The following is a 115,343-nucleotide window of genomic DNA, read 5'->3' on the forward strand; positions in this document are numbered from 1 at the left end:
AACGAACTAGATACTTTGGTTCGAAAGAAAAATATTTCTAGTTCCTATGTTCCTGTTGAAAAACTAAATAGGTTAACGGATAAAAACCATCAAGGTGCTATTGCTCAAATCTCGCCGGTAAGTTTCCATGATATTGAAGATTTAGTTCTAAATGTTATTGAATCTGGACAGACTCCCTTGTTTCTACTCTTAGATCAAATAAGCGATGTTAGAAATTTTGGAGCCATCATTAGAACAGCAGAATGTACTGGTGTTCATGGTATTATTATTCAGAAAAAAGGTGGCGCTCCCGTTAATGGAGATACTATAAAAACAAGTGCAGGGGCCGTATTTAAAGTCCCTCTTTGTAAAGTAGACCATATTAAAGATGCTATGTTCTATTTACAAGCCTCTGGAATAAAAGTGATAGCAGCAACCGAAAAAACCGAAAATACCATTTACGATGTGTCCTTTACTGAACCTTGTGCTATTATTATGGGCTCGGAAGGCCGAGGTATCAATCCATCTGTATTGAAATTAGTGGACGATAAGGCAAAGCTTCCTCTCTTAGGAGACATAGAATCTTTAAACGTTTCTGTGGCCTGTGGCGTTATGCTCTACGAAGTACTTAGACAAAGACGCTAATATAAGAATTGTGTTTTAAGCTGGTATCCGTCTAAAAGTTTAACTGAAAAAATTACTCCTTATTCGGTTTATAGGTGTAACGAATAGTTGCCCTGCCCTCCTGCTCCACTATAACTTCATTTTCAGAATTCTGGACATTTTCAGCATCTATTTCAATATTTACTCGAGGCTTGGTTTCAGCTTCAGAATCAGTCCTCGTTTCAGTTTCCAGGGTTTCAATAAAGTTGCCATTTTCGTCAAAATGTTTTAAAAACGGATCCTCTTCTTCATTATAATCAGCCTCTTCCCAAGCATATTTTTTAGGACTAGCAATTTGCTTTTTAAAAATAATAGCAAATAATAGACCTGTAACTAAACCAGCCGTATGTCCTTCCCAAGAAACACCTTCTTTAATAGGTAATACATACCAAATCATACTTCCATATAGGAATACCACTAATAAAGACAGAGCAATTAAGCGATAATGCTTAGCAAGAATGCCCTTAAAAAATGTAAAACTTACCAATACATAAATTAAACCACTGGCTCCAATATGGTAAGATGGTCTCCCTATGCTCCAGGTAATTAGTCCGGACAGTAGGATGCCATAAAATAAAACCTTCCAGGCAATGGGTTTATAAAAATAAAACAAAGCGGCTGTTAGCACAAACAAAGGAATGGTGTTATGGTAGAGATGAGTTATTCCAGAATGAATAAAAGGACTAAAAACAACACCTCGAAGTCCTTTTAGCGTTTGTGGATATATTCCTAATTTTGTGAAGTCTAAACCAAAACGAATTTCAACCCAAAAAACCAGCCATATTAGCAGTACAAAAAAGATAGGTGCTAAAATTACGCTATTTGAAAATTGAAAATGCTCGTCAGATTTCATAGTTAAATTTAAAGTAATTATAACAAATAAACGACCATAAATGGGATTCGTGATAAATTGTCAGTATGGCCTCAATAATTAGAAATTATAACATGAAGCATGCCCCATAAACTGTAACCAGATATTACAAATTATAAACCATAACGATTGCATACTGCCTCCGTAGTGAATCCGTAGTGAATCCGTGCCAAATAAATTATAACTAAGTTCCCTCCCCCGAAAGAAATCGGGAAGTTAAAGACAGGCGGACAGACAAAATCTATAAGTATAGCGGTCTTGATTCTTTTATGGAAAATAAGTGATTTCAAGATCTAAGACGCATGAAATCCCGGTCTTTATTCTGATCTATACTCTGAAACAAAAATCAATAATTAATAATGAGATAAGATTCTTGCTTTCGCAGGAATTTGGTAATTTTACATTATGAATGAGCCATTAGCAGAACGATTAAGACCCAAAACTTTAGAAGACTATATTAGTCAGACACATCTAGTTGGAGAAAATGGCGCTTTAACCAGGCAAATTAAACAAGGCTTGATTCCTTCTATGATACTTTGGGGTCCACCAGGAATTGGTAAAACCACCTTGGCACATATTATTGCCACGGCCTCTGGAAGGCCATTTTACACCTTAAGTGCCATAAGCTCTGGTGTAAAAGATGTACGAGAAGTTATTGAAAAAGCAAAATCTAGTGGTGGCCTTTTTACAACCAAGAATCCGATATTATTTATTGACGAAATACATAGATTTAGCAAATCTCAGCAAGACTCTTTATTACAAGCTGTAGAAAAAGGATGGGTAACTTTAATTGGAGCCACTACTGAGAATCCAAGTTTTGAAGTTATTCCAGCACTTTTATCGCGTTGTCAGGTTTATATACTGAATTCTTTTAGTAAAACGGATTTAGAAGCACTTTTAAAGCGCGCTATAGAAAAAGATGTACATATCTCTAAAAAAAACATAAACCTAAAGGAAACAGAGGCTCTATTACGACTTTCTGGAGGCGATGCCAGAAAATTATTGAATATTTTTGAATTGATAGTCAATTCTGAAACTGCAGATAGCATTATTATTACTAACGAATCTGTTTTACAGAAAGTTCAAAATAACACGGTTCGTTATGACAAAACCGGAGAACAGCATTACGACATAATTTCAGCTTTTATAAAATCTATTCGTGGCAGCGATCCAAATGCAGCTGTATATTGGTTAGCCAGAATGATTGAAGGTGGAGAAGATGTAAAGTTTATTGCTAGAAGATTACTTATTCTGGCAAGTGAAGATATTGGCAATGCCAACCCTACGGCTTTAATTATGGCTAATAATACCTTTCAAGCTGTGTCTACTATTGGCTATCCAGAATCTCGAATTATACTTAGTCAGTGTGCCACATATTTGGCCTGTTCGGCTAAAAGTAATGCAGCTTATGAAGCTATTAATACCGCTCAGCAATTAGTAAGACAAACTGGAGATTTATCTGTTCCTCTAGCCATTAGAAATGCGCCAACAAAACTTATGAAAGAATTGGGTTATGGCGAAGACTATAAATACGCTCATAGCTACACTAATAATTTTGCTGAGCAAGAGTTTTTACCAGAAGAAATAAAAAACACCAAGCTTTACAATCCTGGAGCTAACTCGAGAGAAAACATCCATCGCGAATTTTTAAAACAACGCTGGAAAGACAAATACAACTATTAAAGTTTGATATTTAATTTGGTATTCTTCTCTCCTTTTTCAGTGTTTTCTGAAAGAATCCACGAACCATCTTCTTTATACACCATGGCATTTTTACCTTGAACCATAAAAGCTTCCGGGTTTCTAGTGCTTAGTAAAACCATAACTACTTTAGACGATTTATCAACCAACTGATAGCCTTTATCTGTTTTTTGAGCAAATAATAAGGTTTCTTGAGTTGTAGAAACTGTATCCGCACCTTCTAAATTATTTGGTGCTGGCGCAGTTACAATAACATCTGCATCCGTTTGGGAATTGTTCTCTTCCTTTAAGCTAGCTATTTCTTTCTTTAAGTCTTCAATCTCTTGTTTACTGGCTTGGTTGGCAGAACTCCCCATAGCCAAAATAGCTTCGTTTGGAGTGTATTTATAATTCAATGCCTGAACATGTAAAAAGGCATCTCGCAATGCTTTATTATATGCAACAGCATACTTCTTTTCGAAACTAAAACCTTCTTCAGAGAGATAAACAATCTCCTTGTTGCAGTTTTTTAATTGGATCTTCATTTTCGTTTTAAACAGACTAGGATCCTTAATAACATCTGCTTTTAAAGCCAAGCATGGATTAAACCTCAAGTCTTGAGGGAAAGTATCGTCTTCTTTTAAAGCAGTAAAACCATATTTATTAAATAAAAAATGTGAAATTGAATTTAGCTGATACTGATCGGCTTCAGATAAAAAATCATATTTATCAGGGACAATTACGTATTTATAATCGTTGACGCTTTGTTGTGCAAATGCAGAAAAAGATGAAATTACAAAAAGCGTAATTATAAGAAGGTTTTTTAACATGTTGAGTGACTTTTTAATTCGTGCAAAGATAGCCAAGTTTTACAAAAACAATTTTAATTCGTTTAGATTATTTATCTGTTTAACAGGATGCTTTATGCTTGTTTTTAAATAATTAAAATGAATGGCCTCCATTCCAAAATCTATAGCACCTTGAATATCGGCTTCTATATTGTCTCCAATCATGACACTCGTTTTTGGACTGGCATTTACTTTTTTTAAAGCGTGATTAAAGATTATAGGATTTGGCTTCTTTACGCCCACTTCTTCAGAATGTGTAACCGATTTAAAAAAATGATGGATCTTAGAATTTCGAAGTTTACTCTCTTGGGCTTCTTGAAATCCGTTTGTTATAATATGTAATTGGTACTTTGGTTGCAAATAACTCAAAATGTCTAAAGCATCAGAAAACAAATGGTTGAAGGAGCTTAAATAGGTAATATAATCTTCAGACAGCTTGTTAATTAAGGTACTATCTGCTTGAAAAGATATTTTTTTAAACGTGTCGTCTAATCTATTATAGCGTAAAGATTCCTTATCTATTTTTTCCTCTCTATACAGTTTCCAATAATCCAGATTAATAGCTTCGTAATGATTTAAGAAATCCTCCAAATCTATAGCTACATTGTACATTCTAAATATTTTATCGAAAGTTAGTGCCGAGTTTTTATCAAAATCCCAAAGGGTATGATCTAAATCGAAAAAAACATCTTTAATTCCTTCCATCTTCATGTCCTGATTCTAAAATAATATTAAACAATTCTTTATATCCTTTCCATCTGTCCACATCGCTAAAGGTATAATTATGAAAGATGGGGACAAATTCACCATTTACTTTCTTTACTTCATTAATTACTTGATTTAAGGCTTTTTTCTTATCTAATAGCGACTGATTTTTTAATAAAGAATAATCCAGCACATGGTAAGATGTTATCTTTAAAGGTGTTTTAATTTCGTAATCTAAGTCGTAAAAGTAAAAAGGAGTACATGTTCCTGCCCTAAAACCAGCCTGGTTAATATAGCCCATGGTATAATCTTCAAAAATTTCCAATTCAACTAAGTTTCTATAAGATTCTGGTAAATTTAATTTAGAGAACGACTGTCTAGTGGCTGTTAAAGAGCTGTTCAAAATTGCTTCCATTCGTTTTTTCTCCTTTTTAAGAATGGCTTTATCATCTAAAGCAAAGTAGGACACTTTTAGACCCACCTGGCAATAATCTGCTACCTGTTTGATTAGTGTAATAAACTTCTTTTTTTGGGCATCTACCCCTTTATCGTACGTAGAATAATCGCCAATTAAAAAGAAAAACAAGAACTTATAATTGGAGTGTTTCTGTTTATTAATAATATATTTAAAAGTATCATAGGTATCTCTTTTCAATCCAAAAAGCACCAGGTATCTATAATACAGTTTTTTAAAATTAAAATTCAAAATATCTTTAGCCGTTCCTCCCAGCGTCCTCATTATCCCTTTTAATTTAAAATTATAAGCTGAGGGTACATCGATAATAGGTTTTACTGAATAGGTTCTTTCTGGAAACTGAAAATCCGGATAATTTTGTTCTAGGACTTTTCTAAATTTAAAAGCCCAAATATCTATCACTGGTTGATGTAAAAAATGGTGTTCTAAGGCCAAACTTTCTTGAGCTGTAAACCGACCATATTCATCTTTTACATGCGGCAAATACTCTTCGTATCTACTAAGTAAATAAAAGCTAGCCGAAAATATATCGAAAGGGATAGCACTTTTTTCACCTGTATAAAAAAAGCATTTGGTTTCTTCCCAGTCTTGAACCTGGATTTCAACGTCTGAAATGCCCTGCTCAAAAAGAATGTCGTGGCTTCTTACAAATATCTCATTGCTTAAAGGCTGTCTGGTATAAGACATTTTTAGACTATCGTGGGCAATAAAGTCTTCTATAGTAGTCGTAAATTCCACAGGAATACCCAATATTCTAGTAAAGATTTGTTTAAAAGAATATTTTAATCGCGGTGATATTTTATGTGTATAAACTAATAACATGTATAAGAGCAAATTTAAAATTTAAAACTCCAAAGACATAATAATTGTATTTTTTTTGACATTTACTTTATATGGGCACGTAGGAGGTTTGTAATTTGAAGTTTTCACAACAGGGATTCGTCTGCAAAGCTAAAATAGGCTTTTTCTGTTACGATTACGTGGTCTAAAACTTTTATATCCAAACTTTCTCCAGCCAGTTTTAACTTTCTGGTTATTTGCTTGTCGGCTTCACTAGGTTTTAAAGTTCCAGATGGATGGTTATGTACTAAAATAAGACCTGTAGCTCCCACTTCTAGAGCATTTTTAAGCACCAAACGTACATCGACCAGTGTTCCCGTAATGCCACCTTTGCTCAGTTGGTTTTTTTGAATAATTTTATTCGAATTATTTAAATATATAATCCAGAACTCTTCGTGTGGCAACTCGCCTAGAATGGGTTGCATGATTTGAAAAACTGATTGACTCGAAGTTATTTTCTTTTTTTGGATGAGCTCCTCTCCACCTCTTCTTCTTCCTAATTCCAGAGCAGCAGCAATGGTAATGGCTTTGGCTTCTCCAATGCCTTTAAAAGTCATTAATTGTTTTAAAGATAGTTTACCAAGCGCATTGAGCTTATTATCAACGCTTGCCAGGATGCGCTTGCTTAAATCGACCGCAGTTTCATTTCTACTACCAGAACCGATAAGAATGGCCACCAATTCGGCATCGCTTAAGCTAGCTTTGCCTTTATCGCGAAGTTTTTCTCGTGGCTGGTCTGTTTCGTTCCAGTTTTTGATTGAAAATGATGTCGGTTTGTTCTCCATATACCAAACATAAATATAGTAAATATATCCTTGAAAAGTAAGGTCCTTAAATGCTCTTGAACTTTCTTCTTAGAAACACCCTAAATACGGAAAGTAAATGAATTTATTTAAGCGATTACATCTCAGGTGAGATCCTAATTATTTTAGTGATTAATTACCATCTAATTAGTCGAAAAGCTACTGCGTCATGTCATCTTTTTTCAGGTGAAAAAGCAAGAAAACCGACACGAACTACATACGGACTATCTACGGACTATCTACGGACTATCCACGAACCATCTAAACACAGAAAACCAAGTCATATTTAGTTTGACTCGTCCTAAAATAACTATACAGGTTATTAAATAAATCCTGATATAATTATACAACTCTTTTTGTTAATCCTAAAATGCCTGTACAGGCATTTTAGGATTTTTATATGTTTGATAGTTTTTCCATCTTTTTCTCAGGTTCGTTGTTTTTAAATTAAGGTTTTAGAGACGTGTATTTAATAATTTATATGAAAAAGTAGTTACTTTTGGCACAGCTATTGAATCGCTTTAGTTTTTAAAATACAATCCTTATGAAAAATATTACGCTATTAATATTATGTTTTGTTAGTCTATTCGCACATTCACAAGAATCCAGATTAACTATTTTCTCTGAAGATGGAAATCCCTTTTATGTTGTCCTAAACGGCATTAGACAAAATGAAGAGCCTCAGGTAAATATTGCGATAGATTATTTAGTGAATGATTATTACGACACTAAAATTATTTTTGCTGATACATCCCTTCCTGTTCTTGAAAAAAAGCATCTTATGGTAGTGGATGCTGATAGCAGAAGAGGCGAAGTTGTTTATAAAATTAAGACCACTAGCCGAGGAAAAAAATTACGTTATTATTCGTTTACACCTTTTCAGCAAATTTTACCAGCAGCAAGTAATGTATCTGTCATTCATTACAATGCCAATCCGCTACCTCCAATTCAAACCATAACTCAAACAACTACAACCACTACCTCTGGTAATGGCGGCCCTATTAAGATTGGAGTTGATGTAAATGGAGATGGCAATAATGTAGGTGTCGGTGTTCATGTAAATTCTGGAGTACTAACCACTACTACACAAACTACAACAACTACTATTGGAGTTCCCACTGATGTTGTTTTAGTAGAGGAAGCAGATTGTTATGCCATGTATGAATCAGATTTTAATCAGGCCTTAGAGTCCATTAATAAAAAAACGTTTTCAGATTCTAAATTAACACTTGCCAAACAGGTTACCAGAGGTAACTGTTTAACTTCAGCACAAATTGCACAAATTACAAGTTTATTCGATTTTGAAGATACTAAGTTAGAGTATGCCAAGTTTGCCTATTCATTTTGTTATAATCCAGAAAATTATTGGAAAGTAACTAATGCTTTTGAGTTTGAATCTACTATTGAAGAACTCCATGAATATATTGAGTCTCTTGGTTATTAGTGCCCGAAGATTATAATAAATTATATCAATGAAAAAATTGTTACTTATTGGGTTCATAACATTTTTGTCTTATTCTTTACAATCTCAAAATAAAATAGGTGTGTTTGCTGGAGCTACCACAGCTTTAATCTTTTCGCTCAAGACCAATGCGTGAAAAGTAAGTTCTATAAGGTGGTTTGATTGCTATGCTTTACATACCGACCGAGAGACCCATCCTCATTATCTCCAAACATTTTCCACCCAAAACCAAGGATGGGGTCGTTTCTGGTAAATAAATGAGACCCTTAGCTCAATTACAGTTTTGTTGCTCCTCTATTTATCACTACATTATATCTAAAGCAACACAGGATGCACAACTACCGCCAACGCCGTAAACGCACTAGCGATTGAGATGATAGGACAAAAGAAAATAGTTACATCCAAAGACAATTGTAAGCCGTAAACTTGATTCGTTAAGACCAATACTTCGCTTATATAAAACCATTGGCCACAAGCAAAAAACACGTGTTAAATAAAAAATATTAACACGTGTCTAAAAATTATTTTGTAATTTTGTAAAAAGGAACTTATAAACTCAGTGTCATGAACACAAAGTTGACATTAACCATAGAAAAAGAAATAATTGAGAGAGCAAAAAACTATGCGAAAGAACAAAATCGCAGTTTGTCTGATATTATTGAAAACTATTTAAAAATTCTTACCAAAGAAGAACGGAATCATAAAAGCAAAAAATTAAATCCAGCAGTAGCATCCCTAAAAGGTTCTTTCAAGATGCCAAAAGATATGGATTATAAAAAAGAACTTAAAAAGCGATTAGAAAAAAAATATTTATAAATGGATAAAGTTCTAATTGATACAGATGTTCTACTTGATTTCTTCTTTGACAGAGAACCATTTGCAGAATACTCAGCTGAAATTCTAAATCTTTGCGCAGAAAAAGAAATAAAAGGATATACAACTCCTGTAATAATTTCTAATGTTTATTATTTACTCAGAAAAACAGCAAAACACACTATTATAGTTGAAAAAATCAAACAACTTCTTAATATTATTGACATTATAAAAATGGATAAAAACGCAGTCATAAATGCTTTGAACTCAGAATTTAAAGATTTTGAAGATGCATTGCAGAATTTTTCAGCTGTAGAAAATGGTCAAATAAAAATCATCCTCACAAGAAATATAAAAGATTTTAGAAAGAGTGAATTAGCTATTTTGACACCTGAGACATATTTGAAAGGAAAAGCCAGTAGTTAACAAGAATAACCAATTGCTTAGTTTTTATGTATTCGGGAAGTCCTACGGATTTTCCCTGGGGAGTTATTTAGATTAATAACTTTTTAGAGATGGTTTTTTAAAAAATTACGAGAGCATAAAAAAGCCAACTATTATTTAATCAGCTGTTTCACAGCATCAAAATCCAAACCTCCATAATTTCCAGAACTCATCAACAATAAGGCTTTGTTGTTAAAGTCTTGTGAGAATAAAAAGTTTTTAAATTCGTCTGGATTGGTGTAGATTATTAAGTCGTCAAGTTCAAAAGCATTTGCTATTTGCTCGTGGGTAACTTCTTCTAATTTTTTAATTTCTACGGCATGTGGCGAATAAAAAACCACAGCCACATCTGCTGCATCTAAAGCGCCTTTATATTCTTTTAGAAATTCAGCATTCAAACTGCTATAGGTATGTAATTCCAAACAGGCTATCAAGGTTCTATTTGGATATTGTTCTTTTAAAGCTTTGGTTGTTGCTTCTACTTTAGAAGGCGAATGCGCAAAATCTTTATAAGCCACAGAGTTTTTACTTTCTGCAATTTTCTCCAAACGTTTGCTGGCTCCTTTAAAAGTAGCAATAGCTTCGTAGAAATCGTCTTCGTCAATACCCATATGTTGGCAAATCCATTTGGCTCCTGCCAAATTATTTAAATTGTGTTTTCCGAAAACTTCAATAGGCAAAGGACCTTCTGGGGTTTCTAAAAGGGTTTGTCCGTTTTCAACCGTATATTCTGGAGTTTGGTAAGGCAATTTTCTAATGGTATTTTCACTAGCTTCCACAACCCGCACTACTTCTAGATCTTCGGCGTTATACGTGATGCTACCACCTTTGACAATACTATCTACAAAAATACGGAACTGTTCCACATAGCCGTCGTAAGTTGGAAACACATTAATATGATCCCAGGCAATGCCACTTAATAAAGCAATATTGGGTTTATAAAGATGAAATTTTGGACGTCTGTCTATGGGAGAGCTCAAATATTCGTCGCCTTCCAAGACTATAAAGTCGTTTTCTTCGGTTAGCTTTACCATCACATCAAAACCTTCCAGTTGGGCACCAACCATATAATCGACATCGCGATTGTGGTAATGCATGACGTGAAGAATCATGGAGGTAATCGTTGTTTTTCCATGAGATCCACCAATTACCACCCGGGTTTTGGTTTTAGATTGTTCGTATAAAAACTCTGGATAACTATAAATTTTTAGTCCTAATTCCTGAGCTTTTAAAAGTTCTGGATTGTCGGCTTTGGCATGCATTCCTAAAACAATAGCATCTAAATTATTGGTAATTTTTTCTGGGAACCAACCAAAAGTTTCTGGCAATAGTCCTTTGTTTGCTAATCTAGATTTTGAAGGTTCAAAAATAGTGTCGTCGCTTCCAGTTACTTGGTATCCTTTATTGTGTAAGGCTAAAGCCAAATTGTGCATGGCAGAACCTCCAATAGCTATAAAATGTACGTTCATGGTTGTATTTTGTAGTGGTTTCAAAGATACTTTTTTTTGAAAGAAACTTATAACTGATTTTATATAAAAGCTTCTACAACTTAAAGTTTAGAAATAAGTTCTTTTTCTTCTTGAAACACTTCCATTTCCGGCAGGTCTTTAATAGCTAAATCAATGCACTTTAAAGCTTCTTTTTTATGGCTTTTCTGTCTATAAATTTGTGCCAATCTATAATTTGCCCAAGCTATAGGCACGCCATCTTCCAGTGAATAATTTTTAATATAGGTTTTTAAACAAGCTTCCCCTTTATCCAATTGCGTATTATATTCGGCTGAGACTTTTCCTAACTGATAATGCAATGCGTTACGTTGCAATTTTTTCTGAGCCTCTTCAATATTAGAAATAGCTTTTTCTGGTTGTTTTTGGTTCTCGTAGAATTCACTAAGTTTGGTATAACAGGTAATAGACCCCCCTATTTCTATGGCTTTTTTATAATATCGTTCGGCTAATATTGGCTCGTCGTCATATTCATAAATATAGCCTTTAGCCAGATAGCCATCGACTTTGGAAAGCTGCTCTAATTCTTCGGCATATTTTAAGGATGTACTTCTACTCCCACCAACAATAGCTGGTAATTGCATGTATAATTCTACCAATGCCCAACGTGCATCTATATGGTTTTTATCTAAGTCTGCAGCCGTTAAAAAGGCTTGTTTTAAGTCGCCTAAGTAAGCTAAGGCCGAAAATTTATTTACCGAAAGGGCTTTCATCCCCATAGCACCACCATATTTATAGTGATAATTGGCTTGGTCTGGTTTTATGCTTACCAACTTTTTGTATTGCTCCATGGCTTCATCCCATTTTTCCTGATAGGCGAAAGCATCTCCTAAAATTTCAATCGCTTTCAAGTCGTTTGGATTGTCCGCTACAAAAGGCATAGCTAATTGTTCCGCTTTTTGATAGTTTTTTTGCTCCAATAAGCGTTCAAGGTCTTGATAGGATGTTTGCGAAAAACTCCAAATAGGAAGCAATAAAAGCCAAATTAAATTCTTCATATCAACAACGGGCGAATAACAAAAGTAAGCTTTCTATCTCATTAAAAAAATGCCTATTTTCACAGAACTAAATCTATTTTTCTACTCATTTACATTTTTTGGAACGTATTTTGAGTAAGCCTTATTACAAATATTCTCTTATGAAAAACTATATCGCTATAATCACCATTCTACTTTTTGCTCAATTCTCTCAAGCGCAAGACAAGCCTTACGACAAGCTCTGGAAGCAAGTTCAAGTTTTAGAAATGGACAATTTGCCTAAATCTGCTTTAAAAATAGTAGACCAAATAGAAGTTTTGGCTAAAAAAGATGATAACAAACCTCAACAAATTAAGGTGCTGCTTTTTAAAAGCAAGTTTGCTTTAATTTTAGAGGAAGAAGCGCAGCTAAGCATTATTAAGGACTTTAAAACTGCCATTTCTAAGAACGAAACACCTATAAAAAATGTCTTAGAGAATATGCTCGCTACTATATACTGGCAATATTTTCAAGAGAATAGATACAAATTTTATAACAGAACAAAATTAAACGACAAAGACGTTGCCAGCGATTTTAGAACTTGGGATTTACAGACGATTTTCAATGAGATTCAACTGCTCTATAAAAATTCTTTAAAGGAGGGTTTGGCACTTCAACAAGAGGATTTAAAGGAGTATTCTAGTATTTTAATAGAACAAAAAGGCTCCAAAATTTACAGACCCAGTTTGTATGATTTACTGGCTCATAATGCTTTGAGTTTTTATCAAACTACTGAAAACAGCATCACAAAACCGGCTTATAAATTTGAAATAGATCAGGAAGCTTATTTAAGTGACTCTAATAGTTTTTCAAAACTACCTATCACCTCTCAAGATTCCACTTCTCTAGAGTTACAAGCTTTAAAGTTGTATCAAGATTTAATTAAGTTTCATTTAAAAGACAAGAATCCCGAAGCTTTGGCCGATGTCAATATTTTGCGCTACAACTTTGTAAAAGAACATGCGACCTTTCAAAATAAAGACAGTTTATTGCTGCAAGCATACAAAACCGAAGCCCAACGTATAAAAACTCATGAAGCTTCAGGTCTATATCGTTTTGAAATTGCTAATATTTATTTTGAACAAGGTCAAGATTATCAGCCGGGAACAAACATAGAAAATCGTTGGAAAATAAAAGATGCCGTACAACTTTGCAATAGTATTATAAAGGAATTTCCCAATAGTAAAGCAGCCAAAAAAAGTCAGGTTCTTTTAAAACAAATACATCAGGAATCGCTAAAAATTATTGCAGAAAACTATTTAGCTATTGGGCAAGATGCTAAAATCCTCGTGACTTATAAAAATATAAATGAATTGGATTTCAGCATTTATAGAATCTCTGAAAAGCAATTTAAAACTTTTAATGAAACCTATAAAACAGAAGATAAACTAGATTTTATTAATAAGCTAAGAGCAGAAAACACTTGGAAAAGCACGTTAAAAAATGAATTGGATTATCAGGAACACAGCAGCGAACTTTTAATTCCGAAATTAACTAATGGCAGGTATTTAATAGTTGCCAAAACCAATTCTAAAGAAAACACCTTTGCTTACAAAGTTATACAAGCAACCAATATTGCTGTGGTTGAAAAAAATGGAAACGACAAGCAATTGTATCAGTTTATAGATAGACTTACAGGCGAACCTTTAAGCAATCTTCAGGTTGAAGTTACATATTTTATAAATTACAACGAGAATCAAAGCAGTAATACATATACAACTAACGATTTAGGGGAAATAGAATTCTTAAAGGGGTCTAAAGTTTGGTATAGAATAGGTTTAGAAGCTACTTGCTCTGAGGAAAAAGCCTATTTCGGAAATTATCATTTAAACAGAAGATATACTCCAAATACTTATCAGGAAGACTATAGGGGATTTGTTTTTACAGATAGAAGTATTTACAGACCGGGACAAACCGTTTATTTTAAAGGTATTGCGCTAAAAATTGAAGATGGAAAATCTAAAGTTATCCCAAATGAATTATTTTATATAGAAGTTTACGATTCGAACGAGAACGAAATTGCTGAGTTAGAATTAAGCTCCAATGAATTTGGTTCTGTTTCAGGCGAATTTATTTTGCCTAATTCTGGTTTGAATGGAAATTATAGTATTGAGTTTTACGGAGACAAAAACGATGTGGATGTCGCACATTATTTTTCCGTAGAAGAATACAAACGTCCTAAGTTTGAAACCAAATTCAACCCAATTACAGAAAGCTTTAAAGTAAATGACTCCATAACTATAAAAGGTCATGCTTTAGCCTATGCCGGGAGTAATATTACCCATGCTAAGGTAGTTTATAGGGTACACAGGAAAGTGCAATATCCACGTTGGTATTATTGGTATCGACCTGCTTTTTATAGTGAGCCCCAAGAAATAACTCATGGTGAAAGCCATACCAATGAAAAAGGTGAATTTGAAATCACTTTTAAAGCCATTCCAGATTCCAGTGTTGATAAAGACAATCTACCTATATTTAATTATGAAGTAACAGCAGATGTCACCGATTTAAATGGTGAAACACGCTCAGCAACAACCATTGTCAATGTTGGTTATCATACCTTACTTGCAAGTATTTCACTTCATTCTTCTTTAGAAAAACAGAAAAAAGATCATAAGCTCACTATAGATACAAAAAACCTCAATGGCGAATTTGTTCCAGCTCAAGGAACCCTGAAAATTTATAAGCTTCAAGCACCAGAACATGTCTTACGTCCAAGACCTTGGAAGGCTCCAGATTATCAAATACTTTCTGAAACAGAATTTAAAGCTAAGTTTCCTTATGAAGCTTATACCAATGAAGACGATGCTAATAACTGGAAAAAAGGCGAACTTGTTTTAGAAAAATCATTTAATACTGAAAAATCTAAAGAGTTGGATCTAGGAAACATCAAAAAATGGGAATCTGGACAGTATGTGATTGTTTTAGAAAGCAAAGATAAATTTGGTCAAGCTGTCAAAGATGAAGCAAGAACCACTGTGTACAGCGATACTGATAAAACACTATCGGATAACCAATTATTTAGAATTTCTACCAATAAAGAGAATTATAATATCGATGACACTGTAGAGCTATCTTTAGCTTCAGCAGCTAAAGATCTAAAGGTTACTGTTGAAATTGAAAAAAACAAAGAGACCATAAACACTTATGTCATTCCATTAAACAACAACAAAAAAACCATTAGCATTCCTGTTAATAAAGCAGATTTGGGTGGGTTTGCTGTACATTATAGTTATGCTTATCAAAATAGTTTTGGTTCTGGCACTAAGATTATTTCTGTGCCTTATCCTAAAACCGACTTAGAAATTGAAACCACCACTTTTAGAGATAAATTACAACCTGGACAGGATGAAATCTGGAGTTTTAAAATAAAAGGTCCGAAAGGCGAACAGGTATCTGCCGAGTTATTAGCAAGTATGTACGATATGTCTTTAGACCAATTTAAACCTCATAGCTGGACTTTTAATCCCATACAGCATCCTAGCTATTATTCGCATTATACCAGAAATGCCAGAACTAGTTTTTCTACGGAAGGGTTTCGAATTCAAAATTTAAATGGGTTCTATCTAAATTACCCACAAAATGTCTACGATCAACTAGATTGGTTTGGATTTAGTTTAACAGACTCTTGGGCAAGAAATAGATACCTTAGAAATATAAGAAATACAGCTTCATATAATAGCTCTTTAAAAAGTGGAGTTGTTAGTGGGACCATATATGACGAAAACGGATTGCCTTTACCAGGTGTCAATATTTTAATTAAAGGAATAAACAAGGGGACCCAAACCGACTTTGATGGTCATTTTTCCTTGACGACAGAAACTGGCGATGTGCTTGTTATTAGTTTTGTTGGATATACTACCAAAGAGTACACAATTGATGTAAATAACTCGTTTAGTCTCTCTATGTCTCCTGATGTAAATTCTATTGATGAAGTTGTAGTTACCGCTTTAGGGGTACATAGAGAGGAAAAAGCTATGGGATATGCACCCGATAATATGCTCGCAGAGAGTATGGAAGACTCTGAGGCTCTCAATGAGGAGACTATAACCACCAATGTACCTATCTCCAAAAAAGAAGACTTCTCTCAAGTTCAAATCCGTAAAAACCTGCAGGAAACCGCCTTTTTCTTTCCACAGTTACAAACAGACGAAAAAGGGCATGTTAGTTTTAGTTTCACCACCCCAGAAGCCTTAAGCAAATGGAAATTGCAATTATTGGCACATACCAAAACTTTAGAATCAACAACAACTACCTTGGAAACAGTCACTCAAAAAGAGTTAATGGTGCTTCCAAATGTGCCACGTTTTTTACGTCAAGGAGATCAAATAACCATTAGTTCTAAGATTGCAAACTTGACTAAGAAAGACTTGTCTGGACAAGCTGTTTTACAATTGTTTGATGCAATAAATGGAAAAGCTATTGATGCTGATTTAGGCAATACTTTAAACACAAAAACTTTTACAGTTGCTAAAAAAGGAAACACTGAAGTCTCCTGGAGCTTATCCATTCCAGATTATGTGGATGCCATTCAGTATAAAATAATTGCGAAAGCAGGAGATTATAGCGATGGTGAACAAAATGCCCTTCCTGTACTATCAAACAGAATGTTGGTTACTGAAACTTTATCCATGTGGATACGCTCTAACGAAACCAGAACTTTCACTTTAGACAAACTGAAGACAAATACTTCAACCACTTTAAAACACCATAAGCTAATGTTGGAAATGACGTCCAATCCGGCTTGGTATGCTGTGCAAGCCTTACCTTATTTAATGGAATATCCTTACGATTGTAATGAGCAGATATTTAGTCGATATTACGCGAATTCCTTAGCCAGCCATATAGCCAATTCCAATCCTAGAATTCAGGAGGTTTTTAATCAGTGGCGGAGTTCGGATGCGCTTCTATCCAATTTAGAAAAGAATCAAGAATTAAAATCTATTCTTATTGAAGAAACGCCTTGGTTGCGAGATGCTCAAAGCGAAACCGAACAAAAGAAACGTATTGCTTTGCTTTTCGATTTAAATAAAATGACGAGCGAATTACAATTAAACATTAAAAAATTAGAGCAGAACCAAATGGGCAATGGGTCTTGGGCCTGGTTTCAAGGAGGAAAACCAAATCGCTTTATTACGCAACATATTATTTCTGGGTTTGGTCATCTAAACAAGTTACATGTCATTCCGAACGACAGTGAGGAATCTATGATTAAAAAAGCCATTAGCTATCTAGACAAAGAGTTTGTTGAAGAATACAGAAACATTACAAAATATAAGTCGGATGTAGATTTAAACTTAGATCATTTAAGTCATACGCAAGTGCATTATTTATATATGCGAAGCTTCTTTCCTGATATTAAAAAGTCGAAAGAAGTTGAAAAAATCATCGCTTATTATCAAACACAAATTAAAAAATACTGGACCAGTCGCTCGTTGTATTCCAAAGGCATGATGGCTTTAATTTCTTATAGACAACAAGATAAGCATACGGCTTCAAAAATCTTAAAGTCTTTAAAAGAAAACAGCATTACGAGTGATGAATTAGGGATGTATTGGAAAGAAAATACAGCTTCTTGGTATTGGTATCAGGCGCCAATAGAAACTCAAGCACTAATGATTGAAGTTTTTGCTGAAGTTGGAGCGGTCATTCAGAGCGAAACGAAGAACCTAAAAGACATAGACAACCTAAAAATGTGGCTTTTAAAAAACAAGCAAACCAATAGTTGGAAAACTACGAAAGCTACAACCGAAGCAGTGTATGCTTTATTGCTTCAAGGTAGCGACTGGTTGTCTGTAACAGACATGGTTGATGTAGTTATTGGAGGAAACAACATAGAACCTTCTAAACTAGAAGATGTCAAAGTAGAAGCTGGAACTGGGTATTATAAAACGTCATGGACAGGAACTGATATTACACCAGAGATGGCAGAAGTTACTTTAACAAAAAAAGGTGAAGGTCTTGCTTGGGGAGCTTTATACTGGCAGTATTTTGAAGATTTAGATAAGATTACTTCGGCTGACCTGCCTGACGGCAGGCAGGAACATCCATTAACTCTTAAGAAAAAACTCTTCTTAAAAACCAATACAGATTTAGGTGAAGAAATTACGGAAATAACAGAAAACACAGAATTAGAAATCGGTGATTTAGTGCGAGTTAGAATTGAGCTAAGTAGCGATAGAGCTATGGAGTTTCTTCATATGAAGGATATGAGAGCGAGTGGTTTAGAACCGGTTAATGTACTTTCTCAATATAAATGGCAAGATGGTTTAGGCTATTATGAAAGCACCAAAGACGCCTCAACAAATTTCTTTTTTGATTATTTACCAAAAGGCGTTTATGTGTTTGAATACGATTTACGTGTAAGTAATGCCGGAAATATGAGTAATGGGATTACGAGTATTCAAAGTATGTACGCTCCGGAGTTTAGTAGCCATAGCAAAGGTATTCGGATTTCTGTGGATTAATTTTTAATTACAAACATAGCACGATTGCTCTTATGAGATTCCTGCTTTCGCAGGAATGTGGTACGCTCCGGAGTTTAGTAACCATAGCGAAGGTGTTCGGATTTCTGTGGATTAATTTTTAATTACAAACATAGCACGAATGCTCTTATGAGATTCCTGCTTTCGCAGGAATGTGGTACACCCCGGAGTTTAGTAACCATAGCAAAGGTGTTCGGATTTCTGTGGATTAATTTTTAATTACAAACATATAACGATTGCTCTTATGAGATTCCTGCTTTCGCAGGAATGTGGTACGCTCCCGAGTTTAGTAGCCATAGCAAAGGTGTTCGGATTTCTGTGGATTAATTTTTAATTACAAACATAGCACGATTGCTCTTATGAGATTCCTGCTTTCGCAGGAATGTGGTACGCTCCAGAGTTTAGTAACCATAGCGATGGTGTTCGGATTTCTGTGGATTAATTTTTAATTACAAACATATAACGATTGCTCTTATGAGATTCCTGCTTTCGCAGGAATGTGGTGCGCTCCGGAGTTTAGTAGCCATAGCGAAGGTGTTCGGATTTCTGTGGATTAATTTTTATAAAAAGATGTGTATTATAAAGATTCCTGCTTTCGCAGGAATGTGGTACGCTCCCGAGTTTAGTAGCCATAGCGAAGGTGTTCAGATTTCTGTGGATTAATTTTTATAAAAAGATATGTATTATAAAGATTCCTGCTTTCGCAGGAATGTGGTACACTCCCGAGTTTAGTAGCCATAGCGATGGTGTCCGGATTTCTGTGGATTAATTTTTATAAAAAGATATGTATTATAAAGATTCCTGCTTTCGCAGGAATATTTATATCTTGAGTGGCGAATTGAGATTCCTGCTTTCGCAGGAATTATTAACTTTGTATATTACTAATCTATTGAAGAACCTTTAAGTTGACAAATCCATTGAAGTTTTTGATTTTTTTATTTTTAATCAGCTCATGCGCCACTACTAAGGAGCAAACGAATGAAAAAGAAGTTCCTGCCAGAATTGTATTCTTAACGTATCATATTAAAAAGAATACAAAAAAAGAAAGTGACATCACTTTTCTCAATCACAAATTAGTAGATGGCAAAATTAAAGGCTATTCCAACAACGAAAAAAATCTCTCTGAAGGAGATTTAGAATGTGCTTTTTTAGATAAAGACCGAAAGGTTTTACAAGTAGTAAAGGTTGAAAACCCTTTAAGGAAAGTTGTTGAATACGTTAACGATTCCAACCATTTAGAAAAACGTATAATTGAATTAGATAGTACACAATTTGTAATAAGAGCTCCCTATATGGAGAACACAAAGTATCTTGAAATAAGTGAAATTAGTTCAGACAAAACACCAAGAAAACTATTGACCACCAAACTGTAATTATATGAAACACACATTACTCTCTCTCCTTACCTTATTAGTTTTTCAAATTTCTTTTGCCCAGGTATTTGAAGGTGAATACATCAAATATTCTGGCGATATGGATAATCGCATCAATATTGTTATTATGGGAGATGGCTATCAAGCCAGCGAATTTGATAAATTTGAAACAGATGCTAGTAACTTTATGACAGACCTGTTTAGCCAGTCGCCTTTCTCTGAATATAGCGATTATTTTAATGTCTATATTATTAAAGTTCCTTCCAACGAAAGTGGTGCCAGTCACCCAGGAAATGCCAATGACATAGAAAATTGTGCAGATGTTCCAATAACTGTAGTAGACAATTATTTTGGCACCAGTTATGATAGTTATGGAACACATAGATTGTTATACACAGAAAATTCTGCCACTATAATGAGTGTTTTAGCAGATAATTTTCCCCTATACGATCAAGGTCTATTACTTGTAAACGCCCCTTATTACGGTGGAAGTGGTGGCGCTTTTCCAATAGCCTCAACAGGAGAATATGCCAGTGAAATTGCCATTCATGAAATTGGTCATTCGCTTGTTAATTTAAAAGACGAGTACTATCCAGGAGATATATTGGCCGAAGAGGGCATAAATATGACTCAAGAAACCAATCCTGATTTAGTAAAGTGGACCAATTGGATAGCTAGTAATGGGGTTGGAATTTACGCCTATTGCCCACCTGGAAGTGGAGCGTGCTCAACCTGGTACAGACCTCATCAAGCATGTAAAATGCGTGTTTTGGGGAACTCTTTTTGCGCTGTTTGTAAAGAAGGAGTTATAGAAAAGATACACGATCTTGTTTCGCCAATAGACGCTTATTCCCCTAATAGCAGTCCTATTGAAGATCCAAATTTCCCTCTTGAGTTTAATTTATTTTTAAACAGTCCTTTACCAAATACTTTAGAAAGCTCATGGTCACTTAATTCGAATGCTTTTGCTTCAGATGTGGACCATATCAGTCTTTTAGAATCCGATGTAACTGAGGGCGCCAACAGTTTAACTGTAGTAGTAACAGATAATACCCCGCTTCAAAGAATCGATAATCATGAAACCATACATGCATATACGGTAAATTGGAACATTAATATGTCGACTATTGGAATTGCCGAAGTTACAAGTGAAGAAAATAACTTAAGTATCTCTATGTTTCCAAATCCATCTCAAGACCTGGTAAATTTTTCATTTAAAAATACCTTAGGCGCTGACTTAACTATTGAAATTATTAGTCTAGATGGTAAAAAAATATTGACTACTGATATTTCAAACAATGAAAATTCAACCATAGATATCAGCACATTTAGTGCAGGAGTTTATCTGGTTAATTTTTACTCAAACAAAGTCCTAATTGCTAATAAAAAACTTATTAAAAATTAATGACATTTTAACTTACTATATAACTTCATCTTAATAAATAAAAAAGAGGCCTTTTAAGCCTCTTTTTTCATTGTTTTACGTTCTAATTAGTAAGTCGTTTTTAAATTAATAAAATTGGACCTAAGTAAGTGGATTGCTGTTTCGAAACGAGATAAGATTCATTAAATGACAGCATTTTATTTGCTTGAAGGCATGGTTGGTCTTACTTCAATTTTACTTGGTAGAGTTCTTGGATTCATTTTTAATAAATCTACAACCAGCTCTCCTATATCTTCAATTTGAATTTTCCAGGCGTCATTTTCGTCTGGCTCGTTTCCGTTAAAATGTGTAGAAACCGATCCAGGCATAATAGTACTAACTTTTATACCATATTTTCTTAAATCGAGCATAACAGCTTGAGTAAATCCAGTAACACCAAACTTACTAGCATTATATGCAGAGCCACCGGCAAAGAAATTAGTACCAGCTAAACTTGAAATGGTAATATAATAGCCTTTTGTTTCTTTTAAGGCATCCACACTCGCTTTTATCGAATTAAAAACTCCTGTTAAATTGGTGTCGATGGTTTCTTCCCATTGCTCTTTTGTTAACTCTTCGATACTACCAAAGTGACCTAAGCCCGCATTGGCTAATACTATATCCAATTTCCCAAACTGTTCTACAACCTGTTTTACCGCCTTTTCCTGACTTTCTAAACTACGCACATCGGCTTCCAAACCAATGACCTTAGCTGTCGTTTTAGCGTCTTGCTGCAATTGCTTTGCAGCAGCTTCTGCAGCCGCTAAACTTCTACTAGTAATAGCAACATGAATACCTTGATTAATTAAAGATTGAGCAATTCCGTATCCTATACCTTTTGTGCCTCCTGTAATAAGAGCCACTTTATTTTGTAATCCGTCCATAGTTTATATTTTAATATGAACTCAAAGTTACAAAATGAAACTGGGCTTAGGTATTTTGAAATGTTATGAAAATGATAAAGTTGTTCCTATTTTTTTGGTGGAAAGCCTTCTAATACTTTAGCTACAATTTCTCTGAATTTTGCCTCACGTTCTTCAGGATAATCCCTAGGAACATCAGACTCGCTAGTAATAGCTTGCCAAAATAACTGATTGGTATTAGCATCTACAAACTCGAATTTAATTTGTCTAGACATATTAGCTTGACCAATAGGGATTCCTACAGAAATGCCTCCTCCCACATTTCCTCCTCCACCTCCAACACCAACGCCAAGAGAGGAGTTATTGTATGCATCTTCATAAGTAGAGCTTTTAATATTTATAATAAAATCGGAGTTTACTGAAAGTATAAATCCTCTAGAAGCCATAGCATCATCCAATGCTTTAAATAAGCGTTTGGAATCGAATTCGCTCAAGCCTGTATTCATATTAGTAAAGTAACTATAGGATTTGTATTTGGAAAAATCGGTGGTTTTATCGTAATCGAAATTCACGCTAACACCGCAGGACAAGCAGATAAATAGAAAAAATATTGAGGCTAACTTTTTCATTTTTATTTTAAAGATAAGAAATCCTCCTTAAATGAAAACAAAATTATTCCTTAGTTTCATTATGGTCCACAGATTTTGTAAGTGCAGACGAAATAATTCCCGTTGGAATAGCAACTATACCTAAACCTATAAGTAATATAAAGAAAGTAAATATTTTACCCCCGGCAGTAATTGGATAAACATCTCCATAACCCACTGTAGTTAGTGTTACAATAGCCCACCACAGGCTATCTAAGATCGAAGCAAAATGCTCGGGTTGTGCTTCGTTTTCAAAATAATAAATACCAACTGCCGAAAAATAAATTAAAATAAGAGTGATAAAAAGAAATAAAAGTATCTCTTCTTTGGCCGATTTTATGGCATTTGTAAAATGATTCAGAGCACGGTTATAACGCACTAATTTAAACACCCGTAATAATCTTAGAAGACGCAAAGCTCTTAACGAGCGTAAATCGACTCCAAAACTTAAATAGAAAGGCAGAATGGCAAATAAATCTATAAGACCATAAAAGCTAAAAATAAATTTTAGCTTTTTATCAGAAACATAGATTCTTAAAATGTATTCTACAGTAAAAATAACGACACAAAAAACCTCTATAAGGTAGAGGATAAAGCGCGTTTTAGGTTCTAAATCGGGAGTGGTTTCTAAAGTAAAGGTTACAATAGAAATTAAAATAAGTATCTGAATAAAGATAGCAAAGAACTTACTTGCTTTATTATCGTTTATCTCAACAATATTTTTTATGCGTTCTTTCATAAAAAACTACTCGTTCAGCATCTTCCAAAGTTTATCTTTTAATTCGGTAAGTCCTTGTTGCGCTACCGAAGAAATAAACATATATTCCACTGGAAGTGTGTTGTCTAATTCTGCCTTTAGTTCTGCTTTTAGTTCGCTATCTAACATATCACTTTTAGAGATAATCACAAAACGCTCTTTATCTAGAATTTCCGGATTGTAACGCTTTAATTCATCCACTAGAATATCGTATTGTTTTCTAATATCTGGAGCATCTGCAGGAATTAAAAATAATAAAACTGAGTTTCTTTCAATATGACGCAAAAAGTAATGACCAAGTCCTTTTCCTTCAGCAGCACCTTCAATAATTCCAGGAATATCTGCCATTACAAAGGTTTTAAAATCGCGATATTCTACAATTCCTAAGTTGGGTTTCAAGGTGGTAAATTCGTAATCTGCAATTTTAGGTTTGGCTGCACTTAGTACAGAAAGCAAGGTTGATTTCCCCGCATTTGGGAAACCTACTAAACCAACATCTGCTAAAATTTTAAGTTCTAAAACAATATCAATTTCCTGCCCTGGAATTCCTGGTTGAGCATATCTTGGTGTTTGGTTTGTAGACGATTTAAAGTGCCAGTTACCACGTCCACCTAAACCACCTTGAGCAATAATTTTTTCTTCCCCATCTTTGGTAATTTCAAAAAGGACTTCGTTGGTTTCTCTATCTCTAACTAAAGTTCCCAGAGGCACATCCATATACACATCCTGTCCATCGGCACCAGTACTTCTACTTTTACCACCATGCTCGCCATGCCCAGCTTTAAAATGTCTTTTAAATTTGTAGGTAAAAAGCGTCCAAAGATTTGCATTTCCACGCATTATAACATGACCTCCACGTCCTCCATCTCCTCCATCCGGACCTCCTTTTTCTATAAATTTCTCCCGGTGTAAATGCGCAGAACCTTTACCTCCATTTCCGGAAGATACATGCAGTTTTACAAAGTCAACGAAATTTCCTTCTGTCATATTATTTTTCCACTACAGTGGACATTGTATTAAATGAAACTAATTGTTTTTTAGATCTTGCATTTACCTATTAAAAATAGGTAAAGCAATTAAAGATATTCTTATAATTTATCGATTACATCACTTAAACGCTTGGTAATATCTTCAATACTTCCAACGCCATCCACGCCAAAATACTTATTTTGATCTGTATAGTAATCTTTTAAAATAGCTGTTTTACTATAATATTCTTTAATTCTATTTCTAATAATGCCTTCGTCAGCATCGTCTGGACGACCGCTAGTTTTTCCTCTTTCCAATAAGCGTTCTACTAAAATCTCGTCGTCCACTTCCAAGGCAACCATGGCATCAATTTGAGAGTCTTTAGAGTCCATCAATTTATCCAAAGCTTCTGCCTGGGCATTTGTACGTGGAAACCCATCGAAAATAAAGCCTTTAGCATCCGCATTTTTTTCAACTTCGGCATTTAACATATCGATTGTTACTTGGTCTGGAACTAGTTCTCCTTTATCCATATAAGATTTAGCAATCATTCCCAAAGCTGTTTCATTTTTTATATTAAAACGAAACACATCTCCCGTAGAAATATGTACCAAATTATACTTTTCTTTTAAAAAATTAGCTTGTGTTCCTTTTCCAGCTCCTGGAGGGCCAAATAGTACGATATTCGTCATATGTTGTGTTGTTTTTAGTTGATATATTGCTGGTAAATCTCTACCCAACCCATTGTAATCTAAGCCATAACCTACAATAAATTTATTTGGTATTTCAATCCCTACATAATGTAATTTAAAATCTTTTTTATATGCTGTTGGTTTGTAAAACAAGGTAGCGATAATCAATTGTTTTACATTTTCACTTTTAAATATTCTATGAACTTCTTCTAAGGTGTTTCCAGAATCGATAATATCTTCTAAGATAACAACCGTTCTTCCGCTTAGATCTTGAGTTAAGCCAATTAAGCGCTGGATATCTTCGGTCGATTTTACACCTTCATAAGAAGCTAATTTAATAAAAGTGACTTCACAAGGTTTTGGATATTTTTTTACAAAATCGCTAACAAACATAAACGAACCGTTCAGAATACCAATAAACACAGGTACTTCGTCCTTTAGGTCGTTGGCAATTTCCTGAACCATACGCTGTACAGTTTTCTGTATTTCTTCTTCTGAAATAAACGGCTTGAATTGTAAATCGTGAAGTTTGACCACTTGATATATTTTTTTTTAGAAATGCAAAGATAATCATTTGATTAAGGTTTTACGAATTCTCATTTAGATTGTTTTAGATTTAGTTTTTTCAAAGGCATTTGATTTGTACTTTTGTGAAAAATCTAACAAAATGAATTTTTTCTCATCAAGTTTCAAACTAGGTATTATTGGTGGTGGACAGCTAGGTAAAATGTTACTTTACGACACCCGAAAATTTGATATTTATACAACTATTTTAGATCCTAGTAACGAGGCGCCAAGCAAAATGGCTTGTAATGAGTTCTTTTTAGGAGATTTAATGGATTTTGATGCGGTTTACAATTTTGGAAAGCAAGTAGATATACTGACTTTCGAAATTGAAAATGTAAACACAGATGCACTTGAGGCTTTAGAAAAGGAAGGTGTTAAAGTTTATCCTTCTTCTAAAACGCTTCGCACTATTCAAAACAAATCCACTCAAAAATTATTTTATAGAGATCACGATATTCCAACGGCCAATTTTTCGAGATTTGCCTATGCTTCAGAAATTATAGATGCTGTAACTAATGGCGGTTTAAAATTTCCATTTGTTTGGAAAAGCGCTCAATTTGGTTACGATGGTAATGGCGTAAAAATTATTAGAACAGAAGCCGATTTAAAAGATTTGCCAAATGTGGAATGCATTACGGAAGACATGATTCCTTTTAAAAATGAACTAGCAGTTATTGTTGCCAGAAATTTTAATGGTGAAGTTGTTACTTATCCTGTTGTAGAAATGGAATTTCATCCAGAAGCCAATCAGGTTGAATATGTTATTTGTCCGGCAAGAATAGAGGAGAAAGTTGCTAAAAAGGCTACAGAAATTGCATTAAACGTCTCTCAGGCATTTAATCATGTTGGCTTATTGGCTGTAGAAATGTTCCAAACCCAGGACGATGAGATTATTGTTAACGAAGTAGCACCAAGACCTCATAATTCTGGACACCATACTATTGAATCGAGTTATACTTCGCAATTTGAACAACATATTAGAGCTATTTTAAATTTACCTTTAGGAAAAACAGACAGTCAGCTAGGCGCTGTTATGGTCAATTTAGTAGGAGCCGAAGGGTATACTGGAAATGTGGTTTACCAAAACATAGATGACATTATGAAATTGCCTGGAGTAACACCACATATTTATGGTAAAAAACAAACCAGACCTTTTAGAAAAATGGGGCATGTTACTATTGTGAATCAAGATTTAAATGAAGCCAGAAGGATTGCAGAGAAAGTTAAAAACACGATTAAAGTTATAAGCGAGTAATTATGAGCAAAGTAGGAATTATTATGGGAAGCAAAAGCGACCTGCCAGTTATGCAAGAAGCCATTGATATTTTGAAGGAATTAAAAATTGATGTGGAGGTAGACATTGTTTCAGCACATAGAACGCCAGAAAAACTATTCGATTATGGCAAGCATGCACATACCCGTGGTTTTTCGGTTATAATTGCTGGAGCCGGAGGTGCTGCACACTTACCAGGAATGATAGCGTCTTTATCTCCCCTTCCAATTATTGGTGTACCCGTAAAAAGTAGTAATTCTATAGATGGATGGGATTCTGTTTTATCTATTTTACAAATGCCTGGGGGAGTTCCTGTAGCCACAGTAGCCTTAAACGGTGCAAAAAATGCTGGAATTTTAGCAGCTCAGATTATGGGTAGCTCAGACCCAATTGTCTTGGATAGAATAATTGCTTATAAAGAAAGTTTAAAAGCCAAAGTGATTCAATCTGCAGAAGATTTAAAATAAAAAACCTCGACTTGTGGTCGAGGTTTTAAACGCTATTAATCAATTATTTTAAAGAGTCACTTAAACTCTCATGAAAAATCTGATGCAAAAATAGTCACATATATTGTATTTTAAACAACGTACTATCATAAAATAAAGTTAATAATTTCAATCTTTGTCACCTTGTAAGAAAAGTAAGGCTCTGATTGTTAAATAGAACCATTTTTTAAATGAATATCTTAAATAAACCTTTCGATACAGAATTTCAAACCGCCCCATTTTCAAAAATTAAAAATGAACATTTCTTGCCAGCTTTTACAGAAGCTATAGAAAAAGCAAAACAAGAAATTGATGCCATTACAAATAACTCTGAAACGCCAACTTTTAAAAACACGATTGAGGCTTTAGATTTTTCTGGAGAGGAATTAGATAGGATTTCAAGTATTTTTTTTAATTTAAATTCTGCCGAGACCAGCGAAGAAATTCAAAAAATAGCTCAAGAAGTATCTCCTCTTCTATCAGAATTTAGTAACGATATTACTTTAAATGAAGAGCTCTTTAAACGTGTCAAGTCTGTTTACAAGGAAAAAGATAGCTTGACTCTAAACACCGAACAAAAGACGCTTTTAGACAAAAAATATAAAGGGTTTTCAAGAAACGGTGCCAATTTATCTGAAGAGAAAAAGCTAGAACTACGAGATATTGATAAAAAATTAAGTCAGTTAAAATTGAACTTTGGCGAAAATGTATTGGCAGAAACCAATAAGTTTGACATGCTAATTACCAATGAGGAAGATTTATCTGGTTTACCGGAAGGTGCCAAAGAAGCTGCCCAGCAATTAGCCGAATCTAAAGACCAAAAAGGCTGGTTAATCACTTTAGATTACCCGAGCTACATTCCTTTTATGACCTATGCGGACAACAGAGACCTGCGTAAACAACTAGCTATTGCTTCTGGAGCAAAAGCTTTTAAAAACGATGCTTTAGACAATCAGGAAAACGTTTTACAAATTGTTAAGTTGCGTCATAAAAGAGCTAATTTATTGGGGTATAAAACACATGCGCATTTTGTTCTTGAAGAGCGTATGGCTAAAACTCCAGAGAAAGTAAAAACTTTTTTAAACGAACTTCTGGAAAAAGCAAAACCTGCAGCCTTGAAGGAATTTAAAGAATTAGAAGATTTTGCTAAAGAATTAGATGGTATTGACCAATTACAAAAATGGGACGGTGGCTATTACGCCGAAAAATTAAAACAGAAACGCTTTGATTTAGACGACGAAAAGCTAAAGCCTTATTTTAAACTTGACAATGTTATTCAGGGGGTTTTTACTATTTCGGAAAAATTATATGGTTTGCATTTTGAAGAAATTTCGACCATCGATACCTACCATGAAGATGTTTTAACCTATAAAGTTACAAACGACAAAGGCGAATTGGTTTCCATTTTTTATGCCGATTTCTTTCCAAGACCTGGTAAAAGAAATGGGGCCTGGATGACTTCTTATAAACCTCAATATGTAAAAGATGGTGAAAATTCTCGTCCGCATATTTCTATCGTTTGCAATTTTACAAAACCAACAAAAAGCAAACCTTCACTTTTAACTTTTAACGAAGTAACCACTTTATTTCACGAGTTTGGTCATGCTTTACATGGCATGTTAGCCAATACCACCTATCCGAGTATTTCTGGAACCAGTGTGTTCTGGGATTTTGTAGAATTACCAAGTCAGGTGTTAGAGAACTGGTGTTATGAAAAAGAAGCTTTGGAGTTATTTGCTACTCATTATCAAACCGGAGAAGTAATTCCTATGGCTTTAATTGAGAAAATAAAGGCATCCGCTACTTTTCATGAAGGTATGCAAACCTTACGTCAATTAAGTTTTGGTTTATTAGATATGAGTTGGCACGCCAGTGAGACACCAGAGAATATCAAAAATGTCAAAACGCATGAATTAGAGGCTTTTGAAAACACCAAACTATATCCAGATGTCGTAGAAAACTGTATGAGCACTTCGTTTTCTCATATTTTTCAAGGAGGCTATAGCTCGGGATACTACAGTTATAAATGGGCAGAAGTTCTGGATGCAGATGCTTTTGAATTCTTTATAGAAAAAGGTATTTTCAATACGGATGTTGCTACAAAATTTAAAGACTTTGTTTTATCTCAGGGAGGTACAGAAGACCCTATGATTCTTTATAAGCGCTTTAGAGGTCATGAACCTCAACCAGACGCTTTATTAAAACGTGCTGGATTGATAAAGAAGTAATAGTGGAATAAGACCTGTTAAGTTTTCAAAAAGCTAACAGGTCTTATTTACAAAATAAACTTTCAATAATTATTGAAAGTTTAAAAATTATTATATATTTGTAGAGTTAAATAAAAATTAATAATACAAAAGCATGAATTACGAAGAAGCGAAGACAAAGTTTATAAGTACTTGGGGAAGTTTAGGTACACTTTGGGGCATTAATAAAGCCATGGCTCAAATTCAAGCTTTACTTTTTATCTCTACTCAACCTCTCTCGATGGAAGATATTATGGAGGAACTACAAATTTCAAGAGGAAACACAAGTATGAACCTACGCCAGCTTATAGACTGGGGAGTTGTTGTAAAAGAACTAATTCCAGGGGAGCGAAAAGAGTTTTTTACAACCGAAAAAGATGTACAAGAATTAGCAAGAATAATTGCTAAAGAGCGCAGTAGAAGAGAAATTAAACCTGTAATAAAAGTATTAAACGAGGTTTCTTCGATAAAAGATGATGGTTCAGAAAAAACAAAGGAGTTAATAAAGCAAACCAAAGCCTTACACGAACTAACACAAGATTTGGATACAATAATGAACAAAATGGTCAACCAAAAACAAAATTGGTTAACAAAATCTATATTAAAATTCATTAAATAATTTTAATGTTTTTTTTAAAATGTAGTTTCAATATTTTCTGAAAGTTTAATAATACCTAAACGAACATCAACTATTACAAAAACCGTCTAATCATGAAAACAATTATTATTGCCGGAGGAACAGGATTTCTAGGTCAAATTTTAGAAAAGCACTTTTCTAGTAAAGGTTATTTTATTAAAACTCTAACTAGAAAGCCCATAAAAAAGAATGACATTTATTGGGACGCAAAAAGTTTAGGGAACTGGACAAGGGAATTAGAAAACACCTATGCATTAATTAATCTAACAGGTAAATCTGTTGATTGCCGATATACTGAAAAGAACAAGAAACTAATTTATAATTCCAGAATTGATTCAACTCAAATTTTGGGAGTCGCTATTAATTTATGTGATAATCCACCAATCATCTGGTTGAACTCCTCAACAGCAACTATTTATAAAGATTCAATAAACAAGAAAATGGATGAAGAACATGGCGACATTGGTGATGACTTCTCGATGAACATTGCAAAATCATGGGAGAAATCATTTTACGCCATTAAAAATACAAGAACACGAAAAATAGCATTACGAACCGCCATAGTATTAGGCAGAGCAGGCGGCGCCTTAACTCCGTTAAAACGTTTAACTAAACTTGGCTTAGGGGGATATCAAGGAAATGGAAATCAGAAAGTAAGTTGGATTCATCAAGAAGACTTTGCTAGAGCCGTAGAGTATTTAATGAATCATGAATCTTTAGAAGGAAACTTCAACCTATGTGTACCAAAGCCCACAGATAACAAAACATTAATGCGTGGATTACGAAATGTTCTCGATGTTCCAATAGGAATAAACCATCCAGTTTGGCTACTAAATTTTGGAGCTAAGTTAATTGGCACAGAAACCGAATTAGTTTTAAAAAGCAGAAATGTGATTCCTAAACGCCTTCTTGAGACTCAATTTAAATTTAAATTTACGAATATTGAGGAAGCATTATCTAACTTAATAAAAACCTAAACCTTTTTATTGGTATAATTTAATTATTTTTGAAGCAAACTGTTCAAAAGAACTATGCCAAAACACCTCATAAATCCGAATACATGGATAGACAAGTATTCCGATTATCTTTTCAATTTCACTATTTCTCGTGTAAACGATAGAGAGAAAGCCAAAGATTTGGTTCAGGATACTTTTTTTGCTGGTTTAAAATCTATGAAGAATTTTAAAGGAGAAGCTAGTGAACGCACCTGGCTGATTTCAATTTTAAAACGAAAAATTATTGATCACTATCGGAAAATTAATTCTATTAAAGGACAGGCCGAAATTAGGGTAGAATTTAATTCGGATGAGGATGATGACGGAAGTTGGTTAGAAAAAAGAGTTGCAGACCCAGATTATAAAACAGCAGAAGACAACCTAGTTAACGACGAACTTGGGGAAGCTATTTATATGTGCTTAAGCAAGCTTCCAAAAAAACAAGCTACTGTTTTTAGAATGAAAACCATTGAAGGTTTAGAAACTGAAACAATTTGTAATGATTTGAATATCACCCCGTCTAATCTGTGGGTAATTGTTCATAGAGCAAGAATAGCCATGGCAGAATGCATGGAAAAAAACTGGTTTAAATAATAATGAAAGAGCTAAAGAAAAAATCATACTTGTTTATATCCTGTGACGAAGCACAACATATTTGTGACAAAGCACAGTATAATGAGGCTTCTTCCTGGGAAAAATTTAAACTTAGGCTGCGTTATTTTTGGTGTAGAATAACAAAAAAGTATGTCAACCAAAATATTAAATTAACTCAAGCTATTGATGCCTCTAAAGTAACTTGTTTAAATACTGAGGAAAAACAATTTTTAGAACAAAATCTCCAACAAGAATTAAAAAAGCAACAAGAGTAATACCAACCAAAATACCGGAATGCCTTCTACCCAGAAAGAACTGTAATACTTAGCTTGATTCTTCTTTGCAAAAATTAAAAACAACAAGCATATAAAAGTTATTATTAGTAAGGCTAAAATCTGATATTCGTTGGTGTCATTCTTTAAGAATTCCAGAAAGAAAAAAATCATCAACAGCAGAACACCTATTATTTTGGTCTTTTTAATTCCTATCTGCTGAGGAATTGTTGCCAATTTAATACTGTCGTAATTTAAGTCCCTAATTTCAAAAGGGATCATTAAAGCAAGTACAAAAACAAATCTTTGTACAACCGTAATAATGACATCTGCATGTATAGAAACCCTGTTGTTTATTAAAGGTAATACAACTGTTACTCCTGCCCAAACCGAAGCAATTATATACACTTTTAGTCCACTAATACTTCTCAGGTTTTTATGACTATCGTACATCCGTTTCTTAGGTAAAAACGGAACAGCGTATAAAAAAGTTATAAGTCCAAAACCTAAAATAACCAATAAGGTAACAGGTTCTAATTGCCAAGCAAAATAGCACATTAGCAGAAAACATATAAGCGAAAATATCTGGACCATTCTAAGCCAGTTAGTTAAACTTCTGTGATGAAAGCGTGCTCTTCCAAAATACTTTACAAAATTATAACCAGAAACAGAGGCGAAAAATATAAAGTAAAGCACCGTTTCATCATAAGGAACATGAAATTCTAGCAGGGTTATCCACGACAAGGCAAAGACAGATAATGCCACGTGAATGCTACTATCTAAATAAAAATTGAATACTTGCTTCACCAAACTCATAAAACAAAAGTACATAAACTGTTAACAATCTTTTCAATTGGTTAAAAACTTTAGTTATCATTAACAAAAAAACGTGAATTATTGCGTAATTTTGCACTTTAAAAATCATCTATCATTCTTAACAAAAATGATAGTGCATTAAAACGGAATTTTCGAGAAATCGGATACATAACACAACTAAATTTTAATGAACACAACTAATTTCGCACTTCGCCACATTGGTCCAAGAGAAGAAGACCAAATCCAAATGCTTAAAGCTATTGGAGTTGAATCTATGGATCAACTTATTTTTGAAACACTTCCTGATGGTATTAAATTACAAAAGCCATTAGATTTAGACGAGCCTATGAGTGAATATGAATATTTAACCCATATTCATGAGTTATCTAAATTAAATAAAACATATAAAACCTATATAGGTCTCGGGTATCACCCAACTATTTTACCTCCAGTTATTCAACGTAACATTCTTGAAAACCCAGGTTGGTACACAGCATATACGCCTTACCAAGCAGAAATTGCTCAAGGACGTCTAGAAGCTTTATTAAATTTTCAAACGATGGTTTCAGACCTTACAGGTATGGAGCTTGCCAATGCCTCTCTTTTAGATGAAAGTACGGCAGCAGCAGAAGCCATGAGCTTATTGTTTGCTGTTAGAGAAAGAGAGCAGAAGAAAGCTAAAGTTAATAAGTTTTTTGTTTCGGAAAATATTTTACCTCAAACCTTATCTTTACTTCAAACCAGATCAACTCCTCTAGGAATAGAATTAGTAGTTGGTAACGAAGACACTTTCGATTTTTCTACAGAATTCTTTGGAGCAATCTTACAATATCCTGGTAAAAACGGACAGATTACTGATATTAAAACCTTTATAGAAAAAGCAAATGACGTAAATATTAAAGTAGCTGTTGCTGCCGATATTTTAAGTCTTGTTATGCTGGAAGCACCAGGGAAATTTGGTGCCGATGTGGTAGTAGGAACTACGCAACGTTTTGGAATTCCAATGGGATATGGCGGACCTCACGCTGCTTATTTTGCAACTAAAGACGCTTATAAAAGAGACCTTCCAGGACGTATTATTGGTGTTACCAAAGACATGAATGGAAATCGTGCTTTACGTATGGCTTTACAAACACGTGAGCAACATATTAAGCGAGACAGAGCAACTTCAAATATCTGTACTGCACAAGTGTTACTAGCAGTAATGGCTGGAATGTACGCTGTATATCACGGACCAAAAGGTTTGGAATTTATTGCTAATAAGGTTCATTCTACAGCTACTACAGTTTCTAATGTCATAGAGAAATTAGGCTTTAAACAAACAAACACCTCCTTTTTTGATACATTAAATGTGCATGCCGATAGTGCTAAAATAAAAGCCCTTGCAGAAAAAAATCAAGTTAATTTCTTCTATCCAGACGCCAATACAGTTACCATTTCAATTAATGAAACCACTAACTTAAAAGATGCCAACGAAATTATTGCCATTTTTGCTGAAGCAGCTGGAAAGGACACTATTAAAGTAACCTCCCTATTAGAAGAAAATTATATTTCTGAGAATCTTCAGAGAACCTCAGATTTTTTAAATTTAGATGTTTTTAATTCCCATCATTCTGAAACGGAATTAATGCGTTATATTAAAAAATTAGAGCGTAAGGATTTATCGTTAAATCACTCTATGATTTCTTTAGGATCTTGTACTATGAAATTAAATGCAGCTGCAGAAATGCTGCCTTTAAGTTCACCTAACTGGGGCAGTGTTCACCCTTTTGTTCCAATAGAACAGGCAGAAGGTTATCAAATTATTTTAAAAGAATTAGAAGACCAGTTAACTGAAATCACAGGTTTTGCTGCTACTTCTTTACAACCAAATTCTGGAGCACAAGGTGAATATGCCGGTTTAATGGTTATTAAAGCTTACCATGAATCTCGTGGAGACCACCATAGAAACATTTGTTTAATTCCATCTTCAGCTCACGGAACTAATCCTGCAAGTGCTGTTATGGCTGGAATGAAAGTAGTTGTAACTAAATCTACAGACAAAGGAAATATCGATGTTGAAGATTTACGTAAGAAAGCGGAATTACACAAAGATAATTTATCATGTATTATGGTAACTTATCCGTCTACTCACGGTGTTTACGAATCTGCCATCAAAGAAATTACACAAATAATTCATGATAACGGGGGACAAGTTTATATGGATGGTGCCAATATGAATGCTCAAGTAGGATTAACAAATCCTGGACATATTGGAGCTGATGTATGTCACTTAAACCTTCATAAAACCTTTGCTATTCCTCATGGAGGTGGAGGTCCTGGCGTTGGTCCAATTTGTGTAGCCAAACAATTAGCGCCATTTTTACCTGGAAATCCAATTATAAAAACGGGAGGAGACCAGGCTATTACTGCTATTTCCAGTGCGCCATATGGTTCTTCTTTAGTTTGTTTAATTTCTTACGCTTATATTAAAATGTTAGGTGCTGAAGGTTTAACACAATCCACTAAAACAGCTATTTTAAATGCCAACTACATCAAACAACGCTTACAAGGACAATTTGACACCTTGTATTCTGGAGAACGTGGTCGTGCAGCACACGAAATGATTGTAGATTGCAGACCTTTTAAAGCCCATGGCATTGAAGTATCTGATATTGCTAAGCGTTTAATGGATTACGGGTTTCACGCGCCAACAGTATCGTTTCCTGTAGCAGGAACTTTAATGATAGAACCAACTGAGAGCGAAAGCAAAGCTGAAATGGATCGTTTTTGTGATGCCATGATATCCATTAAAAAAGAAATTGATTTAGCAACAAAAGACGATGAGAACAACGTATTGAAAAATGCGCCTCATACCTTAGAGATGTTAACAGCTTCTGAATGGCTCATGCCGTATTCGAGAGAAACAGCTGCCTATCCGTTAGATTATATTAGAGATAATAAATTTTGGCCAACTGTAAGACGTGTAAACGATGCTTATGGAGACAGAAATTTAATATGTACTTGCGCTCCAATTGAAGAGTATATGGAGGCATAACTTTCAAATAGTTATAAATTAAAAAGCCCTCGTTTTGAGGGCTTTTTAATTATAAAACCCTTAAAAAATTCATTTATTAATACGAATTTGACAAAAAAACGCTATTATTATAAAAATGAATATGCTAACAATTAATTTATGATTAATTTAGCATTAGCCCAATATTTAACAGCAAACTAATGGCAATAAAAATTACAGGAACTGGGAGTTATATTCCGAATAATATAGAAAGGAATGAAGACTTTATAAGTCATCAATTTCTAAATGAAGACGGCTCGTCTATCAAGCATCAAAACGATGTTATTATAGAGAAATTCAAAGCCATTACTGGTATTGGAGAACGACGATATGCCGAGGATCATTTAACCACATCTGATCTTGCTTTTTTTGCAGCTAAAAAAGCCATTGAAGACTCAAAAATTGATCAAGAAGAACTGGACTATATTATTGTGGGTCATAATTATGGCGATGTAAAACACAATACTGAACAAAGCGATACGGTTCCAAGTATTGGCTCCAGAGTGAAGCATCTTTTAGGAATTAAAAATCCAAAATGCGTTGCTTACGATGTTCTTTTTGGATGTCCAGGCTGGAACGAAGGTCTTATTCAAGCCAACGCATTTATAAAGTCTGGAATTGCAAAAAAATGTCTGGTCATTGGTGCAGAAGCACTATCTCGTGTTATTGATAAACACGATAGGGATTCCATGATTTATAGTGATGGTGCTGGGGCCGTAGTTCTTGAAAAAACTAGCGATGAGGGCGGAATAATTACTCATGAAAGCGCAACCTACGCCTTAGACGAAGCTCATTTTATATATTTTGGAGAAACGAATAATCCAGAAATTACAGATCAGCGTAAATATATTAAAATGTATGGCAGAAAAATTTATGAATTTGCCTTAAATCATGTACCAGCTGCTATGAAATCCTGTTTGGATAAAAGTGGTTATGGCATTCATGATTTAAAGAAGATTCTGATTCATCAAGCCAATGAGAAAATGGATGAAGCCATTGTGCAACGTTTCTATAAATTATATAATATGGACATGCCAAAAGATATTATGCCCATGACTATTAACAAACTAGGAAATTCTAGCGTGGCAACAATTCCAACCCTATTAGATTTAATTTTGAAAGGCGAACTTGAAGGGCATTCCATTAACAAAGACGATGTTATTATGTTTGCCAGTGTTGGTGCCGGAATGAATATTAATGCTATTGTTTATAAAGTTTAACCAACAAGATTTCTCCCAATAGTTATTGGGTATGCAGAAAATAAAATGAGATTCCTGCATTCGCAGGACATATTATGTACGAAAACACCTATCCCAATAAGCGCTTTAAACACACGACCGAATTTCTTGAAAAACATATTACAAGCCATTCAACCATTTTAGATTTGGGGGTTGAAAATCCATTTACAGAAATCATGAAACAACATGGTTTTAAAGTAACAAATACCCAAGGGGAAGATTTAGACATAAACACCACGGGCATTGAAAACTCGGATGCAGATGTGGTAACCGCTTTTGAAATATTTGAACACCTTCTCTCCCCTTTTACCGTTTTAAAATCTATAAAGGCCGACAAACTTGTTGCCAGTGTGCCTTTAAAACTCTGGTTTTCTTCGGCCTATAGAAGCAAAACAGATATGAGAGATAGGCATTATCACGAGTTTGAAGATTGGCAATTTGATTGGCTTTTAGAAAAGGCAGGATGGAAAATAATAGACAGACAAAAATGGACCAATCCCACAAAAAAAATTGGAATCCGTCCTATTTTACGATGGTTTACACCGAGGTATTATATTGTTTATGCTAAAAGAATTTAGCGTTGAATTTTAATTATTAAACCTTTGAATTTCTACATAGTTATCCCTGCTCATAACGAAGAAGCTTGCATCCAGCAAACGCTTGGCTCTTTAACTGCGCAAACGCTATTACCAAAACAGGTAGTTGTAGTGAATGATAATTCTACGGATAACACGCAACAAATAGTTGAAGAATTTACTTCAAAACATCACTGGATCTCATTAATAAATACAAGCTCTTCAGATAAACATTTACCGGGCTCAAAAATTATCAATGCCTTTTATCAAGGCTATAAAACTTTAGATCAAGACTTCAATGTGATTTGTAAGTTTGATGCCGATTTAATTTTTCCGATCAATTATTTAGAGAAGTTGGCCTTTCATTTTAATAATAACGAGAAACTTGGGATGGTTTCTGGGTTTTGTTATATTGAAAAGAATGACACCTGGGTTTTAGAGAATCTGACCAGAACAGACCATATTCGTGGGGCTTTAAAAGCTTATAGAAAAGCCTGTTTTATTCAAATAGGAAAACTCAAGCCGTCCATGGGTTGGGACACAGTAGACGAGTTATTGGCCAAGTTTTACGGCTGGGAACTACTTACAGACCAAACACTACATGTCAAGCATTTAAAACCTACTGGAATAAGCTATAATAAAGCATCCAAGCACCTACAAGGAGAAGCCATGTATAAAATGCGCTATGGGTTTATAATTACGTTGATTTCTGCCTTAAAATTGGCCTATAAAAAAGAAAGTTTCAATCTTTTTACAGATTATATGGCGGGTTATTTTAAAGCGAAAAGAGAAAAGCTTCCGTTTTTAGTTTCGGAAGAACAAGGAGAGTTTATTCGGAGAACACGCTGGAAGGGTATGATTAGAAATTAAATAAAACATCTATCTTCTTTGCATAATTTCATTAATTAAAACTCCATCCTTTATAACTTGCTGAAGCCTCTAGTTTATTTTCTAAAACATCGTCTAATTCTGGAAAGAAATCTATTCCCGTTAGTTTTTCAATAGAATCCACAGGAACCACAAATTTATATAAAGGATCTCTGGAGTTTTCATGAGGTATTAAAAAAGCAATCATTTTTGTTTCTCCGGAGTTGGTGTCGATCAAAATTTTATAAAACTGTTTTGGGACTGCCACTTTTTCATCACCAATAGTTTTTAACTGGTCTTCTAAAACGCCCCCTGTAACCACAAACACCCCGTTGTATTTACTTGCCCAGTATCTCACTTTCTGCTCTAAAGTGTTCCATATACCCGCATTGAACTCATGATTTTGTGGACTGATATTACTTGTTAAAAAGGTTTCGTTAAAAGCTTCCTGACTATAAGCCCTATCTCCTGCTGGACATAAATGTCCTCTATCAAAGCCTGAGTTCTTATAGTTTCGCCAATGAGCAGCTCCTGTTTTTACGGCTGGATCTACTTCAAAGTACGGTCTGGTAAAATTGGTATTAGAGAGATGTTCTTTTTTAAGTTCATAAGCTACCCATTCGGCTTGTTCGTGTGGCTCGCTATAAGACAAGGAATAACTTTCATGATGAATTACTTGTCCGCTGGTGCTTGTTGGCAAGAAGAATTCGTTGGTATCAGATTTTACTGTTTTACCAGAAACTACACTATCTTGCTTTTCCTTTTCGTCTAAATAAAACTCGAAGAATAACACGCTAGAAAGAATTAGAGCACCTATTATGGAGTATATACTGCGTTTGTTCATATAAAAAAACCTGCCAGATTTTTAAAGCCTAGCAGGTTAATTTTTCTATTTCAAGCTAGCCAAACTAGCCTTCAAGGTTTCAATTTTAGCTAAAGCATCTGCTTCTTTGTTGCGCTCGTTTGCAATAACTTGCTCTGGGGCTCCAGCCACAAAACGTTCGTTTGCTAATTTCTTTTGAACAGATTTTAAAAAGCCTTCGGTATATTTAAGTTCTTGGTTTAGTTTCTCAATTTCAGCATCCACATCAATTGCTCCAGCCATTGGAATAAAATACTCGTTGGATTTTACTCTAAAAGTTAATGCGCCTTCAACAGCTTCTGAAGTGTACGCGATACGTTCTAAATTTCCTAGTTTTGCAATAACCTCATCGAAAGTATTTGCTGTATTTTCATTATTTATCACTGAAAAACCTATAGCATCTTTAAAAGCAATATTCTTTTCTTTTCTAATGGTTCTAATTCCTGAAATCACCTCTTGAGCAAATTCAAATTCTGAAATAAGGTTTTCATCAATTGGTTTGGTTTCTGGCCATCTTGCAATAATAAGAGCTTCTTCTGGTGTTCTTTCAGACATATATTGCCAGATTTCTTCCGTAAGAAATGGCATAAATGGGTGCAATACTTTTAAAATATCTTCAAAAATAGCAACCACACTTTTTAGTGTTTTTGCATCAATTGGTTGCTGATAAGCTGGTTTTACAATCTCTAATAACCAGGAAGCAAAATCGTCCCAGATTAATTTATAAGTCGACATTAAAGCATCGGACAATCTGTATTTGCTATAATGATCTTCAAGGTCGATGAGTGTTTTTTGAAACTTCGCTTCAAACCAATCGATAGCAATTTCGCTCGATTTAGGTTGTGGAATAGAATTATCAACTTCCCATCCATCTACTAGTCTAAAGGCATTCCAAATTTTATTAGCAAAGCCTTTTCCTTGGTTACACAACGCTTCATCGAACATTAAGTCGTTTCCAGCAGCCGAGCTTAATAACAAACCAACCCGAACGCCGTCTGCGCCATAATCGTCAATAAGTTTTAAAGCATCAGGAGAATTCCCAAGAGATTTGCTCATTTTTCTACGTTGCTTATCACGCACCAAACCTGTTAAATAGACATTATTGAATGGTTTTTCACCTTTATATTCGTATCCGGCAATAATCATTCTTGCTACCCAGAAGAATAAAATGTCTGGGCCAGTTACTAAATCATTGGTTGGATAGTAATATTTAATGTCTTCGTTTTCTGGATTTCTAATGCCGTCAAACACACTCATTGGCCATAACCAGGAAGAGAACCAAGTATCAAGAGCATCTGTATCTTGACGCAAATCTTTAGCTGTTAGCTGCTGATTGTTGGTTTTAGCTTTTGCTAATTCCACAGCCTTTTCGATAGTTTCTGCCACCACAAAATCCTCTTTTCCATCGCCATAGAAATAGGCTGGAATTTGTTGTCCCCATAGTAATTGTCTAGAAATATTCCAATCGCGAATATTTTCCATCCAATGTCTGTAGGTGTTTTCAAATTTCTTAGGAAACAACTTGATTTCGGCATTTTCTCCTAAAACGGCATCGATAGCAGGTTTTACCAAATCCTCCATTTTTAAGAACCATTGGTCGCTTAATCTAGGTTCGATAACAGCTTTGGTACGTTCGGAGGTTCCAACTTTATTTATATGTGTTTCGGTTTTAACTAAAAAGCCTTTTTCTTCTAATTCTTTTGAAATTTCTTTTCTAACAACAAAACGGTCTTTTCCTTCGTAATGCATTCCGAAGCTATTTAAAGTGGCATCGTCGTTAAAAATATCAATAACTTCTAATTTGTGTTTATCGCCAAGATTCTTATCATTTTCATCGTGAGCAGGCGTTACTTTTAAACATCCTGTTCCAAATTCCACATCCACATATTCATCTTCTATAATTGGAATGACGCGATTACATAATGGCACAATGGCTTTTTTTCCTTTTAAATGAGAAAAACGCTCGTCGGTAGGATTAATACAAATAGCTGTATCTCCCAAAATAGTTTCGGGGCGTGTAGTTGCAATTGTCACTTTTTCGTCGCTTCCTTCAATAGCATATTCTAGATAGTATAAGAGTCCTTGACGTTCTTCATGGATTACCTCTTCGTCTGAAAGTGTGGTTTTGGCTTCTGGATCCCAGTTAACCATTCTATAGCCACGATAAATTAGACCTTTGTTATGCAAATCGACAAAAACCTTGATTACGGATTCAGACATATCGTCATCCATTGTAAATTTGGTTCTATCCCAGTCGCAAGAGCATCCTAACTTTTTAAGTTGTTCTAAGATAACACCACCATATTCGTGAGTCCAATCCCAGGCATGGGCCAAAAACTCTTCGCGCGTTAAACTATTTTTATCTATTCCTTGTTCTTTTAATTTGGCAACCACCTTTGCTTCTGTTGCAATAGAGGCATGATCTGTACCTGGCACCCAACACGCATTTTTTCCTAATAAACGGGCGCGACGGATTAAAACATCTTGAATTGTATTGTTTAACATATGCCCCATATGCAAGACTCCTGTTACATTTGGAGGAGGTATTACAATGGTATATGGTTCTCTTTCGTCAGGTGTTGAATGAAAATAATTGTGTTTCATCCAGTAGTCGTACCATTTACTTTCTACTTGACCGGCAACATATTTTGATGGAATTTGCATACTTTGGAATAGTTTTTGAAATATAACATGCAAAAGTACTTATATTTATTTTTTCGATAAAATTATCTGACTGTATATTCGCTATTTATATAAGTTTAACATTTTTATAATGATGTCATACGTCTAATAATTTTGCAAAACATCTAAAAAGTAACTAAGTTTACCCTCTTAAAAAATCATAAAATTATGAAACATTTATTTACAGTATTGTTTATCAGTTTGTTGAGTTTCTCTGTTTCTGCTCAAGAAAAAGCAGCGAAAATTGAATTCAAAACAGATGTTATTGATTACGGAACAATAGATAAAGGAGCCGATGGTGTTCGTGTATTTGAGTTTACAAATACCGGAAATGCCCCTTTAATTATTTCTAAAGTTAATTCCAGCTGTGGATGTACGGTTCCAAAAAAACCGGAAGGACCAATTTTACCTGGTGAAACTGGTGAAATTCAAGTAAAATACGATACAAACCGTGTGATGCCAATTAGAAAGACAATAACAGTAATTTCTAATGCAGATACACCAACGGTTGCTTTAAAAATTAAAGGTGAAGTTATTGACCCAAGTAAAACAAGTGTTCTTAAGAAAAAGAATTCTAGTGTTATGCAGGAGTAAAAATTACTACCTAGTCTTAATAAAAAACCTTGAGAAATATTTCTCAAGGTTTTTTTTTATGGCTTAAACACATCTTCCAAATAGAAAACAAAATCCAGCACAACTCCGGCTCTTTCTACTTCCAGCTTTATACGCTGACCGGCCTTACCATAGAATATATGAGTAATTTCTTGTAAAGTATATCTATCTGTAGATCTATTGTTTATGGTTAATAGCACATCATTAAGTTTTAAGCCAGCTCTATCTGCCGGCGAGTCCTTTCGTAATTCTACAATAGAATAGGCAGGTTTTAGTGTTAGTTTGTATTTAGGGTTTAAAATAATGGCGGTATTATTCTCCATAAAATCGTTTTGAGATAGGTGGTCGTAATTTTTCTCTTTAGACAATCTTAGTGTATTTTGAGCTAATTCTATCCCACTTTTATTGTAACTAAAGGGAGTTTTAAAATACTTGTTTTTCTTTAAGGTCATTGTTTTACTAGAGTAGTCAACAATCAGGTTAAATCGTTTTAAAAGCTCTCCGGCAACGCTTCCGTTTCTATCTTTATGTTGTTTAACATAAATTAAAGACTCTGAATTTGGAAAAGACACATTTACATCTTCCAAGGTAAAACTATTTAAAGAAACCTCTGAAATCCTAGATCTTTTGCCATAAACACTACCCGTTAAGCCATGCCCTAAAAAATCGTCAAAAAACATGTCCCCTACCTCAATCCCTAAACTATCTTCCTGAAAAAGCCACAAAGCATCACTCCCTCCAGAATCTATCAATAGTTTTACTGGAATTTGTTTATTTCTAATGTTTACATCTGCATAAATATATGGCTTGTTTTTATAAAATTCCATGGGTAATATTTCGCAAGAACGACAGGATTTATATTTATAAACCTTCGGATTTGTCAGCCTTATATATTTGGAAACATAATTTATTTCAACCACAAAGTCTTTAAACAAATCGTAGCCAATAATTCCATGTAAAGGAATTCCCAATCTTGGTGCAAAATCTAAATGTGCACTATATACGGCATACAGCTCTTGATCTAAATTAATAGCATCTCCAATTTTAGAAAAATTACGTGTAGACCTCAAGGCTTTAACTGCCTCGCCTTCACCTAAACCTCTTAAGAAAATGGTTTCTGTGTTTCTAATTTGAAGGGAATCTGAAATATTTAAAAAGTTAAAAATAATAGTTTTATTCACGCCTGTATCTAATATAAACGACAGCGCAACACCATTAATTTCGACCGGGATAATAATGAGATTGTTTATTAGTTTAAATCGGATTTTATCTGACTCTTTTTTGTTTTGAATAACAAATTTACTTTGAGATAAAGCTGCAGTTTGAAAGCAACAAGCAAAAAGTAAAAACCAGATAAACTGTTTCATATAGGTGCGTATTAAAAATAGACAGAATTTACACTTTTAAAAACTCTAAAACCACTCAAACAAAAAGAAACACAATAAGACATTAACAATCAATCTGCCAAGCACTTAAAGCTCTATAAAACCCTCTCTAAAGTTCTTATAATTGAATTTACAAAAACTTTAAGACAATTTTAAAAACCTTTCAGAATATTTTTAGAACTTTGCTTCTTTAATACATCCTAATTATGCCAGCAATATCAAAAAAAGGGCAGCACATGCCACAATCGCCAATTAGAAAGCTAGTACCTTATGCTGAATTGGCTTATAGTCGAGGAAAAACTGTATATCATTTAAATATTGGTCAGCCAGATATTAAAACTCCTGAAATAGCTCTAGACGCTGTTAGAGTGCACTCTCTAGACATTTTAGCTTATACAAGATCTGAAGGTTCTGATAAATACAGAGCAAAAATTGCCGATTACTACAGCAAGCACGACATTCAAGTTACTAAAGATAATATTATTGTAACTACAGGAGGAAGCGAGGCTTTAATGTTTGCCTTTGGAAGTGTTATGGATACAGATGATGAAATTATTATTCCAGAGCCTTTTTATGCTAATTACAACGGATTCTCTACAGCTTCCGGTGTAAATATTGTTCCTGTAATTTCTAAAATTGAAGACAACTTTGCTTTACCTCCAATCGAGGAATTTGAAAAGTTAATCACGCCTAAAACAAAAGCAATTTTAATTTGTAATCCCGGAAATCCTACTGGTTATCTATATTCTAAAGAAGAAATAGGAAAATTAGCTGATATCGTAAAAAAACATGACCTCTTTTTAATTTCGGATGAAGTTTATAGAGAGTTTGCATACGATGGTATTGCGCATTATTCTATTATGCAGGAAGAAGGTATAGCAGACCATGCCATAATGATCGATTCTGTATCTAAACGTTATAGCATGTGTGGCGCAAGGATAGGTTGTTTGGTTTCAAAAAACAAAGAAGTAATAAATACTGCATTAAAATTTGCTCAGGCTAGATTAAGTCCGCCAACTTTAGCGCAAATTGCCAGTGAAGCAGCCTTACAAACACCACAAAGTTATTTTGATGGGGTTATAGAAGAATATGTTGAACGCAGAAACACCTTGATTTCTGAGTTAGAAAAAATAGACGGAGTAAAAGTAGCTAAACCTAAAGGAGCCTTTTACTGCATTGTAGAACTCCCTGTAAAAAACTCGGATGCATTTGCACAGTGGCTTTTAGAAAGTTTTGACGTTGATGGAGAAACTGTTATGGTAGCTCCTGCAGCTGGTTTTTATTCTACTCCAGGAGTTGGATTAAACCAAATTAGAATTGCCTATGTTTTAAATCAGGAAAGTCTTATAAAAGCTGTGAGCATTTTAAAAGAAGCCCTTAAAGTATATAAAGATTAGTGCAAATTAAACACAACATATCTTTAAAGACATATAACACCTTTGGGATAGATGCTTTGGCCAAACATTTTGTTACTATAAACAGTATTGTAGAGCTAAAACAAGCACTTTCTTTAGAAGGCTATCCAGACATTTTTGTGTTAGGAGGAGGAAGTAATATGTTACTAACAAAAAATATTGATGCCCTTGTATTGCATTTAAATATCAAGGGCATTTCTATTGTTTCTGAAGACGAAGATTCTGTTTTAATACAAGCTAATGCTGGCGAAAACTGGCACGAGTTTGTTCTTTGGTGCTTAGCTAATAATTTTGGCGGACTTGAAAACCTGTCTTTAATTCCAGGAAATGTTGGCTCGGCTCCTATTCAGAATATTGGAGCTTATGGCGTGGAACTAAAAGACTCTTTTGTGTCTTGCCAAGCTTTAGATATAGCTTCAAAAACCTTAAAAACATATTCAAAAGAGGCCTGTAAGTTCGGTTATAGAAATTCCATTTTTAAACAAGAGAAAAAAGGAAAATGTATTATTTGTAATGTTACATTTAAACTTTCCAAAAAGCCTCACACCCTTCACACCTCTTATGGATCTATTGCTAATCAATTAGCTATAATGAATATTATACATCCCAGCATTCAAGATGTTTCTCAAGCTGTGATAAAAATTAGACAAAGCAAGCTGCCAGATCCAAAACAAATAGGCAATAGTGGTAGCTTCTTTAAAAACCCTGTTGTTTCAACAGAGATTTACTCGAAATTACAAGAAAACTTCCCGGATATTCCTGGATACCCTGTTTCTGAAACAGAAATAAAAGTTCCTGCAGGTTGGCTTATTGAGAAAGCAGGCTTTAAAGGAAAACAATTTGGAGAATATGGCGTTCATAAAGAGCAAGCTTTAGTATTAGTAAACTACGGAAATGCAAAGGGCCAAGAAATCTTGGAATTGGCAAGGTTAATCCAAAAAACTGTCAAGCAGCTTTTTAACATTGTAATAGATGCTGAAGTAAATATTATTTAAATTAAAAAAAATCTCTAACTTTGATTTTTTGCATCATATAATAATCTTATAATTAACCAAACTTGAGTACACCCATCGAATTGGAAATAGTTGGCTTACTCCAAAAAGGAGATAAAAAAGCCATTACTCTGCTATATGAAAATTATGCAGATGCCTTATATGGTGTGATTTTAAAGGTGTTAAACGACGAGGAACTCGCTCAAGACGCCTTACAAGAAACCTTTATTAAGGTCTGGAAAAACGCAAAATCGTATAACAGTAAGAAAGCTAAATTATTTACTTGGCTTTATCGAATTGCTTACAATACAGCTATCGACAAAGTAAGATCGCAAACAAATAAAACAAGTAAGGAAATCCAAATTGAAGCTTCTAACGTATATAAGTTAACATCGGAGAGTTTAAATCAAGATGTTATGGATCTTAAAACCCATTTAAAATCCATAGACGAAAAATATCAAATAGTAATTAATGCGCTCTATTTTGAGGGCATGACACAACAAGAAGCAAGTGATGAATTGGATATTCCACTTGGGACTATTAAATCAAGATTAAAAATAGGATTACGTGAATTGAAAAAAATTTACGATCCAGAATAAACCGAGTCATGAATGATAAAATAAATACATTTTTAAATTCTGACCTATTAGAAAAGTATCTTTTAGGTGATACAACTTTTGCTGAAACAGAGAAAGTTGAAACTTACCTATCTAAATACCCAGAGGTTCAGAATGCCTACAACGCCTTACAAGCTAATTTAGAAATCGCTTCTAAAAGTCAAGCCGTTGAAGCTCCTAAACACATTTTAAATAATATTTTAAATGAGTTAGATAATGCTCCAGTAGTTAGTATAAAACCATCAAACAAATACAAAAAGTGGTACCACTTAAGTATTGCTGCTTGTTTTGCGGCTTTAATTTTTGCTGGAACTTCGTTTATATTTTATACACAAAACATCAGCTTAAAAACTGAAAACCAAAAAATTGTAGATGAGATATACGACTTAAGGAATGATATTAGCCTAAATAACAGCAAACTAACAGATATTATGTTGCAGTTTAAACAACTTAATAATCCGGAAACAGAAAAATACATTATTAAGGGAAACAACAGAGCTAAGAACCTTAAAACAGTTGCTTATATTAACCCTAAAGAGAAAACATCTATGATAGATGTGGTTTCTTTACCACAACTACCAGAGGAAAAGTGTTATCAAATTTGGGCTCAAGTTCAGGACAATATGGTTAGTCTAGGAATTTTGAGTGAAACAGACAGAGAATTAAAACAGATTCCTTACACTGAAAACGCTTTAGGCTTAAGTATAACTATTGAGAATAAAGGAGGAAATCAGACAGGATCCAAAGAGAATTCTGTAGCAGAAATCACTCTACAAAAATAAAATTAAAAAGCGCCATAAACTTTTTAGTTTAAAGCCTCACTTTTATTAAAAAATGTGAGGCTTTATTTTTATCTCTTCTCATTAAAAAATCGTATTTTTGCACTAAAATTTGAGGCCATTTTAAACAAGCCTTAAAATTAAACTAAGCATAACATGAAATTATTCTTTATAACTTTAATTTTATTAGGTATTGCCATCGCTGGTATTGCTATTAAACTTTGGGCGAAAAAAGACGGAAAATTTGCCGGCACATGTGCCAGTCAAAATCCTGCCCTTAACAAAAATGGGGAATCTTGTGGTTTTTGTGGAAAAACCCCAGAGCAGTATGCCGATTGTAACGAACCTTCACATTCATAACGCTGTATGTTGATACTTGATGTGGCATTCTACGCCTTTTTGGTGGTAGTTATTATTCAAGTTATATACTTAATTTTTTTCTTCGGAAAATTCGCTTTCCTAAAAGAAGAAAAGATATCCACCAAATCAATTCCAGTATCAGTTATAGTTTGCGCTAAAAATGAAGCAGAGAATTTAAAAATATTCTTGCCTTCCATTATTAATCAAGACTATTCAGATTTTCAAATTGTATTGATTAATGACGCTTCTTACGACAACACTTTTGAAGTTATGGAGGCCTTTGCACTCCAACACGAAAACATAAAACTAGTTAATGTAGTGAACAACGAGGCGTTTTGGGCCAATAAAAAATATGCATTAACACTTGGTATTAAAGCCGCAAAGCATAATCACCTTCTATTTACAGATGCAGATTGTAAACCTGTATCAAAACATTGGATTAGCGAAATGAGTTCTCATTTTAGCGATAAAAAATCCATAGTACTAGGTTATGGCTCTTACACAAAGATTAAAAAATCGTTTCTTAACAAGCTCATTCGTTACGAAACATTTTTAACCGCTGTTCAGTATTTTTCATTTGCAAAATTGGGCATGCCTTATATGGGAGTTGGCAGGAACTTAGCTTATACAAAAGAAGCGTTTTTTAATGCTAATGGATTTATGAGTCATATGTATATTCGTTCGGGAGACGATGATTTATTTATTAATCAAATAGCTACAGCAGAAAATACAGAAATTTGCTTTTCTTCCGAAAGTTTTACCCAATCTACCCCTAAAACCACTTTTAAAGAATGGCTTTTTCAAAAAAGAAGACATATAACAACTGCCAATCATTACAAAACCAAACACAAAGTCTTTTTAGCCCTATTTTATATTTCCAATATTTTATTTTGGGTTTTAGCCATAGGTTTATTAATTCCACTCTTTAAATGGGAGTTTGTAATTTGCTTATTTCTAATTAGGAATATTGCTCAGTTTATTGTTTATAATCAAGCCTCTAAAAAGCTCAAGGAAAAAGATTTATTAATTTACATTCCCGTTTTAGAACTTTTTTTAATAGCTTTCCAATTAAGTATCTTTATAAACAACTTGATCTCTAAACCTAAACATTGGAAATAAAAGAAGCTATACAAAAAGCTAAACAAAACGATCAAAAAGCATTTAACTTTCTATTAGATTCGTATTGGGATTACGTCTATGGTTTTCAGCTTAAACGCATAGAAAATGAAAACGACGCCGAAGATATCACAATTCAAACTTTCTCTAAGGCTTTTGATAAAATCGCTTCGTTTAACGATAAGTATGTTTTTAAAACCTGGTTAATCACTATTTCTAAAAATATTCATATTGATTTATTACGAAAAGAAAAAAGACAACCTTCCCGCTCTATTTCCAACGACAATGACGATTCGTTTTACGATATTTTAGATGAGTCTCCTTCTGCTGAAGACAAATTAATTACCGAACAAAATTTAGCCAAATTACTCCGCGATATTAAAAAGCTAAAACCTCACTATCAGGAGGTAATTAATTTAAGGTACTTTCAAGAGTTAAGCTATAAAGATATTTCTAAAGAGCTAAATGAGCCCATTAATAACGTAAAAGTAAAATTGTTAAGAGCAAAAAAGCTACTTGCTGCTATAATAAAGAATAAGTCGAACTGAAACTTTTTTACAAAAAGGCCTTTTTCACCCTCCATTTTTATTTAGCTTAAGTAATAGTTCTATCTTACTTTTGTATCTTTGTTTTACCAAAAAACTCTGTAAATGGACATCAAAACAGCTTCAAACACCTTACCTGCAAGAGAGGCCAAACCTAAATGGTTACGCGTAAAATTACCTACTGGTAAAAAATATACCGAACTAAGAAGTCTTGTGGACAAGTATAAATTAAATACCATTTGTACCTCTGGAAGCTGTCCGAATATGGGAGAATGTTGGGGAGAAGGAACAGCAACTTTTATGATTTTGGGTAATATTTGCACCCGTTCCTGTGGTTTTTGTGGGGTTCAAACAGGACGTCCAGAAACTTTAGATTGGGACGAACCAGAAAAAGTAGCTCGCTCTATAAAACTGATGAAAATTACACATGCCGTTTTAACAAGTGTAGATAGAGACGACTTAAAAGATATGGGAAGCATTATGTGGGCAGAAACTGTAAAATCTGTTCGTAGAATGAATCCAGAAACTACGTTAGAAACCTTAATTCCCGATTTCCAAGGAATAGAACAACATATAGATAGAATTATAGATGTGGCTCCAGAAGTTGTGTCTCATAATATAGAAACGGTAAGACGTTTAACAAGAGAGGTTAGAATTCAGGCAAAATACGACCGAAGTCTTGGGGTTTTAAAATACTTAAAAGAACAAGGTCAGCGAAGAACCAAGTCTGGAGTTATGTTAGGACTTGGAGAAACCCGTGAAGAGGTTATTGAAACTCTACACGATCTTAGAGAAAATGATGTAGATGTAGTAACTATTGGTCAATATTTACAACCAAGTAAAAAGCATTTACCTGTCAAGCAATTTATATTGCCAGATCAATTTGACGAATATAAACACATTGGATTAGATTTAGGTTTTAGACATGTAGAAAGTAGTGCTTTGGTTCGTTCGTCTTATAAAGCTCAAAAACATATAAATTAATGATTCATGTTGCTATAAACGGTTTTGGGCGTATTGGTAGACGCGTTTTCAGACTATTACAAGACAATAAAAACATTCAAGTTGTTGCTGTAAACGATCTTGCAGACACTAAAACTTTAAGCCATCTTCTTAAATACGATAGTATTCATGGCATCTTTAAAGAACAGGTTTCTTTTGATGAAACACATATAATTGTAAACAATAGAAAGATTCCTTTTTCTAGAGCCAATCATCCAAAAGACATCAATTGGAAACCTTATCAAGTGGATATAGTTATAGAGGCCAGTGGAAAGTTTAAAACTCGTGAAGCTTTAGAAAATCACATTAAAAACGGTGCTAAAAAGGTTATTTTAAGTGTTCCGCCATTAGAGGATGATATAAAAACCCTTGTATTAGGGGTTAATAACTCGATACTTACCGGAGACGAAAACATAGTATCTAATGCTTCTTGCACCACAAATAACGCTGCACCAATGATTGATATAATCAACAAACTTTGCGGCGTAAAGCAAGCATATATAACAACTGTGCATTCTTACACTACAGATCAAAGTTTGCATGATCAACCTCATAAAGACTTACGCCGTGCCAGAGCTGCTGGCCAATCTATAGTTCCTACAACTACTGGAGCTGCAAAAGCTTTAACTAAAGTGTTTCCAGAATTATCAGAGGTTATTGGAGGTTGTGGAATTAGAGTGCCAGTTGCAAATGGTTCCTTAACCGATATTACCTTTAATGTAGAAAGAACAGTGAGCATTGAGGATATTAACAATGCGTTTAAAAATGCCTCGCAAAATAGTTATAAAGGAATTTTAGAATACACAGAAGATCCAATAGTTTCTATAGATATAGTTGGAAATACACACTCTTGTATCTTCGATTCTCAAATGACTTCTGTTATAGGAAACATGGTGAAAATAATTGGTTGGTACGACAACGAAACAGGATATTCCAGTCGGATAATTGATTTAATTTGCAATATGTCGATAAAAAAGTAGCTTTTATCGAATAAATATTTATATTTGTTTTTACTAGTTAACTAAAAAAATGTCCCGATTCAACAATTACATATGTGCTATTATACTGTTGTTGAGCTTTAGCGCTTCATCTCAAACTTCTATGGATGAAGACCCTGAAACTATTCAAAATACCATAGACTTTCGTATAAATCAAGCCCAAAACGACATTGATAAAAATGCCTACTACGAAGCCAAAGAAAAATATGAAGAAGCTTTAGCTTTAGCCATAAAAATAGACAACCAAAAAAGCATTGGTATTATTTATTCTAAAATAGGAAAGCTACAATATATTATTGAAGAACCAGACGACGCTATAAAATCTCTTATTAAGGCAAACGAGGTTCAACGTTTTGCTAAAGACGATATTAATCTAGCGGAAACCTATAAGATTTTAGGAAATGTTTATTCCAGTAAAAAACAATATCAGCAAGCTTTAGATTATTACAAATCTTCTAAAACACTTTTTGAACAAGAAGGTTTAAATAATTTTGTGGCTGAAGTTCTTCTAAAAGAAGGTATTACTTATATACAATTAAAAGACTATAAACGTGCAAAATCGCATCTCTTAGAATCTATAGTTATAGCAAAAAGATACGATCTAAGAAAAATTTTAAGTAGTGCAAAAATACATTTAGGCACAGCTTTATTTAATTTAGGAGAAAAGCAAGAGGCTTTAAAACAAGCTACTGAAGGTTTGGAGATAGCTAAAGGCAACGACTTTAATAATGTATTAAATGACGGGTATTTATCTCTAAGCTACTTGGTTCAAGAAACAGGAAACTACCAATTAGCCAACGAATACTTAAGAAACCACATTACGCTTCACGATTCTTTATTGTCTTTAAAACGAAACAGTCTTTCTCAAGAAAAGAGACTACAATTACTTATAGACAACCAAACTGAATATCAGAAAAAGCAAATGGCAGATTTGGAAGAGCAAAAAGCCGCTAATAATCTTAACAAGTTAACCACTATTTTAAGTATTGCTTTAATTACAATTTTATCTCTATTAACCTTATCTCTTTATAAAAACAATAATATTAGACTAAAAACAAATAACATGCTGCACAAAAAAAATGCAGAGTTAATTGTTGCTAAAGAAAAGGCAGAACTAGCGTCAAAAACAAAAGCTAATTTCTTGTCTACTGTAACCCACGAGTTAAGAACGCCACTTTATGCTGTAACGGGATTAACTAATATGCTACTGGAAGAAAACCCAAAACCAAATCAAGTTCAGCATTTAAAGTCTTTAAAATTCTCTGGAGATTACCTACTAACTTTTATCAACGACATTCTTCAAATTAATAAAATTGAAGCTAATAAAGTTGATATAGAACAGGAAGCTTTTAGCCTTAAAAAGAAAATGACCAACATCATTGCTGCCTTAAACAACTCTGCAGCAGACAATAATATTAAAATTCATTTAGAGTACGATTCGGAGCTTCCGGTGAATTTTATAGCAGATCAAATTAAAATCTCACAAATTTTAATCAATTTAGTGGGGAATGCCATCAAGTTTACAAAAGATGGAGATATATGGGTAAGAGCCATTTTAAGTAATAAAACTGATGACACCTATCAAGTTAGATTTGAAATTGAAGATAATGGAATAGGAATAAGTCAAGAAAAGCAAAATCAACTTTTCGAAAGCTTTTCTCAAGGTTCTATTCAAATTAACAGAAAATATGGAGGAACAGGACTTGGTCTTTCTATTGTAAAAGGCTTAATACAAATTCTAAAAGGAACTATTTCTTTAGAAAGTGAACTTGGAAAAGGCTCTAAATTCATCTTTGAAATACCATTGAAATATGCAGAAAAAGTAGAGAAACACAAAGAAATTCACTACTTCGAAAACATGAATGAAATAGACCTGCAAGACATTAACATTCTAGTTGTTGAGGATAACAAAATCAATCAAATGATTACCAAGAAAATCCTTAACAAAATGAAGTTAAATTGTGATGTAGTAGATAATGGAGAAGATGCCGTAGACATAGTTAAGCACAAAGATTATCACGTTATTTTAATGGATATCCACATGCCAGGCATTAGCGGTTTAGAAGCTACCAGAATTATTAGAACTTTTAATAAGAACATTACTATTTTTGCGCTTACAGCTGTTACTTTGGAAGATAAAATGCACGAATTTGATGAAGCCGGATTCGATGATATTATTTCTAAACCTTTCAAACAAGAGGACTTTGAGAAAAAGCTATATGAAGCATTGATTCAACAAGATTCTCAAACGGTTTAAGATTTTAAATAGTCTAAAATCTCCTTATTAAATTCCTCAGGTTTATCTAAAGAAACCTCAATTGGAAGGTAAAATAATTTATCTTTTAAGGATTTCTCATCCTTTAATCTCATAAAGTCTTTTTCGGTTGTAAGAATAAAATCCAAACGGGATAAATCTAAAATTTCCTTAGCAGAAAAATTATGATGATCTTTAAAATTTAAATGATTAAACTCTAAATTATTCGACTTTAAATATTGAATCAACGGATCTGGATTCGCAATTCCAGTAACCAATGTAAAACCCTTTAATTGAGCTAACCCTAGACGTTCTGTTTGGGAGAAAATATTATTAGAATAAGAAATTGAACTAAAAAAAACCGACTGACCAGCTTCCGTATTTAATCTAACTCTAATCTCTTCTTTTTCCTTATCAGATATATTAATTGGGCACTTAGTTACCACAATTATATGAGCTCGTTTAGCCCCTTTTTTAGGTTCTCTAAGGTTTCCTGTTGGCAAAACAATATCGTTACAATACAAATCTCCGTATGCCGTTAACAGGATATTAAACCCAGCATGTACTTTTCTATGTTGGAAAGCATCATCCAACAAAATTACATCTGGCTTATTATTCAAAGCATGCAAATTTTCTATCCCATTTTGTCTATTTGCGTCTACAGCAACTAGAATCTCATCCCCGAATTTATTATAAAATTGAAAAGGTTCATCACCAAGGGTTTTTGCAGAATCTGTAGTACCAGCCAATTTAAAACCTTCACTTTCACGTTTATATCCTCTACTTAAAGTGGCCAGTTTATAATCAGATTTTAATAAGCGAACCAAATATTCAATCATTGGCGATTTTCCAGTACCACCAACACTTAAGTTACCGACACAAATAATCGGAAATGCATAAGATTTGCTTTTCTTCCAACCCAAGTCGTATAATTTATTCCTGGTCCAAGTCACTAAATAATAGATTGGAACAATAGGAAATAAGATGTAGCGTAAGAATTTCATTAAAGCGAAATTAAAAATTTTATCTTTGTTTGAAACTTAATAACATAAAATTATGATAGTTCAAGATGTCATAAATCATATTGAAGCACTTTCTCCTTTAGCTTACGCCGAAGATTTCGACAATGTAGGCTTACTTGTTGGAAATAAAAACCAGAAATTAACTGGAGTTCTAGTTACCTTAGATACTTTAGAAACTGTAGTTGACGAAGCTATAGAAGCTAATTGCAATCTGATTGTTAGCTTTCATCCCATTATTTTTAAAGGTTTAAAAACGCTAACTGGCAGCAATTATGTAGAGCGTGTGGTAATAAAAGCGCTAAAAAACGACATAGCCATTTACGCCATGCATACGGCTCTAGATAATTCCGTCTTGGGAGTTAACAATATGATTTGTGAAAAACTAGGTTTAAAAAACCGTAAGATTTTAATTCCACAAGGTCAAACCATCAAGAAGCTTATTACTTTTGTCCCAAAGAATGAAGCTGAAACTCTAAGAAGCGCTCTATTTGAAGCAGGAGCAGGAAGCATTGGAAATTACAACAACTGTAGTTTTAATACAGAAGGAATTGGCACCTATAAAGGCAATGAAGATTCTAATCCAACCCTTGGAAAAAAAGGAGAAACTCATCGGGAAGCAGAAACTCAAATTTCTGTTACTTTTCCAAAACACTTAGAATCTCAAATTCTAAAAGCACTTTTTAAAACTCATTCTTATGAAGAAGTTGCTTATGAAATAACAACACTTGAAAATAAAAATCAAAATATTGGAATGGGAATGATTGGAGAACTGGAAGAGGAAATGTCTGAATCCGATTTTTTCAATCTTCTAAAAACCAATATGCAAGCTGCAGGCATTAGACATTCTAAAAAACTTAATAAAAACATTAAAAATGTAGCTGTTTTAGGCGGCTCAGGAAGTTTTGCTATTGGGGCGGCTATGGCTGCTCAGGCCGACATTTTTGTGACTGCAGATTTAAAGTATCACGACTTTTTTGCAGCTGAGAACCAGATTGTTTTGGCAGATATTGGGCATTATGAAAGTGAACAATTCACAAAAAACCTTTTAGTTGCATATCTTACAAAAAAAATCACTAATTTTGCAATCGTTTTATCAAAGACAAACACCAATCCTGTTAAGTATTTTTAAACTATGGCAAAAAAGAAAGAAGCAACTGTAGAAGAGCGTTTAAGAGATTTATACGACTTACAACTTATCGATTCTCGTATCGATGAAATTAGAAATGTTCGTGGAGAACTTCCTTTAGAGGTTCGTGATTTAGAAGATGAAGTTGCCGGACTAAGCACTAGATTAGAGAAATTAGAATCTAGCTTAGAGTCTATAGACAACCAAATTAGCGACAAAAAGAATCTAATTGAAGAATCTAAATCGCTAATAAAAAAATACAACGAGCAACAAAAAAATGTTAGAAATAACAGAGAATTTAACTCGATTACTAAGGAAATTGAATTTCAAGATTTAGAGATTCAACTTGCCGAAAAGCATATTAAAGAATTTAAAGTTCAAATAGAACAGAAAAAAGTAGTTATTTCTGAAACTAAAGATCGTTTAAAAGAGCGTCAGTCGCATTTAAAACACAAAAAGAGTGAATTGGATGCTATTTTAGCGGAAACTGAAAAAGAAGAAACTGCTTTGATTAAAAAGTCTGAAGAGTACAAATCAAATATTGAAGAACGTTTAGTAAAAGCTTATACTCGAATTAGAGTTAATGTAAAAAACGGACTTGCAGTTGTACCAATTGAAAGAGGTGCTTCTGGTGGTTCTTTCTTTACTATCCCGCCACAAGTACAGGTGGAGATTGCTTCTCGTAAAAAAATTATTACAGACGAGCATAGTGGTCGTATTCTTGTAGATGCTGCCTTAGCTGAAGAACAAAAAGAAAAAATGGACAAAATGTTTTCTAAACTATAAGCCATTTCAATAATATATTTTAAAGCCTTCATATTTATGAGGGCTTTTTTATTTAAAATTATCAGCATTATATTTTAAGGTTTTTATCTTTATCCCGACCAACTTTAAAAAGAAAACAATGCTCAATATAAAATCCCTATTCCCTACTCTATTAGCTGTTCTATTATTTAGTTGCAATAATATGGCACAACAGAACACAGAACAACAAGCTGTAATAAATGCCACACCCATTGAAGTTCCTTTACAGAACGGAAAAGCAAAAGCATATTTTGCCAGTGGTTGTTTTTGGTGTGTGGAAGCTATTTACGAAAGCGTTTATGGCGTAGAAGAAGTTATTTCTGGGTATGCTGGCGGACATACAAAAAACCCGACATACGCATCTAGTAATACTGGAAGAACAGGTCATGCCGAAGCTGTTGAAGTTATTTATAATCCAGAGCAAGTTAGTTTTTCTACTTTGGTAGATGTGTATTTTGGCTCTCAAAATCCAACCCAAGTAAATGGTCAAGGTCCAGATAAGGGATCTCAATATCGGTCTATTATTTTCTATCAAAATGATGAACAAAAACAAATTATTGAAGAAAAAAAAGAAGTCCTAGCTAAAAAACTGAATGCCTCTATTGCTGCTGAAGTTTACCCTTTCACTCAGTTTTGGATTGCAGAAGATTACCATCAAAACTACGAAAAACTTCATCCAGAAAACTCGTATATACAGAATGTATCCATTCCAAGGTTAAAAAAGTTTAAAAGTAAATTCCCTGAATTACTCAAAGAAAATAAGAAGTAAATTTCACTTCTTAGTTGCCTTTACCTCAAAAATTAATGGATAGAGTTTATCTTTAGTAACAAACATACCTGATGTGTTTTCAACTAAATCCGGCAGTACATTATACGGACTTTCATTGTATTCGTTTAAATAATCAATTTGTAAACCAGCTTCTATTAAAGCGTTAATTACTTCGCTCAAGCCGTGGTTCCAACCATATTCTTTACTTATCATCTCAGATTCTGTATTGGCATAAGTACCTTGATATTCTTCATAAATAACCTCGTCTTGCATATACCCGTATTTCATAATTGGTTTTCCTTCTAAATAATCGAACATCCATACAATAGGATGAAATTCAACCATATAAAAAGTTCCACCTTTATTTAAACGTTCGGCAATCATTTTTCCCCAAGGTTTTAAATCTGGCAGCCAACCAATTACACCATAACTGGTAAAAACAATATCGAAACTATCTTTTATAAACTCTGAAGTGTTTAAGACATTACAACATACAAACTGAGCATCCAGATTTAATTCATTATTTAAATGTTTGGCTAAGCTAACACCTTCGTCACTTAAATCCACACCAACACATTTTGCTCCTAATCTGCTCCAACTTAAAGTATCTTGTCCAAAATGAGATTGTAAATGCAACAGGTTTTTTCCTTTTACATCTCCCAGAGCTTTTATTTCATATGGCATTAAAGAAGATTTTCCTTTTTTAAAAGCGTCAAGTTGATACATCTCACTTTTAGCATGAATTTTCACTTTTTCATTCCAAGTCGTTTTATTTGCTTTAAAATAGGAATCGTACTTAGTCATAGTTGCATATTTTGTCGTGCTAAGATATTATATAATAACAAAAGATAAATTCTTGACATCTAATTTTATTATCTTAGCTAAATAAAACTATGAAAAATATAAGCCTCTTTATTGGTATTCTATTTCTCTGTTCTTCTTGTAAATCAGATAAAAAAGAAACGGTCTTAGAACCAGAAACACCCCTCACAACTGCTGAGAAAATAGCTCATGCTTATGGCATAGACCATTGGAGTAAGGTTCAAGAAATTGCTTTCACCTTTAATGTAGACAAAGACAGTACACATTTTGAACGCTCCTGGATTTGGCAACCAAAAACGAATCTAGTGACTCATATCTCTACTAATGATACAATCCAATATAACAGAACTAAATTAGATAGTATCGCAATAGCCACAGATAAAGCTTTTATAAACGATAAATATTGGTTGTTAGCGCCTTTTAATTTGGTTTGGGACGAAGGCACAAATTTTTCTGAGCCTGTAAAAGAAATGAGTCCTATAAGTAAGAAAACTCTAAATAAAATAACCCTTACTTATTCTAACGAAGGTGGTTATACTCCTGGAGATGCCTACGACTTATATTATAATAACAATTATCTTATTGAAGAATGGGTTTACAGAAAAGCTAATGCCAAAGTACCCACTCTGATTACTACTTGGGAGAATAATAAAAACTTCCACAATCTCATAATTTCTCTAAATCATGCAAAAGAGGACAACAATTGGGAGTTGTTTTTTACAAATGTATCTATAAAGTTAGAATAGAAACATCCAAACTCATCAATTGAAACGTATATATAATGTAATTTTCCGCTATATGCGTCTATATATATTTAAAGCGCTTTCTCTTTTATAGGTGAAGCGCTTTCTCTTTATAAAAAACATTTGTTTTATAGATTTATAGACTTCTTCCTTCACACAGAATTCACAAAAAATCATCAGTTTAAAACAGTAATTTTTACACTTATCTTTTTAGGTTAATACGAAAAATATCTGCGAAATTAATTTTAACTGTCATTATCTAATCCTTCATTCCTAAATTTATAATTCTTATTTTTGTTGGAAACCGAAAAATAACACACATTGTCCAACTACAAATTAGGTCTTGATTTCGCAAAAGAACAAGACAAAAACGACCCGTTATCTCATTATAGAGAACAATTTCATATTCCAAAAGATAAACATGGAAACGATTGGTTGTACTTTACCGGAAACTCTCTGGGACTACAGCCAAAAAGCACACAAAAATACCTGCAACAGGAATTAGACGATTGGGCAAACTTAGGTGTAGAAGGGCATTTTGAAGCTAAAAATCCTTGGATGCCATACCATGAATTCTTAACAGATTCTATGGCTAAAATTGTAGGTGCAAAACCAATAGAGGTGGTAACCATGAATACCTTAACAACCAATTTGCATTTGTTAATGGTCTCTTTTTACCAACCCACAAAAACTAAATATAAAATTGTTATTGAAAGCGATGCCTTTCCTTCAGACAGATATGCTGTTCAAACTCAATTAGAATTTCATGGTTTTGATGCTAAGGAAGGACTGATTGAATGGACACCTAGAAAAGGAGAAGATCTTCTAAACATGGAAGATTTAGAAACCATTCTAGAAAAACAAGGAGATGAAATTGCCTTGTTACTAATTGGAGGTGTTAATTATTATACAGGACAATATTTAGACATAAAAAAAATAGCCCAATTAGGTCGTGCAAAAAACTGTATGGTTGGGATAGATTTGGCACATGGTGTTGGAAATATTAATCTGGAACTTCACGAATCTGGAGTCGATTTTGCAGCTTGGTGTACTTATAAATATTTAAATTCTGGCCCAGGAAGTTTAGGTGGCCTATTTGTTCATGAAAAACATGCTCATAATAAAGAATTAAAGCGTTTTGCTGGTTGGTGGAGTCATAATAAATCTACACGGTTTAATATGCGTCAACCTTTAGATGTTATTCCGGGAGCAGAAGGCTGGCAACTTAGTAACCCTCCAATTTTATCCATGGCTGCTATAAAAGCATCTTTAGATATGTTTAACGAAGTTGGTATGGAAGCTATTCGCAAGAAATCTATAAAACTAACTGGCTACTTCGAGTTTTTATTAAACGAATTAAATAACGACAAGATTAAAATTATTACTCCTTCAAACCCAAAAGAAAGAGGTTGTCAGCTTTCCATTCAAGTAAAAGATGCCGATAAAAATTTACATAAAAAATTAACAGAGGCGCATATCATTACAGATTGGAGAGAACCAGATGTTATACGTTGTGCACCTATACCGCTCTACAATTCGTATGAAGATGTATATAAAATGGTTTCTAAACTAAAGGAACTTTTAAAATAATCTGGTATATGCAGAGAAGTAAAGAGTCTTAATATCGATACTACCATTATGCTAGCTTTAAAAATAAAAAATTAAATGGAGGTTAAGAATAAAAAAAGAGAGACCAAACAAAATGTATTAATTATAGGAGCCGGACTTTGTGGAAGCTTATTAGCTTTACGTTTAGGCCAACGTGGATACAACGTAACCCTTATGGAAATGCGTCCAGATTTACGAAAAGTAGATATTAGTGTTGGTCGCTCTATTAATCTAGCACTTTCAGATCGTGGAATTAATGCCATGAAACTAGTTGGGCTTGAAGAAAAAGTAAAACCCTTATGCATTCCTATGAATGGGCGTATGCTTCACGATATAGAAGGAAATACTATTTTGGCACCTTATAGTGGGCGCGAACACGAATATATCAATTCTATTTCTCGTGGCTTATTAAATGGTTTACTTTTAGATGAAGCAGAAAAACACGATAACGTCGCTATTCATTTTAATAGAAAATGTGAATCAGTAGATTTCGAAAATACCACAGCTTTATTTACAAATACGGAAACCAATACCCAGTTTGTAGAAGATTCAGATATTATAATTGCTACAGACGGAGCAGGCTCTGCCATGAGACAAAGTTATTATTTAGGTAAGAAATTCCTATTTAGTTTTTCTCAAGACTGGTTATCTCACGGCTATAAAGAACTTTGCTTCTTACCTAATGAAGACGGAGGTTATAAAACATATAAAAACGCGCTTCATATTTGGGGAAGAGAAGATTTTATGGTTATAGCTTTACCAAATTTAGATGGTAGTTTTACTGTCACTTTATTTTTAAGTTTTGATGAAGGGGAATATAATTTCAACAATCTAACAACCAAAGAACGGGTTTTAGAATTCTTCAACAGGTATTTTAAAGATGCCTTAGATTTAATGCCTAATCTAGTAGATGATTTTTTCGAAAATCCAACTTCTCCTCTCGGCACTGTAAAATGTTCGCCGTGGCATTATAAAGGAAACACCTTATTAATGGGAGATGCTGCCCATGCTATCGTGCCTTTTTACGGACAAGGTATGAATGCTTCTTTTGAAGATGTTGTAGAGTTTGATAAGGTTTTAGATGAAAATCACGAAGACTGGGAAACCACTTTCAAGGTATATGAAAAATCTCGTAAAAAAGATACAGATGCCATTGCCGATTTAGCTATTGACAACTTTTACGAAATGAAAGGACATGTAAATCATGTGAATTTTAGAGAAAAACGCGACCTAGAAATGGCTTTCGAAAAGAATTTTCCAAATGAATACTCATCAAAATATTCCTTGGTAACCTTCAATGAAAATATTAGCTATAGAGAGGCCTTATTAAGAGGTCGTGCTCAAGACAAAGCTATTTTAAATATGCTAGCAGACGGAGTCATTCAAAACATCAATAACATGAGCGATCAAGAGTTAAAAAATACGTTAGAAAAAGTAAGGGCGGCAACAGATAATATTATCGAAGATGATAGAATTGCTGGCCTGGCATAAACGTCTCTCCCCTAGTTAAGGATAGACTGAGTAAGCAAAATTAAAATAAATTTTAACATCAGTATTCTTTATCTGCCCAGATAAGAGTCTCTCCCTTTACGGGAGATTAAGTGGGATTAATTATGAGCAACGATAAAAAAGATGTTTCTGCTTCTTCAGGAACCAAAGTAACCCCAAGAGGTGCTTATCCGCACACAAAACGTGTAGGAGACTTTATTTTTGTATCTGGAACAAGTTCTAGAAGAGCAGACAATACCATTGCAGGTGTTGATATAATTGATAATATGGGAACTAAGCATTTAAATTCTGAAGTTCAAACGCGCGAAGTCATATTAAATATTGAGAAGAATTTAGCCAAAGAAGGAGCCACCTTAAGAGATGTGGTAGATGTTACTTCCTTTTTAGTTAATATGAATGATTTTGCAGGCTATAATAAAGCTTATGCCGAGTTTTTTGATAAAGAAACAGGTCCAACCAGAACAACAGTTGCAGTTCATCAATTACCACATCCAGATTTGGTGGTGGAAATTAAGGTTATGGCTTATAAGAAAAAAGATTAAAGAACCAAGACAAGAGAACAAAGACTCAATACGTCTCTATTCTTTTATCTTTTGTCTTTTATCATTGAATGAAATGAACATACAAAACTACATAAACGGAAATTTCCATAATCCAATTCTAAACAATTGGATAGACAACTACAATCCCTCTAATGGCGAAGTGTATGGGCAAATTCCAAACTCTTCAAAAGAAGATGTAGAGAATGCTTACATAGCAGCTAAATCGGCTTTTCCTAGTTGGTCTCAAACCACTTTAGAGGAACGTAGTAGAATCCTCATTAAAATTTCAGAATTATTAGAAACAAACCTACAACGTTTTGCTGAAGCTGAAAGTAAAGACAATGGCAAACCGGTTAGTTTAGCAAAAGCAGTCGATATTCCACGAGCAGCAAGTAATTTTCGTTTTTTTGGAAATGCTATTACCCAATTCTCTAGCGAAAGTCACGAAAGTGTTGGACAAGATGCCATAAATTACACCTTACGCCAACCTATTGGAGTTGTTGGATGTATTTCACCATGGAATTTACCACTCTATCTGTTTACCTGGAAAATAGCACCAGCCATTGCAGCTGGAAATTGCGTGGTTGCTAAACCTAGTGAGGTCACGCCAATGACTGCTTATTTACTAAGCGAAATATGCAACGAAGCAGGTTTACCTAAAGGTGTTTTAAACATAGTTCATGGTTTAGGAACCACAACGGGGCAAGCTATTATTGAACATGCTGATATAAAAGCCATTTCTTTTACGGGCGGAACGGCTACTGGCGCTCATATTGCCAAAGTAGCAGCTCCCATGTTTAAAAAGTTATCTCTGGAATTGGGAGGCAAAAATCCAAATATCATTTTTGCAGATTGCGATTACGACGAGATGTTAGAAACAACTGTTCGTTCTTCCTTTGCCAATCAAGGTCAGATTTGTCTTTGTGGAAGTCGCATTTTTGTAGAGGCATCTATTTATGAGACATTCAAAGCAGATTTTGTAAAAAGAATAAAAGCGCTTAAAGTAGGGCATCCATCGGAGGCGTCATCAAATATTGGCGCATTGGTATCAAAACCTCATCTTGAAAAAGTGATGGAATATATTGAAATTGCAAAGCAAGAACAGGGAAACATTCTTTGCGGTGGCAATAAAGTAACAGTAGAAGGATTTGAAAACGGATATTATTTGGAACCAACCATAATAGAAGTTCCAAATGATGAATGCCGAGTCAACCAAGAAGAAATTTTTGGACCGGTTGTTACAATTATGTCCTTTACTCGCGAAGATGAAGTCCTTCAAATGGCTAACAAAGTAAAATACGGTTTATCGGCCACTTTATGGACCAACAATTTAAAACGCACCATGCGCATGAGCAACCAGTTGCAAGCAGGAATTGTTTGGGTAAATACTTGGATGATGCGCGATTTACGAACCCCTTTTGGAGGCGTAAAAGCATCAGGTGTTGGACGTGAAGGTGGTTTTGAAGCTCTGCGCTTTTTTACTGAAGCAAAGAATGTTTGTATAAAATATTAAATTCCTGTTTTCGCAGGAAATCGAAGATTTAGCCTAGCTAATCTTATAAATTGAAACGAAATATTATGAATTTAAATTTAAATAACAAATACGCATTAGTCTGTGGTAGCACAGCAGGAATAGGAAAAGCAACAGCTATATCTTTAGCTTCTGAAGGAGTAAAAGTTACTTTAATAGCTAGAAACGAAGAAAAGTTAAAAGCGGTTTTAGCTGGTTTACCTCATCCTGAAAATCACGATTATATAGTAGCAGATTTTTCTAATCCCGTACAATTAAAAACAAAAGTAACTGAATATATTGCTAAAAATCACGGCTTCCATATTTTGGTAAACAATACGGGAGGCCCAAAAGGAGGACCCGTTTTTTCGGCCGACTTAAGCGAGTTTGAAAATGCCTTTACACAACATTTAAAATGTAATCATGTATTGGCACAAGCCGTTGTTCCTTTTATGAAAGAAGCTGAATATGGTCGGATTATTAGTATTATTTCAACATCTGTAAAACAACCTCTAGATGGATTAGGAGTAAGTAATACCATTCGTGGTGCGGTTGCCAATTGGAGTAAAACCCTGGCCAACGAGCTTGGTTCTTTCGGGATTACGGTAAATAACGTTCTTCCGGGTGCAACTGGTACCGAGCGTTTATCAGAAATTATTAAGAACAAGTCGGCTAAAGCAGGCAATTCGGAAGAAGAAGCTGCCAATGCCATGAAACAAGCCGTGCCAGCAAAACGATTCGCCAAACCAGAAGAATTGGCATATGCCGTTACCTTTTTAGCTAGCGAATGTGCGAGCTATATTAACGGAATTAACCTGCCTGTTGATGGTGGAAGAACAAAATCTTTGTAACTTTATATAATTATTAAATTAACCATATAAAATCATGAGCAAACTCGTATCACCTTTAAATTTCAAAGCTTGGATTGAAGAAAACAGACATCTTTTAAAGCCACCGGTAGGTAATAAAGTTGTTTGGAAAGATGGCGATTTTATTGTCATGGTTGTTGGAGGTCCAAATAGCAGAAAAGATTATCACTATAATGAAACCCCTGAGTTTTTCTATCAAATAGAAGGAGATATGGTTTTAAAAGTGATAGATGAAGGCAAACCGAAAGACATTCATATTAAAGAAGGAGACATTTTTTTATTGCCTCCCAAAGTGCCTCATTCCCCACAAAGAAAAGCTAATACTGTTGGTTTAGTAATAGAGTATCCCAGAGAAGAAGGCGTTCAAGATGCCCTACTTTGGTTTTGCGAAAATTGTACGACTAAACTCTATGAGGAAGATTTTACGGTTGAAAATATTGAAACAGATATGCCAAAAATTTTCGACAAATATTATGGCGATAAAGATAAACGCAGTTGCCCTAATTGTGGCCACGTGATGCAGCCTCCTACAAAAGTTAAATTAGAAGATTAGTTGGTAGTTGGTAGAAACAATTAAAAGATAGAGATGCTTTAATAAGCTCAATTTAATATATGAAAGAAAATCGTAAATTAAGAATAAACGGTCACTCACACCTACTTCCTTATCCTGAGGAAATTCCTCAATTTATGAAGGATAAAGAGATTTTTTGGGTAGATGAAGACCGGAAATACATGCTTCAAAAAGACTGGAATCGTCCAATAACGGATTCAAGTTTCTTTTTAAATGAAAAGTTAGCTTGGATGGAACGTTTTAAGATTGACCATGCTGTTGTTTTAAATTTATCTCAATTATATGGAAATGGTTTGCGTGTAGAAGAGATGAAGCAAGCCTTGCGTTTTCAAAATGATTTTAATGCAAAAGTACAACGCGAAAACCCGAGTAAATTTACATGTGGTTTTGTGGTGCATCCTGGATTTGTTCGTGGTGCTTGTTGGGAAATTGAACGTTGTGTTGAAGAGTTAGGCATGCAACTTCTTTGTTTACCTACTCACTATATGGATACTATTGGAACTTGGCGTTGTATTTTTGACGAAGAAAACGAGCCAATCTTTGAAATGGCTAATAAATACAATTTAGCTGTTGAAATTCATCCATATGACGGTGAAAAGTTTATCAAATTAGAAAATATCTCTTGGCGTTTTCACTTAATTTGGATGTTGGCACAATGTGCTGATGCCTATCATTTTTTAACATTAAATGGCTATCAAGACAAATATCCTAATATGCGAACTTGTTTTGCTCATGGTGGACAATTAGCTCAGATTAATTTAGGAAGACGTATTCAAGGTTTTGATGGAAGACCTGATTTATTTGAAGGTAAAAGTCACCCAAGAAAAGCTGTGGGACATAAAAACATCTTTTTCGACACGCTAGTTCACGATACTGGCGGTTTAGAATTGCTTATAAAAAATCAAGGTTCAAAACAGGTTTTAATGGGATTAGACGATCCATATCCTTTAGGAGAAATGGAAAGCTCGAAACAGTCTTCTTATCCAGGAAAGATTTTAGATTTAGCCATAGAGCGAAACATTATTACCGAGGTTGAACACGATGCTATTTGGCAGGACAACGTGATTCAATGGTTATGTGGAGATGATCAAGCCGCTAAAGATAAATTAGTAAAAAGAATTTTATCATAAGTAAAAAAATAAGGCCTTTCATTTTTAAAAACTTGAAAGGTCTTTTATAAAATATGCACTTCCTACCAGAAAAAATAGACGAATATGTAGTTGCTCATTCTGAAACAGAACCAGAATTACTGAAGGAACTCACCCGTGAAACTTATCAAAAAATATTACAGCCTATTATGCTTAGCGGACCTTATCAAGGCCGTGTTTTAAGTATGATTTCAAAATTAATTAGACCAAAAACTATTCTAGAGCTAGGAACGTTTACTGGTTACGCCACTTTAAGTCTGGCAGAAGGTTTACAAGCTTCGGGAGAAATCCATACGATAGATGTAAATGAAGAGTTAGTAGATTTTCAACGTAAATATTTTGATAGATCAAACTATGGGCAACAAATTTACCAGCACTTAGGAAATGCTTTAGATGTTATTCCAAGATTAGACATGAGTTTTGACTTAGTCTTTATTGATGCAGACAAGCCAAACTACTCTAATTATTTTCATGCCATTATAGACAAGTTAAATCCTGGAGGTATCATTATATCAGACAATGTGCTTTGGCACGGGAAAGTTATCGAAAAACTTAATCCTAAAGACCTTTCAACTAAAGCTGTTTTAGATTTTAATACCTTATTAAAAAATGATGAGAGAATAGAAAGTGTCATGCTTCCTATTAGAGACGGTTTGACTATTAGCAGGAAAAAATAAAATTAGCTATAGTGAGTCTTGAATGTCCTTACTTTCTGTTGGTTCAACAATAAGTTTGCTACTTTTACAGAACTATTACATCTTTCGTTTAACAGAACCAGCAAAATCTTCCACTTCGTCTCTTACTTTATTGAGTTCTTCTTGAACATCTTTAGTAATACTAGTGTCAATACCGTTCTTTTCGGCACTCTTGGTTATTTCCGATTTTATATCGCTAGATGCATCTTTAAGCATACGCATCCCTTTTCCTAATCCTCTAGCGATTTCAGGAATTTTATCTGCACCAAAGACCATGACTACTATAAATAGTATGAACATGATTTCGGTGGTTCCTATAAATAAAAAAATGCTTGCTTGTATCACAATGCAAATATAGTAAGTTGATTGATACGAATAAAAAAAGCCGACTCATTTTTATGGTCGGCTTTCAAAACTTTAACTTTTAATTATTCTTTTACTTCTTCTTTAAACTTATCGAAGTCACTTTGTTGCACTTCTCTAGGCCAGGAATTATTAGAGGTATCAACATCTGCTGTTTCTAGATTAGGATCTACTGTTATTTTAACAATTTCCTTATCTGAAGCAACCGACTTGCTAACTTCTTTATCATTCAGTCTCCAAATTTGAGCTGGATAGTGTTCGGTTTTAGAAGTACCATCAGCATAAGTATACTCTACAATAATTGGCATTACCAAACCTCCTGGCTTATCAAATGTCACATTATAGAAATATTTAGGAGCTTTAATATTTTGACGTTCAGCTTCCGTAAAATTATCCATCACATACTCTTTTAAAGGCGTAGAATTATCTAATAAAGTACCATTTTTTAATTCTTCATTAAATTCTTCGCTTCCCTCTTCAACCATAAATACTAAAGGTGGTAAATCTGATAATTCCATACCATAACGTTTTGCCATATTTTTAGCGTATTCGTTAGGTTCTGAAGACACAAAGTATTTTTTGACGTCTTTTACTCCTATATCCACATAATCCGTAGTGTAAAACCATCCTCTCCAATACCAATCTAAATCGAAAGCAGAAGCATCTTCCATGGTTCTAAAGAAATCTTCTGGAGTTGGGTGTTTAAACATCCAACGATGCGAATATTCTCTAAACGCGTAGTCAAATAACTCACGTCCCATAACTGTTTCACGTAATATATTTAACGCTGTTGCAGGTTTTCCGTAAGCATTATTTCCAAATTGATAGGTATTTAGACCTTTAGTCATAATGGGCGCAATAAAATTTTGATCGCCTCCCATATAAGGAACAATATTAGCTGCTGGTCCACGACTTGAAGGATATTTATCGTGTCCAGGAGATAATGCTGCTGGATACAATTCTCCAAAATCTTGTTCGGTTACATATTGTAAAAAGGTATTTAAGCCTTCGTCCATCCACGTCCATTGACGCTCGTCGCTATTTACAATCATCGGAAAGTAGTTATGTCCAACTTCGTGAATAATCACACTTATCATTCCGTATTTTGTTCTATCGCTATACTTCCCATTTTCATCTGGACGACCGTAATTCCAGCAAATCATTGGATATTCCATTCCTTGCTGCTTGGCATGAACTGAAATGGCTTTATGATATGGGTATTGGAAAGTCATTCTTGAATACGTCTCTAAGGTAGTAGCTACAGCGTATGTTGACCATTCTTCCCAAAGTGGATTTCCTTCTTTTGGGTACATAGAAACAGCCATAACATCTTTATCTCCAACTTTCACAGCCATCATGTCCCAAATAAATTTTCTTGACGTTGCAAAGCCAAAATCACGTACATTTTCTGCATATAACTTCCAGGTCTTCGTTTTATTAGAAAACCCTTTTTCAGCTGCTTCTGCTTCTTCTTGTGTTACAATAAGCACTGGTTTATCGTAAGATTTTTTAGCTTTCTCGTAACGTTTCATCATCTCTTTAGTAAAGACTTCTTTCCTATTGGTAAGCTTTCCGGTAGCATCTAGAATATGATCTGCAGGAACTGTAATATTTACCTCAAAATTTCCAAAAGGAAGCGCGAATTCATCACGACCCCAAAACTGTGAGTTTTGCCATCCTTCCACATCGTTATAAACGGCCATTCTAGGATAGAACTGTGCTATAACATATGCTCTATTACCATCTTCAGGAAAATACTCGTATCCTGAACGTCCTCTATCTTTTTGATGATTATTAATATTATACCACCATTTAATTGTAAAAGAGAATTTTTCGCCAGGGTTTAAGGCTTTAGGCAATTCCACACGCATCATGGTTTGATTAATCATGTATGGTAAATCTTTTCCATTGGTTTCTTTAACCTCTTGAATTTTAAATCCGCCATCAAAACCTTCTGTCATATATGTAGAAGCAAAACTAGATGCTTGTTGTGCTGGAGCAAATCCGCCTCCTTCAATTAAAGGTGTTTTAGAGTCTCTAGCTCTCATGTTTTGATCTAATTGCACCCAAAGATATTTTAGTTGATCGGGAGAATTGTTTGAATAAGTAATAGTTTCATTTCCTGAAATCTTAGCATTCTTATCGTCTAAAACAATGTCCATCTTATAATCTGCTTGTTGCTGATAATAAGAAGGACCTGGAGCTCCAGAAGCTGTACGAAACATATTTGGAGTTGAAAACTCGTCGTATAATTGCTTAAATTTATTGTTATTTGTGTGTCCTTGTTCTCGAGTTGGTTTATCTTGTTCTTGCGAAAACGCGCCGACAGAAATAAATAACACCGAAAGGAAAAGATATTTTAGTGTTTTCATGGGTATGAATTGGTTAGAATATATGTGAAAATTAACGAATTTTTAAGATTTTAAATCTTATTTATTTAAAGTTTAACAAAGCTTTATCATTTTCTTTTATCAAAATAAAGCTCTTGTTTTTGGTATTTATTTTGGTTCTTATAATGTTTTGCTGCTCGGGGAATAAATCGAAAAGCACATGGTTTTCTATTTCAAAAGTATTAATTTCTTTTATGTCTTCTATTTCTAAATAACAGATTATTATATCGTTATCATACTTTTTTCCTATAAATTTTAGAGCTTCCTCTTGACCATTGATACTTATGCGCATTTTTGTTTTCATGTATCGTTCAATATAGAAATTGGCTTTTTTAGTTTCAGATTGAGGTCCCAGAAGCAAGTCTTCATCATAGCGAAGCTGAAGAATATCTTCAAAATCATCAATAAAAATCCGCGTAATTATTTGAACCGATTCTTGGTCTTTTACATATTCAATTTGCGTTACGCTAACATAGTATTTATGTATGGCTGTAAACGCCAAAAAAGGCACAACAAATACCAACAACAGTTTATTAAAACGCGACATATTTTCAAATTGATTTGACAAATTTACGGATTTGAAGTTTTAATTAGGAAATCGCGACTTATTAATTAATTTACATTTTTAAATTAATTTTATATTCAAGCAGTTTTTCTCTCAGAAATTCTAAAATTTCAAGATCGCTTTTAGATTTACATCGGTTTATAAAATTGGGATCTTCTGAACAGAAATAGAAAAAATCGTTTCTATAGGTTTCGGGTAGAGTTTGATCTTCAAACAAGAGCGTTTCTGTTCTTTTTCTAATGTCATCCAATAAATCGTCTTTGCTTTCTAATTTTATATGTTCCTTTAATTTTTTTGTTCTTCCCGAAATGGTATTTATCAGTTGATACAAAGGACCTCCCGAGGTCGCTTCATTTAGCTTTCTTTCACTCAGTGTTTTTAAGGGGCCTTGATAACTTGGAATACCAAGACTTAATGCAGTAACAGGACTTCCCTGAACATTGCCAACATCCTTTAATAGATCTCCAGTTAATATACGGCCAACTACTACTTCGTCTAGTGCATACGTAAACTCCTCTAAGTGAACATCTAATTGTTTTGTGATAAGAATATTTGCACCTACCACAACTTCTTTTAGTTTATGCTGTATGGATGAAAATTGTAAGGTATCATTAAGTTTTACTGAAATCTTAAAACTTCCAAAAGCATTGGTGGTTGTAAATACCTGAGCTGTTTTATTGATTACGTGAATATTTTCGACATCTGAAGATGTGCTTACTTTTCCAGTAATTACAATCGTCTGAGAATAAATTGTTTGATAACAGACCATCAAAAACAAAAAGAGAACTGGCTTAATTTTTTTCATGTTCTTGTTTTAAAAATGCTAAGCTCTGTTTTTGCAAAAACTCCAGTAGCATGAATTCTTCATCTTCTTGTAAAAAGGACTTTGTTAAGCCGTTAGCAACAACAAAACGAAGAAAATCTTCAACTTGGTGGATTGGAATTTTATAATTGTTTTGATAAAAAACTGGTGGATATATTGTTGCAAGAACCTCTTCTATACGCATTTCTTCTTTTGGTGTACTATGTTTTTTTATGGGTCTATTTATTAACTTATTAAGTCCAAAAACAGAAGCAAAATTAAAACCATCAATTAGTTCGTTTTGTTTAAGTATCTTATTATCAACCTTAGTAAATTCGTCTTCTGGGAACTCCATCTGACTTAGATTTCCAAAATTAAAATCAACCTGCTTTTCAACCTTGGCATTTTCAATATCCACAAATAAAATTCCCGAAAGTTGTGCGGGTAATAAGACAATTTCATTTAACGTATTGACTTTATCCACTAAAAAAAGGTGCAATTGCTTGGAAGATAAAACATCTTGATCCATGATAATTGTTTTAGCTTCATATTGTAATGCCGAAATTTCAAGAATATCGTTTAGAGCCACTTCAATGGTGAAATTACCTTGAGAATCTGTAACGGTTCCTTTATTAGAAGATGTATTAAAGATAGTTACACCTTCCATATCATTGCTTACAAAAAGTTTACCTAAAACTTCAATTCTTTTAACATCCTGCGCATTTAATGCTGTATTTATAAGAAAAAAAAGAATAGAAAAAACAGGATATTTCAAATTGGTTAGGTTTAGTTAAGTAAAGAAACCAATTTAAATCTTAAAATTAATACAACAGAAAACCAAACTTATGTTAAAAACAAAAGATCTTTATCAATCCAAAAAAAACTCTAATTCTTAGCTGCTTCGGTCTCCAAAAACAGCTTACTCTGATTGACCAGATATTCAATCAATTCTATATCATTCCCTTTTTCATAAAGTGAAGGATCTGTATTGTTTAATTCAGCAAAAGCAACAAATTCGCTTACTTTATCTTCTGGAATATTAAAACTTGAACTAATAAAATCTTTGGTATAGGTTTCTCTTAGAACTTCGTAATTAGACTTGTCCAGTTCGTTACTTTTATTTGATGCTTTTTTATCTCCAAATAGGGGTTTAATTAACCAATTAGTAAGTTTTACAAAATCTACACCATTATAAAAACGGTCTTGATTTAAAATCGTGTTTTCAACTTTTTCATAATATATATCTGCCATTGGATTGTGTTCAAAATCAATATCTCCAAAATAAATAGATTCAAACTTTGGGTTGAAACCTCTCACATTTGTCAAATCGGTTTCCAAGTCGCCAGTTAAACTAAATGGTAAAATTACAACCTCATCTAAAGGGGTTAAATGTTCATCTAAAAACACTGTTAGCTCTTTAGAGTCTAAAATATCCTGAGTAATAATTACAAGAACCGAATTAAGTTGTAAAGCAGAAATTCTAATTCTATCGTTTAATTTCACATATATCTTAAACTTACCTTCCAAATCTGTCACGGCAATTCTATTCGATGTGATATTATTAACAGTAAGCCCTTCCACATCGTTGGCTTCTACAATAGCCTTTCCGGAAATCTCTATGCGCTCGTTGTTTTGAGCTGTAGCAAAAGATAGAATTAAAAAGAAAATAAACGGTAGAAAATTTTTCATAGAAGTCGAGTTTGAAAGTTCATTTATTCAACACAAAAGTTAATAAGCTTTTGTTACAAGTTGTATTTAATTAAATTTACGACAAATTAATGTAAATGAAAAACTTAATTATAGCAAGTACCTCAACTATTCATGGAAGTGGATATTTAGAGTATATACTGGACGAATTATCTGTGTTTTTTAAAGATGCTCAAACAATTATATTTATTCCTTATGCACGACCAGGTGGCATAACGCACAACGAGTATACGGAAAAAGCAAAAGAAGCTTTTAAAAAAATAAATAAGAATGTAAAAGGGATTCATGAATTTGAAAACCCCATCGAGGCAATCAACCAAGCTAAAGCTATTTTTACAGGAGGAGGGAATACCTTTGTCTTGTTAAACCAATTATATCTTAACAAGCTAATAAGTCCTTTACAGAAAGCCGTAAATAATGGAATTCCGTATCTAGGAACTAGCGCAGGAAGTAATATTTGTGGATTAACCATAAATACCACTAACGATATGCCTATAATATATCCACCAAGTTTTAAAGCTTTGGGATTAGTACCATTTAATATCAATCCACATTATTTAGATCCCATTCCAGGTAATAAACACATGGGTGAAACTAGAGAAACACGAATTAAAGAATTTCACGGATTTAATACACAACCCGTTATAGGTCTTAGGGAAGGAAGTTGGTTACGAATAAATGGAGAGTCCATTGTTTTAAAAGGACAATTTAAAGCCCGAATTTTTGAATATAATAAAGTTCCATTTGAAGTTGAAACTGGGACAGAATTAAACGATTTAAAATAAAAATCATTTTTGTAGGGACAGGTCGCGACCTGTCCCTACCATCGATTAGTAAAAGCTTTTAGAGCGAGAGACCGGGTTTACGTCAAAAAAGCGACGCATAAACCTGTCGGAATTGGACAGGCAGGTTTCTTCACCCTAAGGGTTGAATTCCCATCAAATAAAGGCATAAAAAAAAGCTCTATCGATTAGATAAAGCTTTTAGAGCGAGAGACCGGGTTCGAACCGGCGACATTCAGCTTGGAAGGCTGACGCTCTACCAACTGAGCTACTCTCGCATTTCCGGTGCAAATATAAATAAGTATTTCATCTAATAAAAGAAAAAAATTATAAGTTTACACAATGTATGAAAAATTTAAACTAACCCCCTCAAAATGAGCAAGGTTTAAAGTATAAAAAAACTCAATTTTTCTTAAGTTTTAATTTATTAATCATTTATGTACCATATAAAACCTATTTCAGCCGAAGAAACTTACCCTGTAAGGCAACCTGTTTTAAGAGAAGGGAAGCCCTTAGAAGCCTGTTCTTTTCCTGGAGATCTAGAAGAAAGCAGCTTTCATCTTGGTTTATTTTATAATGTACAGCTTATTGGTGTTGCATCGTTCATAAAAAATAAGTCGCAGTTATTTTCTGAAGAAAACCAATATCAACTTCGTGGAATGGCTATTTTAAAAGAGTTTCAGAAAAAAGGTTTAGGCAAACGACTTATCGATGAGGCTGAAATAATCTTAGCTCGTAACAAAACTAAAATACTGTGGTTTAATGCTCGCGAAAATGCCGTACCCTTTTATAAAAACAAAGGTTTTCATGTTCTTGGAGACTCTTTTAATATTCCAGATATCGGGAAGCATTATTCCATGTATAAAGAGTTCTAGTTGTAAAGCAAATATTTTCTTTTACATCCTAAATCTTAGTATAATTTTTTATTCATTTTGAAACATAAAGCATTTTAAACTTTTATCTTTGACTTATAAAGTCATTTACCATGAATAAGAAAGTAATTTTAATGATTCTTGATGGCTGGGGGAAATCTCCAGACCCAAAAGTTTCGGCTATAGATCATGCCAACACGCCTTTTATAGATTCGCTTTACAGTAAATACCCAAATGCCAGTTTACGAACCGATGGCTTACATGTTGGCTTACCAAAAGGCCAAATGGGAAACAGCGAAGTTGGACATATGAATTTAGGTGCTGGACGTATTATATTCCAAGATTTAGTTAAAATAAACTTAGCTGTAAAAAACAATACCCTAATTAAGGAGCCCACTTTAATTGATGCATTTAATTATGCAAAAACGAATAATAAACCTGTCCATTTTTTAGGTTTGGTAAGCGATGGTGGTGTACACTCGCACATCAATCATTTAAAAGGACTCATATCTGCTGCCGAAACTTCTGGCGTTACAGAGTCTTATATTCACGCCTTTACAGATGGTCGCGATGTAGACCCTAAATCCGGATATGGTTTTATTACAGATCTTGAAGAATTTATAGTAAACTCCCCAACAAAATTGGCTACAATAACTGGTCGTTATTATGCTATGGATAGAGATAAAAGATGGGAACGCATTAAAATAGCTTACGATGCCGTGGTTCATGGTACTGGAACACAGTCTAAAAACGCTTTAAAATCTATTGAAAGCAGTTACGATAACGAGATTACCGATGAGTTTATTAAACCTATTATAATGGTTGATAAAAATAATCAACCAGAAGCAACCATTAAAGATGGAGATGTAGTTATCTATTTTAATTTTAGAACCGATAGAGGTCGCGAATTAACAGAAGCATTAACGCAAACTAATTTTCATGAGCAGAATATGCACAAATTAGACTTGTATTATGTAACAATGACTAGTTATGACGATAACTATAAAAATGTTCATGTTGTTTATCATAAAGACAACTTAACAGATACCCTTGGTGAAGTTTTAGAAAAACATCAAAAAAAACAAATCCGTATTGCGGAAACTGAAAAGTATCCACACGTCACGTTTTTCTTTTCTGGGGGACGTGAAATGCCATTTGAAGGTGAAACCCGTATTTTACGAAACTCTCCAAAAGTAGCTACCTACGATTTAAAACCAGAAATGAGTGCATTTGAATTAACGGATGCTCTAGTTCCTGAACTTAAAAAAGGAGAGGTAGACTTTGTATGCTTAAACTTTGCAAATGGTGATATGGTAGGACATACAGGTGTTATGGAGGCTGCCGTAAAAGCATGCGAAGCTGTTGATACTTGTGTTAAAAGTGTAGTTACAACTGCTTTAGACAATGATTATACCACCATTCTTATTGCCGATCATGGTAATTGTGAAACCATGATAAATCCAGATGGTACACCAAATACAGCACATACTACAAATCCAGTTCCAATAATTTTAATTGACAAGGATTTAAAAGCCATTAAAGATGGTGTTCTAGGTGATGTTGCTCCAACAATTTTAAAACTAATGGGCGTTGAGCAACCAGAAAAAATGACCCAACATACGTTAATCTAAACCTAAAGATTGATACAATTGCATTTTAAATTTCTTATTTTTGGAATCAATAATCGGGTATGAATTTTAACGACAAACATATTATTGCTGTAGATTTTGATGGAACTATCGTAGACGATAATTATCCTAAAATTGGTAAACCCAAAATTTTTGCTTTCGAAACCTTAAAAAGACTGCAAAAAGATGGACATCGATTAATTTTATGGACCTACAGAAGTGGTGATAGACTAGAAGAAGCTGTTAATTTCTGTAAGGATAACGGCATCGTTTTTTATGCTGTAAATAACAGTTTTCCTGAAGAACAATTTGATGAAACTAAAAGTCGGAAAATACATGCAGATATATTTATTGACGATAGAAATATTGGTGGTTTTATAGGCTGGGGTGAAGTCTATCAAAAACTATCCGACCCTAATTTTAGTCCTTTAGAACAAGAAAAAAAGAAAGGTTTCTTTTCTTTTTTTAGAAGATAATTAAAAACCACGAAACTCTTTATTCTTTAAGAACATAGAGGTCGTGGTTGTTATAAAATTAAGTTAGCAGTTACTACTTTTAATTAATATCCTATTAAATTATAATACTGTTTATCTATAGCTTCTCTGTGGTCTGGATGCGCTATATCTACTAAGGCTTTTACGCGCTGTTTAATAGTTTTTCCGTAGAGATTAGCAATTCCGTATTCGGTAACTACATAATGTACATGCGAACGTGTAGTAACAACCCCAGCTCCTGGTTTTAAAGTAGGTACAATTCTACTAATTCCAGATTTTGTAGTAGACGGTAAGGCAATAATTGCTTTTCCTCCTTCGCTTAAAGAGGCTCCTCTAATAAAGTCCATTTGTCCTCCAACTCCGGAATACATATGTGCTCCAATAGAATCTGCACAAACTTGACCCGTAACATCTACTTCGATGGCAGAGTTTATAGCAACCATTTTAGGGTTTAATTTAATAATAGAGACATCGTTGGTGTAGTTAGACGCTCTCATTTCAATAAATGGGTTGTCGTCTACATAATCATATAAACGTTTAGATCCCATTAAGAAAGTCGCCAAAGCTCGTCCTCTGTTAATGCCTTTATAGTTTCCGTTAATTACGTCGTTTAATATTAAGTCGATAACGCCATCTGAGAACATTTCTGTATGCAAACCTAAATCTTTATGGTTTGTAAGTCGGGATAATACGGCATTTGGTATGCTACCAATTCCCATTTGTAAAGTACTTCTATCTTCAATTAAACCAGCTACATGGTTTCCAATTTTGTTTTCAATAGCTGATGGTTCAGGGTTTAAATGCACAGGTAAAGGCACATCGCATTCCACAAAAGCATCTATTTCTGATATATGAATAATTCCAGCTCCATGGGTTCTTGGCATCTGCTTATTTACTTGAGCAATTACATAATCTGCATTATCAATAGCTGCTAAAGTAGCTTCAACAGAAACACCTAAAGAACAATATCCATGTCTGTCTGGAACAGAAACATGAATTAATGCTGTTTGAACATCCACAATATTTCTTTTAAAAAGCAGAGGTACTTCACTTAAAAAAACAGGCGTATAAGAACCATTTCCAGCTTTTAAAGTGTGTCTCACATTTTTTCCAATAAAAAAGGAGTTGACATGAAAACTGTCTTTTAATTCCGGATTGGCGTAAGGCGCGTCTCCTTCGGTATGTAATTGACAGATTTCAACATTTCGCAATTCCTCATGTCTTGCGGTCATGGCATTAATAAGCACTTGTGGTGCTGCAGCTGCTGCTTGGATATAGACTTTACTATTAGACTTAATAAGTTTTACGGCATCTTCTGCGCTAATTGGTTTGTACATAGTGTTTCAATTTAAATACAAAAATATTCATTATTTATCATCTAAATGCTGTCAAAAGTCATGTTTCAGAAAAAAGAATTCCATTTAATTTTAAGTATCTTTGCACATATTTTTTTAAGATGATAATAGTAAAAACAAAAGAGGAAATTGAATTAATGCGCGAAAGCGCCTTAGTTGTTTCTAAAACTTTAGGGATGTTAGCCAAAGAGGTGAAGCCGGGTGTTACAACCTTACAATTAGATAAATTAGCTGAAGATTTTATTAGAGAACAAGGAGCAATTCCTGGTTTTTTAGGTTTATACGATTTTCCAAACACGCTTTGTATGAGTCCGAACTCTCAAGTAGTTCACGGATTTCCAACTAATGAACCCTTACAAGAAGGAGATATTATTTCTATTGATTGCGGAGCCATAAAAAACGAATTTTATGGAGATCATGCCTATACATTTGCTGTGGGTGAAATTGCTCCAGAAACTCAAAAACTATTAGATGTAACCAAGGAGTCTCTTTACGTTGGCATCCGCGAGCTTAAAGTTGGTAATCGTGTAGGAGATGTAGGTTATGCCATTCAAAAACACTGTGAAGCCCATGGTTATGGTGTGGTTAGAGAGTTGGTTGGACATGGATTGGGAAGAAAAATGCATGAAGACCCAGAAATGCCAAATTACGGAAGACGTGGTCGCGGCAAGAAGTTTATTGAAGGCATGGTAGTTGCTATAGAACCGATGATTAACATGGGAACGCATAGAATTAAACAACATCGTGATGGCTGGACTATTACGACCTTAGATAATAAACCTAGCGCTCATTTTGAACATGATGTGGCTATTGTAGATGGAAAACCCGAATTACTTTCAACCTTTGGATATATTTATGAAGCTTTAGGGATTACTTCTAACGAAGAGGATGAGTTTAGACGTGAGTCACTTGTTCTTTAGTTATATTATAACACAGAGATTCACAGAGAAATCTCAGAGATACGGAGAGAAATATGAATAATAGGTTGACTGAAAAAATTATTGGTGCGGCGATTAACGTACATCGTGTTTTGGGTCCTGGTTTATTAGAGTCTGCTTATCAAGAGTGTTTATTTTATGAATTAGAAATAATGGGATTATCTGTTTCAAGAGAAGTAGCTATGCCCATAGTATATAAAGATATCAAACTAGATCACGGTTATAGAATAGATTTACTTGTTGAAAACAAAGTTGTTATTGAATTAAAAACAGTTGAATGTTTTACAGATGTTTATACTGCTCAAATCTTGACTTATATGAAGTTAGGGAATTATCCCTTAGGCTTACTAATAAATTTTCACACCAAATTATTGAAAAACGGCATTAAACGTTTTATAAACACAGCTTAGTAAAATAAAAACTAATATTTAATTTTTCTCTGTGCTGCTCTGCGCATCTCTGTGTAATTGCTTATGAAAAAAACATTCAAAATAATACTAAACACCATCCCAAGACCCATTCTTATTAGATTAAGTTATGTGGCTAGACCTGTTTTAGAATTATTTTTAAAAGGAGACACTTTTACAGATCCTATTGATGGGAAACAATTTAAAAGCTTTTTACCTTATGGTTACGGTAAGCAAAGAAACAATGTGCTTTCGCCATCAACTTTAAGTTTGGAGAGACATAGATTATTGTGGTTGTATTTAAAAAGCGATACAGAGTTTTTTTCTAAACATCTTAAAGTCCTTCATTTTGCACCCGAACAAGCCTTTTACAAGCGTTTTAGAAAACTTAAGAATTTAGAATATATTACCACCGACCTTAATTCTCCCTTAGCAGATGTAAAAGCAGATATTTGCAATCTTCCATTTAAAAATAACGAATTTGATGTGATACTCTGTAATCATGTTTTAGAGCATATTCCAGACGATACTAAAGCTATGGAAGAATTATACAGAATATTAAAACCTGGAGGTTTTGGTGTGTTTCAGATTCCACAAGACTTATCTAGAGCCGAAACTTTTGAAGACGATAGCATTACTGATAAAAAAGAACGAGCCGCTATTTTTGGGCAGTACGACCACGTTAGAATCTATGGCCGTGATTATTTTGATAAGCTTCGTAAAATAGGATTCACTGTTCAGGAAGTTGATTATACTGCAAGTCTTTTAAAGGAAGAAATAACAAGGTATTGTTTAGCAAAGGGAGAAATTATTCCTATAGTTTATAAAAACTAAAATCTTAAAGAAAAGATATTAACTCTCAGGGAACCCATTTAAAGATAACGTTTCAAATTCTTTATTATCATTTTCAAAAATTAAAAAGACCTTAAGTTCCGGATGCGATTTCAAGAATTCTTTTACGCCATCGACCCCCATTGCTTTAAAAGCGGTTGCATAAGCATCGGCAATCATACAATCTTCGGCAATTACGGAAATACTTAACAAATTAGTTTTACTAGGATATCCTGTTTTTGCATCGATAATATGAGAGTACTTATTCCCATCCTCATCGACTTTATACTTTCTATAAGTTCCTGAAGTAGCCATAGATTCATCGTGAATAGAAATAGCTTTTAAAACAGATTGCTCGCTATCAAAATGAGGTTGCTCTACTCCTACTTTCCAAGGCGCTTGCTTTTCAATATTTTGACCTTTAGCTCGAATTTCGCCTCCTATCTCGACCAAGTAATTAGAGATGTTTTTGCTTTCTAAAAACCAACCAATAACATCCACACCATAGCCTTTAGCAATGGCATTAAAATCTATAAATGTATTTGGATTTTGCTTTTCAATAGTTAAGGCTTTTCTTGTTACTTTATCTAAGCCAACACTTAGCATTAAACTATCAATTTTTACACTGTCTAGGCTTTTAATTGCACCTTCTGGACCAAAATCCCATGCATTAACAACGGCTCCAATACTCGGATCGAAAATGCCTTCGGTTTTTATATAAATATCTTTTGAAGCATCAAAAACATGGGCAAAATGTTCATCTATTGTATTTGACTCGTTATTGTTTAATCTTGAAATATCTGAATTTGTTTGATAAGTAGACATGGATTTATTGATAACAAAAAATAAGCTATCAAACTCTTTTTGATAATCGATATCAGAATCGTAAATAACGGAATAACTCGTACCAAAAACCTCACCTGCTAATCGGGTGTTTTTAGGCTCTTGTTTACACGAAACTATGAATACTGTTAGAGTGATTAGTAAAATAAAATTCTTCATAGTAATCTGTTTTTATAGTTTGATAAAGTTGCTTATTTAGCAAAAAGAAGGAAAGACATCTTAGTTTAAATTTGATTCAATTACTTGAATACCGTTGTATTCTATTAAGTAATCTTCGTTTAAATAAATAGGTAAATCTTCTCCATCAGGATTTCCTAAACCTACTCCGGCGTACAATACTTTAGCATCTTTTTCCATAGCATGTTTCTTAAAAGACTCCATCCAAATTACATCGTAATTATTTGGATTTTCCGGAAGAATTACTGCCCTTACAATTACAAAAAAATATTGCTTTTTTTGATCCATACACACAAATTGTGGATGCCTTTTTAGTTTGCTATTAACTGCTATAAACTCGAAACCACGCTCTTCTAATTCTTTACCAACATGGTTCATGGCTAAATAATGTAGTTCCTGTTCTGAGAGTGCTTTTTTCATATTGCAAAATTACTATTTATAAATGGGTATTGAAAAAAATTAAAAATTGTTTAACTTCATAATCAAGCTAACAAAAAAATTGTGATGTTCTTAGCTATATAACAATAAAAACCAACTATAGCCTGTTGGTTTTTATTGTTTTGTGTTTTACAAATTAGCCTTATGCTAATTCCTTTAATCTTTTAATTTGTTAAGCAAAAATTATCGAATCCCAAATACATTTTACCGTAGTGGTTAAAAGGCTGATGAGAATTTGTTATCATGATATGATTAATACCATTAACAGGAAAGGTTAAGACTCCTGTATCGATAGAGAAACTGGCATTTTCCCATATGTTTGTTGTACTAGCTGAGATAGTAACTTCCCCCAGAAACACGGTATTTGCAGCTCCAAATAAATCTATATTAGAAGGCATTGAAAGTCCTGTTGGCGATGTAGGCAACGGATTTGAGTTTGGATGATAGACTCCATAAACTCCTACTTTAACATCGTTTGTACTTGCACAAGTTCCAGACATATTCGAATAATCGAAAGTTAAATTATAAATCCCTGTGTTTTGGTTTATGGAAGCTGTTAGCTCGTTAAACATACCTTCTCGATATGTGCTATCTCGATTTGGATTTGTTGAATTCTCTATCCACATTCCGGCAAAAACACCAGATTGCGGGGTTGGACCAACAAAACAGGACGATCCGTAATTGGTAGTATTATCATCAAATAAGTCAGCTAAACTAGCAGAACTCCAAAGCGCTTTCCAAAAATTAGCCAGGTTTATGTCTTGGTCTACTTGAGCATTTGGATTTCCTGTCACACTTTCAAAATCGCCATTTTGTATAAATCCAGGGCAAGTATTTAACACTAGGTTTTGAACACATTCGCAACTATCGCTTACAAATCCGTCATCAATACCATCGTTATTAGAATCGCAGGCATCTCCAAAATTTAGTTGTAAATCTTCACAATCAAAAAGCTCTGTTTCTTCAAGACACTCGCAAGAATCGTTTACAATTCCATTAAGCATGCCATCGCCGTTTGCATCACATGCATTACCAATGTTTAATTGAAGGTCTTCGCAATCAAAACCTGCACCAGCAGAATTACATTGGCAGTATTCAGTAACGGTTCCATCGTAAATTCCATCACCGTTTGAATCGCATGCATCTCCAAAATCAAGCTGTAATCCTTCACAATCAAAAGATTCATCATAGCCACAAACATCATCTTTGCTACATGCAGTTAACATGATAAAAAAGCCTACAAATAAGAGTTTGATTAAAGTAAGATTTCGTTGTTTTATTAATTTATACATGTTTTTATATCTAGTTTTCATTTTTCTGATTCTTTTTGGTTAAAACAGAGCAGCAATTAACAACTGCCCTGTTTTGATTATTGATTAATAGCAGATTTACTCTTTTAGGTTTTAAAAACAAATAACTTTAAATTCTGTTCTTCGGTTAATACGGTGTTCGTCATCTGTACATGGCACGTTATTAGCACATTTTTTGTTCTTCAATTCGCTTTCACCTGCACCCCGAGCAATTAATCTATCTTTAGAGATACCACGATTAACTATATAGTTTACAGTTGCATCTGCACGACGTTGAGACAGTTTCTGGTTATAAGCATCTGAACCTTGACTATCCGTGTGAGACGACATTTCTACCTGTATATGTGGATTATCTGTCATTAATTTAACAATGCGCTCTAAATCTGGAATTGCTGCCGGTAAAATTTCAGCTTTATCTAAATCGAAATTAATATTGTCTAATTTGATGGCCTTTCCGCAAGGATCTACGCACATTTCAAAATCTATAAATAACGTATCATCTCGATTATAAGCGTCTGTAGAAATCTCTACTTCATTAGAATAATAGCCATCTTTTCTACCTTTTAAGGTATAACTAGATACTTGTTTTAAATGGAACATGAAATCGCCTTCCATATTAGAGATTGTGTTTTTTAATTCAGAATTTACACTATCTTTCAATTGGATATCTACATTTTGAATTCCTTGTTCGACATTACATTCTACCACTCGTCCTTTTAGAATAAAATTTTGATTGGTATATAGTATTTCTTTTTGAATTCCACCACTCTCTTTTCTACAGTCTTTAAACGCTTCTTTAGAAAGAATTTCATCTTCCAGATTTACGTTATATAGCTTTCCACTAATTATATAGTTGTCTTCCATGACATCTTTAAACACTACAACACCATAAGAATTTGTTGTTCCACTTTGTACGATTTGTCCGTTTTCATCTTTTAAAACAATATCTGTTTCTGGTAGAATATTACCTGTAAATTTATCTCTAGCGGTAATTGTTAATCCACAACCACAGGTGTTACAGCAATTAGGCACATGATTTTCTAAACAGACTGGACATAGGTCTTCTGTTTCGGCTACAGGTTCTTTAGGCGTTTCCTTTTTGTTAAGTTTATAAGTAACCCCCACAAACGCACCTATGGATGAGATGTCGCATTCACAAGGTTCTGAACGCCTTAAGGTATTACCATCTATTACAGTTACTGTTTCTTTTGTAGCTAAAGCCTGTTCTGAAAATGGCATATAACTTGTAGAAACACCCATTTCGATAGCTTCTTTTGCTCCAAAATGCTTCATATAATACCCTCCCAGATTTATACCTAGATTTTCATTTAAGAAATAAGTAAAACGCAATTGACCTTTGGCAGATAGTACGGCAGCATCTTTATAACCAGCATGAAAATTTAAAAGATAGGAGTTGGAAGTTGTAGAAACACCTTCTAAATAAGTACGTCCTCCTTTTACAGATGCCAACCCAATACGTGTATTAAGTTCTGCTTTAAATGTTCCAGATTGAGTTCTATATTGTAGATTTGGTCCCACACCATAGAACATTCTAGTTACTTTATCTTCACTTAAATTAAAGCTATTTATAGGTGTAGATAAATCGGATTCATAGAGGTTTGAAGTAGGATAGGTGCTTTCTGGACTATTGGTTATATAATCGATGTCTGCACCTAGACCAAACCAGTTCCAGTAATAGTCTACAGAAACACCAAAACCTGGACCACTCTTATAATCTATATAAGGGGTATTATTATTAAATGAAGGAGAATCGAAGCCTACTCTTGGACTAATTTGAAAGTAATTATAGTCTAAAGACGAGTTTTCAACGATGTCTGATTTTTCTTGAGCCATGGAAAAATATCCATTGGTTAATAGCAAAAGCATGACTATTATTTTTGCAAAATTTTTCATTATACAGGAATTCTTTTTAAGTTATTTACACTTATATAAAGAAGATGTATAAATTGTTACCCCGTATTTTTTAAAACAGCAATTAATAATTATATCATGTTTATCTAACCGCGACAAACAGATTGCATAAGCCATTTTTTAATTTTTTTAAAAGAATGAGATGAATTCTTTCCGTGTTAAAACGACATAAAAAAATCTGTAACTATATTATAATTAGTATCTTAATGCTTGAATTCAAAATGCTAATACTATGAAAACTACAAAAAGACTAGACTTAGCCTTAGAAAAACTATATACGGCTTTTCAAAATAACAGCTTAAATCCAGAGTGCTGTATGCAATGTGCTGTTGGAAATATATTAGACAACAACGATTCCTGGAAGCATCTTTCGGATCAACATGGATCTACAAATTTAAATTATGTAGGTTTGGTCAATCAGAATCTTGGAAAGAAATTTAACGGGTACTCACCTGTAGAATTACTTCAAATAGAAGCAGAATTTTTAAAAGCTTGCGGCTATCAGCTTCCACTTCATTATAAAAATAGAAGACCAAAAAATCCAACAGATAAAGATGTACTTTTTATTGGACTATCTGCTGTGGTTAAATTTTTATGTAAATTGGATAGACTTCCAGATATTCTAGATTGCACAGAATTGTTTCAGTATGAGATTAAAAATAATTCTAATACGGAGTTAGTTCTATCTTAACCCCTTTATTTAGCAAATTATATTAAATTTAATTGATGACATTGTTAAGGTGTTTCGATGTGTTTATATAACACAGAAATTATGAAACCTTTACACTACTTCTACTCCATTCTAGTTCTACTATTAATTTACTCTTGTGGAGAAAACCAAGAGAACTCAGAACTTCCGGAATACCGTTTCCAAACAGACAATAATATTTCTAATCCAGAACCTATTCCTATTCAGGATAAGCGAAAAAAACATGGCTTAAAGCCTTATTATGTTATGAATAAGCAGTTTGGAATGCCAGTTGGAGCCATGCCTATTCCTGGTAATTGGGAAAAAAAAGAACAGAATTCTAAAAACATATATTTTGCAGATCCAAATGGCGTAGAGGTTTATGGAGAAGTTTCTAATTCCTTTTTTTATTCAAATAGTCCAGAAAGAAATCAATACACCTTACAAACTGGAAGTCAGGTAAAACCTGTAAAAAGTATTCAACGTTTAATAGAAGAAGAATTAAAACCTTTGGTAGAAGCTGAAGGCTACAGGTTTAAAAACCAATTTCCATTACCACAATTAGCACAATTTGACAATCGGTTTAATAGTTATCTGTTTAAATCTACTCCAGAACAAAGACAAAACGATTGCATAGTAACAGAATGGGAAAACTCTGAAGGCAAATCAATGATGGTTATTGTAAGATATTATATTGCGCAATACACCAGTATAGGAGGTTTGGATTGGGGATATACTTTAAACAGTTTAACGGCTCCAAAATCTGAATTTGAAAATGCCAAAAATGCTTATATTAATTCTTTAGTTAATTTTGAAATAAACCCTAAATGGGTGCAAGCACATAATCAATATTATGCGCATTTAGCACAACAAAATAATAGTAGACATCAACAACGTATGGCAAATATCCAGGCGCAAGGAGAGCAAATTCGAGCAGCTGGTAGAGCTAGCAGCCAAGCTTTAGACAATCAATATAATTCATGGAGACGTAGACAGGCAAGTTCAGATGCGAGTCATTCCAATTATATAGATGGAATTTATGAAAGGAGAAATATGGCAGATCCTTCTGGAAATACCTATAAAATTGAGGGTTACGAAAACAATGTTTGGATGAATAATAACAACGAATATATTGCAACCGATAATTCTTTATACAATCCAAACATAGATAATACCACAAACGATTATAATTGGCAGCAGTTAGAAGAATCTGGTTATGATTACTAAAATTTTCATTTGGTCTTATTAAAATACACTTCGTCAAATATGATATGATTTATTCCAACTTTCTATTATCTTTAATTTAAGATGCAGAAAATTGAATCCCAATTGAATACAGAGACAGAAAGCACTCAAATTATTGAGTTAATTAAAATAAATGATGAAGGTGTTTTAAAAACCTTGTACCATAGCAATTTTCATAAAATTGAAGCTTTTATATTAAAAAACAGTGGCACAAAGGAGCAGGCAAAAGACATTTTCCAAGAAGCTTTTATTGCCGTTTGGAAAAATGTAAAAACCAATAAGTTTCAAGCCCAAACCAATCATTCTATAAATGGTTATTTATATACCATTTCTAAAAATAAATGGATGGATTATTTAAGATCAAAACATCATAAAAAGACGGTGGTTACTTCTAAATTAAATCACTTTGAGATATCTGATAAAAATGCTTTAGACAAAGACGATGACATTTTAAAAGAAAATCGATTACAAGGTGTCATGGAAGCTTTTAAAAGTTTGGGCTTGCCATGTAAAAATTTATTAACAAAGTTTTATTTTGAAAAGAAATCTATGAATATAATTGCCAAAGAACTGCAATTAGATCCCGCATCTGCTAGGAATAAAAAATACAGATGCATGAAAAAATTAAGAGAATTAGCCCTGAAAGACAATTAATAGAATGAACCCAAATTACAACATCACGCAAGCAGAGTTAGAACGCATAGAAGGTTATATTAATAAGACTATGACGTTTGAGGAAGCATCTGCTTTTGAAGAAAACCTAAAGAACGATCCTGATTTAAAAAACAGATTAGAAGACATTAGAATTATGCTTTTGGGCATAGAATCTCAAGCCTTAAAAGAAAAGCTAGAAGAGTTTCATGCAGAACTACCTGAAAACAAAACACAAACCAAAGAGTCTTCTAAAGTTAAATATTTAAACTTTAAAAAAGTTATTGCCATAGCGGCTATGGTTGTAATTTCCTTAGGTGGTTACTGGTTTTTTACTAAAGAAACGAACGCTAATCTCTACGCTAAATACTATTCGCCAGATCCAGGATTACCAACAACTATGAGTACTAGCGACAACTTTACGTTTTATGATGCTATGGTTAATTACAAACGCAAAGATTACAATTTAGCCATTTCCAAATGGGAACCACTTCTTGCCAAGAAACCAGAAAACGATACGCTAAACTATTTTATAGGCTCAGCTTATTTGGCTAAGGGCAAGGAAGGTTTAGCCATCCCTTATTTACAAAAAGTAACTAAACTGGAAGTCGAAACCTTTAAAAATGAAGCCTATTATTATATAGGATTAGCATATTTAAAAACAGAGAATATAGAACTTGCTAAACAAAATTTAAACTTAAGTACATTCAATAATAGCAAAGAAATTCTTAATGAGTTAAATAAATAAATTTACAGCTATATGAATAGAGGTTCTTGTTATTTTGGCTTTTTTATATTGCTTTCACTGTTTATAATTGAAAACAGCCAAGGACAAGCTCATGACTTTTTAAATTTAAAAACCATTGATTCCTTTCTAATAAAAGGTTCTACAAAAGAAGCTGACTCTACTTTAAAAGCTCAGTTAGATTATATTAAAACACATAATCTTACAGATTCTCTTTACAATTACCCTTATTATGTTGGCAAAATCGAATTACTAAATTCGAATTCAAAAAAGGCATCCATAAAAGCCGATGCTTTTTTAAAAAGCATAAACAAGCAAACTAAAAATAAGCGGACTCAATATAAAGCCCTATTAGAGCTAGCCAGTTTTTACGATGAAATTGGAAACAATACCAAATCTTTAGAGCTTACAAAATTAGCATTAGAAACTGTTAATAAAACAGCAGATGCAACTCTGGAAGAAATAGGAAAAACAGAATACAATGTAGGAGCCACATATTTATCTTTAGGAAATGTAAGCCAATCTAAAATCTACTTTAAAAAAGCCTTGGCTCATTATGAAGCCTATCCCTCTACTTCTAAAGAACAATTATCAGACGGGTATAACGCAGTTGGTGCAACCATGTGGATGTCTTCTAAATTAGATAGTGCCAAATATTATTATTCTAAAGCTATTAAGGCGATAAATGCTTCTAAAGGAAATTCTCTTAAAAATTTATATTTAGGTACAGTAATAGAATCCAATCTTTCGCTTTTAGAATATACACAAGGAAATTTAGCCGAAGCCATAGACATACAAAATCAAGTTATTCTAAATTATGAAACCGTTATAAATAATTATCAAGATGATAATATTGTTTCTAAGGCAAAGCGATTTCAAGCACGTGCAATCTCAAATTTAGCAGTTTTTTATAATGAGCAGGGTAACTTAAAAAAAGCCTATGAACTTATTGTTTATGCCTACAAAAAAAAGAAAAATATAGTGGAAGCCACCGATGCTAGTTTACCTACAAACCTTATTCAAATAGGTCAATCGCAATTATCGCTAAAAGAATTTGATGATGCTCTGGTTAATCTTCACAAGGGTTTGGAACAGTTAAACCATATTCATGATGACAACCCATATTGGAAAGGAGTTGCTAACCATGCTTTAGCAGAGGCATATGCTGCCAAAAACAATATACCTTTAGCAATAAAATATTACAATAATAGCGAGTTGTTATTTAAAACAGCCTTAGACAATAATTACGACAAAGAATTCCTATCCTTTTTAAGAAATAAAGCACTTTTTCTAGCTGAAAACAACCAACAAGAAGAGGCTCTAGATATTAGCACAAAAGCGTATAAATACATTCTGGAAAATGGCGGAGAGAACAATTTTGATGTTTTAAAGCAACTGCTAAATCTGGCAAAAGTAAATTTTTCTATCAAAGATTACAGGACGACGTTAACCTGGGTGGATAGGGCCAATAACTATTTAAATAAAACGGGTTCTACGGCAGATGCCATTCAAATAGAATTTAATAAACCAGAACTTATTTTATTAGAAACTTCTGCTAAATACTATTTACGCTCAGAAAAAGACAGCTTATTTCTTGAAGGTTTAGTAAAAGATTTGAATAAAGCCACAAGTATTTTAGAGAAGCGAAAAACCACCATTTATAAGCACGAAGACATCAACATTTTATTATCAGACTATCAAGCTATAAGTACTTTTGAAAAAAAAATAATCTTAGAATTATACACAAAAACTCAAAATTCAAAATATCTCAATAAGCTAATTAGCTTACATGAATCGAGTATATATAATCGAATTCGTTCCAGATTAAATTTAAGAAACAACTTAGCTTTTTCTCATATTCCTAAACAAATTATGGAACGAGAGAACTTTCTTAAAAACAAATTAACTGCTTCTTTAGAGGGTTCTGGACATATGACAGATTTCTTAGAAGCTAACAAAGCGTGGGATTCCTATTTAGATTCTTTAAAACAAATACATCCTAAATACTACAAAATGCGCTATGGTACCATTGAAGAGTCCTTAGTTGATATAAAAAACCATGTTCCAAAAAATACCACTGTTGTTCGATATTTATTTATAGACAAGCAGTTATATGCTTTTGTAATTACCAATTCTAAAACAACTTTTTATAAATTACCTTTTAATAGAGAAGAAAACAACATTCAAAAACTATTAAATAATCTTTTGAATTTTGAAGACACTAACAATCTTAGCAATCAACTTTACAAACAACTTTGGGAGCCATTAGAAGCATATATTACTACCAAGAAGGTTATTGTAGTTCCAGATGAGGAACTGTTTAATTTAAGCTTTGAAACACTAACAAATAAACAGATAGCAACTTATTCCGAATTAGCTAATAACAGTTTACTTTCTAAATATACTATCTCTTACAATTACAGTTTATTTCTTATAAACAATGAACATAAAAAAACAAATTACAATAATAATTTCATTGCATTTGTACCCGAGTTTAACGATGAAATGAAAACGCATTACAAACTAAAGATATCAGACACATTAGATATTGACAAAGCGTATCTAACACTTTTACCCCAACCGTTTACAAAAGATTTGGCAAAAAATTCTTCGAAACTGTTTAGAGGAGAATCTTTTTTAAATGAAAAATCTACAGAACATATCTTTAAACAGAATGCCAAAGAACATAAAATTATTCATATAGGTACTCATGCCGAATCTAACAATTTATCTCCGGAATTATCACGATTAGTTTTTGCAAAACCTATAGAAAATACAGATAAAACTGATGATGGATACTTATACACTTATGAAATATACAATACCAATCTTTCGTCTAATTTAGCCATTCTTACAGCTTGCGAAACAGGGAAACCAACCTACCAAGCAGGAGAAGGAATGATTTCTTTAGCTCATGCTTTTAATTATGCTGGAAGCGAGAGTATTTTAACAAGTCTTTGGAAAGTAGATGAGCAATCTAGCGCTGAAATTATCGCTCATTTTTATAACTACATAAAAAAAGGAATGGATAAAGATGAGGCACTTAAAAAAGCTAAATTAGATTATATAAAAACTGCAGAAGGCCGAACAATAAATCCACAATACTGGGCGAGTTTGGTAATTATGGGAGATACAAGCCCAATAGAAATGGCTTCGAATTCTAATAGAGTTTATTGGATATTAGGACTATTATTGGCTCTATTAATCATTTTTATTCTGAAGAGACTCATTACAAAAAAAGCTATCCATATTAAATAGATAGCTTTTCTCTGGATAACTAAAGTTTTTAGAAATCCATACGCAAAGATTAATAGCTATAAAGATATCGATGCAACTTGAAAATGTGAGCACTAGAAAAGCTTATCAGAAAATTCCAATAAGCTTTTCACTTAGAACTAAATTAATTAAGGTTCCCTACCAAAACTAATAACACTATCACATCGTAAAACTTTAAAAATGTGAGCATGCGGAATTTCAATACCTTGTCTAATTTGATAAATAAAAAAACCCAACAAAAATTTGTTGGGTTTTAGATCCCTGACAAACAAGAATCTTAATATATTTAATTGAAGGTTTATCCTCCGAAATCGTCAAAACGAATATTCTCATCAGGAATTCCGAAGTCTTCTCCCATTTTCTGAACGGCCTTGTTCATTAATGGAGGTCCACAGAAATATAATTCAATATCCTCTGGAGTTTCATGATGATTTAAGTAGTTATCAATTACACAGTTGTGTATAAACCCTACAAATCCATCTCCAGGTGCATCAATATTCTCCTTTACTTTCCAGTTATCTTCGTCTAGAGGTTCAGATAATGCCAAGTAGAATTTAAAGTTTGGAAATTCCTTTTCTAGGTCGTAAAAATGTTCTAAGTAGAATAATTCACGCTTAGAACGGCCACCATACCAATAAGTTACTTTTCTGCCTGTTTTTAAAGTTTTAAATAAGTGGTACAAGTGAGAACGCATTGGAGCCATTCCTGCTCCTCCACCTACATACAGCATTTCTGCATCAGATTCGTTAATAAAGAATTCACCAAAAGGTCCAGAAATTGTTACTTTATCACCCGGTTTTTGTGCAAAGATATAAGAGGAAGCAATTCCTGGATTTACATCCATCCATCCATTTTTTGCACGATCGAAAGGTGGTGTTGCAATACGCACATTCAACATAATTTCACGACCTTCGGCAGGGTAAGAAGCCATAGAATAGGCTCTTTCCACAATCTCGTCGTTTTTCATTACCAATGGCCAGAGTTTAAACTTATCCCACTCTTCCTGGAACTTATCTGGTGTATCGTGTTCTTCTGGATGCGCTGTAATATCAATATCTTCATATTTAATCTCACATTCCGGAATTTCAATTTGAATATATCCTCCAGCTTTATATCCCATATCTTCAGGGATTTCAACTACAAACTCCTTAATAAAGGAAGCTACGTTATAATTACGTACAACTGTTGCTTCCCATTTTTTAATACCAAACACTTCTTCTGGAATGGTAATTTCCATGTCTTGCTTTACTTTTACTTGACAAGATAAACGAACACCTTCTTTTAATTCTTTACGAGTAAAGTGCGGTGTTTCTGTAGGAAGTGCTTCCCCTCCACCAGATAATACGTGACATTCACATTGGATACAAGTTCCCCCGCCACCACAAGCCGATGGTAAAAATATTTTTTCTGATCCTAAAGTAGATAATAAACTATCTCCTGATCCCACTTCAATAGTTCTTTCGCCATTAATTGTAATTTTTACCGGTCCAGATGGCGATAATTTTTGTTTTACAACTAATAACAACGCAACTAATAACAATGTAATTATTAAGAAAGCGACTACTGTTATAATAACTGTCCCTAAGGTACCTGCTGCTAATACTATCATTTTATTATTTTATTGTGTTGTTAGCTAAAGATTTGTCTTCTACTTTAGACATCTCGTTTATAGTTTCACTATTATCTGATTCTTCCAGTGTATTTAAAGACACTTTTGGTTCAGTTTCTTCTTTTACTTGAACGGTTTCAGTTTCGGTTGTTTCTTCATCGTCCCCTCCAGTTAGCATGCCTCCAAAACTCATAAATCCAATAGCCATAAGGCCTGTAATAATAAATGTAATTCCTAAACCTCTTAAAGGTGCAGGCACATTTGAATATCTAATTTTTTCACGAATTGCAGCAATTGCTAAAATGGCTAAGAACCATCCAATTCCTGAGCCTACTCCGTAAGTTGTAGCTAAACCTAAAGTAGCTATCTCTCTGGATTGCATAAATAAAGATCCTCCTAAGATGGCACAGTTTACAGCAATAAGTGGTAAAAAGATACCTAATGAGTTATATAATGAAGGTGAAAATTTCTCAACGATTATTTCTACTAATTGTACCATAGTTGCAATGGTAGCAATAAACATAATAAATGAAAGGAAACTTAAATCGTAGTCTGCATACTCCGCACCTAACCAAGCTAAAGCTCCGGGTTGTAATAGATATTGATCTAATAACCAGTTTAAAGGGACTGTAATAGCCAATACAAAGATAACTGCAGCACCAAGACCTACAGCTGTTTTTACTCTTTTAGATACAGCAAGGTATGAACACATTCCCAGGAATACTGAAAATACCATGTTATCTATAAATATCGATTTGAAAAATAATTCTATATGTTCCATTTTTTTCTTGTATGTAGTTAGTCGGTTTAAAAAGAGTTTAACATTTATTATTAAAACTCTTGGAGCCGATTACCAATTTTAGTCTTCTATTAAAGCTTTATTTCTACTACGCTGCACCCATATAATAATTCCTACAACTATTAAAGCCATAGGAGGCATAATCATAAATCCATTATTTTCGTAACCTGTTGCATACAATCCCGTTTTAGCAATTGGATCTCCTAATACAGGAATTCCAAAAAGAGTTCCCGAACCAAATAATTCTCTAAAGAAACCTACGATTATTAAAATAACTCCGTATCCTAAAGCGTTTCCAATACCATCTAAGAAGGAGCGCCAAGTACCATTTGCTAATGCAAAGGCCTCAAAACGTCCCATAATAATACAGTTAGTAATAATTAACCCCACAAATACAGAAAGTGTTTTACTTAACTCGTAAGCAAATGCTTTAAGCACCAAGTCAACAATAATTACTAGGGATGCAACCACAATAAGTTGCACAATAATTCTAATTTTTGAAGGGATGATATTTCGCATTAAAGAAATAACCACGTTCCCAACGCCCATTACAAATAATACTGATATGGCCATAACCACAGATGCTTTTAATTCGGCAGTAATTGCTAAAGCCGAACAGATACCCAGTACTTGAATTGTAATAGGGTTATTATCAGCTAATGGATCTGTTATAAGTTTGGCATCTTTTTTAGATAAAAGTCCCATAAATTAATTGTTTTTTAAGTTTTTAAAATAAGGCACATACAATTTTAACTCGCTTTTTAACATGGCAGACACACCATCTCCAGTAATTGTAGCACCTGCTATAGCATCTACAGCATTATCCGTTTTGTCAACATTTAATGGATCTGCATTTCCTTTGGCAACTTCAACGCCAACAAATTTGCCGTCGTGCATAAGGTCTTCTCCAATAAAATCGTCCATAAAGAAACGTTTATTAATATTAGCTCCAAGTCCCGCAGTTTCCCCTTTATGATCGAAAAAAGCACCTTGAATCACCATGTTTTCGTCTAAAGCAATGTAAGCCCAAATAGCATCCCAAAGTCCTTTTCCTCTAATTGGAGCAATATAATAAGTTTTACCAGCACTATCTTCTCCAATAAACAAAGGTAATCTTCTTTCTTTTCCAGCTTTTGCGTTAGCTTGCTCTTTCTTTACATCTATTAAGTAAGCTTTGTCATCTTCGGTTACATTATCACCTTGAATAACTATTTGCTTTTTAATGTTTTCTGCAAACAATTTAGGAGCTTCTTCCGTAGAAACGAAAATAGCATTAGAGTCGTCGTTGTCATTAATTCCCATGGCATACAAAATATTTTGTTGCTTTTCCAACTCTCTGTTTGTCGTAATCCTATCTTTTAAGGATGACGAAGCATAAGCTAGTAAGGAACCTACTACTAACACCATTCCTATGGCAAAAATAATAGTATATGAATTTTTATCTGTTCTCTTTTCCATTGTTAAGCGTTTTTAACTTTAAGACGTTTTGTTCTTTGTTTTACATTCCCTTGAACCACGTAATGGTCTATAGTTGGTGCAAACACGTTCATTAATAAGATGGCTAACATAACTCCTTCTGGGTAAGCTGGATTAAACACACGAATTAAAATAGAAATAAATCCTATTAAAAACCCATATATCCATTTTCCTTTATTTGTTTGAGAAGCTGTAACTGGATCTGTTGCCATAAACACAACACCAAAAGCAAAACCTCCTATAATTAGGTGTTCCCAGAAAGGTGTATTCATTAATCCATAGAAGCTACTCGACTTTGTAATAATGTCTGCGTTTACAACACCATTAAAAATAAGTCCCATAACTAAAGCTCCTACTACAGCAGAAAGCATTATTCTCCAGCTTCCTATTTTAGTAAAGATTAAAAACAAACCTCCTAGTAGAATTAAAAGAGTTGATGTTTCTCCAACTGAGCCCGGTATAAAGCCGTAGAACATATCCCAATAAGAATAAACTACTTCTTTACCTTGTGCTAAAGTACCTAAGATTGTTTCTCCAGAAATGGCATCTAAATTTTGTCCTGCTGCAATTGCTTTGTCTCTTGCAACAGCTCCATGTACCCATACTTTATCTCCAGACATCCAAGTTGGATATGCAAAGAATAAGAAAGCACGAATGGTTAAGGCTGGATTTAAGATATTCATTCCTGTCCCTCCAAAGACCTCTTTTCCAATAACTACTCCAAAAGCTACTGCTACTGCAAGCATCCAAAGTGGTGTATCGATTGGTACAATAAGTGGCACTAACATTCCTGTTACTAAATAACCTTCTTCTACTTCGTGGCCTTTAATTACCGCGAATAAAAATTCGATAGCTAAACCAACCCCGTAAGATACAATTACAAGAGGAAGAACTTTGATAAGACCAATGTAGAATGCATCCCAAGATAAGAAGTCTACAGGAGTACCAAATGCAATATGATGCTGATATCCGGCATTAAACATTCCGAAAATTAAACATGGTACCAGAGCCATAATTACGGTATTCATGGTACGCTTTAAATCGTCGGCTACTTTAATATGAGTTCCATTGTGAGTGGTCTCATTTGGTAAGTATAAAAAAGTATGAAGCGCATTAAATGCAGGAGCCATTTTGGTTCCTTTATACTTTTCTTTTAAATTATGTAATGTGCTTTTTAAACCCATTTTTTTAGTATTTCATTAAGGTCACGTTTACCGTTCCCATTATTTCGATTTGTTTATATGATGTCGTAATATTAAATCTAATTACCCTATTTCTTTAATCATTACGTCCAAACCTTTTCTTATAATGTCTTGATGTGGTTGTTTAGACACACAAACAAATTCTGTTAAGGCAAAGTCTTCTGGCGCTACTTCGTACATTCCTAAAGCTTCCATTTCATCTAAATCTGAATACATACAAGCTTTTAAAATTTGCAAAGGATATATATCTAAAGGAAAAACCTCTTCGTAATTACCTGTTAACACAAAGTTTCTATGTTCTCCGTTCGTATTTGTATTTAGATCAAACTTTTTATTAGGGAATAACCATGAAAATGTCATGGCTCTTGAAGTTGAGATTTTATCAAAAATAGGTTTGTTCCATCCAAAAAACTCATAATCGTCTCCTTCAGGAATTACTGTAATAATATTACTATAGTAATCTAAACAGCCATCTGGTTTCACTTCTTTTCCAGATAATACATTTCCAGAAATAATACGGTCGTTGCTATCTTTATCGATACCATTATCGTAAACCATAGTAGCTACTTCACTTCCAATTTTGGTTTTAAAGTATCTTGGTTTTTTGATAGAAGAACCTGCCATTGCTACAATACGTTCAGCATTGAACTTTCCAGTTAGCAATAACTCACCAATAATAACAAGGTCTTGTGCATTAACCGTCCAAACAGTTTCTCCTTTATTAACTGGATCTATTTTGTTTATTTGTGTACCAACATTTCCAGAAGGATGTGGCCCAGAAACCTGATGTAAGGTAATTCCAGACAAACCAGCTAAAGGCGAAGTGCTATTTTTACCAACAGACACATGTACAGAACCTTCGGTTAACTTACCTAAGGCTGTTACAGCTGCTTGAAGCTCTGCTTCCTTTCCTTTAAGCGTATAGTCTAAATCTGCCGCTAAGGGTGCCGAAGCGTAAGCAGAAATAAAGATTGCTTTTGGTGCATTATCTGGGTTTGCAATAATATCATAAGGACGCTGTTTGATAAATGGCCAACAACCTGAAGCCAATAAATAAGCCTTAACAGACTCTCCATTAGCAGATTGCGCATCTAACTTTGCGTTATCTTGATATACTTGTTCTTTATCAGCTTGTATTCTAATAGCCAATATTCTTCTTTTTTCTCCACGTGCAATCTCTAGTATCTCTCCAGAAACTGGGGATACAAATTTTACAGCTTCATTTGCTTTATCGTAAAAAACAGTCTCACCTGCTTTTACTTTAGCACCCGCTTTTACTAACATTTTAGGAGTTACTCCATGGAAATCTTCTGGTCTTATTGTACAGAAATTGCTAACAATAGCATTCTCGGTAGCCTTCTCTGCAGCTCCCTTAAGTTTAATATCCAGACCCTTTTTAATCTTAATGTCGTTTGACATATTTATAAATCTATTTGTTAATAGTAAATGTGATTAAGATTTTTAATTGCCTTAAAAAATCGCTGCAAAATTACTAAATTCTATATGAATAACCACTAGACTTTCGAGAAGAAAGTTATTTATTTTGATTCTAAATAAAGAAAAATGATAAGGCATAAAATTTGCATATATTTACAAACAACAATAAATTCACAAAATGACAGCTAAGCTTCACATTTACATATACTTCCTATTTATACCTTTTTTATCTTTTGGTCAAGTTCAAGAGGTTGTTCCTCCAGACTATATTAAAACCATTATTTTTACTGGAGAAACTCCAGAGAGTCAACTACCAATAATCAAGCTAGGCGATAGGATTGTTTTGACTTTTGACGCCTTAAATGGCAATGAAGAAGATTTCTACTATAAGATTGAACATTACGATTACGATTGGACACCTTCCAACCTTACTAAAGCGGAATATATGTCGGGCTACGACAACCAAAGAATACGTAATTATGAGAATTCTTTTAACTCTTATCAAATTTATTCGCATTACAACTTAACAATTCCAAACGAAAGAACACGTGGTTTAACTAAGTCTGGGAATTATATGGTACATATTTATAATGATTACGACGAACTTGTGTTTTCAAGAAAATTTATGCTGTATGAAAATAGTGCAAATGTGGGCGTATATGTTAGAACATCGAGAGATGTAAAATATTTAGATCAGAAACAAACTGTAGATATTAATATTAGCTCGTCTAGCATTCAATTTAACAATCCTACAGAAACTGTAAAAACGCTAATTGTTCAAAATAATAATTTAAATACCGCCATTACAAATGTAAAACCTCAATATACAATGGGGAATGAACTTATATTTAAATACACTTCAGAAACTACGTTTTGGGGAGGCAACGAGTATTTATCTTTTGAAAACAAAGATATTAAAGGAGCTAACGTAGCCATTCAGTTTATTGAATTAAACGAATTGTATAATAACTTTCTTTTTACCGATATTGTTAGAGCCACCAGACCTTACACCTACAATCCGGATATTAACGGGAATTTTGTTATTACTGCCTTAGACACAGAAAAACCATGGATAGAAGCCGACTATGTTTGGATTCACTTCTCCTTACTTCCCAACCCTTCTTTAATGGATAAATCGATTTATGTTTATGGCAACTACAATAATTACCAATTAACCGAAACCAACAAGATGAAATTTAATGAGTCTCGAGGGGTTTACGAAGCTCAAATACTCTTAAAGCAAGGGTTTTACAGTTATAAATATGTACTAGTAGATAAGAATGAGGAATTACAAGAAGGTGCTATTAGTGGAAACTATAGGGACACGGAAAACAACTATAAAGTCCTAGTGTATTATAGAGATTTAGGTGCTAGATACGATAGACTAATAGGAGTTGGCGAGTCTAATTCTGTTAATATTAACAATTAAAGCAGGCTATATGTGCTTATAATCTAATAATTTATTATTTTAAGCCTTTTATTTCCTAATTTAGCATTTCCTATAAAAACTAGGCACAGATGAAAATGGTTCAACAAATAACAAAAGGTATTAAAATTTCGGTAGAGACCGTGTTTGAAGGGACTTTATATAAGAACTATAAAATTCAGTTTGCATTTGGTTATAAGATAGTTATAGAAAACAAAAGTAAAGATCCGGTACAATTACTATCTAGACATTGGACTATTTTAGATGCTTTAAACAATACTGAAACGGTTTTTGGAGAAGGTGTTATTGGAAAAAAACCTATTCTAAAACCAGGGGAATCGCACACCTACAATTCAGGTTGCTTATTATCCTCACCTTTTGGAGCTATGTTCGGTTTTTATAATATGGTAAACCTTAGCAATCAAAAGAACTTTCAGGTCCATATACCTAGTTTTAAATTAAACGCATCGTTTGCACTTAATTAGCAGCTAATGCTCTCTTTAAAAAACATATTTTAACCTTTTTTAATGTCTTCTGAATTAAAATCAGCCGTCATTTCAGTATTATTCTGAAGATTAACAAAACGCATTTCTACCTCTTCTCCTGATTTTACAACTTGCGTAATACTAGTAGTTTTTACAAATCCACGATCCATAATAACTCCAAACTCTTTATTATTAGCTCCAGCAGTTTTATGAAATTCTAGAAGCGACTTAGAGTTTAGTTCCTGTTGTAGTTTAAATTCTTGAAACCATTTATCTCTTGATTGCTTCATAGACTCTGTATATAAAGAAGACGATGACCATATATTTGGTTCTAATGGTAGATTTTTAAGATGCTTGACTGTTCCGTCCCAAACCAATTCAAAAAACAATAATTCCTTCTTCCAATCTACCAAAATGATAGTAAAAGGCTCCACGTCATTTAAATTATAATCTTCTATAGATTTTAAAACGCAATCGCTACTCAATAAATCTTTTACCACTACTCCACGACTCAATCTATAAGTATCCTTTCTAGTATGCTGAGTAAATCCGCCATTAAGTAAACAGACAAGTCTACTTTTATCGCTTAGTCCCACCCAAGTTCCTCCAGCTACTTTATCTTTAGGGTATAATAGCTTTACCTGTTCTTCCATATAGAAGTCAGGATTTAGAGTTTCTCTATTAGGAGCTTCGTCTCTATTAGTGGTTAAAACAAAATTAGATGTTCCGGACGGAATTAAAGTTACAGTACACATATATTTTCTAGTCTAAAAACCATGAAATAACTTACAAAAATAAAGTTATAATTTAACTTGTCTTTAGGATTTTAAAGAATTAAAAATCGTTAAAAATATTGTAACTTCGCAACTAAATTTTTTAAGAATTATAAAATCATAATAATCATGGGAAAAGGATTTTTTAACGTGCCGATTGCTGTTAACGAACCAGTTAAAAGTTACGCTCCAGGAACTCCAGAAAGAGAAGCTGTTTTAAAAGCTTACAAAGAAATGTATAACAGTCAAGTTGATGTACCAATGTATATTAACGGAAAAGACGTCACTACTGGAAATACCAGAACCATGTCTCCTCCACACGACCATAAGCATATTGTAGGAACTTACCATTTAGCTGAAAAGTCTCACGTAGAAGAAGCTATTTCTACGGCTCTAGAAGCTAGAAAGTCGTGGTCTCAAATGCCATGGGAACATCGTGCAGGTATCTTTTTAAAAGCTGCCGAATTAATTGCTGGCCCATATAGAGCCAAAATTAATGCTGCAACCATGATTGCACAATCTAAAAATATATTTCAGGCAGAAATTGATGCTGCTTGCGAATTAATAGATTTCTTACGTTTCAATGTTCAGTTTATGACGGACATTTACATGGAGCAACCAGAAAGCACAAGCGATGCTTGGAACAAAGTTGAATACAGACCACTAGAAGGGTTTACCTATGCAGTAACACCATTTAACTTTACAGCAATTGCTGGAAATTTACCATCTTGTATGGCATTAATGGGGAACGTTGTAGTTTGGAAACCAAGTAACAACCAGATTTTTTCTGCTAAAGTTATCATGGACGTGTTTAAAGAAGCAGGTGTTCCAGATGGTGTAATAAATGTTGTTTTTGGAAACCCAGGAATGATTACAGATACTGTTATGGCTAATCCACATTTCTCTGGATTACATTACACAGGATCTACTCCAGTATTCCAAAACTTATGGAAGCAAATTGGAAACAATATTGAAAACTACAAAACCTACCCAAGAATTGTAGGTGAAACTGGTGGAAAAGACTTTATTGTAGCTCATAAATCTGCCAATGCAAAACAAGTTGCAACAGCTATTTCTAGAGGTGCTTTCGAATTCCAAGGACAAAAATGTAGTGCAGCATCTAGAGTTTATATTCCTGGTAATATTTGGGATGATGTGAAAAAATATGTCATTGAAGATGTTAAGTCATTCAAAATGGGTTCTCCAGAAGACATGAGCAACTTTATTACTGCAGTTATTAATGAAGGTTCTTTCGATAAATTAGCTTCTTATATAGATCAAGCTAAAGCAGCTGATGATGCTGAAATTATTGTAGGTGGTGGTTACGACAAATCGAAAGGTTACTTTATAGAGCCTACAGTAATTGTGACTACTAACCCTAAATACGACACCATGTGTACTGAGTTATTTGGCCCTATTGTAACTATATATGTGTACGATGAAGACAAATATACTGAAACATTAAAACTAGTTGACGAAACAAGTGAATACGCGTTAACCGGAGCTATTATCGCTACATGTCGTTATGCTATTGTTGAAGCAACCAATGCTTTACAAAACAGTGCTGGAAACTTCTATATTAACGACAAACCAACTGGCGCTGTAGTAGGACAACAACCTTTTGGTGGTGCTAGAGCTTCTGGTACAAACGATAAAGCTGGATCTGCACAAAACTTAATGCGTTGGGTTTCTCCACGAATGATTAAAGAAACGTTTGTAACTCCAGTAGATTACAGATACCCTTTCTTAGGATAGAAATTAAAGTTTATATTAACAAAAAAACCGAAGCAAATGCTTCGGTTTTTTTTATGGAATTATAATTAGTTTTAATTAATCAAAATCTTGATTAGATCCAACTTCAACTTCTTGAACATTTAATATTTCAAATTTGTTTCCATTTACATTTTTTCTAACAAAAGCAATCACTTTTAATTCACTTACATCAGAAACGTTTGCAGGCAAAGTTAATCCCGTAAAATTAGCTTCATAATTAGATGTCAAAGAAATACTTCCAGCTGGAATAACATCTCCTATCTGATTAGAATAAACTTCTCGTAATACATCTTTATGTACAAAGTTATTTCCTTGATTAGATCCTGATTGAGGTGTGGAAGTAGTTACATTGTCTTCAACTAAATATAGCATTAACTTAACCTCTTCGTTTGGAATTTCATTAAATCCAACTTTCACTTCTATGTTTAACATCCCACTAACTATTTCTGCGTTTAAAGCAAGACCTGTTGTAGCTTTTTTCGCTAACTCGGTATTTAATTGTGAAATACCAGGGAAATTCCATTCTGCATTTGCTGGCCCAGCATAGAACACGGTAGGGAACGCACTCACTCCATATTGACCAGTAAAAAATACTGTTTCAGGAATTTGCATTGGGTCAATTCCTTGACTAGCGCTATAGCTAACATGATATCCAACACTAAATACCTTTGAATTTGAATTCATGACGTTAGCAACTGCTGCTGAAGCTCCAGGACAATACTGACACCATGTTCCTGTAAAGTCTTCTAATAAAATCTTTTTAGTAAATCCTCTTCCTACATTAACTGTGGCTGTAGTTGTAAAAGAATTGTAAGTAGCAGTAACTTCATTAGCTCCTAATTCTGTAAATTGGTAAGGATTTGTAATCGCAACACCGTCTAATGTAAAGGTTGTATTTGCAGTCACATCATTGTTTAGGTTATTTTTCACAGTAAATGTCACCATATCTGTACTTATAACTTCTTCAGGACTATATGTTAAACTAATTGAAGATTCTTCATCTATAGTAATACTTAATGTATTAGAGGTTTTACCAGAATAGGTAGCAACCACATTATAGGTACCTGTTGCAGTAAAAGCATGAGAACTAGAAATAGTTGTTCCATTTGCTTTAATTACAGCATTAGCTGTTACAACATTATTGTTATTGTCCTTTACTGTAAACACAACTTGCTCTCCAACTAGCGCTCCATTAACATTGCTTGATAAAGTAATAGAAGTTACCTCTTGTGCTGTGTCTCCAGAATCATCGGATCCACAGGAAGTAAATAAAAATGTCATTGCAATTAATGACATGAAGAAGAAATTAAAAAGGTTTTTTGTTTTCATATTGGCATTTTATTTAATTATTTTGCGCCGAATATACCATATAATTATTAAAACTATTAATATTCTTAAAAATTAATCATTACTTATTATGAAAAAAATAATTCTCCTATTTGTTTGTCTTCTATCTTTAAATTCCTTTTCGCAAGATCAAATCCTAGACACTTCTATTAAAACTTTAAATGGTGAAACAACCAGTTTAACTGAAATTACTTCTAAAAACGATCTTGTAATTGTTTCTCTTTGGGCCACCTGGTGTGTGCCTTGTAAAAAAGAGTTAGATGCTATAAATGATGTGTACATAGATTGGCAAGAAGAAACAAACGTTGAATTATTTGCAGTTTCTATAGACGACGCTAGAACAGTAAATAGAGTAATTCCTTTAGTTAATGGGAAAGCCTGGGACTTTACTATCCTTTTAGACACTAATAACGATTTGAAAAGAGCTTTAAACGTATCTAGTGTTCCTTTAACCCTAATTATAAAAAAGGGAGAAATTGTATTTAGACACTCTGGATATACCCCAGGATCTGAAGATGCACTTTTTGAGGAACTTAAAAAGCATATTTAAACTAATCTGGACTCATTTAATTTTTCCTTCTTCAAGTTTGTGCGCTGCGCAAAACCGAATAAAACTAACAATAACCAAACACCTCAATGAAAATTTCTATTTATAAGTGCTTAGTGTTTCTGCTTTTTCCCATATTAGCTCTTAGTCAGAACGAACCAGACTCTACTGAAACCAAAACGACGACTTTCAATAAATTTATGAATAATTTATCTGGAAGCTTTGAAACTAATGCCCAATGGTATTTAAATGATAAAGAAACTGGAGATTTTGACGAAGATAATCCTCTAAGAGCAAATAGCTACCTAAAATTAAATTATTATTTTTTACAGAATTTTAGTGTTGGGATTCAAGTCGAAAGCTATGCCCCACAGGCTCTCTTAAACTACGACACCATGCTTGATAAAGACATAGGTTTGGCGCAATACTATGTTAATTATAAAACAGAAAAGATTGATGCTACTGCAGGCTACTTTTATGAGCAGTTTGGGAGCGGACTAGTATTACGCGCTTATGAAGACACAGCATTAGGAATTTACAATGCTATTAGAGGAGGAAGAGTTCAATACACGCCCTTTGATTTCTTGCAAGTAACAGGATTATATGGAGACCAAAGAAGAGGTTTTGAGGTGTCAGATTCAGATATCATGGCTTTTAATGCCGAATTAAATATAGTTAACCTTATTAAATCTGACTTCTTCGATCAACTTACCTTTGGTTTGAGTTATGTAAACAGAAATGAAGAATACACATATGAAAATCCTGACAATACAGACAGAGTAGATGTTCCTAGAAATGTAGGTGCTTATTCTGCCAGAGTAGGAACTTCATTTAAAGGAATTTATAGTAACATAGAATATGTTTATAAAGGAAAAGATGTTCGTTTAGATAATATAAGACCAAATGACGTAAGTTTTTCAGAAAATGTGCTTTTTGATGGAAGTGCCTGGCTATTTAATTTAGGGTATTCTGCAAGAGGTTTAGGAATAAACTACACATTTAGAAGATTGGAAAACATGAGTTTTTACTCTCAAAGAGAAGATGCAAACCTTGCATTAAATCCTACCCAAAGAGCTTCTATGAATTATTTACCTGCGTTAACCAAGCAACACGATTATACACTTGCCAACATTTATTTGTATCAAGCACAACCGGGTTTATATGTAGAAAATTTCGAAACTCCACGTGTAAAAGCAGGTGAAATTGGAAATCAAATAGATGTGTATTACAAAATTGAAAGAGGAACTCTTTTAGGTGGAAAATACGGGACTAAAATATCAGCTAATTTATCTTATTGGGCTAGTTTAGCCGTGGATGTTCAAGATCCTGATGGAATTCCATATTTTAGTAGTGATAACCTAACCTACACTAGCGAATTTTTAAACTTTAAAAATAAGCTTTATAGCGACTTTAGCTTAGATGTAAATAAAAAATGGTCTAGAAACTGGAGTTCTATATTTACTTATATAAATCTATTTTATAATTCAGATTATCTGGAAGAGGCCAATGGAAGTGTTGTAAATGCCTGGATAGGCGTAGCAGAAACCACATATAAATTTGGAAAAGGTCAATCTATTAGACTAGAAGCCCAGCACTTATCTACTAACGACGACGCTAGGAACTGGCTTGGTGGGACTTTAGAATATTTCTTAAACCCTAATTTTGGACTTTACTTAAACGACTCTTATAACTACGAAGAGAGCGACAATGGCGAAAACACCAAAATACATTTCTTTAATGTAGGTGGAAGCTACACAAAAGGAGCTACCCGTGTTGCTTTAAACTATGGAAGACAAAGAGGAGGTTTAATATGTGTTGGAGGTGTTTGTAGACCAGTTAGTAAAAACACTGGAGTTACTTTAAACTTTACAACGTCATTTTAATTATTAAACCCAAACAGATATTTAAAAAACTATAATTAAAAATAGAGCTTTAAGCACAATCTATTTAACACGAATTTAAACCTCCTTAAAACTTACCTTTTAAGGAGATTTTTATTTTTTTTAGCTTAATATTTCATTTCAATTATATATTTAACAAAAGAACTTCATATATTTCAATCTAAATGTTAAATATATAATCGATTGAAATGAAAAAAAACTACCTTTTACTTATTCTGCTTTTATCGGTTGGCGCATTCTCGCAAACCAAAAATGCCCTTCAAAAATTTGACACCTCTTTAATGGAGACTTCTGTGTTAGCGCATAAATCCCCAATAGTTGATATAACAGATTATAATGAAAAAGTCGTCAATAATTACAGCTTCTATCAGGCTTATAAAGCTATTGAACACGGAGACTTGCAAAAGCGCCTACCTTCTTTAGAAAGCTTAAAAGAACAAAGCAAACAAAGCTATTTCACTCAGGTAATTCCGTTAGCCATACTACATAGCGATTTTGAATCTATTACAGATCAAGCCTTACAAAGTAATAGTGTGACCAGAGATTCCGAAGGTTATTTACTTAGAACAAACCAGGAACCTATTTTTGAAAAAAAACACCTTACTTTAACTTCACCATTAAGAAAAAGTCACAAAGGTTTACAAACCACATTTAACCTATCGGAACACCATATTTTTAATACAACTAACCAAAAAATTGAAAGTATTGCGATAGACTTTAACGATGGTCTAGGTTTTACCACAGTTGTTTTAAATCAAGATATTTCCATATATTATTCTGAAGCCGGAAACAAAACACTAAGCTTTAAATTAACATTAGATAATGGCGAGGTTATTACACGTCAGTCTAACATAAAGATCACACTTTCAAATTCTGATATTTTCACGAACACCCATCGAGTAATTACTACTTTTAATTCTAGTATTGTCCCAGACTTATCCGCTTATGGAGAAGCTGTTTCTTATCCTGGAACTGGGGAATACGAAATTTATTTAAGTGATGATGGCATTCTAGACAAACCAATCTTTTTAGTAGATGGTTTTGATCCTGGAGATGGAAGGGATATTACTGGTATTTACGAATTATTAGGTTTTACCGAAAACGGCAACACTTCAAATCTTGGAGATTTAGTAAGAGATGAAGATTTTGATGTTGTAATACTAAACTTTCCTATTTATACAAGAACAGAAGACTCTGCCGTTATTGATGGTGGAGTTGATTTTATTGAGCGTAACGCCATGTTATTGGTAGAACTTATAAACATTATCAATGCCGAAAAAGAAGGAACTGCTCAAAACGTGGTTATTGGTCCAAGTATGGGCGGTCTAATTTCTAGATATGCTTTAAACTATATGGAAAACCAAAACATGAATCACGATACCAGACTTTGGATTTCGTTTGATGCACCCCATCTTGGCGCAAATGTTCCCATTGGATTTCAGCATCAATTTAATTTTCTCGCCTTTGGTCTAGATGATTTCTGGGTGTTAGGAAACCAAAATGTGGAAGAGTTACAACCTATTATTGATGGTATGCTAAAGTCTTCGGCATCCAGGCAAATGCTAACAGATCAATTTGAACCACATATTACTAATAGCGACGGAGTAACTTTTAATAGCTCATTAGCCTTACCTAGAGCGCATCGATTTAAAGCTATTTTCGATGCTAACATGAACAACTTAACAAGTTCTGGGTTCCCGCAACAATCTCGCAATGTATCCATTATAAATGGAAGTGGAAATAACAGTCGTTATCCTGACAATACAGCTGGAGCCAACGATTTAAACCCTGGTAGCAGAATTTTAAATGCCAATATCAATGTTATGACTGGTGCAGACATGAAAATTAAAACCTATTTCACACCAAGTGCAGGAACAGAAATTCAAACAAGTAATGTCCATTTAGATTTTGCATGGTGGTTTCCATTAGCTAATGATAGAATTAATAATGCAGACTCCAGAGCATTTACTTATTCTCATGGCGTTGACGCTGCATCCGGGGGATTATTTGATATTTTAAAACTTACCGAAGACTTATCTACAGATGGATTAGTTGGTGATTTTTTAGCTTCCTTAACTACAGATTATTTTAATTTTATTCCGAGCGTAAGCGCCATGGCTTTAGAAATTACAAATAATGAAATTAACTGGTTTCACACACCTTCGAACATTACATCCACAAACGCAACTACAAATAATACACCATTTGATGCTTGGTATATGCCAACAGTTAATGAGCCACATGTTACTTTAACTCAAGAAAATGTCGATTTTGCCTTATTTGAAATCTTACAAAGCACCTTATCTACAGAAAACAATTTGTATCAAAACATAAAACTATTACAGAACCCGGTTATAAATAATGTAACCCTATTAAGCTCTAAAGAATATAATAATGCTTCTATTTCCATAGTTGATGTTACAGGAAAGATTGTTTACAACAAGAAAACTAAAATTGACCAAAGAACAACTCTACCACTAAATCTAGCCTCTGGCATGTACATTTTAAATGTTGACACAAACACAGAAGTAAGTTTAAGAACAAAGTTGTTAGTAAAATAAAAACCCCCAATTAACCAACTAAAACCAAAAAAGCCTTTCATGTATCGAAAGGCTTTTGTTGTATATTGTCTGAAGCAGGATTACCCCTTATATTTTAATGGTAAATGCACCACTCGTTTAGTATCAAAAAAATCTTCTTCAAAGAAATCAGAGATGTCGTATAGCGTTGCTTTCTGATAATCTTTAAGTTCTTCAGTTAAATCGCCACCTTTTAAATAAAGAATTCCATTCTTCAATTCATGATTTTGCTTTTTAGCTATTTTTCCTTTTACCCAATGAACAAATGTTGGCATAGCAGCTACTGCTCTACTTACAATAAAATCGTAGTTACCTTCTATTAATTCAACGCGTTTGTTGGTAGTTTTAACATTTTGCAAATCTAAACCTTCAACCACTTCATCTACTACTTTTAATTTTTTCGCAATACTATCCACTAAGTGAAACGAACAGTCTGGAAACAAAATAGCCAATGGAACCCCAGGAAAACCTCCTCCTGTACCAACATCCAAAATCTTGGTCCCCGGTTTAAACTCCAACACTTTAGCAATTGCCAAGGAGTGCAAAACGTGTCTTAAATATAACTCGTCTATATCCTTACGAGACACGACATTTATCTTTAGATTCCAATCTTGATACAAGCCTTCAAGTTTTGTGAATTTATCAATCTGATCTTCCGTAAGGTTTGGAAAATACTTAAGAATTAGCTCCATAGATTTTTAATTTTGAACAAAAATAGATAAATTATTGTGCATTTTTGTGAAATATTTATTAAGATGCACGTCAATATTAATTATCTTTGGCGTCAAATTTGATACTTGTATCAATAAGATTATTAGTTAGTAAAAAACAACAACATGACAAAACAAGCATTATCTTTCTCTAGAACAGACTCTGCAAAGTTTTTCAGAACACTCAATAGACGAGTTAACGACTACTTTAAAGAGAATAATATTAAAAAAACAGGAAACTGGAAGTTATATATCAAGGCTATAATAATGTTTACATTATTACTTGGACCTTTAGTACTTATATTAACTGTAGACATGCCTACCTGGCTACAAGTTATTTCTATGATGGTTATTGGAATTGGAATGGCTGGAGTTGGTATGAACGTGATGCACGACGCCAACCACGGTTCTTTTTCTAGTAAAAAATGGGTTAATAAATTAATGGGAAGCAGCATACACATTTTAGCTGGTAACGATTATAACTGGAAAGTACAACACAATGTATTACACCATACCTATACAAACATTCAAGGCCATGATGAAGACATCGATGCCGGACGAATTATCCGTTTCTCGAAACATTCCAAATGGTTGAAAATTCATCAATATCAAAAGTATTATGCCTTTTTATTATATGGTTTATTAACCGTAAACTGGGCCATTACAACAGACTTTAAACAAACTTATGTTTATTTAAAAAGAAAATTATCTTATGGCGAATTTCCTAAGCCAGCTACACAATGGACCAAACTAATTATTGGGAAAATCGTGTACTATTCTATTTGGGTCGTTTTACCTTTAGCTTTAGGTTACGCTTGGTGGCAAGTTTTAATAGGCTTTTTAATCATGCATTATACTGCAGGAATTATTTTAAGTGTTATTTTTCAATTAGCACACGTGATGCCTAATACAGATATGCCTATGCCAGATGAAAATGGGAACATGAAAAACACCTGGGCCATACATCAGTTATTTACAACCTCGAACTTTTCACCTAAAAGTTGGTTAGTAGAATTTTATACAGGAGGTTTAAACAGACAAGTAGAGCACCATTTATTTGCTCATATTAGTCATGTTCACTACAAAAACATAGCTAGCATTGTTAGAGAAACTGCTCAAGAATTCAGCTTGCCATACAACGAATACAATTCTATTTGGACTGCAATTTCAGAACATTATCGACAATTAAAAGTTTTAGGTCAGAAGCCTAGCATGGCTTAATTTCATTTATCATTTTAAAAATAACTAATTACAATGAGCCTACTTTCAGAAAGAGTTCTAAACATGTCTACGTCTGCTACTTTAGCAATGGCGGCAAAGACTAGAGAGCTAAAAGCACAGGGAAAAGATATTATTGGTTTAAGTCTTGGCGAACCAGATTTCAATACGCCAGATTATATTAAGGATGCAGCTATTCAAGCCATCAACGAGAACTATAATTCGTATTCTCCTGTAGATGGTTATGTAGAGCTTAAAGAAGCCATCATCAACAAATTTAAACGAGACAATAATTTAACATATACCTTACCTCAAATAGTTGTGTCTACTGGAGCTAAACAAGCTTTGGCTAATGTAGCTTCTGTATTGCTTAACAAAGGAGACGAAGTTATTTTACCTTGTCCGTATTGGGTAAGTTACGAGGATATTGTTGAATTATTTGAAGGTGTTCCAGTGGAGGTAAAGACCTCTATTGACAACGATTTTAAAATGACTCCGGAGCAATTGGAAGCTGCAATTACTCCAAAAACTAAAATGATTTGGTATAGCTCGCCTTGTAATCCAAGCGGCTCTCTATACAGTACTGAAGAATTACGTGCTTTGGCAGATGTGCTTCAAAAATATCCTGATATTTATGTGGTTTCAGATGAAATATACGAACACATAAACTTTACCGAAAATGGACATGCAAGCATGGCTCAATTTGACGACATGTACGATAGAACGGTTACCGTAAATGGGGTATCGAAAGCTTTTGCCATGACAGGTTGGAGAATTGGATTTATTGGTGCACCAGAAAAAATTGCTCGCGCATGTACCAAAATGCAAGGTCAGATTACTAGTGGTGCAAATTGTATTGCTCAACGTGCTACTATTACCGCTTTAAATGAATCGCCTTCACGTGTAAAATTTATGATAGACGAATTTAAAATCCGAAGAGATTTGGTGTTAAATCTACTATCTGAAGTTGAAGGTTTTCAAAACAATACACCAGAAGGTGCTTTTTATGTATTCCCGAATGTTTCTTATTACTTCGGAAAAACCTTAAAAGGAAAGAAAATCAATAATGCGACAGATTTCTCTTTATTTCTTTTAGAAGAAGCTCTTGTAGCTACTGTAACTGGTGATGCTTTTGGAAATCCTGATTGTATTCGTATTAGTTATGCAGCCAGTCAAGAACAAATTATTGAAGCAATAAAACGTATTAAAGAAGCTCTTAGCTAAGAAGCTTAAAATTTATAATTTAATTAAACCCTTCAAATTTCTATATTCTGAAGGGTTTTTTATTTAAAAGAAATAAGCTACCACGGCTATAAAGAGAATCATAAAAATTCCAAAAGTGACTATAATCTTAATTAGTTTTTGTTTTCTTTCTTTTTGGAGTTTTAATCTAATTTGTAATAGATTTGCTTGAGTTGCCGTGTTTTCAAATTCAAGTTTTTCACCTGTAGAACTCCAATTATTTAAGCGTCGTTCTTTCCGTTTATTCAACATACTTTTATTGTTTCTTAAAGTATGTATCATATGCATCATTGCTCCTTCTCCTCCCATGATAATAGGTTTTAATATAAAACTAGTAAATAGAAATATTAAATCAAGGTATAAAAACCACGATTCTTATAAAACATAAAAGATTGTATTGAGGCGACTCAAAGGCATCAGTTAACCATCTGTAAAAGCACTTTATATATGAGTAGGACAAACTTTCAAAATGTTACATATAATGTTTAATTGATTAATTTATAAAAGACTAATATAAACTAACGGTTTCGCCAAAAGAAAGGCGTTAACAAAATAAGTACAGTAAACAATTCTAAACGTCCAATAAGCATTAAAAACGATGCCCACCATTTTCCAACAGCTGGTAACGCCGCATAATTATCTACGGGACTAAAACTCCCTAAAGCTGGCCCCACGTTACCTAAACTAGAAGCCGATAATCCAATGGCCGATATGAAGTCTATATCCATCATTGAAAAGACTAAAGCTCCCACAATAAAAGACAACATATAAAGAATAAAAAAGGCCAGAATATTAAATACAATTAGTCCTGTTACCGCTTTTCCATTATATCTAACTGGTAAAACCGCGTTTGGATGCAAGGCTCTTTTAAACTCCAAAAACCCATTTTTAATTAGAATTAAATGCCTCACTACCTTTACCCCTCCAGAGGTGCTCCCTGCCGAACCCCCCAAGAACATAAGTCCAAAAAATAGAACCATTAGAAAAGGTGTCCATAAGGTATAATCTGCCGTAATAAAACCTGTGGTTGTAACTACAGATATTACTTGAAACAAGGAATGTCTAAATGCACTTTCTGCTTTTCCCCATACCATTGGATGCTCGATACAAGATGCCGATGGGTCTGTTTTAAAATATATAATTAAAGCGGCAATAATTGTAAAAACCAGGATAAATTTAAAGTATAGTTTTAACTCTTCATCTTTAATAATCTTTTGAACTTTTCCTTTAAAAGCAAAATAACTTAGTACAAAATTGGTACCCGCCAAAAACATAAAAACAATAATAATATATTGAATAATTGGCTGTCCATTCCAATAGGCTATACTCGCATTTTTAGTAGAGAATCCTCCAGTAGACAAAGTACATAAGGAATGATTTATTGCATCGAAAAAAGACATTCCTGCCACTTTTAGCAAGATGGTTTCGGCAGCTGTATAGCCAAAATAAATTAACCATAAACGCTTTGCTGTATCCGTAATTCTTGGATGTAGTTTATCTGTGCTTGGCCCTGGAGCTTCTGCAGCAAACAACTGCATCCCTCCTATTCCCAATAATGGCAAAATAGCCACAGCTAACACAATAATTCCCATTCCACCAATCCAATGTGTTAAACTACGCCAAAACAGAACTCCTTTGGGGATAATTTCAATATCGTTTAATATGGTTGCACCTGTAGTTGTATAACCAGACATAGTTTCAAAAAAAGCACTTGTAAAACTAGAAATACTTCCTGTAAGAACATAGGGCAGAGTTCCTGATAATGCCATAATTACCCATCCAAAGGCTACCACAATATAGCCTTCGCGCTTATTCATTTCTTTGGTATGACTCTTAGTAAGAAACATCACTAGAAGCCCTGTTAGAATAGTTATTCCACCAGAAATCAATAAATTAATAGTAACGCCATCCTTATAAACAAAACTAATTAAGGCAGATAATAGCATAAAGCCACCATTAAATAATAAAAGGAGTCCTAAAAAATGAAAGATTATTTTATAATTAAGTTTCACAGATAGTAAGTTACAAGAATAATTTTTCTACTTGCTTAATAGATCTAGGCAGACAGCACACCACCACTTTATCATTTA

The 115,343-nt window shown here is 33.7% G+C and carries 103 protein-coding genes and 1 tRNA gene (2 of these 104 only partly in view); 62 read left to right on the top strand and 42 right to left on the bottom strand.

Annotated features, from left to right (window positions below):
• A protein-coding gene (gene rlmB, locus OS188_RS07920) for a 23S rRNA (guanosine(2251)-2'-O)-methyltransferase RlmB (RefSeq protein ID WP_267148293.1) crosses the window boundary here: on the top strand, positions 1–624 show its 3' portion. Its footprint begins 111 nt before the window's first position; only the last 624 of its 735 coding nucleotides appear in the window; its start codon lies beyond the left edge, outside the window; it ends in the stop codon at positions 622–624.
• Between the two features lie 52 nt (positions 625–676).
• On the opposite strand, the gene OS188_RS07925 is transcribed toward rlmB, so the two are convergent.
• Positions 677–1,495, bottom strand: a complete 819-nt coding sequence (locus OS188_RS07925) for a rhomboid family intramembrane serine protease (protein WP_267148294.1) — start codon at positions 1,493–1,495, stop codon at positions 677–679.
• 423 nt (positions 1,496–1,918) lie between these two features.
• Here OS188_RS07925 and OS188_RS07930 point away from each other — a divergent pair, with 423 nt between their 5' ends.
• Positions 1,919–3,196 (top strand): replication-associated recombination protein A, encoded by a 1,278-nt coding sequence (locus OS188_RS07930; protein WP_267148295.1) that lies wholly within the window; start codon positions 1,919–1,921, stop codon positions 3,194–3,196.
• Here OS188_RS07930 and OS188_RS07935 read toward each other — a convergent pair.
• The 4 genes from OS188_RS07935 to radC form a co-directional block, all read right to left on the bottom strand.
• Positions 3,193–4,023, bottom strand: a complete 831-nt coding sequence (locus OS188_RS07935; protein ID WP_267148296.1) for a hypothetical protein — start codon at positions 4,021–4,023, stop codon at positions 3,193–3,195. The genes OS188_RS07930 and OS188_RS07935 overlap by 4 nt on opposite strands.
• Before the next feature lie 39 nt (positions 4,024–4,062).
• Positions 4,063–4,752, bottom strand: a complete 690-nt coding sequence (locus tag OS188_RS07940; RefSeq protein WP_267148297.1) for a YjjG family noncanonical pyrimidine nucleotidase — start codon at positions 4,750–4,752, stop codon at positions 4,063–4,065.
• On the bottom strand, positions 4,733–6,043 hold the full coding sequence (locus OS188_RS07945; RefSeq protein WP_267148298.1) for a polysaccharide deacetylase family protein: 1,311 nt from the start codon (positions 6,041–6,043) through the stop codon (positions 4,733–4,735). Before OS188_RS07945 ends, OS188_RS07940 begins: the two co-directional genes overlap by 20 nt.
• Before the next feature lie 104 nt (positions 6,044–6,147).
• Positions 6,148–6,846 (bottom strand): RadC family protein, encoded by a 699-nt coding sequence (gene radC / locus OS188_RS07950; RefSeq protein WP_267148299.1) that lies wholly within the window; start codon positions 6,844–6,846, stop codon positions 6,148–6,150.
• 562 nt (positions 6,847–7,408) lie between these two features.
• Between radC and OS188_RS07955 the strand changes: the two genes are divergently transcribed.
• From OS188_RS07955 to OS188_RS07965, 3 genes are all read left to right on the top strand, one after another.
• Complete coding sequence (locus OS188_RS07955) at positions 7,409–8,308, top strand: proline and serine-rich protein 1 family protein (protein WP_267148300.1); 900 nt, start codon at positions 7,409–7,411, stop codon at positions 8,306–8,308.
• Between the two features lie 582 nt (positions 8,309–8,890).
• The gene (locus tag OS188_RS07960) at positions 8,891–9,142 is read left to right on the top strand and encodes a DUF6364 family protein (protein ID WP_267148301.1); all 252 of its coding nucleotides are present in this window, start codon (positions 8,891–8,893) and stop codon (positions 9,140–9,142) included.
• On the top strand, positions 9,143–9,565 hold the full coding sequence (locus tag OS188_RS07965; protein ID WP_267148302.1) for a type II toxin-antitoxin system VapC family toxin: 423 nt from the start codon (positions 9,143–9,145) through the stop codon (positions 9,563–9,565).
• A 131-nt stretch (positions 9,566–9,696) separates the two neighbouring features.
• On the opposite strand, the gene OS188_RS07970 is transcribed toward OS188_RS07965, so the two are convergent.
• On the bottom strand, positions 9,697–11,052 hold the full coding sequence (locus OS188_RS07970) for a UDP-N-acetylmuramate--L-alanine ligase (protein WP_267148402.1): 1,356 nt from the start codon (positions 11,050–11,052) through the stop codon (positions 9,697–9,699).
• 80 nt (positions 11,053–11,132) lie between these two features.
• Complete coding sequence (locus OS188_RS07975) at positions 11,133–12,086, bottom strand: tetratricopeptide repeat protein (protein WP_267148303.1); 954 nt, start codon at positions 12,084–12,086, stop codon at positions 11,133–11,135.
• A gap of 140 nt (positions 12,087–12,226) precedes the next feature.
• Here OS188_RS07975 and OS188_RS07980 point away from each other — a divergent pair, with 140 nt between their 5' ends.
• From OS188_RS07980 to OS188_RS07990, 3 genes are all read left to right on the top strand, one after another.
• A complete protein-coding gene (locus OS188_RS07980) occupies positions 12,227–18,571 on the top strand; it encodes an alpha-2-macroglobulin family protein (RefSeq protein ID WP_267148304.1) in 6,345 nt (2,114 codons plus the stop codon).
• Between the two features lie 944 nt (positions 18,572–19,515).
• Positions 19,516–19,962: a hypothetical protein gene (locus OS188_RS07985; protein WP_267148305.1), complete on the top strand. Its 447-nt coding sequence runs from the start codon at positions 19,516–19,518 to the stop codon at positions 19,960–19,962.
• A gap of 4 nt (positions 19,963–19,966) precedes the next feature.
• The gene (locus OS188_RS07990) at positions 19,967–21,367 is read left to right on the top strand and encodes a T9SS type A sorting domain-containing protein (protein ID WP_267148306.1); all 1,401 of its coding nucleotides are present in this window, start codon (positions 19,967–19,969) and stop codon (positions 21,365–21,367) included.
• Between the two features lie 176 nt (positions 21,368–21,543).
• Here the strand turns inward: OS188_RS07990 and OS188_RS07995 are convergent, their stop codons facing one another.
• The 5 genes from OS188_RS07995 to OS188_RS08015 form a co-directional block, all read right to left on the bottom strand.
• The gene (locus OS188_RS07995; protein ID WP_267148307.1) at positions 21,544–22,269 is read right to left on the bottom strand and encodes an SDR family oxidoreductase; all 726 of its coding nucleotides are present in this window, start codon (positions 22,267–22,269) and stop codon (positions 21,544–21,546) included.
• Positions 22,270–22,355: 86 nt separating this feature from the next.
• Entirely contained in the window at positions 22,356–22,877 is a 522-nt protein-coding gene (locus tag OS188_RS08000) for a DUF4136 domain-containing protein (RefSeq protein ID WP_267148308.1), read from the bottom strand.
• A gap of 43 nt (positions 22,878–22,920) precedes the next feature.
• Positions 22,921–23,634, bottom strand: a complete 714-nt coding sequence (locus OS188_RS08005; protein ID WP_267148309.1) for an ion transporter — start codon at positions 23,632–23,634, stop codon at positions 22,921–22,923.
• 6 nt (positions 23,635–23,640) lie between these two features.
• Positions 23,641–24,639 carry a GTPase ObgE gene (gene obgE, locus OS188_RS08010; protein ID WP_267148310.1) on the bottom strand — a complete coding sequence of 333 codons (999 nt, stop codon included), beginning with the start codon at positions 24,637–24,639 and terminating at the stop codon, positions 23,641–23,643.
• 101 nt (positions 24,640–24,740) lie between these two features.
• Positions 24,741–25,850 (bottom strand): adenylate kinase, encoded by a 1,110-nt coding sequence (locus tag OS188_RS08015; RefSeq protein ID WP_267148311.1) that lies wholly within the window; start codon positions 25,848–25,850, stop codon positions 24,741–24,743.
• A gap of 130 nt (positions 25,851–25,980) precedes the next feature.
• Here OS188_RS08015 and OS188_RS08020 point away from each other — a divergent pair, with 130 nt between their 5' ends.
• The 7 genes from OS188_RS08020 (at position 25,981) to OS188_RS08050 (ending at position 32,385) form a co-directional block, all read left to right on the top strand.
• On the top strand, positions 25,981–27,135 hold the full coding sequence (locus OS188_RS08020; protein WP_267148312.1) for a 5-(carboxyamino)imidazole ribonucleotide synthase: 1,155 nt from the start codon (positions 25,981–25,983) through the stop codon (positions 27,133–27,135).
• A 2-nt stretch (positions 27,136–27,137) separates the two neighbouring features.
• Positions 27,138–27,620, top strand: a complete 483-nt coding sequence (gene purE / locus OS188_RS08025) for a 5-(carboxyamino)imidazole ribonucleotide mutase (RefSeq protein ID WP_267148313.1) — start codon at positions 27,138–27,140, stop codon at positions 27,618–27,620.
• A gap of 209 nt (positions 27,621–27,829) precedes the next feature.
• A complete protein-coding gene (locus OS188_RS08030) occupies positions 27,830–29,866 on the top strand; it encodes a M3 family metallopeptidase (protein ID WP_267148314.1) in 2,037 nt (678 codons plus the stop codon).
• A gap of 133 nt (positions 29,867–29,999) precedes the next feature.
• Positions 30,000–30,503 carry a GbsR/MarR family transcriptional regulator gene (locus OS188_RS08035; protein ID WP_267148315.1) on the top strand — a complete coding sequence of 168 codons (504 nt, stop codon included), beginning with the start codon at positions 30,000–30,002 and terminating at the stop codon, positions 30,501–30,503.
• 92 nt (positions 30,504–30,595) lie between these two features.
• Positions 30,596–31,498 carry a TIGR01777 family oxidoreductase gene (locus tag OS188_RS08040; RefSeq protein ID WP_267148316.1) on the top strand — a complete coding sequence of 301 codons (903 nt, stop codon included), beginning with the start codon at positions 30,596–30,598 and terminating at the stop codon, positions 31,496–31,498.
• Positions 31,499–31,552: 54 nt separating this feature from the next.
• Positions 31,553–32,110: a sigma-70 family RNA polymerase sigma factor gene (locus OS188_RS08045; RefSeq protein ID WP_267148317.1), complete on the top strand. Its 558-nt coding sequence runs from the start codon at positions 31,553–31,555 to the stop codon at positions 32,108–32,110.
• A 2-nt stretch (positions 32,111–32,112) separates the two neighbouring features.
• A complete protein-coding gene (locus OS188_RS08050) occupies positions 32,113–32,385 on the top strand; it encodes a hypothetical protein (protein WP_267148318.1) in 273 nt (90 codons plus the stop codon).
• Here OS188_RS08050 and OS188_RS08055 read toward each other — a convergent pair.
• On the bottom strand, positions 32,365–33,198 hold the full coding sequence (locus tag OS188_RS08055; RefSeq protein ID WP_267148319.1) for a UbiA prenyltransferase family protein: 834 nt from the start codon (positions 33,196–33,198) through the stop codon (positions 32,365–32,367). The two genes, OS188_RS08050 and OS188_RS08055, sit on opposite strands and share 21 nt — an antisense overlap.
• Before the next feature lie 187 nt (positions 33,199–33,385).
• Here OS188_RS08055 and gcvP point away from each other — a divergent pair, with 187 nt between their 5' ends.
• The 4 genes from gcvP to OS188_RS08075 all read left to right on the top strand — a co-directional run bounded on the left by gcvP (position 33,386) and on the right by OS188_RS08075 (position 38,936).
• Positions 33,386–36,235: an aminomethyl-transferring glycine dehydrogenase gene (gcvP, locus tag OS188_RS08060; RefSeq protein ID WP_267148320.1), complete on the top strand. Its 2,850-nt coding sequence runs from the start codon at positions 33,386–33,388 to the stop codon at positions 36,233–36,235.
• 179 nt (positions 36,236–36,414) lie between these two features.
• Positions 36,415–37,473: a 3-oxoacyl-ACP synthase III family protein gene (locus tag OS188_RS08065; protein ID WP_267148321.1), complete on the top strand. Its 1,059-nt coding sequence runs from the start codon at positions 36,415–36,417 to the stop codon at positions 37,471–37,473.
• A 74-nt stretch (positions 37,474–37,547) separates the two neighbouring features.
• Positions 37,548–38,069 carry a class I SAM-dependent methyltransferase gene (locus OS188_RS08070; protein WP_267148322.1) on the top strand — a complete coding sequence of 174 codons (522 nt, stop codon included), beginning with the start codon at positions 37,548–37,550 and terminating at the stop codon, positions 38,067–38,069.
• 24 nt (positions 38,070–38,093) lie between these two features.
• Entirely contained in the window at positions 38,094–38,936 is an 843-nt protein-coding gene (locus tag OS188_RS08075) for a glycosyltransferase family 2 protein (protein WP_267148323.1), read from the top strand.
• A 31-nt stretch (positions 38,937–38,967) separates the two neighbouring features.
• Here the strand turns inward: OS188_RS08075 and OS188_RS08080 are convergent, their stop codons facing one another.
• Positions 38,968–39,777, bottom strand: a complete 810-nt coding sequence (locus OS188_RS08080) for a DNA/RNA non-specific endonuclease (protein WP_267148324.1) — start codon at positions 39,775–39,777, stop codon at positions 38,968–38,970.
• 45 nt (positions 39,778–39,822) lie between these two features.
• Positions 39,823–42,459, bottom strand: a complete 2,637-nt coding sequence (locus OS188_RS08085; protein ID WP_267148325.1) for a valine--tRNA ligase — start codon at positions 42,457–42,459, stop codon at positions 39,823–39,825.
• Positions 42,460–42,645: 186 nt separating this feature from the next.
• Here OS188_RS08085 and OS188_RS08090 point away from each other — a divergent pair, with 186 nt between their 5' ends.
• Positions 42,646–43,071: a DUF1573 domain-containing protein gene (locus tag OS188_RS08090; RefSeq protein ID WP_267148326.1), complete on the top strand. Its 426-nt coding sequence runs from the start codon at positions 42,646–42,648 to the stop codon at positions 43,069–43,071.
• A gap of 56 nt (positions 43,072–43,127) precedes the next feature.
• Here the strand turns inward: OS188_RS08090 and OS188_RS08095 are convergent, their stop codons facing one another.
• Positions 43,128–44,456: a PDZ domain-containing protein gene (locus OS188_RS08095; protein WP_267148327.1), complete on the bottom strand. Its 1,329-nt coding sequence runs from the start codon at positions 44,454–44,456 to the stop codon at positions 43,128–43,130.
• Between the two features lie 224 nt (positions 44,457–44,680).
• Here OS188_RS08095 and OS188_RS08100 point away from each other — a divergent pair, with 224 nt between their 5' ends.
• The 10 genes from OS188_RS08100 (at position 44,681) to OS188_RS08145 (ending at position 54,555) form a co-directional block, all read left to right on the top strand.
• Positions 44,681–45,871, top strand: a complete 1,191-nt coding sequence (locus OS188_RS08100; protein WP_267148328.1) for a pyridoxal phosphate-dependent aminotransferase — start codon at positions 44,681–44,683, stop codon at positions 45,869–45,871.
• Positions 45,871–46,884: a UDP-N-acetylmuramate dehydrogenase gene (gene murB / locus OS188_RS08105; RefSeq protein WP_267148329.1), complete on the top strand. Its 1,014-nt coding sequence runs from the start codon at positions 45,871–45,873 to the stop codon at positions 46,882–46,884. The genes OS188_RS08100 and murB overlap by 1 nt, the downstream gene beginning before the upstream one ends.
• Positions 46,885–46,946: 62 nt before the next feature.
• Positions 46,947–47,480, top strand: a complete 534-nt coding sequence (locus OS188_RS08110; protein WP_267148330.1) for an RNA polymerase sigma factor — start codon at positions 46,947–46,949, stop codon at positions 47,478–47,480.
• Between the two features lie 8 nt (positions 47,481–47,488).
• The gene (locus tag OS188_RS08115) at positions 47,489–48,280 is read left to right on the top strand and encodes an anti-sigma factor (protein WP_267148331.1); all 792 of its coding nucleotides are present in this window, start codon (positions 47,489–47,491) and stop codon (positions 48,278–48,280) included.
• A 153-nt stretch (positions 48,281–48,433) separates the two neighbouring features.
• Positions 48,434–48,637 carry a membrane or secreted protein gene (locus tag OS188_RS08120; RefSeq protein ID WP_267148332.1) on the top strand — a complete coding sequence of 68 codons (204 nt, stop codon included), beginning with the start codon at positions 48,434–48,436 and terminating at the stop codon, positions 48,635–48,637.
• A gap of 6 nt (positions 48,638–48,643) precedes the next feature.
• On the top strand, positions 48,644–49,756 hold the full coding sequence (locus tag OS188_RS08125; RefSeq protein WP_267148333.1) for a glycosyltransferase: 1,113 nt from the start codon (positions 48,644–48,646) through the stop codon (positions 49,754–49,756).
• A complete protein-coding gene (locus OS188_RS08130) occupies positions 49,747–50,301 on the top strand; it encodes an RNA polymerase sigma factor (protein ID WP_267148334.1) in 555 nt (184 codons plus the stop codon). The genes OS188_RS08125 and OS188_RS08130 overlap by 10 nt, the downstream gene beginning before the upstream one ends.
• A 102-nt stretch (positions 50,302–50,403) precedes the next feature.
• On the top strand, positions 50,404–51,282 hold the full coding sequence (gene lipA, locus OS188_RS08135; protein ID WP_267148335.1) for a lipoyl synthase: 879 nt from the start codon (positions 50,404–50,406) through the stop codon (positions 51,280–51,282).
• Positions 51,282–52,280 (top strand): type I glyceraldehyde-3-phosphate dehydrogenase, encoded by a 999-nt coding sequence (gene gap, locus OS188_RS08140; protein ID WP_267148336.1) that lies wholly within the window; start codon positions 51,282–51,284, stop codon positions 52,278–52,280. The genes lipA and gap overlap by 1 nt, the downstream gene beginning before the upstream one ends.
• Positions 52,281–52,329: 49 nt before the next feature.
• On the top strand, positions 52,330–54,555 hold the full coding sequence (locus OS188_RS08145) for an ATP-binding protein (protein WP_267148337.1): 2,226 nt from the start codon (positions 52,330–52,332) through the stop codon (positions 54,553–54,555).
• On the opposite strand, the gene lpxK is transcribed toward OS188_RS08145, so the two are convergent.
• Positions 54,552–55,556 (bottom strand): tetraacyldisaccharide 4'-kinase, encoded by a 1,005-nt coding sequence (lpxK, locus tag OS188_RS08150; protein WP_267148338.1) that lies wholly within the window; start codon positions 55,554–55,556, stop codon positions 54,552–54,554. The two genes, OS188_RS08145 and lpxK, sit on opposite strands and share 4 nt — an antisense overlap.
• Before the next feature lie 52 nt (positions 55,557–55,608).
• Here lpxK and OS188_RS08155 point away from each other — a divergent pair, with 52 nt between their 5' ends.
• From OS188_RS08155 to msrA, 3 genes are all read left to right on the top strand, one after another.
• On the top strand, positions 55,609–56,703 hold the full coding sequence (locus OS188_RS08155; protein ID WP_267148339.1) for a Nif3-like dinuclear metal center hexameric protein: 1,095 nt from the start codon (positions 55,609–55,611) through the stop codon (positions 56,701–56,703).
• 3 nt (positions 56,704–56,706) lie between these two features.
• Positions 56,707–57,486: a zinc ribbon domain-containing protein gene (locus OS188_RS08160; protein WP_267148340.1), complete on the top strand. Its 780-nt coding sequence runs from the start codon at positions 56,707–56,709 to the stop codon at positions 57,484–57,486.
• A gap of 181 nt (positions 57,487–57,667) precedes the next feature.
• Entirely contained in the window at positions 57,668–58,273 is a 606-nt protein-coding gene (msrA, locus tag OS188_RS08165) for a peptide-methionine (S)-S-oxide reductase MsrA (protein WP_416236527.1), read from the top strand.
• A 3-nt stretch (positions 58,274–58,276) separates the two neighbouring features.
• Here msrA and OS188_RS08170 read toward each other — a convergent pair whose 3' ends face one another.
• Positions 58,277–59,077 carry a class I SAM-dependent methyltransferase gene (locus OS188_RS08170; RefSeq protein ID WP_267148342.1) on the bottom strand — a complete coding sequence of 267 codons (801 nt, stop codon included), beginning with the start codon at positions 59,075–59,077 and terminating at the stop codon, positions 58,277–58,279.
• A gap of 89 nt (positions 59,078–59,166) precedes the next feature.
• On the opposite strand from OS188_RS08170, the gene OS188_RS08175 reads away from it, so the two are divergent.
• The 9 genes from OS188_RS08175 to OS188_RS08215 all read left to right on the top strand — a co-directional run bounded on the left by OS188_RS08175 (position 59,167) and on the right by OS188_RS08215 (position 68,272).
• Entirely contained in the window at positions 59,167–59,841 is a 675-nt protein-coding gene (locus tag OS188_RS08175; RefSeq protein ID WP_267148343.1) for a hypothetical protein, read from the top strand.
• Positions 59,842–60,159: 318 nt separating this feature from the next.
• Positions 60,160–61,428 carry a kynureninase gene (gene kynU, locus OS188_RS08180; protein ID WP_267148344.1) on the top strand — a complete coding sequence of 423 codons (1,269 nt, stop codon included), beginning with the start codon at positions 60,160–60,162 and terminating at the stop codon, positions 61,426–61,428.
• A gap of 75 nt (positions 61,429–61,503) precedes the next feature.
• Entirely contained in the window at positions 61,504–62,937 is a 1,434-nt protein-coding gene (locus OS188_RS08185; RefSeq protein WP_267148345.1) for an FAD-dependent oxidoreductase, read from the top strand.
• A 122-nt stretch (positions 62,938–63,059) separates the two neighbouring features.
• Positions 63,060–63,497: a RidA family protein gene (locus OS188_RS08190; protein ID WP_267148346.1), complete on the top strand. Its 438-nt coding sequence runs from the start codon at positions 63,060–63,062 to the stop codon at positions 63,495–63,497.
• A 73-nt stretch (positions 63,498–63,570) separates the two neighbouring features.
• A complete protein-coding gene (locus tag OS188_RS08195) occupies positions 63,571–65,010 on the top strand; it encodes an aldehyde dehydrogenase (RefSeq protein ID WP_267148347.1) in 1,440 nt (479 codons plus the stop codon).
• Positions 65,011–65,075: 65 nt separating this feature from the next.
• Positions 65,076–65,858, top strand: a complete 783-nt coding sequence (locus OS188_RS08200; protein ID WP_267148348.1) for an SDR family oxidoreductase — start codon at positions 65,076–65,078, stop codon at positions 65,856–65,858.
• A 34-nt stretch (positions 65,859–65,892) separates the two neighbouring features.
• The gene (locus OS188_RS08205; protein ID WP_267148349.1) at positions 65,893–66,429 is read left to right on the top strand and encodes a 3-hydroxyanthranilate 3,4-dioxygenase; all 537 of its coding nucleotides are present in this window, start codon (positions 65,893–65,895) and stop codon (positions 66,427–66,429) included.
• 59 nt (positions 66,430–66,488) lie between these two features.
• A complete protein-coding gene (locus tag OS188_RS08210; RefSeq protein ID WP_267148350.1) occupies positions 66,489–67,577 on the top strand; it encodes an amidohydrolase family protein in 1,089 nt (362 codons plus the stop codon).
• Positions 67,578–67,630: 53 nt separating this feature from the next.
• Positions 67,631–68,272 carry an O-methyltransferase gene (locus tag OS188_RS08215; RefSeq protein WP_267148351.1) on the top strand — a complete coding sequence of 214 codons (642 nt, stop codon included), beginning with the start codon at positions 67,631–67,633 and terminating at the stop codon, positions 68,270–68,272.
• A gap of 75 nt (positions 68,273–68,347) precedes the next feature.
• Here the strand turns inward: OS188_RS08215 and OS188_RS08220 are convergent, their stop codons facing one another.
• From OS188_RS08220 to OS188_RS08245, 6 genes are all read right to left on the bottom strand, one after another.
• The gene (locus tag OS188_RS08220) at positions 68,348–68,632 is read right to left on the bottom strand and encodes a Sec-independent protein translocase subunit TatA/TatB (RefSeq protein WP_416236528.1); all 285 of its coding nucleotides are present in this window, start codon (positions 68,630–68,632) and stop codon (positions 68,348–68,350) included.
• A gap of 86 nt (positions 68,633–68,718) precedes the next feature.
• Positions 68,719–71,025 carry a M1 family metallopeptidase gene (locus OS188_RS08225; RefSeq protein ID WP_267148353.1) on the bottom strand — a complete coding sequence of 769 codons (2,307 nt, stop codon included), beginning with the start codon at positions 71,023–71,025 and terminating at the stop codon, positions 68,719–68,721.
• A 61-nt stretch (positions 71,026–71,086) separates the two neighbouring features.
• Positions 71,087–71,611, bottom strand: coding sequence for a DUF6702 family protein (locus OS188_RS08230; protein ID WP_267148354.1), 525 nt, complete (start codon positions 71,609–71,611; stop codon positions 71,087–71,089).
• Between the two features lie 49 nt (positions 71,612–71,660).
• Entirely contained in the window at positions 71,661–72,413 is a 753-nt protein-coding gene (locus tag OS188_RS08235; protein ID WP_267148355.1) for a hypothetical protein, read from the bottom strand.
• On the bottom strand, positions 72,400–73,185 hold the full coding sequence (locus tag OS188_RS08240; RefSeq protein WP_267148356.1) for a carboxypeptidase-like regulatory domain-containing protein: 786 nt from the start codon (positions 73,183–73,185) through the stop codon (positions 72,400–72,402). Before OS188_RS08240 ends, OS188_RS08235 begins: the two co-directional genes overlap by 14 nt.
• A gap of 110 nt (positions 73,186–73,295) precedes the next feature.
• Positions 73,296–74,099, bottom strand: a complete 804-nt coding sequence (locus OS188_RS08245; protein ID WP_267148357.1) for a BamP family beta-assembly machine protein — start codon at positions 74,097–74,099, stop codon at positions 73,296–73,298.
• A gap of 95 nt (positions 74,100–74,194) precedes the next feature.
• Here OS188_RS08245 and pepE point away from each other — a divergent pair, with 95 nt between their 5' ends.
• Positions 74,195–74,902, top strand: coding sequence for a dipeptidase PepE (pepE, locus tag OS188_RS08250; protein ID WP_267148358.1), 708 nt, complete (start codon positions 74,195–74,197; stop codon positions 74,900–74,902).
• Between the two features lie 202 nt (positions 74,903–75,104).
• Here the strand turns inward: pepE and OS188_RS08255 are convergent.
• Positions 75,105–75,177, bottom strand: a tRNA-Gly gene (locus tag OS188_RS08255).
• A 159-nt stretch (positions 75,178–75,336) separates the two neighbouring features.
• Here OS188_RS08255 and OS188_RS08260 point away from each other — a divergent pair.
• From OS188_RS08260 to OS188_RS08270, 3 genes are all read left to right on the top strand, one after another.
• Positions 75,337–75,774: a GNAT family N-acetyltransferase gene (locus tag OS188_RS08260; RefSeq protein WP_267148359.1), complete on the top strand. Its 438-nt coding sequence runs from the start codon at positions 75,337–75,339 to the stop codon at positions 75,772–75,774.
• 110 nt (positions 75,775–75,884) lie between these two features.
• The gene (gene gpmI, locus OS188_RS08265; RefSeq protein ID WP_267148360.1) at positions 75,885–77,402 is read left to right on the top strand and encodes a 2,3-bisphosphoglycerate-independent phosphoglycerate mutase; all 1,518 of its coding nucleotides are present in this window, start codon (positions 75,885–75,887) and stop codon (positions 77,400–77,402) included.
• A gap of 59 nt (positions 77,403–77,461) precedes the next feature.
• Complete coding sequence (locus OS188_RS08270) at positions 77,462–77,875, top strand: BT0820 family HAD-type phosphatase (protein ID WP_267148361.1); 414 nt, start codon at positions 77,462–77,464, stop codon at positions 77,873–77,875.
• 83 nt (positions 77,876–77,958) lie between these two features.
• On the opposite strand, the gene OS188_RS08275 is transcribed toward OS188_RS08270, so the two are convergent.
• Positions 77,959–79,230 (bottom strand): acetyl-CoA hydrolase/transferase family protein, encoded by a 1,272-nt coding sequence (locus OS188_RS08275; protein WP_267148362.1) that lies wholly within the window; start codon positions 79,228–79,230, stop codon positions 77,959–77,961.
• A 119-nt stretch (positions 79,231–79,349) separates the two neighbouring features.
• Here OS188_RS08275 and map point away from each other — a divergent pair, with 119 nt between their 5' ends.
• From map to OS188_RS08290, 3 genes are all read left to right on the top strand, one after another.
• Positions 79,350–80,168 (top strand): type I methionyl aminopeptidase, encoded by an 819-nt coding sequence (map, locus tag OS188_RS08280; RefSeq protein WP_267148363.1) that lies wholly within the window; start codon positions 79,350–79,352, stop codon positions 80,166–80,168.
• Positions 80,169–80,221: 53 nt separating this feature from the next.
• On the top strand, positions 80,222–80,596 hold the full coding sequence (locus tag OS188_RS08285) for a GxxExxY protein (protein WP_267148364.1): 375 nt from the start codon (positions 80,222–80,224) through the stop codon (positions 80,594–80,596).
• Positions 80,597–80,659: 63 nt separating this feature from the next.
• A complete protein-coding gene (locus OS188_RS08290; RefSeq protein ID WP_267148365.1) occupies positions 80,660–81,427 on the top strand; it encodes a class I SAM-dependent methyltransferase in 768 nt (255 codons plus the stop codon).
• An 18-nt stretch (positions 81,428–81,445) separates the two neighbouring features.
• Here OS188_RS08290 and OS188_RS08295 read toward each other — a convergent pair whose 3' ends face one another.
• From OS188_RS08295 to OS188_RS08310, 4 genes are all read right to left on the bottom strand, one after another.
• Positions 81,446–82,426 carry an FAD:protein FMN transferase gene (locus OS188_RS08295; RefSeq protein ID WP_267148366.1) on the bottom strand — a complete coding sequence of 327 codons (981 nt, stop codon included), beginning with the start codon at positions 82,424–82,426 and terminating at the stop codon, positions 81,446–81,448.
• Between the two features lie 60 nt (positions 82,427–82,486).
• Positions 82,487–82,864 (bottom strand): DUF8840 domain-containing protein, encoded by a 378-nt coding sequence (locus OS188_RS08300; RefSeq protein WP_267148367.1) that lies wholly within the window; start codon positions 82,862–82,864, stop codon positions 82,487–82,489.
• A 182-nt stretch (positions 82,865–83,046) separates the two neighbouring features.
• Positions 83,047–84,195 carry a hypothetical protein gene (locus tag OS188_RS08305; RefSeq protein WP_267148368.1) on the bottom strand — a complete coding sequence of 383 codons (1,149 nt, stop codon included), beginning with the start codon at positions 84,193–84,195 and terminating at the stop codon, positions 83,047–83,049.
• Between the two features lie 90 nt (positions 84,196–84,285).
• Positions 84,286–86,106, bottom strand: coding sequence for an OmpA family protein (locus OS188_RS08310; protein ID WP_267148369.1), 1,821 nt, complete (start codon positions 86,104–86,106; stop codon positions 84,286–84,288).
• A gap of 250 nt (positions 86,107–86,356) precedes the next feature.
• On the opposite strand from OS188_RS08310, the gene OS188_RS08315 reads away from it, so the two are divergent.
• From OS188_RS08315 to OS188_RS08335, 5 genes are all read left to right on the top strand, one after another.
• Entirely contained in the window at positions 86,357–86,815 is a 459-nt protein-coding gene (locus OS188_RS08315; RefSeq protein ID WP_267148370.1) for a Na(+)-translocating NADH-quinone reductase subunit F, read from the top strand.
• 81 nt (positions 86,816–86,896) lie between these two features.
• Entirely contained in the window at positions 86,897–88,039 is a 1,143-nt protein-coding gene (locus OS188_RS08320; RefSeq protein ID WP_267148371.1) for a hypothetical protein, read from the top strand.
• Positions 88,040–88,141: 102 nt separating this feature from the next.
• Positions 88,142–88,711, top strand: coding sequence for an RNA polymerase sigma factor (locus OS188_RS08325; RefSeq protein WP_267148372.1), 570 nt, complete (start codon positions 88,142–88,144; stop codon positions 88,709–88,711).
• A gap of 4 nt (positions 88,712–88,715) precedes the next feature.
• The gene (locus tag OS188_RS08330; RefSeq protein ID WP_267148373.1) at positions 88,716–89,456 is read left to right on the top strand and encodes a tetratricopeptide repeat protein; all 741 of its coding nucleotides are present in this window, start codon (positions 88,716–88,718) and stop codon (positions 89,454–89,456) included.
• Between the two features lie 12 nt (positions 89,457–89,468).
• Positions 89,469–92,711, top strand: a complete 3,243-nt coding sequence (locus tag OS188_RS08335; RefSeq protein WP_267148374.1) for a CHAT domain-containing protein — start codon at positions 89,469–89,471, stop codon at positions 92,709–92,711.
• A 316-nt stretch (positions 92,712–93,027) separates the two neighbouring features.
• On the opposite strand, the gene nqrF is transcribed toward OS188_RS08335, so the two are convergent.
• From nqrF to OS188_RS08365, 6 genes are all read right to left on the bottom strand, one after another.
• On the bottom strand, positions 93,028–94,335 hold the full coding sequence (nqrF, locus tag OS188_RS08340; RefSeq protein WP_267148403.1) for an NADH:ubiquinone reductase (Na(+)-transporting) subunit F: 1,308 nt from the start codon (positions 94,333–94,335) through the stop codon (positions 93,028–93,030).
• A gap of 7 nt (positions 94,336–94,342) precedes the next feature.
• Complete coding sequence (nqrE, locus tag OS188_RS08345; protein WP_267148375.1) at positions 94,343–95,119, bottom strand: NADH:ubiquinone reductase (Na(+)-transporting) subunit E; 777 nt, start codon at positions 95,117–95,119, stop codon at positions 94,343–94,345.
• A gap of 78 nt (positions 95,120–95,197) precedes the next feature.
• Positions 95,198–95,842, bottom strand: a complete 645-nt coding sequence (locus OS188_RS08350; RefSeq protein ID WP_267148376.1) for an NADH:ubiquinone reductase (Na(+)-transporting) subunit D — start codon at positions 95,840–95,842, stop codon at positions 95,198–95,200.
• 3 nt (positions 95,843–95,845) lie between these two features.
• Positions 95,846–96,595 carry a Na(+)-translocating NADH-quinone reductase subunit C gene (locus tag OS188_RS08355; RefSeq protein ID WP_267148377.1) on the bottom strand — a complete coding sequence of 250 codons (750 nt, stop codon included), beginning with the start codon at positions 96,593–96,595 and terminating at the stop codon, positions 95,846–95,848.
• A 2-nt stretch (positions 96,596–96,597) separates the two neighbouring features.
• Positions 96,598–97,797, bottom strand: a complete 1,200-nt coding sequence (locus OS188_RS08360; RefSeq protein ID WP_267148378.1) for an NADH:ubiquinone reductase (Na(+)-transporting) subunit B — start codon at positions 97,795–97,797, stop codon at positions 96,598–96,600.
• An 81-nt stretch (positions 97,798–97,878) separates the two neighbouring features.
• A complete protein-coding gene (locus OS188_RS08365) occupies positions 97,879–99,234 on the bottom strand; it encodes a Na(+)-translocating NADH-quinone reductase subunit A (RefSeq protein ID WP_267148379.1) in 1,356 nt (451 codons plus the stop codon).
• Between the two features lie 196 nt (positions 99,235–99,430).
• On the opposite strand from OS188_RS08365, the gene OS188_RS08370 reads away from it, so the two are divergent.
• Both OS188_RS08370 and apaG read left to right on the top strand, forming a co-directional pair.
• Positions 99,431–100,681 (top strand): type IX secretion system plug protein, encoded by a 1,251-nt coding sequence (locus OS188_RS08370; RefSeq protein WP_267148380.1) that lies wholly within the window; start codon positions 99,431–99,433, stop codon positions 100,679–100,681.
• A 95-nt stretch (positions 100,682–100,776) separates the two neighbouring features.
• Positions 100,777–101,163, top strand: a complete 387-nt coding sequence (gene apaG, locus OS188_RS08375; RefSeq protein ID WP_267148404.1) for a Co2+/Mg2+ efflux facilitator ApaG/CorD — start codon at positions 100,777–100,779, stop codon at positions 101,161–101,163.
• A 29-nt stretch (positions 101,164–101,192) separates the two neighbouring features.
• Here apaG and OS188_RS08380 read toward each other — a convergent pair whose 3' ends face one another.
• Positions 101,193–101,918: an NRDE family protein gene (locus tag OS188_RS08380; protein ID WP_267148381.1), complete on the bottom strand. Its 726-nt coding sequence runs from the start codon at positions 101,916–101,918 to the stop codon at positions 101,193–101,195.
• Between the two features lie 147 nt (positions 101,919–102,065).
• Here OS188_RS08380 and pruA point away from each other — a divergent pair, with 147 nt between their 5' ends.
• Positions 102,066–103,691 (top strand): L-glutamate gamma-semialdehyde dehydrogenase, encoded by a 1,626-nt coding sequence (gene pruA / locus OS188_RS08385; RefSeq protein WP_267148382.1) that lies wholly within the window; start codon positions 102,066–102,068, stop codon positions 103,689–103,691.
• 75 nt (positions 103,692–103,766) lie between these two features.
• Here the strand turns inward: pruA and OS188_RS08390 are convergent, their stop codons facing one another.
• A complete protein-coding gene (locus tag OS188_RS08390; protein WP_267148383.1) occupies positions 103,767–105,005 on the bottom strand; it encodes an Omp28-related outer membrane protein in 1,239 nt (412 codons plus the stop codon).
• A 121-nt stretch (positions 105,006–105,126) separates the two neighbouring features.
• Between OS188_RS08390 and OS188_RS08395 the strand changes: the two genes are divergently transcribed.
• The 3 genes from OS188_RS08395 to OS188_RS08405 all read left to right on the top strand — a co-directional run bounded on the left by OS188_RS08395 (position 105,127) and on the right by OS188_RS08405 (position 110,065).
• Entirely contained in the window at positions 105,127–105,606 is a 480-nt protein-coding gene (locus OS188_RS08395; RefSeq protein WP_267148384.1) for a TlpA family protein disulfide reductase, read from the top strand.
• An 86-nt stretch (positions 105,607–105,692) separates the two neighbouring features.
• Positions 105,693–107,486, top strand: coding sequence for a DUF6029 family protein (locus OS188_RS08400; protein WP_267148385.1), 1,794 nt, complete (start codon positions 105,693–105,695; stop codon positions 107,484–107,486).
• A gap of 206 nt (positions 107,487–107,692) precedes the next feature.
• Complete coding sequence (locus OS188_RS08405; RefSeq protein ID WP_267148386.1) at positions 107,693–110,065, top strand: T9SS type A sorting domain-containing protein; 2,373 nt, start codon at positions 107,693–107,695, stop codon at positions 110,063–110,065.
• An 80-nt stretch (positions 110,066–110,145) separates the two neighbouring features.
• Here OS188_RS08405 and rsmG read toward each other — a convergent pair whose 3' ends face one another.
• Positions 110,146–110,775 carry a 16S rRNA (guanine(527)-N(7))-methyltransferase RsmG gene (gene rsmG, locus OS188_RS08410; RefSeq protein ID WP_267148387.1) on the bottom strand — a complete coding sequence of 210 codons (630 nt, stop codon included), beginning with the start codon at positions 110,773–110,775 and terminating at the stop codon, positions 110,146–110,148.
• A gap of 144 nt (positions 110,776–110,919) precedes the next feature.
• Here rsmG and OS188_RS08415 point away from each other — a divergent pair, with 144 nt between their 5' ends.
• A complete protein-coding gene (locus OS188_RS08415; protein WP_267148388.1) occupies positions 110,920–112,014 on the top strand; it encodes a fatty acid desaturase family protein in 1,095 nt (364 codons plus the stop codon).
• Positions 112,015–112,047: 33 nt separating this feature from the next.
• Positions 112,048–113,235 (top strand): pyridoxal phosphate-dependent aminotransferase, encoded by a 1,188-nt coding sequence (locus OS188_RS08420; RefSeq protein ID WP_267148389.1) that lies wholly within the window; start codon positions 112,048–112,050, stop codon positions 113,233–113,235.
• A gap of 63 nt (positions 113,236–113,298) precedes the next feature.
• Here OS188_RS08420 and OS188_RS08425 read toward each other — a convergent pair whose 3' ends face one another.
• From OS188_RS08425 to trkA, 3 genes are all read right to left on the bottom strand, one after another.
• On the bottom strand, positions 113,299–113,562 hold the full coding sequence (locus OS188_RS08425) for a hypothetical protein (RefSeq protein WP_267148390.1): 264 nt from the start codon (positions 113,560–113,562) through the stop codon (positions 113,299–113,301).
• Positions 113,563–113,771: 209 nt separating this feature from the next.
• Positions 113,772–115,265 carry a TrkH family potassium uptake protein gene (locus tag OS188_RS08430; protein WP_267148391.1) on the bottom strand — a complete coding sequence of 498 codons (1,494 nt, stop codon included), beginning with the start codon at positions 115,263–115,265 and terminating at the stop codon, positions 113,772–113,774.
• A 10-nt stretch (positions 115,266–115,275) separates the two neighbouring features.
• Positions 115,276–115,343: the final stretch of a Trk system potassium transporter TrkA gene (gene trkA / locus OS188_RS08435; protein WP_267148392.1), read on the bottom strand. Its footprint extends 1,282 nt past the window's final position; the window shows 68 of its 1,350 coding nt (coding positions 1,283–1,350); the start codon falls outside the window, past its right edge; the stop codon is at positions 115,276–115,278.

It is taken from the genome of Xanthomarina sp. F1114 (assembly GCF_026410255.1).
Taxonomy (GTDB): domain Bacteria; phylum Bacteroidota; class Bacteroidia; order Flavobacteriales; family Flavobacteriaceae; genus Xanthomarina.

Coding starts and splice junctions, on each gene's coding strand:
- OS188_RS07940 (WP_267148297.1), bottom strand. CDS start 4,752: ATGAAGATGGAAGGAATTAAAGATGTTTTTTTCGATTTAGATCATACC.
- OS188_RS08380 (WP_267148381.1), bottom strand. CDS start 101,918: ATGTGTACTGTAACTTTAATTCCGTCCGGAACATCTAATTTTGTTTTA.
- OS188_RS08395 (WP_267148384.1), top strand. CDS start 105,127: ATGAAAAAAATAATTCTCCTATTTGTTTGTCTTCTATCTTTAAATTCC.
- OS188_RS08235 (WP_267148355.1), bottom strand. CDS start 72,413: ATGAAAAAAATTAAGCCAGTTCTCTTTTTGTTTTTGATGGTCTGTTAT.
- OS188_RS08245 (WP_267148357.1), bottom strand. CDS start 74,099: ATGAAAAATTTTCTACCGTTTATTTTCTTTTTAATTCTATCTTTTGCT.
- OS188_RS08350 (WP_267148376.1), bottom strand. CDS start 95,842: ATGGGACTTTTATCTAAAAAAGATGCCAAACTTATAACAGATCCATTA.
- lipA (WP_267148335.1), top strand. CDS start 50,404: ATGGACATCAAAACAGCTTCAAACACCTTACCTGCAAGAGAGGCCAAA.
- OS188_RS08050 (WP_267148318.1), top strand. CDS start 32,113: ATGAAAGAGCTAAAGAAAAAATCATACTTGTTTATATCCTGTGACGAA.
- OS188_RS08125 (WP_267148333.1), top strand. CDS start 48,644: ATGTTGATACTTGATGTGGCATTCTACGCCTTTTTGGTGGTAGTTATT.
- OS188_RS08005 (WP_267148309.1), bottom strand. CDS start 23,634: ATGAAAGAACGCATAAAAAATATTGTTGAGATAAACGATAATAAAGCA.
- OS188_RS08225 (WP_267148353.1), bottom strand. CDS start 71,025: ATGAAAACACTAAAATATCTTTTCCTTTCGGTGTTATTTATTTCTGTC.
- OS188_RS08055 (WP_267148319.1), bottom strand. CDS start 33,198: ATGAGTTTGGTGAAGCAAGTATTCAATTTTTATTTAGATAGTAGCATT.
- OS188_RS08270 (WP_267148361.1), top strand. CDS start 77,462: ATGAATTTTAACGACAAACATATTATTGCTGTAGATTTTGATGGAACT.
- OS188_RS08030 (WP_267148314.1), top strand. CDS start 27,830: ATGAATATCTTAAATAAACCTTTCGATACAGAATTTCAAACCGCCCCA.
- OS188_RS08320 (WP_267148371.1), top strand. CDS start 86,897: ATGAAACCTTTACACTACTTCTACTCCATTCTAGTTCTACTATTAATT.
- apaG (WP_267148404.1), top strand. CDS start 100,777: ATGGTTCAACAAATAACAAAAGGTATTAAAATTTCGGTAGAGACCGTG.
- OS188_RS08115 (WP_267148331.1), top strand. CDS start 47,489: ATGAATGATAAAATAAATACATTTTTAAATTCTGACCTATTAGAAAAG.
- OS188_RS08185 (WP_267148345.1), top strand. CDS start 61,504: ATGGAGGTTAAGAATAAAAAAAGAGAGACCAAACAAAATGTATTAATT.
- OS188_RS08090 (WP_267148326.1), top strand. CDS start 42,646: ATGAAACATTTATTTACAGTATTGTTTATCAGTTTGTTGAGTTTCTCT.
- OS188_RS08200 (WP_267148348.1), top strand. CDS start 65,076: ATGAATTTAAATTTAAATAACAAATACGCATTAGTCTGTGGTAGCACA.
- OS188_RS07960 (WP_267148301.1), top strand. CDS start 8,891: ATGAACACAAAGTTGACATTAACCATAGAAAAAGAAATAATTGAGAGA.
- OS188_RS08330 (WP_267148373.1), top strand. CDS start 88,716: ATGAACCCAAATTACAACATCACGCAAGCAGAGTTAGAACGCATAGAA.
- OS188_RS07925 (WP_267148294.1), bottom strand. CDS start 1,495: ATGAAATCTGACGAGCATTTTCAATTTTCAAATAGCGTAATTTTAGCA.
- pepE (WP_267148358.1), top strand. CDS start 74,195: ATGAAAAACTTAATTATAGCAAGTACCTCAACTATTCATGGAAGTGGA.
- OS188_RS07975 (WP_267148303.1), bottom strand. CDS start 12,086: ATGAAGAATTTAATTTGGCTTTTATTGCTTCCTATTTGGAGTTTTTCG.
- map (WP_267148363.1), top strand. CDS start 79,350: ATGATAATAGTAAAAACAAAAGAGGAAATTGAATTAATGCGCGAAAGC.
- gpmI (WP_267148360.1), top strand. CDS start 75,885: ATGAATAAGAAAGTAATTTTAATGATTCTTGATGGCTGGGGGAAATCT.
- OS188_RS07955 (WP_267148300.1), top strand. CDS start 7,409: ATGAAAAATATTACGCTATTAATATTATGTTTTGTTAGTCTATTCGCA.
- gap (WP_267148336.1), top strand. CDS start 51,282: ATGATTCATGTTGCTATAAACGGTTTTGGGCGTATTGGTAGACGCGTT.
- OS188_RS08065 (WP_267148321.1), top strand. CDS start 36,415: ATGGCAATAAAAATTACAGGAACTGGGAGTTATATTCCGAATAATATA.
- OS188_RS08070 (WP_267148322.1), top strand. CDS start 37,548: ATGTACGAAAACACCTATCCCAATAAGCGCTTTAAACACACGACCGAA.
- OS188_RS08095 (WP_267148327.1), bottom strand. CDS start 44,456: ATGAAACAGTTTATCTGGTTTTTACTTTTTGCTTGTTGCTTTCAAACT.
- OS188_RS08195 (WP_267148347.1), top strand. CDS start 63,571: ATGAACATACAAAACTACATAAACGGAAATTTCCATAATCCAATTCTA.
- OS188_RS08175 (WP_267148343.1), top strand. CDS start 59,167: ATGAAAAATATAAGCCTCTTTATTGGTATTCTATTTCTCTGTTCTTCT.
- OS188_RS08400 (WP_267148385.1), top strand. CDS start 105,693: ATGAAAATTTCTATTTATAAGTGCTTAGTGTTTCTGCTTTTTCCCATA.
- OS188_RS07980 (WP_267148304.1), top strand. CDS start 12,227: ATGAAAAACTATATCGCTATAATCACCATTCTACTTTTTGCTCAATTC.
- OS188_RS08415 (WP_267148388.1), top strand. CDS start 110,920: ATGACAAAACAAGCATTATCTTTCTCTAGAACAGACTCTGCAAAGTTT.
- OS188_RS08035 (WP_267148315.1), top strand. CDS start 30,000: ATGAATTACGAAGAAGCGAAGACAAAGTTTATAAGTACTTGGGGAAGT.
- OS188_RS08360 (WP_267148378.1), bottom strand. CDS start 97,797: ATGGGTTTAAAAAGCACATTACATAATTTAAAAGAAAAGTATAAAGGA.
- OS188_RS08405 (WP_267148386.1), top strand. CDS start 107,693: ATGAAAAAAAACTACCTTTTACTTATTCTGCTTTTATCGGTTGGCGCA.
- OS188_RS08045 (WP_267148317.1), top strand. CDS start 31,553: ATGCCAAAACACCTCATAAATCCGAATACATGGATAGACAAGTATTCC.
- OS188_RS07990 (WP_267148306.1), top strand. CDS start 19,967: ATGAAACACACATTACTCTCTCTCCTTACCTTATTAGTTTTTCAAATT.
- gcvP (WP_267148320.1), top strand. CDS start 33,386: ATGAACACAACTAATTTCGCACTTCGCCACATTGGTCCAAGAGAAGAA.
- OS188_RS08425 (WP_267148390.1), bottom strand. CDS start 113,562: ATGGGAGGAGAAGGAGCAATGATGCATATGATACATACTTTAAGAAAC.
- OS188_RS08210 (WP_267148350.1), top strand. CDS start 66,489: ATGAAAGAAAATCGTAAATTAAGAATAAACGGTCACTCACACCTACTT.
- OS188_RS08390 (WP_267148383.1), bottom strand. CDS start 105,005: ATGTCATTAATTGCAATGACATTTTTATTTACTTCCTGTGGATCCGAT.
- OS188_RS07965 (WP_267148302.1), top strand. CDS start 9,143: ATGGATAAAGTTCTAATTGATACAGATGTTCTACTTGATTTCTTCTTT.
- radC (WP_267148299.1), bottom strand. CDS start 6,846: ATGGAGAACAAACCGACATCATTTTCAATCAAAAACTGGAACGAAACA.
- OS188_RS07935 (WP_267148296.1), bottom strand. CDS start 4,023: ATGTTAAAAAACCTTCTTATAATTACGCTTTTTGTAATTTCATCTTTT.
- OS188_RS08020 (WP_267148312.1), top strand. CDS start 25,981: ATGAATTTTTTCTCATCAAGTTTCAAACTAGGTATTATTGGTGGTGGA.
- OS188_RS08285 (WP_267148364.1), top strand. CDS start 80,222: ATGAATAATAGGTTGACTGAAAAAATTATTGGTGCGGCGATTAACGTA.
- OS188_RS08040 (WP_267148316.1), top strand. CDS start 30,596: ATGAAAACAATTATTATTGCCGGAGGAACAGGATTTCTAGGTCAAATT.
- OS188_RS07945 (WP_267148298.1), bottom strand. CDS start 6,043: ATGTTATTAGTTTATACACATAAAATATCACCGCGATTAAAATATTCT.
- OS188_RS08260 (WP_267148359.1), top strand. CDS start 75,337: ATGTACCATATAAAACCTATTTCAGCCGAAGAAACTTACCCTGTAAGG.
- OS188_RS08120 (WP_267148332.1), top strand. CDS start 48,434: ATGAAATTATTCTTTATAACTTTAATTTTATTAGGTATTGCCATCGCT.
- OS188_RS08365 (WP_267148379.1), bottom strand. CDS start 99,234: ATGTCAAACGACATTAAGATTAAAAAGGGTCTGGATATTAAACTTAAG.
- OS188_RS08315 (WP_267148370.1), top strand. CDS start 86,357: ATGAAAACTACAAAAAGACTAGACTTAGCCTTAGAAAAACTATATACG.
- OS188_RS08085 (WP_267148325.1), bottom strand. CDS start 42,459: ATGCAAATTCCATCAAAATATGTTGCCGGTCAAGTAGAAAGTAAATGG.
- rsmG (WP_267148387.1), bottom strand. CDS start 110,775: ATGGAGCTAATTCTTAAGTATTTTCCAAACCTTACGGAAGATCAGATT.
- OS188_RS08205 (WP_267148349.1), top strand. CDS start 65,893: ATGAGCAAACTCGTATCACCTTTAAATTTCAAAGCTTGGATTGAAGAA.
- OS188_RS08000 (WP_267148308.1), bottom strand. CDS start 22,877: ATGAAAAAGTTAGCCTCAATATTTTTTCTATTTATCTGCTTGTCCTGC.
- OS188_RS08100 (WP_267148328.1), top strand. CDS start 44,681: ATGCCAGCAATATCAAAAAAAGGGCAGCACATGCCACAATCGCCAATT.
- OS188_RS08190 (WP_267148346.1), top strand. CDS start 63,060: ATGAGCAACGATAAAAAAGATGTTTCTGCTTCTTCAGGAACCAAAGTA.
- OS188_RS08145 (WP_267148337.1), top strand. CDS start 52,330: ATGTCCCGATTCAACAATTACATATGTGCTATTATACTGTTGTTGAGC.
- OS188_RS08305 (WP_267148368.1), bottom strand. CDS start 84,195: ATGAAAACTAGATATAAAAACATGTATAAATTAATAAAACAACGAAAT.
- OS188_RS07930 (WP_267148295.1), top strand. CDS start 1,919: ATGAATGAGCCATTAGCAGAACGATTAAGACCCAAAACTTTAGAAGAC.
- OS188_RS07970 (WP_267148402.1), bottom strand. CDS start 11,052: ATGAACGTACATTTTATAGCTATTGGAGGTTCTGCCATGCACAATTTG.
- OS188_RS08335 (WP_267148374.1), top strand. CDS start 89,469: ATGAATAGAGGTTCTTGTTATTTTGGCTTTTTTATATTGCTTTCACTG.
- nqrE (WP_267148375.1), bottom strand. CDS start 95,119: ATGGAACATATAGAATTATTTTTCAAATCGATATTTATAGATAACATG.
- OS188_RS08370 (WP_267148380.1), top strand. CDS start 99,431: ATGACAGCTAAGCTTCACATTTACATATACTTCCTATTTATACCTTTT.
- OS188_RS08310 (WP_267148369.1), bottom strand. CDS start 86,106: ATGAAAAATTTTGCAAAAATAATAGTCATGCTTTTGCTATTAACCAAT.
- OS188_RS08355 (WP_267148377.1), bottom strand. CDS start 96,595: ATGGAAAAGAGAACAGATAAAAATTCATATACTATTATTTTTGCCATA.
- OS188_RS08155 (WP_267148339.1), top strand. CDS start 55,609: ATGATAGTTCAAGATGTCATAAATCATATTGAAGCACTTTCTCCTTTA.
- OS188_RS08160 (WP_267148340.1), top strand. CDS start 56,707: ATGGCAAAAAAGAAAGAAGCAACTGTAGAAGAGCGTTTAAGAGATTTA.
- OS188_RS08300 (WP_267148367.1), bottom strand. CDS start 82,864: ATGAAAAAAGCACTCTCAGAACAGGAACTACATTATTTAGCCATGAAC.
- OS188_RS08295 (WP_267148366.1), bottom strand. CDS start 82,426: ATGAAGAATTTTATTTTACTAATCACTCTAACAGTATTCATAGTTTCG.
- msrA (WP_416236527.1), top strand. CDS start 57,668: ATGGCACAACAGAACACAGAACAACAAGCTGTAATAAATGCCACACCC.
- OS188_RS08080 (WP_267148324.1), bottom strand. CDS start 39,777: ATGAACAAACGCAGTATATACTCCATAATAGGTGCTCTAATTCTTTCT.
- purE (WP_267148313.1), top strand. CDS start 27,138: ATGAGCAAAGTAGGAATTATTATGGGAAGCAAAAGCGACCTGCCAGTT.
- pruA (WP_267148382.1), top strand. CDS start 102,066: ATGGGAAAAGGATTTTTTAACGTGCCGATTGCTGTTAACGAACCAGTT.
- obgE (WP_267148310.1), bottom strand. CDS start 24,639: ATGACAGAAGGAAATTTCGTTGACTTTGTAAAACTGCATGTATCTTCC.
- OS188_RS08170 (WP_267148342.1), bottom strand. CDS start 59,077: ATGACTAAGTACGATTCCTATTTTAAAGCAAATAAAACGACTTGGAAT.
- OS188_RS07995 (WP_267148307.1), bottom strand. CDS start 22,269: ATGGACGGATTACAAAATAAAGTGGCTCTTATTACAGGAGGCACAAAA.
- OS188_RS08275 (WP_267148362.1), bottom strand. CDS start 79,230: ATGTACAAACCAATTAGCGCAGAAGATGCCGTAAAACTTATTAAGTCT.
- OS188_RS08215 (WP_267148351.1), top strand. CDS start 67,631: ATGCACTTCCTACCAGAAAAAATAGACGAATATGTAGTTGCTCATTCT.
- OS188_RS08420 (WP_267148389.1), top strand. CDS start 112,048: ATGAGCCTACTTTCAGAAAGAGTTCTAAACATGTCTACGTCTGCTACT.
- OS188_RS08290 (WP_267148365.1), top strand. CDS start 80,660: ATGAAAAAAACATTCAAAATAATACTAAACACCATCCCAAGACCCATT.
- lpxK (WP_267148338.1), bottom strand. CDS start 55,556: ATGAAATTCTTACGCTACATCTTATTTCCTATTGTTCCAATCTATTAT.